The organism is Micromonospora sp. DT228 (genome assembly GCF_049841595.1).
In the GTDB taxonomy this organism is placed as follows: domain Bacteria; phylum Actinomycetota; class Actinomycetes; order Mycobacteriales; family Micromonosporaceae; genus Micromonospora.
The window spans coordinates 54,914-167,062 of the sequence record NZ_JBNCKO010000003.1 but is presented as its reverse complement, the minus strand read 5'-3'; the positions used below and the strand labels follow the sequence as shown (position 1 = coordinate 167,062).

General features: G+C 71.3%; 111 protein-coding genes, 2 tRNA genes, 2 pseudogenes and 1 riboswitch (2 of these 116 only partly in view). Of the genes and pseudogenes, 50 read left to right on the top strand and 65 right to left on the bottom strand.

From position 1 onward, the window contains the following. The 5 genes from ACLQ29_RS07470 to ACLQ29_RS07450 form a co-directional block, all read left to right on the top strand. Positions 1–26, top strand: partial view of an NUDIX hydrolase gene (locus ACLQ29_RS07470; protein WP_425770914.1) — the end only. 727 nt of this gene lie to the left of the window's left edge; only the last 26 of its 753 coding nucleotides appear in the window; its start codon lies off the left edge, out of view; it ends in the stop codon at positions 24–26. Next, on the top strand, positions 23–991 hold the full coding sequence (locus tag ACLQ29_RS07465; RefSeq protein ID WP_425770913.1) for a serine/threonine protein kinase: 969 nt from the start codon (positions 23–25) through the stop codon (positions 989–991). The genes ACLQ29_RS07470 and ACLQ29_RS07465 overlap by 4 nt, the downstream gene beginning before the upstream one ends. A 9-nt stretch (positions 992–1,000) precedes the next feature. Continuing rightward, complete coding sequence (locus ACLQ29_RS07460) at positions 1,001–1,960, top strand: hypothetical protein (RefSeq protein ID WP_425770912.1); 960 nt, start codon at positions 1,001–1,003, stop codon at positions 1,958–1,960. After that, positions 1,957–3,219, top strand: coding sequence for an adenylosuccinate synthetase (locus ACLQ29_RS07455; protein ID WP_425770911.1), 1,263 nt, complete (start codon positions 1,957–1,959; stop codon positions 3,217–3,219). The genes ACLQ29_RS07460 and ACLQ29_RS07455 overlap by 4 nt, the downstream gene beginning before the upstream one ends. 63 nt (positions 3,220–3,282) lie before the next feature. Then, positions 3,283–3,900 carry a DedA family protein gene (locus ACLQ29_RS07450; RefSeq protein ID WP_425770910.1) on the top strand — a complete coding sequence of 206 codons (618 nt, stop codon included), beginning with the start codon at positions 3,283–3,285 and terminating at the stop codon, positions 3,898–3,900. Positions 3,901–3,916: 16 nt separating this feature from the next. Here the strand turns inward: ACLQ29_RS07450 and ACLQ29_RS07445 are convergent, their stop codons facing one another. Both ACLQ29_RS07445 and ACLQ29_RS07440 read right to left on the bottom strand, forming a co-directional pair. Continuing rightward, on the bottom strand, positions 3,917–4,558 hold the full coding sequence (locus tag ACLQ29_RS07445; protein WP_425770909.1) for a response regulator: 642 nt from the start codon (positions 4,556–4,558) through the stop codon (positions 3,917–3,919). Then, positions 4,555–5,694, bottom strand: a complete 1,140-nt coding sequence (locus tag ACLQ29_RS07440; RefSeq protein WP_425770908.1) for a sensor histidine kinase — start codon at positions 5,692–5,694, stop codon at positions 4,555–4,557. The genes ACLQ29_RS07445 and ACLQ29_RS07440 overlap by 4 nt, the downstream gene beginning before the upstream one ends. A gap of 170 nt (positions 5,695–5,864) precedes the next feature. On the opposite strand from ACLQ29_RS07440, the gene ACLQ29_RS07435 reads away from it, so the two are divergent. Beyond that, on the top strand, positions 5,865–6,509 hold the full coding sequence (locus tag ACLQ29_RS07435; RefSeq protein WP_425770907.1) for a DedA family protein: 645 nt from the start codon (positions 5,865–5,867) through the stop codon (positions 6,507–6,509). Between the two features lie 64 nt (positions 6,510–6,573). Here the strand turns inward: ACLQ29_RS07435 and ACLQ29_RS07430 are convergent, their stop codons facing one another. Next, positions 6,574–7,212, bottom strand: a complete 639-nt coding sequence (locus ACLQ29_RS07430; RefSeq protein ID WP_393365341.1) for a TetR/AcrR family transcriptional regulator — start codon at positions 7,210–7,212, stop codon at positions 6,574–6,576. Positions 7,213–7,280: 68 nt separating this feature from the next. On the opposite strand from ACLQ29_RS07430, the gene ACLQ29_RS07425 reads away from it, so the two are divergent. Beyond that, on the top strand, positions 7,281–7,733 hold the full coding sequence (locus ACLQ29_RS07425) for an SCP2 sterol-binding domain-containing protein (RefSeq protein ID WP_393365339.1): 453 nt from the start codon (positions 7,281–7,283) through the stop codon (positions 7,731–7,733). Position 7,734: 1 nt separating this feature from the next. Then, the gene (locus ACLQ29_RS07420; RefSeq protein ID WP_425770906.1) at positions 7,735–8,949 is read left to right on the top strand and encodes an acyl-CoA dehydrogenase family protein; all 1,215 of its coding nucleotides are present in this window, start codon (positions 7,735–7,737) and stop codon (positions 8,947–8,949) included. A gap of 158 nt (positions 8,950–9,107) precedes the next feature. Here the strand turns inward: ACLQ29_RS07420 and ACLQ29_RS07415 are convergent, their stop codons facing one another. After that, positions 9,108–9,545: a peptidase inhibitor family I36 protein gene (locus ACLQ29_RS07415; protein WP_425770905.1), complete on the bottom strand. Its 438-nt coding sequence runs from the start codon at positions 9,543–9,545 to the stop codon at positions 9,108–9,110. Positions 9,546–9,975: 430 nt separating this feature from the next. Between ACLQ29_RS07415 and ACLQ29_RS07410 the strand changes: the two genes are divergently transcribed. Beyond that, the gene (locus ACLQ29_RS07410) at positions 9,976–11,538 is read left to right on the top strand and encodes an AMP-binding protein (protein WP_425770904.1); all 1,563 of its coding nucleotides are present in this window, start codon (positions 9,976–9,978) and stop codon (positions 11,536–11,538) included. Positions 11,539–11,593: 55 nt separating this feature from the next. On the opposite strand, the gene ACLQ29_RS07405 is transcribed toward ACLQ29_RS07410, so the two are convergent. The 5 genes from ACLQ29_RS07405 to ACLQ29_RS07385 form a co-directional block, all read right to left on the bottom strand. After that, positions 11,594–12,784, bottom strand: a complete 1,191-nt coding sequence (locus ACLQ29_RS07405) for a hypothetical protein (protein ID WP_425770903.1) — start codon at positions 12,782–12,784, stop codon at positions 11,594–11,596. Continuing rightward, positions 12,781–13,371: a SigE family RNA polymerase sigma factor gene (locus ACLQ29_RS07400; protein ID WP_425770902.1), complete on the bottom strand. Its 591-nt coding sequence runs from the start codon at positions 13,369–13,371 to the stop codon at positions 12,781–12,783. The genes ACLQ29_RS07405 and ACLQ29_RS07400 overlap by 4 nt, the downstream gene beginning before the upstream one ends. A 444-nt stretch (positions 13,372–13,815) precedes the next feature. After that, positions 13,816–15,066, bottom strand: coding sequence for a phosphoribosylamine--glycine ligase (gene purD, locus ACLQ29_RS07395; RefSeq protein ID WP_425770901.1), 1,251 nt, complete (start codon positions 15,064–15,066; stop codon positions 13,816–13,818). A gap of 84 nt (positions 15,067–15,150) precedes the next feature. Beyond that, positions 15,151–16,086 carry a hypothetical protein gene (locus ACLQ29_RS07390; RefSeq protein ID WP_425770900.1) on the bottom strand — a complete coding sequence of 312 codons (936 nt, stop codon included), beginning with the start codon at positions 16,084–16,086 and terminating at the stop codon, positions 15,151–15,153. 148 nt (positions 16,087–16,234) lie between these two features. After that, positions 16,235–17,521 (bottom strand): adenylosuccinate synthase, encoded by a 1,287-nt coding sequence (locus tag ACLQ29_RS07385; RefSeq protein WP_393365326.1) that lies wholly within the window; start codon positions 17,519–17,521, stop codon positions 16,235–16,237. A 124-nt stretch (positions 17,522–17,645) separates the two neighbouring features. Between ACLQ29_RS07385 and ACLQ29_RS07380 the strand changes: the two genes are divergently transcribed. After that, complete coding sequence (locus ACLQ29_RS07380) at positions 17,646–18,749, top strand: hypothetical protein (protein WP_425770899.1); 1,104 nt, start codon at positions 17,646–17,648, stop codon at positions 18,747–18,749. A 520-nt stretch (positions 18,750–19,269) separates the two neighbouring features. On the opposite strand, the gene ACLQ29_RS07375 is transcribed toward ACLQ29_RS07380, so the two are convergent. Then, positions 19,270–19,779: a hypothetical protein gene (locus tag ACLQ29_RS07375; protein ID WP_425770898.1), complete on the bottom strand. Its 510-nt coding sequence runs from the start codon at positions 19,777–19,779 to the stop codon at positions 19,270–19,272. Between the two features lie 520 nt (positions 19,780–20,299). Between ACLQ29_RS07375 and ACLQ29_RS07370 the strand changes: the two are divergent. After that, positions 20,300–21,388 (top strand): annotated as a pseudogene (locus ACLQ29_RS07370) (MinD/ParA family ATP-binding protein); the annotation flags it as partial. Between the two features lie 45 nt (positions 21,389–21,433). Here ACLQ29_RS07370 and ACLQ29_RS07365 read toward each other — a convergent pair. Next, positions 21,434–21,862: a DUF3151 domain-containing protein gene (locus ACLQ29_RS07365; RefSeq protein ID WP_425770897.1), complete on the bottom strand. Its 429-nt coding sequence runs from the start codon at positions 21,860–21,862 to the stop codon at positions 21,434–21,436. Positions 21,863–22,111: 249 nt separating this feature from the next. Between ACLQ29_RS07365 and ACLQ29_RS07360 the strand changes: the two genes are divergently transcribed. Beyond that, positions 22,112–23,305 carry an LOG family protein gene (locus ACLQ29_RS07360; RefSeq protein WP_425770896.1) on the top strand — a complete coding sequence of 398 codons (1,194 nt, stop codon included), beginning with the start codon at positions 22,112–22,114 and terminating at the stop codon, positions 23,303–23,305. A 49-nt stretch (positions 23,306–23,354) separates the two neighbouring features. Here the strand turns inward: ACLQ29_RS07360 and fbaA are convergent, their stop codons facing one another. From fbaA to ACLQ29_RS07340, 4 genes are all read right to left on the bottom strand, one after another. Then, a complete protein-coding gene (gene fbaA / locus ACLQ29_RS07355; RefSeq protein WP_357555146.1) occupies positions 23,355–24,380 on the bottom strand; it encodes a class II fructose-bisphosphate aldolase in 1,026 nt (341 codons plus the stop codon). 136 nt (positions 24,381–24,516) lie between these two features. After that, positions 24,517–24,900, bottom strand: coding sequence for a phage holin family protein (locus ACLQ29_RS07350; RefSeq protein WP_425770895.1), 384 nt, complete (start codon positions 24,898–24,900; stop codon positions 24,517–24,519). 161 nt (positions 24,901–25,061) lie between these two features. After that, complete coding sequence (locus ACLQ29_RS07345) at positions 25,062–26,126, bottom strand: LCP family protein (protein WP_425770894.1); 1,065 nt, start codon at positions 26,124–26,126, stop codon at positions 25,062–25,064. Between the two features lie 2 nt (positions 26,127–26,128). Continuing rightward, on the bottom strand, positions 26,129–26,608 hold the full coding sequence (locus tag ACLQ29_RS07340; RefSeq protein WP_425770893.1) for a SigE family RNA polymerase sigma factor: 480 nt from the start codon (positions 26,606–26,608) through the stop codon (positions 26,129–26,131). Positions 26,609–26,784: 176 nt separating this feature from the next. On the opposite strand from ACLQ29_RS07340, the gene ACLQ29_RS07335 reads away from it, so the two are divergent. After that, positions 26,785–27,570, top strand: a complete 786-nt coding sequence (locus ACLQ29_RS07335) for a DedA family protein (RefSeq protein WP_425771237.1) — start codon at positions 26,785–26,787, stop codon at positions 27,568–27,570. 171 nt (positions 27,571–27,741) lie between these two features. On the opposite strand, the gene ACLQ29_RS07330 is transcribed toward ACLQ29_RS07335, so the two are convergent. The 9 genes from ACLQ29_RS07330 to ACLQ29_RS07290 form a co-directional block, all read right to left on the bottom strand. After that, positions 27,742–28,119 (bottom strand): ArsR/SmtB family transcription factor, encoded by a 378-nt coding sequence (locus ACLQ29_RS07330; protein ID WP_030332125.1) that lies wholly within the window; start codon positions 28,117–28,119, stop codon positions 27,742–27,744. Positions 28,120–28,176: 57 nt separating this feature from the next. Next, on the bottom strand, positions 28,177–28,716 hold the full coding sequence (gene pyrE, locus ACLQ29_RS07325) for an orotate phosphoribosyltransferase (protein WP_357373246.1): 540 nt from the start codon (positions 28,714–28,716) through the stop codon (positions 28,177–28,179). A 169-nt stretch (positions 28,717–28,885) separates the two neighbouring features. Continuing rightward, positions 28,886–29,695, bottom strand: a complete 810-nt coding sequence (locus tag ACLQ29_RS07320) for an SDR family NAD(P)-dependent oxidoreductase (RefSeq protein WP_425770892.1) — start codon at positions 29,693–29,695, stop codon at positions 28,886–28,888. Positions 29,696–29,705: 10 nt separating this feature from the next. Then, positions 29,706–30,353 carry a hypothetical protein gene (locus tag ACLQ29_RS07315; protein ID WP_425770891.1) on the bottom strand — a complete coding sequence of 216 codons (648 nt, stop codon included), beginning with the start codon at positions 30,351–30,353 and terminating at the stop codon, positions 29,706–29,708. Positions 30,354–30,425: 72 nt separating this feature from the next. Further along, entirely contained in the window at positions 30,426–31,169 is a 744-nt protein-coding gene (locus ACLQ29_RS07310; protein ID WP_425770890.1) for a hypothetical protein, read from the bottom strand. Between the two features lie 90 nt (positions 31,170–31,259). Next, positions 31,260–31,862, bottom strand: a complete 603-nt coding sequence (locus tag ACLQ29_RS07305) for a DUF4178 domain-containing protein (protein WP_425770889.1) — start codon at positions 31,860–31,862, stop codon at positions 31,260–31,262. 172 nt (positions 31,863–32,034) lie between these two features. Beyond that, positions 32,035–32,415, bottom strand: a complete 381-nt coding sequence (locus tag ACLQ29_RS07300; RefSeq protein ID WP_425770888.1) for a hypothetical protein — start codon at positions 32,413–32,415, stop codon at positions 32,035–32,037. Between the two features lie 125 nt (positions 32,416–32,540). After that, entirely contained in the window at positions 32,541–35,132 is a 2,592-nt protein-coding gene (clpB, locus tag ACLQ29_RS07295) for an ATP-dependent chaperone ClpB (protein WP_425770887.1), read from the bottom strand. Positions 35,133–35,217: 85 nt separating this feature from the next. Then, positions 35,218–35,862 carry a TetR/AcrR family transcriptional regulator gene (locus tag ACLQ29_RS07290; protein WP_425770886.1) on the bottom strand — a complete coding sequence of 215 codons (645 nt, stop codon included), beginning with the start codon at positions 35,860–35,862 and terminating at the stop codon, positions 35,218–35,220. An 85-nt stretch (positions 35,863–35,947) separates the two neighbouring features. Here ACLQ29_RS07290 and ACLQ29_RS07285 point away from each other — a divergent pair, with 85 nt between their 5' ends. After that, positions 35,948–37,084 carry an epoxide hydrolase family protein gene (locus tag ACLQ29_RS07285; RefSeq protein WP_425770885.1) on the top strand — a complete coding sequence of 379 codons (1,137 nt, stop codon included), beginning with the start codon at positions 35,948–35,950 and terminating at the stop codon, positions 37,082–37,084. A 172-nt stretch (positions 37,085–37,256) separates the two neighbouring features. Here ACLQ29_RS07285 and ACLQ29_RS07280 read toward each other — a convergent pair whose 3' ends face one another. Together ACLQ29_RS07280 and ACLQ29_RS07275 are read right to left on the bottom strand one after the other, a co-directional pair. Next, positions 37,257–37,403 carry a hypothetical protein gene (locus ACLQ29_RS07280; protein WP_425771260.1) on the bottom strand — a complete coding sequence of 49 codons (147 nt, stop codon included), beginning with the start codon at positions 37,401–37,403 and terminating at the stop codon, positions 37,257–37,259. A gap of 108 nt (positions 37,404–37,511) precedes the next feature. Next, a complete protein-coding gene (locus ACLQ29_RS07275; protein WP_425770884.1) occupies positions 37,512–38,603 on the bottom strand; it encodes a hypothetical protein in 1,092 nt (363 codons plus the stop codon). Between the two features lie 30 nt (positions 38,604–38,633). Between ACLQ29_RS07275 and ACLQ29_RS07270 the strand changes: the two genes are divergently transcribed. Beyond that, positions 38,634–39,134, top strand: coding sequence for a cation:proton antiporter regulatory subunit (locus tag ACLQ29_RS07270; RefSeq protein ID WP_425770883.1), 501 nt, complete (start codon positions 38,634–38,636; stop codon positions 39,132–39,134). A 5-nt stretch (positions 39,135–39,139) separates the two neighbouring features. Continuing rightward, positions 39,140–40,354 carry a cation:proton antiporter gene (locus ACLQ29_RS07265; protein ID WP_425770882.1) on the top strand — a complete coding sequence of 405 codons (1,215 nt, stop codon included), beginning with the start codon at positions 39,140–39,142 and terminating at the stop codon, positions 40,352–40,354. Here ACLQ29_RS07265 and ACLQ29_RS07260 read toward each other — a convergent pair. Continuing rightward, positions 40,343–40,801 carry a GNAT family N-acetyltransferase gene (locus ACLQ29_RS07260; RefSeq protein WP_425770881.1) on the bottom strand — a complete coding sequence of 153 codons (459 nt, stop codon included), beginning with the start codon at positions 40,799–40,801 and terminating at the stop codon, positions 40,343–40,345. The genes ACLQ29_RS07265 and ACLQ29_RS07260 overlap by 12 nt on opposite strands. Before the next feature lie 172 nt (positions 40,802–40,973). On the opposite strand from ACLQ29_RS07260, the gene ACLQ29_RS07255 reads away from it, so the two are divergent. After that, a complete protein-coding gene (locus ACLQ29_RS07255; RefSeq protein ID WP_357809076.1) occupies positions 40,974–41,405 on the top strand; it encodes a hypothetical protein in 432 nt (143 codons plus the stop codon). Between the two features lie 169 nt (positions 41,406–41,574). On the opposite strand, the gene ACLQ29_RS07250 is transcribed toward ACLQ29_RS07255, so the two are convergent. The 5 genes from ACLQ29_RS07250 to dnaK form a co-directional block, all read right to left on the bottom strand. Beyond that, the gene (locus tag ACLQ29_RS07250; RefSeq protein WP_425757128.1) at positions 41,575–41,769 is read right to left on the bottom strand and encodes a hypothetical protein; all 195 of its coding nucleotides are present in this window, start codon (positions 41,767–41,769) and stop codon (positions 41,575–41,577) included. Positions 41,770–41,905: 136 nt separating this feature from the next. Continuing rightward, positions 41,906–42,346 (bottom strand): heat shock protein transcriptional repressor HspR, encoded by a 441-nt coding sequence (locus ACLQ29_RS07245; RefSeq protein ID WP_425770880.1) that lies wholly within the window; start codon positions 42,344–42,346, stop codon positions 41,906–41,908. Between the two features lie 30 nt (positions 42,347–42,376). Beyond that, on the bottom strand, positions 42,377–43,561 hold the full coding sequence (dnaJ, locus tag ACLQ29_RS07240) for a molecular chaperone DnaJ (RefSeq protein ID WP_425770879.1): 1,185 nt from the start codon (positions 43,559–43,561) through the stop codon (positions 42,377–42,379). An 85-nt stretch (positions 43,562–43,646) separates the two neighbouring features. Beyond that, complete coding sequence (gene grpE / locus ACLQ29_RS07235) at positions 43,647–44,399, bottom strand: nucleotide exchange factor GrpE (RefSeq protein ID WP_425770878.1); 753 nt, start codon at positions 44,397–44,399, stop codon at positions 43,647–43,649. Between the two features lie 48 nt (positions 44,400–44,447). After that, complete coding sequence (dnaK, locus tag ACLQ29_RS07230) at positions 44,448–46,310, bottom strand: molecular chaperone DnaK (protein ID WP_425770877.1); 1,863 nt, start codon at positions 46,308–46,310, stop codon at positions 44,448–44,450. A 219-nt stretch (positions 46,311–46,529) separates the two neighbouring features. Here dnaK and ACLQ29_RS07225 point away from each other — a divergent pair, with 219 nt between their 5' ends. The 3 genes from ACLQ29_RS07225 to ACLQ29_RS07215 are packed head-to-tail and all read left to right on the top strand — an operon-like array spanning position 46,530 to position 51,334. Then, the gene (locus ACLQ29_RS07225; protein ID WP_425770876.1) at positions 46,530–48,371 is read left to right on the top strand and encodes an ABC transporter; all 1,842 of its coding nucleotides are present in this window, start codon (positions 46,530–46,532) and stop codon (positions 48,369–48,371) included. Next, a complete protein-coding gene (locus ACLQ29_RS07220; protein ID WP_425770875.1) occupies positions 48,368–50,053 on the top strand; it encodes a GTPase in 1,686 nt (561 codons plus the stop codon). Before ACLQ29_RS07225 ends, ACLQ29_RS07220 begins: the two co-directional genes overlap by 4 nt. Positions 50,054–50,110: 57 nt before the next feature. Beyond that, positions 50,111–51,334, top strand: a complete 1,224-nt coding sequence (locus ACLQ29_RS07215) for a hypothetical protein (protein WP_425770874.1) — start codon at positions 50,111–50,113, stop codon at positions 51,332–51,334. A 108-nt stretch (positions 51,335–51,442) separates the two neighbouring features. Here ACLQ29_RS07215 and ACLQ29_RS07210 read toward each other — a convergent pair whose 3' ends face one another. Then, positions 51,443–52,066, bottom strand: a complete 624-nt coding sequence (locus tag ACLQ29_RS07210) for a phosphatase PAP2 family protein (protein WP_425770873.1) — start codon at positions 52,064–52,066, stop codon at positions 51,443–51,445. 105 nt (positions 52,067–52,171) lie between these two features. After that, positions 52,172–53,128, bottom strand: coding sequence for a hypothetical protein (locus ACLQ29_RS07205; protein ID WP_425770872.1), 957 nt, complete (start codon positions 53,126–53,128; stop codon positions 52,172–52,174). Between the two features lie 562 nt (positions 53,129–53,690). On the opposite strand from ACLQ29_RS07205, the gene pdhA reads away from it, so the two are divergent. The 5 genes from pdhA (at position 53,691) to ACLQ29_RS07180 (ending at position 60,852) form a co-directional block, all read left to right on the top strand. Next, the gene (gene pdhA / locus ACLQ29_RS07200; RefSeq protein WP_425770871.1) at positions 53,691–54,866 is read left to right on the top strand and encodes a pyruvate dehydrogenase (acetyl-transferring) E1 component subunit alpha; all 1,176 of its coding nucleotides are present in this window, start codon (positions 53,691–53,693) and stop codon (positions 54,864–54,866) included. Next, positions 54,866–55,855: an alpha-ketoacid dehydrogenase subunit beta gene (locus ACLQ29_RS07195; RefSeq protein ID WP_393365262.1), complete on the top strand. Its 990-nt coding sequence runs from the start codon at positions 54,866–54,868 to the stop codon at positions 55,853–55,855. The genes pdhA and ACLQ29_RS07195 overlap by 1 nt, the downstream gene beginning before the upstream one ends. Next, positions 55,852–57,375, top strand: a complete 1,524-nt coding sequence (locus ACLQ29_RS07190; RefSeq protein WP_425770870.1) for a dihydrolipoamide acetyltransferase family protein — start codon at positions 55,852–55,854, stop codon at positions 57,373–57,375. The genes ACLQ29_RS07195 and ACLQ29_RS07190 overlap by 4 nt, the downstream gene beginning before the upstream one ends. 218 nt (positions 57,376–57,593) lie before the next feature. Then, a complete protein-coding gene (locus ACLQ29_RS07185; protein ID WP_167454674.1) occupies positions 57,594–57,731 on the top strand; it encodes a hypothetical protein in 138 nt (45 codons plus the stop codon). A 343-nt stretch (positions 57,732–58,074) separates the two neighbouring features. Further along, entirely contained in the window at positions 58,075–60,852 is a 2,778-nt protein-coding gene (locus tag ACLQ29_RS07180; RefSeq protein ID WP_425770869.1) for an LppU/SCO3897 family protein, read from the top strand. 213 nt (positions 60,853–61,065) lie between these two features. Here the strand turns inward: ACLQ29_RS07180 and ACLQ29_RS07175 are convergent, their stop codons facing one another. Beyond that, positions 61,066–61,731: a TetR/AcrR family transcriptional regulator C-terminal domain-containing protein gene (locus ACLQ29_RS07175; protein ID WP_425770868.1), complete on the bottom strand. Its 666-nt coding sequence runs from the start codon at positions 61,729–61,731 to the stop codon at positions 61,066–61,068. Positions 61,732–61,796: 65 nt separating this feature from the next. On the opposite strand from ACLQ29_RS07175, the gene ACLQ29_RS07170 reads away from it, so the two are divergent. Next, positions 61,797–63,272 carry an FAD-dependent monooxygenase gene (locus tag ACLQ29_RS07170; RefSeq protein WP_425770867.1) on the top strand — a complete coding sequence of 492 codons (1,476 nt, stop codon included), beginning with the start codon at positions 61,797–61,799 and terminating at the stop codon, positions 63,270–63,272. Between the two features lie 233 nt (positions 63,273–63,505). Further along, on the top strand, positions 63,506–65,344 hold the full coding sequence (locus ACLQ29_RS07165; RefSeq protein ID WP_425770866.1) for an NHL domain-containing thioredoxin family protein: 1,839 nt from the start codon (positions 63,506–63,508) through the stop codon (positions 65,342–65,344). 35 nt (positions 65,345–65,379) lie between these two features. Here ACLQ29_RS07165 and ACLQ29_RS07160 read toward each other — a convergent pair whose 3' ends face one another. The 3 genes from ACLQ29_RS07160 to ACLQ29_RS07150 are packed head-to-tail and all read right to left on the bottom strand — an operon-like array spanning position 65,380 to position 67,710. After that, on the bottom strand, positions 65,380–66,129 hold the full coding sequence (locus tag ACLQ29_RS07160) for a LamB/YcsF family protein (protein WP_425770865.1): 750 nt from the start codon (positions 66,127–66,129) through the stop codon (positions 65,380–65,382). After that, entirely contained in the window at positions 66,113–66,976 is an 864-nt protein-coding gene (locus ACLQ29_RS07155) for a biotin-dependent carboxyltransferase family protein (RefSeq protein ID WP_425770864.1), read from the bottom strand. The genes ACLQ29_RS07160 and ACLQ29_RS07155 overlap by 17 nt, the downstream gene beginning before the upstream one ends. Further along, positions 66,973–67,710, bottom strand: a complete 738-nt coding sequence (locus tag ACLQ29_RS07150; RefSeq protein ID WP_425770863.1) for a 5-oxoprolinase subunit B family protein — start codon at positions 67,708–67,710, stop codon at positions 66,973–66,975. Before ACLQ29_RS07150 ends, ACLQ29_RS07155 begins: the two co-directional genes overlap by 4 nt. A gap of 107 nt (positions 67,711–67,817) precedes the next feature. Between ACLQ29_RS07150 and trhA the strand changes: the two genes are divergently transcribed. Continuing rightward, entirely contained in the window at positions 67,818–68,495 is a 678-nt protein-coding gene (gene trhA, locus ACLQ29_RS07145) for a PAQR family membrane homeostasis protein TrhA (RefSeq protein WP_425770862.1), read from the top strand. A gap of 105 nt (positions 68,496–68,600) precedes the next feature. Here the strand turns inward: trhA and ACLQ29_RS07140 are convergent, their stop codons facing one another. Then, a complete protein-coding gene (locus ACLQ29_RS07140; RefSeq protein WP_425770861.1) occupies positions 68,601–68,888 on the bottom strand; it encodes a DUF6458 family protein in 288 nt (95 codons plus the stop codon). Between the two features lie 113 nt (positions 68,889–69,001). Between ACLQ29_RS07140 and ACLQ29_RS07135 the strand changes: the two genes are divergently transcribed. Then, entirely contained in the window at positions 69,002–69,541 is a 540-nt protein-coding gene (locus tag ACLQ29_RS07135) for a SixA phosphatase family protein (protein ID WP_425770860.1), read from the top strand. Between the two features lie 46 nt (positions 69,542–69,587). On the opposite strand, the gene ACLQ29_RS07130 is transcribed toward ACLQ29_RS07135, so the two are convergent. The 4 genes from ACLQ29_RS07130 to ACLQ29_RS07115 all read right to left on the bottom strand — a co-directional run bounded on the left by ACLQ29_RS07130 (position 69,588) and on the right by ACLQ29_RS07115 (position 74,148). Further along, a complete protein-coding gene (locus ACLQ29_RS07130; protein WP_030487564.1) occupies positions 69,588–69,857 on the bottom strand; it encodes a DUF6458 family protein in 270 nt (89 codons plus the stop codon). A gap of 453 nt (positions 69,858–70,310) precedes the next feature. Further along, a complete protein-coding gene (locus tag ACLQ29_RS07125; RefSeq protein WP_425771236.1) occupies positions 70,311–72,167 on the bottom strand; it encodes an acyl-CoA dehydrogenase in 1,857 nt (618 codons plus the stop codon). Positions 72,168–72,286: 119 nt separating this feature from the next. After that, entirely contained in the window at positions 72,287–73,411 is a 1,125-nt protein-coding gene (locus tag ACLQ29_RS07120; protein ID WP_425771235.1) for a PP2C family protein-serine/threonine phosphatase, read from the bottom strand. 104 nt (positions 73,412–73,515) lie between these two features. Beyond that, positions 73,516–74,148: a septal ring lytic transglycosylase RlpA family protein gene (locus ACLQ29_RS07115; RefSeq protein ID WP_425770859.1), complete on the bottom strand. Its 633-nt coding sequence runs from the start codon at positions 74,146–74,148 to the stop codon at positions 73,516–73,518. Between the two features lie 187 nt (positions 74,149–74,335). On the opposite strand from ACLQ29_RS07115, the gene ACLQ29_RS07110 reads away from it, so the two are divergent. The 3 genes from ACLQ29_RS07110 to ACLQ29_RS07100 are packed head-to-tail and all read left to right on the top strand — an operon-like array spanning position 74,336 to position 76,451. Then, positions 74,336–74,887, top strand: a complete 552-nt coding sequence (locus ACLQ29_RS07110) for a phosphoribosyltransferase family protein (protein ID WP_425770858.1) — start codon at positions 74,336–74,338, stop codon at positions 74,885–74,887. Positions 74,888–74,920: 33 nt separating this feature from the next. After that, complete coding sequence (locus ACLQ29_RS07105; protein WP_425770857.1) at positions 74,921–75,961, top strand: questin oxidase family protein; 1,041 nt, start codon at positions 74,921–74,923, stop codon at positions 75,959–75,961. Between the two features lie 58 nt (positions 75,962–76,019). Beyond that, complete coding sequence (locus ACLQ29_RS07100; RefSeq protein WP_425770856.1) at positions 76,020–76,451, top strand: ASCH domain-containing protein; 432 nt, start codon at positions 76,020–76,022, stop codon at positions 76,449–76,451. 10 nt (positions 76,452–76,461) lie between these two features. Here the strand turns inward: ACLQ29_RS07100 and ACLQ29_RS07095 are convergent, their stop codons facing one another. Further along, complete coding sequence (locus ACLQ29_RS07095; protein ID WP_425770855.1) at positions 76,462–77,343, bottom strand: LLM class flavin-dependent oxidoreductase; 882 nt, start codon at positions 77,341–77,343, stop codon at positions 76,462–76,464. Between the two features lie 86 nt (positions 77,344–77,429). Here ACLQ29_RS07095 and ACLQ29_RS07090 point away from each other — a divergent pair, with 86 nt between their 5' ends. The 3 genes from ACLQ29_RS07090 to ACLQ29_RS07080 all read left to right on the top strand — a co-directional run bounded on the left by ACLQ29_RS07090 (position 77,430) and on the right by ACLQ29_RS07080 (position 79,131). Further along, entirely contained in the window at positions 77,430–77,624 is a 195-nt protein-coding gene (locus ACLQ29_RS07090; protein WP_393365233.1) for a hypothetical protein, read from the top strand. 126 nt (positions 77,625–77,750) lie between these two features. Continuing rightward, positions 77,751–78,455 carry a dihydrofolate reductase family protein gene (locus tag ACLQ29_RS07085; protein WP_425770854.1) on the top strand — a complete coding sequence of 235 codons (705 nt, stop codon included), beginning with the start codon at positions 77,751–77,753 and terminating at the stop codon, positions 78,453–78,455. Between the two features lie 31 nt (positions 78,456–78,486). Beyond that, positions 78,487–79,131, top strand: coding sequence for a dihydrofolate reductase family protein (locus ACLQ29_RS07080; protein WP_425770853.1), 645 nt, complete (start codon positions 78,487–78,489; stop codon positions 79,129–79,131). Positions 79,132–79,162: 31 nt separating this feature from the next. Here the strand turns inward: ACLQ29_RS07080 and ACLQ29_RS07075 are convergent, their stop codons facing one another. Further along, entirely contained in the window at positions 79,163–79,531 is a 369-nt protein-coding gene (locus tag ACLQ29_RS07075) for a VOC family protein (RefSeq protein ID WP_425770852.1), read from the bottom strand. 156 nt (positions 79,532–79,687) lie between these two features. Between ACLQ29_RS07075 and ACLQ29_RS07070 the strand changes: the two genes are divergently transcribed. After that, entirely contained in the window at positions 79,688–80,443 is a 756-nt protein-coding gene (locus ACLQ29_RS07070) for a hypothetical protein (protein WP_425770851.1), read from the top strand. After that, positions 80,440–80,790: a transcriptional regulator gene (locus ACLQ29_RS07065; RefSeq protein ID WP_425770850.1), complete on the top strand. Its 351-nt coding sequence runs from the start codon at positions 80,440–80,442 to the stop codon at positions 80,788–80,790. The genes ACLQ29_RS07070 and ACLQ29_RS07065 overlap by 4 nt, the downstream gene beginning before the upstream one ends. A 45-nt stretch (positions 80,791–80,835) precedes the next feature. Here the strand turns inward: ACLQ29_RS07065 and ACLQ29_RS07060 are convergent, their stop codons facing one another. Together ACLQ29_RS07060 and ACLQ29_RS07055 are read right to left on the bottom strand one after the other, a co-directional pair. Beyond that, positions 80,836–81,639: a hypothetical protein gene (locus ACLQ29_RS07060; RefSeq protein ID WP_425770849.1), complete on the bottom strand. Its 804-nt coding sequence runs from the start codon at positions 81,637–81,639 to the stop codon at positions 80,836–80,838. Then, a complete protein-coding gene (locus ACLQ29_RS07055; protein WP_425770848.1) occupies positions 81,636–82,223 on the bottom strand; it encodes an RNA polymerase sigma factor in 588 nt (195 codons plus the stop codon). Before ACLQ29_RS07055 ends, ACLQ29_RS07060 begins: the two co-directional genes overlap by 4 nt. Positions 82,224–82,359: 136 nt before the next feature. Here ACLQ29_RS07055 and ACLQ29_RS07050 point away from each other — a divergent pair. Next, positions 82,360–82,519: pseudogene (locus ACLQ29_RS07050) on the top strand (ABC transporter); the annotation flags it as partial. On the opposite strand, the gene ACLQ29_RS07045 reads toward ACLQ29_RS07050, so the two are convergent. Beyond that, positions 82,486–82,779 (bottom strand): winged helix-turn-helix transcriptional regulator, encoded by a 294-nt coding sequence (locus ACLQ29_RS07045; protein WP_425770847.1) that lies wholly within the window; start codon positions 82,777–82,779, stop codon positions 82,486–82,488. The pseudogene ACLQ29_RS07050 and the gene ACLQ29_RS07045 sit on opposite strands and share 34 nt — an antisense overlap. Before the next feature lie 102 nt (positions 82,780–82,881). On the opposite strand from ACLQ29_RS07045, the gene ACLQ29_RS07040 reads away from it, so the two are divergent. Together ACLQ29_RS07040 and ACLQ29_RS07035 are read left to right on the top strand one after the other, a co-directional pair. Further along, positions 82,882–83,109, top strand: a complete 228-nt coding sequence (locus ACLQ29_RS07040; RefSeq protein WP_425770846.1) for an NAD(P)H-binding protein — start codon at positions 82,882–82,884, stop codon at positions 83,107–83,109. Between the two features lie 142 nt (positions 83,110–83,251). Beyond that, on the top strand, positions 83,252–83,737 hold the full coding sequence (locus tag ACLQ29_RS07035; RefSeq protein ID WP_425770845.1) for an NUDIX hydrolase: 486 nt from the start codon (positions 83,252–83,254) through the stop codon (positions 83,735–83,737). Between the two features lie 48 nt (positions 83,738–83,785). Here ACLQ29_RS07035 and ACLQ29_RS07030 read toward each other — a convergent pair whose 3' ends face one another. Then, positions 83,786–84,205, bottom strand: a complete 420-nt coding sequence (locus tag ACLQ29_RS07030; protein ID WP_425770844.1) for a hypothetical protein — start codon at positions 84,203–84,205, stop codon at positions 83,786–83,788. A gap of 278 nt (positions 84,206–84,483) precedes the next feature. Here ACLQ29_RS07030 and ACLQ29_RS07025 point away from each other — a divergent pair, with 278 nt between their 5' ends. Next, on the top strand, positions 84,484–85,035 hold the full coding sequence (locus tag ACLQ29_RS07025; protein WP_425770843.1) for a hypothetical protein: 552 nt from the start codon (positions 84,484–84,486) through the stop codon (positions 85,033–85,035). Between the two features lie 210 nt (positions 85,036–85,245). Here ACLQ29_RS07025 and ACLQ29_RS07020 read toward each other — a convergent pair. Continuing rightward, a tRNA-Gly gene (locus ACLQ29_RS07020) sits at positions 85,246–85,319 on the bottom strand. A 316-nt stretch (positions 85,320–85,635) separates the two neighbouring features. Further along, the gene (locus ACLQ29_RS07015; RefSeq protein WP_425770842.1) at positions 85,636–86,196 is read right to left on the bottom strand and encodes a pyridoxamine 5'-phosphate oxidase family protein; all 561 of its coding nucleotides are present in this window, start codon (positions 86,194–86,196) and stop codon (positions 85,636–85,638) included. 99 nt (positions 86,197–86,295) lie between these two features. On the opposite strand from ACLQ29_RS07015, the gene dcd reads away from it, so the two are divergent. Then, positions 86,296–86,874 (top strand): dCTP deaminase, encoded by a 579-nt coding sequence (gene dcd, locus ACLQ29_RS07010; RefSeq protein WP_285792496.1) that lies wholly within the window; start codon positions 86,296–86,298, stop codon positions 86,872–86,874. A 61-nt stretch (positions 86,875–86,935) separates the two neighbouring features. On the opposite strand, the gene ACLQ29_RS07005 is transcribed toward dcd, so the two are convergent. Next, complete coding sequence (locus tag ACLQ29_RS07005) at positions 86,936–87,922, bottom strand: NlpC/P60 family protein (protein ID WP_425770841.1); 987 nt, start codon at positions 87,920–87,922, stop codon at positions 86,936–86,938. Positions 87,923–87,989: 67 nt separating this feature from the next. Next, positions 87,990–88,125, bottom strand: a riboswitch (cyclic di-AMP (ydaO/yuaA leader). Positions 88,126–88,360: 235 nt separating this feature from the next. Between ACLQ29_RS07005 and ACLQ29_RS07000 the strand changes: the two genes are divergently transcribed. After that, positions 88,361–90,337 carry an N-acetylmuramoyl-L-alanine amidase gene (locus tag ACLQ29_RS07000; RefSeq protein WP_425770840.1) on the top strand — a complete coding sequence of 659 codons (1,977 nt, stop codon included), beginning with the start codon at positions 88,361–88,363 and terminating at the stop codon, positions 90,335–90,337. Between the two features lie 55 nt (positions 90,338–90,392). Here the strand turns inward: ACLQ29_RS07000 and ACLQ29_RS06995 are convergent, their stop codons facing one another. From ACLQ29_RS06995 to ACLQ29_RS06985, 3 genes are all read right to left on the bottom strand, one after another. Continuing rightward, positions 90,393–91,403 carry an NlpC/P60 family protein gene (locus tag ACLQ29_RS06995; protein ID WP_425770839.1) on the bottom strand — a complete coding sequence of 337 codons (1,011 nt, stop codon included), beginning with the start codon at positions 91,401–91,403 and terminating at the stop codon, positions 90,393–90,395. Positions 91,404–91,570: 167 nt separating this feature from the next. Further along, positions 91,571–92,572, bottom strand: coding sequence for a hemolysin family protein (locus ACLQ29_RS06990; RefSeq protein ID WP_393323968.1), 1,002 nt, complete (start codon positions 92,570–92,572; stop codon positions 91,571–91,573). Then, the gene (locus ACLQ29_RS06985; RefSeq protein ID WP_425770838.1) at positions 92,565–93,887 is read right to left on the bottom strand and encodes a hemolysin family protein; all 1,323 of its coding nucleotides are present in this window, start codon (positions 93,885–93,887) and stop codon (positions 92,565–92,567) included. The genes ACLQ29_RS06990 and ACLQ29_RS06985 overlap by 8 nt, the downstream gene beginning before the upstream one ends. A 112-nt stretch (positions 93,888–93,999) precedes the next feature. Between ACLQ29_RS06985 and ACLQ29_RS06980 the strand changes: the two genes are divergently transcribed. Continuing rightward, complete coding sequence (locus ACLQ29_RS06980; protein WP_425770837.1) at positions 94,000–94,686, top strand: GOLPH3/VPS74 family protein; 687 nt, start codon at positions 94,000–94,002, stop codon at positions 94,684–94,686. A 68-nt stretch (positions 94,687–94,754) separates the two neighbouring features. On the opposite strand, the gene ACLQ29_RS06975 is transcribed toward ACLQ29_RS06980, so the two are convergent. Beyond that, positions 94,755–96,953, bottom strand: coding sequence for a (Fe-S)-binding protein (locus ACLQ29_RS06975; protein ID WP_425771234.1), 2,199 nt, complete (start codon positions 96,951–96,953; stop codon positions 94,755–94,757). Positions 96,954–97,162: 209 nt separating this feature from the next. Beyond that, the gene (locus ACLQ29_RS06970) at positions 97,163–97,426 is read right to left on the bottom strand and encodes a cell division protein CrgA (protein ID WP_357243225.1); all 264 of its coding nucleotides are present in this window, start codon (positions 97,424–97,426) and stop codon (positions 97,163–97,165) included. A gap of 221 nt (positions 97,427–97,647) precedes the next feature. On the opposite strand from ACLQ29_RS06970, the gene ACLQ29_RS06965 reads away from it, so the two are divergent. From ACLQ29_RS06965 to ACLQ29_RS06950, 4 genes are read left to right on the top strand one after another with little or no spacing between them, the layout of a single operon-like run. After that, positions 97,648–98,448, top strand: a complete 801-nt coding sequence (locus tag ACLQ29_RS06965) for a DUF881 domain-containing protein (RefSeq protein ID WP_425770836.1) — start codon at positions 97,648–97,650, stop codon at positions 98,446–98,448. Further along, positions 98,445–100,013, top strand: a complete 1,569-nt coding sequence (locus ACLQ29_RS06960; RefSeq protein ID WP_425770835.1) for a class E sortase — start codon at positions 98,445–98,447, stop codon at positions 100,011–100,013. The genes ACLQ29_RS06965 and ACLQ29_RS06960 overlap by 4 nt, the downstream gene beginning before the upstream one ends. Before the next feature lie 4 nt (positions 100,014–100,017). Continuing rightward, positions 100,018–100,290 carry a hypothetical protein gene (locus tag ACLQ29_RS06955; RefSeq protein WP_393365186.1) on the top strand — a complete coding sequence of 91 codons (273 nt, stop codon included), beginning with the start codon at positions 100,018–100,020 and terminating at the stop codon, positions 100,288–100,290. Between the two features lie 2 nt (positions 100,291–100,292). Beyond that, entirely contained in the window at positions 100,293–100,943 is a 651-nt protein-coding gene (locus ACLQ29_RS06950; protein ID WP_425770834.1) for an aminodeoxychorismate/anthranilate synthase component II, read from the top strand. A 43-nt stretch (positions 100,944–100,986) separates the two neighbouring features. On the opposite strand, the gene ACLQ29_RS06945 is transcribed toward ACLQ29_RS06950, so the two are convergent. From ACLQ29_RS06945 to ACLQ29_RS06910, 8 genes are all read right to left on the bottom strand, one after another. Further along, entirely contained in the window at positions 100,987–101,718 is a 732-nt protein-coding gene (locus ACLQ29_RS06945) for a SanA/YdcF family protein (RefSeq protein WP_425770833.1), read from the bottom strand. Between the two features lie 67 nt (positions 101,719–101,785). Beyond that, on the bottom strand, positions 101,786–103,603 hold the full coding sequence (pknB, locus tag ACLQ29_RS06940; RefSeq protein WP_425770832.1) for a Stk1 family PASTA domain-containing Ser/Thr kinase: 1,818 nt from the start codon (positions 103,601–103,603) through the stop codon (positions 101,786–101,788). Then, positions 103,600–105,021, bottom strand: coding sequence for a serine/threonine-protein kinase (locus tag ACLQ29_RS06935; RefSeq protein WP_393365181.1), 1,422 nt, complete (start codon positions 105,019–105,021; stop codon positions 103,600–103,602). The genes pknB and ACLQ29_RS06935 overlap by 4 nt, the downstream gene beginning before the upstream one ends. A 1-nt stretch (position 105,022) precedes the next feature. Continuing rightward, complete coding sequence (locus ACLQ29_RS06930) at positions 105,023–106,528, bottom strand: peptidoglycan D,D-transpeptidase FtsI family protein (protein ID WP_425770831.1); 1,506 nt, start codon at positions 106,526–106,528, stop codon at positions 105,023–105,025. Beyond that, positions 106,525–108,015 carry an FtsW/RodA/SpoVE family cell cycle protein gene (locus ACLQ29_RS06925; protein WP_425770830.1) on the bottom strand — a complete coding sequence of 497 codons (1,491 nt, stop codon included), beginning with the start codon at positions 108,013–108,015 and terminating at the stop codon, positions 106,525–106,527. Before ACLQ29_RS06925 ends, ACLQ29_RS06930 begins: the two co-directional genes overlap by 4 nt. 30 nt (positions 108,016–108,045) lie before the next feature. Then, entirely contained in the window at positions 108,046–109,509 is a 1,464-nt protein-coding gene (locus ACLQ29_RS06920) for a protein phosphatase 2C domain-containing protein (protein WP_425770829.1), read from the bottom strand. Then, the gene (locus tag ACLQ29_RS06915) at positions 109,506–109,991 is read right to left on the bottom strand and encodes an FHA domain-containing protein FhaB/FipA (RefSeq protein WP_425770828.1); all 486 of its coding nucleotides are present in this window, start codon (positions 109,989–109,991) and stop codon (positions 109,506–109,508) included. The genes ACLQ29_RS06920 and ACLQ29_RS06915 overlap by 4 nt, the downstream gene beginning before the upstream one ends. Before the next feature lie 6 nt (positions 109,992–109,997). Next, on the bottom strand, positions 109,998–110,786 hold the full coding sequence (locus tag ACLQ29_RS06910) for an FhaA domain-containing protein (RefSeq protein ID WP_007454122.1): 789 nt from the start codon (positions 110,784–110,786) through the stop codon (positions 109,998–110,000). Positions 110,787–110,992: 206 nt separating this feature from the next. Between ACLQ29_RS06910 and ACLQ29_RS06905 the strand changes: the two genes are divergently transcribed. Together ACLQ29_RS06905 and ACLQ29_RS06900 are read left to right on the top strand one after the other, a co-directional pair. Continuing rightward, positions 110,993–111,078 (top strand) — tRNA-Leu (locus tag ACLQ29_RS06905). Between the two features lie 64 nt (positions 111,079–111,142). Then, positions 111,143–112,149: the 5' portion of an NAD-dependent epimerase/dehydratase family protein gene (locus ACLQ29_RS06900; protein WP_425770827.1), read on the top strand. The gene runs 109 nt beyond the window's last position; 1,007 of the gene's 1,116 nt are visible here — the first part of the coding sequence; its start codon is at positions 111,143–111,145; its stop codon lies off the right edge, out of view.

The following is a 112,149-nucleotide window of genomic DNA, read 5'->3' as shown; positions in this document are numbered from 1 at the left end:
CCGCCCGCGAGGAGACGGTGCGATGAAAACCGCGGCGGCCATCCACCTGGTCACGGTGGCCCACAGCGACGCCGACCTGTTCGGCACGGACCAGCCGGCCCGGCGATACCGCGAGCTGGTCGCGGCCCTGCACCCCGACCGCCTGCCGGCCGACCCGGCGGTACGCGCCGAAGCACTCGACGCGTACATCCACGTCACCACCAGGTGGCGGGCCCGGCAGGTCACCGTCCTCGGTGACTACCGACTCGGCACCCCGGCCCACTCGGGTGACCTCGCCGACCTCTACGACGTCGGCGACGATCGACTGCTCAAGCTCCCCCGGCGGCCCGCCGACAACGACCTGATGGCCCGCGAGGCACACGCGCTGCGCACCATCGCCGAGCGTGGCGACCCCCGCTACCTGCCGTACGTGCCCCGGCTCGTCGACGAATTCCCGCACCGGGACGCGGCGACAGGCGCCGAGCGGCGGATCAACGTGCTCGCCACCGCACCCGGGCTGCACGACCTCGACGAGGTGCGGCACGCGTACCCCGACGGGCTGGACGCCCGGGACGTGGCCTGGATCTGGCGGCGGCTGCTCGTGGTGCTCGGCCTGGCCCACCGGGCCGGCGTGGTGCACGGCGCGGTCCTGCCCCGACACGTGCTGATCGAGCCGAACGCCCACGGCGTGGTGCTGATCGACTGGTGCTTCTCCGCACCCGTCGGGGGCACGATCCCGGCGCTCGTGCCCGGCCACGGCTGGGACCCGGAGGAGGTCCTCAACAAGCGGCCCTGCGGTCCGGGCACCGACATCGCGATGGCCAGCCACTGCATGAGCTGGCTGATGGGGCCGCGCGCGCCCCGCGAGCTGCACACCTTCGCGCAGGGCTGCCGGCAACGATCCCTGGACGCCCGGCCCGCCGATGCCTGGCTCCTGCTCCGCGAACTCGACCAGGTGCTGGACCGGCTCTACGGGCCACGCACCTTCCGACCCTTCACCCTCACCCCCTAAGGAGCTGTCATGGGCAGTGGAATCTGGTCCACCGACGTGTACGACGCCGCCGACCGCTACCGGCGCTCCACCGGCCGCAGCGCGTTCTCCTACAGCGACAGCGGGGCGCGCACCGTGCACGCCGCGCTCGACCCCCGCGACGCGATGCGCGAGAGCCGCGACTCCGACGAGCACCCGCGCTCGACCCCCGTCGCGGTGCTCTTCGACGTGACCGGCTCGATGCGCAACGTGCCGCGCGTCCTGCAGACCAAACTGCCGCAACTGCTCGGCCTGCTGCAACGACAGGGGTACGCCAGCGACCCGCAGATCATGTTCGGCGCGATCGGCGACGCCACCTGCGATCGGGTGCCGCTGCAGGTCGGCCAGTTCGAGTCGGACAACCGGATGGACGACGACCTCGGCCGGATCGTCCTGGAGGGCGGTGGCGGCGGGCAGATGAGCGAGTCGTACGAGCTGGCCATGTACTTCATGGCCCGGCACACCGCCACCGACAACTGGGAGAAGCGCGGCCGGCGCGGCTACCTGTTCATCATCGGCGACGAGCTGGCGTACCAGCAGGTGAAGGCTCGTGAGGTGGCCCGCCTGATCGGCGACGACCTGGCCGAGGACGTGCCGCTGCGGCAGGTCGTCGACGAGGTGACCCGCCGCTGGGACACCTACTACCTGCTCCCCGCCGGCAGCCACTACGCCGGCAACGCCAAGGTGCTCGACTTCTGGCGGGACCTGCTCGGGCAGAACGCCGTCGTGCTCGACGACCTCGACGCGGTCTGCGAGACCATCGCGCTCACCATCGGCCTCGGCGAGCAGGCGATCGACCTGGACGAGGGCCTGCGCCACCTGGACCACGCCGGTTCCAGCGCCACCGGCACCGTCTCGAAGGCCCTGGCCCGCCTCGGCCGGGGACGGCGGGCCGAGGTGTCCACGCTGCCCACCTTCACCGACACCACCGGCGGGGTGACCCGGCTGTGAGGCACGTGGCGGTGGTCGACCTCGGCTACGGCGACGCCGGCAAGGGCACGGTGGTGGACTGGCTCTGCGCCACCCGAGACGTGCACACGGTGGTCCGCTTCAACGGGGGCGCGCAGGCGGCGCACAACGTCGTGCTGCGCGACGGGCGGCACCACACGTTCGCGCAGTTCGGGGCCGGCACGTTCCGCCCCGGGGTTCGTACGCACCTGTCGCGGCACGTGGTGGTGGACCCGCTGGCGCTGGCCGCCGAGGCCGACCATCTCGCCACTGTCGGGGTGACCGACGCGCTCGACCGGCTGACCGTCGACTCCGACGCGCTGCTCGCCACCCCGTACCACCGGGCCGCCAACCGGGCCCGGGAGATCGCCCGGGGAGCCGACCGGCACGGCTCCTGCGGGCTCGGGGTGGGCGAGGCCGTCGCGTACGGTCTCGCCCACCCGGACGACGCGCCCCGGGTCGGCGACTGCCACCGTCCGGCGTTGCTGCGCCGCCGGCTGACCGCCCTGCGGGACCGGCTGACCGCCGAACTGGGCCCACTGGAGGCGCCACCTGTCGAGGACTGCCTGCCCGCGTTCACCGGGTTCGCCGGGCGGGTCGCGATCGTCGACGAGAGCTGGCTGGCCGGGGCGCTGCGCGCCGGGACCTGCGTCTTCGAGGGCGCGCAGGGCGTGCTGCTCGACGAGTGGCACGGCTTCCACCCGTACACCACGTGGAGCACCACCACCTTCGCCAACGTGGACGGCCTGCTCGCCGAGGCGGGGCAGTCCGGCGACGCGACCCGGATCGGGGTGCTCCGGATCGTCACCACCCGGCACGGAGCTGGTCCGCTGGTGACCGAGGACCTGAGCCTGCCGTTCACCGACGCGCACAACGCCACGAACCCGTGGCAGGGCCGGTTCCGGTTCGGCCACTTCGACGCGGTCGCCCACCGGTACGCCCTCGCGGCGGCCGGCGGGGTCGACGGCCTGGCGCTGACCCACCTCGACCTGGCCGGCCCCGACCTGCGGATCTGCCGCCGCTACGACACCACCGACCGGCTCACCCCCGGCCCACCCGGTGACCTGGACCGGCAGGCCGCGCTCACCGCCAGCCTGTTGCGCTCCCGCCCGCACTACGACGACCCACCGGGCAACTGGGCCGAGGCGATAAGCACGGAGCTGGCCACCCCCGTGGTCCTGACCTCGCACGGCCCCACCGCCGACGACAAAACCCCCCACGGCTCCCTGCTAACCCCACCAGCCCTGGTCCACTCGGCCTAACCCGACCCTCCCTATACCGCCGCTTCGGCACCGGGACCGGTCGTGCCCGGCGAGCATGGGGGCATGGACTCCGCGCTCGACCTGCTCCGACAGCTCGTCACCTCACCATGGGTGTACCTGCTGATCTTCGGGCTGACCGCGGTCGACGCGTTCTTTCCCGCCGTACCCGGCGAGGCGGCCGTCATCACCGCCGCCGTGCTCTCCACCGGCGGAAATCCCAACCTGGCGGGGGTGATCGCCGCCGCCGCGGTGGGCGCCTGCGCCGGCGACCACATCTCCTACGCCATCGGGCGCGGCGGCGGCGCGAACCGGCTCGCCGGGTTTCCCGACGGCAGCCGACGGCGGGCCAGCTCCGAATGGGCCCGACGCGCGCTGGACCGGCGCGGCGGGCTGATCCTGACCACCTCCCGCTACCTGCCGGGGGGCCGGACGGCGGTCACCCTCACCATGGGCGCGGTCCGGTATCCCCGCCGGTCGTTCCTGCTCTACGACGCGATCGCGACGGTCACCTGGGCCCTGTACTGCGGGCTGCTCGGCTACTTCGGTGGGCTGGCCTTCGAGCGCCACCCCATCAAGGGCGTCCTCGCCGGGCTCGGCCTCTCGGTGCTCGTCACGCTGGGCATCGAGGGCATCCGCTGGACACGCCAACGGACGCGCCGCCGCGCCGGCACCCGCGACTGACCCGCCGCGGGCCAGCTCACAGCAGGTCCGCGTCGTACACCAGGATCGCGAGCTGCACCCGGTTGCCGGCCTGCAGCTTCGCCAGCGCGCGGCTGACGTGTGCCTTCACGGTGGCCTCGCTCATCGTCAACCGCCTGGCGATCTCCGCGTTGCCGTGCCCGCGGGCCACCTCCCGGACGACCGCCAACTCCCGCGTGGTCAGCGGTGCCAGCCGCTGTCGAGCCGCCTCCCGGCGGGCCGGGCCACGCTCGGCGAACGAGCTGATCAGGCGCCGGGTGACAGTCGGGGCGAGCATCGCGTTCCCGGCGGCCACCGTGCGGACGGCGGCTGCCAGGTCCCGGGGCGGGGTGTCCTTGAGCAGGAAGCCGACCGCCCCGGCCCGCAGCGCCCGGTGCACGTACTCGTCGAGGTCGAAGGTGGTCAACATGATCACCTTGGATCCGGCGGCGACCACGTCGGGCGCTACGGTCAGCCCGTCGACTCCCGGCATCCGCACGTCGAGCAGCACCACGTCGGGACGCAACCGCTGGGCCTGCTCCAACGCTCCAACGCCGTCCGCCGCCTCACCCACCACCGTGATGTCCTCGGCCGCCTCCAGGATCAGCCGGAGGCCAGCGCGGAGCAGGTGCTCGTCGTCGACAACCACCACCCGGATCACGGTGCACCCGCCAGCGGAATCAGGGCGCGAACCAGGAAGCCGCCGTCCACGGGCGTCGCCTCCAGCCGCCCGCCAAGCAACTCCACCCGCTCGCACAACCCGAGCAACCCCTGTCCGGCACCGGGCAGGGACCGGCCGCCCCCGGACGGACCGTTACGGACCCGCACCTCCAGCCCGTCGGGCAGGTAACGCAGGCACACGGTCGTCTCCGCGTCGGCGGCGTGCTTACGCACGTTCGTCAGCGACTCCCGGACCACCCGGTACGCGGTGCGCCCCACCGTCGCCGGTAGCGCCGTCGGAACTCCCTCGTCCCGCCGGTGCACCCGCAGCCCGGCGACCCGGGACTCCTCGATCAGTTCGTCCAACGCGTCGAGCCCTCGCTCCGGCAGCACTGTCGGACCGGCCTGCCGCAGCACGCCCAGCACCTCGCGCAGGTCGGTGAGGGCCTCCCGCCCGGTTGTCCGGATCAACGCGGCGGCCTCGACTGTCGCCGGGTCGGCCGCGGTCACCTCCAGCGCCCCGGCGTGCACCACCATCAGCGAGACCCGGTGGGCGACCACGTCGTGCATCTCGCGGGCGATCCGGGTCCGCTCCTCGGCGCGGACCCGGTCGGCGCGGGCCTCCTGTTCACGTTCCAACCGCTCGGCCCGGTCCCGCAGGGCGGCGAGCGTGTCCCGGCGTGCCCGCACCCAGAGACCGAACACCAACGGAAGCCCGACCAGGCCGGCGGCAAGCAGCACGACGTTGCCGGTGGTGGCGGTGGTGATCCGGCGTACACCGCCCACCGCCAACCCGACGAGCACCCCGCCGGCCAGCACCACCGCCGCACCGGCGAGATAGCCGGCGAGCCGGCGGCCCCGCAACCGCAACCCCGCCTGGTACGAGGCGACCACTCCGGCGGCCGCGGCGGCGAGCACCAACCAGCCGACCGCCGCGGCCAGGAACAACGGCCAGCGACGGGTCCGGACCGTGCTGGCGGCCCAACCCGAGCCCACGGCGAGCGTCAGCACGGCCGCGCCCGGCAGCGGCGAGCGGACTCCCAGGTCACCTGTCGCGCTGGCCAAGACGGCCGTGGCGACCAGGACGGCGAGCAGCAGCGGGGCGTACCGCTGGACGGCGACTGTGCGGGGGCCCACGCTGGGAGCGTAGGGCGTCGTCGGCAGCTCTGGCCGCCCCCGCGCGTCGGATGCGGGTGCGGTGGGGGACAACCCCTACCCGTCGTACGGGACGATCCAGACCTAAGTAGTGGCGTCCGGCTGACCACTGGCCGATGGCGGGAGCCGCCACCCGCACCAGCATCGGGGGCATGGATCTGCTCGACCTGCTGCACGAGACGATGTCCTCGCCCTGGGTGTACCTGGCGATCTTCGCGATCGCGGTGCTCGACGGCTTCTTTCCGGTGGTGCCGAGCGAGACGGCGGTGATCACCGCCGGGGTGTTCGCGGCCTCCGGTGCGCCGTACCTCCCCGCGGTGATCCTGATGGCCGCGGCCGGGGCCCTGATCGGCGACCACATCTCGTACGCCATCGGGCGGGGTGGTGGCACGCGACTGCTCGACCGGCTTCCGCCCGAGGGTCGGCGCAGGCGCGCCATCGAGTGGGCGCGTCGGGGGATCGCCACCCGGGGAGGTCTCATCCTCACGGTCGCCCGCTACGTGCCGGGCGGCCGGACGGCGGTCACCCTCACCATGGGCGCGGTGCGCTACCCCCGGCGACGCTTCCTGGCCTTCGACGCGCTCGCCGCCGGCTCGTGGGGGCTCTACTCCGGGCTGGTGGGATACCTCGGCGGGATGGCCTTCGAGCAGGACCCGCTGCGTGGGCTCCTGCTCGGTCTGGGCCTCGCCCTGGGGGTGACGACGATCGTCGAGGTGGTCCGCTGGCTCGGCCGGCGTCGGCGACCCGCGCGGTCGGCGTCGGCGACCGCGCCGGCGAGCCGGGTGCCGGTGCCGTGACCCTGGACGGCCGGGTTGGTGCGCCGACCTCGATTGGCCGGGCGGTGCGCTGACCTCGGGGCGGTCAGTCGGCGGCCGGACGCCAGACGGCGCCGTGCAGGAGTTGGCCGGCGCCCAGCCAGGCCACGTTCATCATCCGGGTGGCGGTCTTCTCCGGATCGGCCTCCGGGTGGTCCGCGAGCCAGTCGGCAAGCGACTCGGTCGCGCCGACCAGGGCGTACGCGACGACCTCCAGGTCGACGGCGGTGATCTCGCGGCCCTCGGCGCGCAGGGCGTGGTCGAGCATCCCGGCGACGACCTCGACCAACCGGGCCCGCATGGTGGCCAGTTCGCCGGCGAACGGCTGCTCACCTCGCGCCTGCCGGTAGAGCACGGCCCAGCCGTCGCGGTACGCGCCCACGAAGCCGAAGAACGCCTTCAACCCTCGCCAGAGTCGAACGTCTGCCGGCAGGTCGGGGGCGGCGGCACCGGCGATGGCCTGCATCATCCGGGTGCCCTCCCGGTGCAGGCAGGCCACGAAGAGTTCCTCCTTGGTGCCGAGGTACGCGTACACCATGGGCTTGGAGATGCCGGCATCCTCGGCGATCTCGTCCATGCTGGCGGCGTGGTAGCCGCGCCGGGAGAAGACCTTGACGGCCGCGTCAAGCATCTGCTGCTCACGAACGGCACGTGGCAGGCGCTTGAAGGCGGGCGGCGTGGACACCTTGCGAGCATACCTACTCGTGCGTAGGGTTACGCACGAGTAGACATATCTTCCGGAAGGCGCACCTGATGACTGACTTCGACCCGGCCAACTTCGCCAACGTCGGCCCCAAGGAGTTCGCCCAGCTGGTCAAGTCCACCCCGGACGACAAGATCGCCCAGGTGATGTCCGGTGACCTGCGTGGCAAGGTCCTGGGCGAGGTGTTCGGCCGGATGCCGTCGCTGTTCCGCGCGGACCGGGCCGGCTCCACGAACGCGGTCATCCACTGGATCATCACCGGTCGGTCGGATGGCGGCAGCGACACCTACGAGGTGGCCATCGCCGACGGCAAGTGCGTGGTGAACGAGACCCCGCAGCACGACCCGAAGCTGAGCCTGACCATGGGCCCGGTCGAGTTCCTGAAGATCGTCTCCGGTGGCGCCAACCCGGTGATGATGTTCATGACCGGCAAGCTGAAGGCGAAGGGCGACCTCGGCCTCGCCGCCAACATCGCCAACCTGTTCGACATCCCCAAGGCCTGACATGGCCGATTTCTCGCTCGACCTGAACGAGGAACAGCGGGATCTCCGCGACTGGGTGCACGGCTTCGCGGCCGAGGTCGTGCGCCCGGCCGCCGCCGAGTGGGACGAGCGCGAGGAAACCCCGTGGCCGGTGATCCAGGAAGCCGCAAAGGTCGGCCTCTACGGCTTCGAGTTCCTCGCCACCTGCTGGGCCGACCCGACCGGGCTCTCGCTGCCGATCGCCAGCGAGGAACTCTTCTGGGGTGACGCCGGCATCGGCCTCTCCATCTTCGGCACCTCGCTCGCCGTCGCCGCCATCTACGGCGCGGGCACCCCGGACCAGCTGGTCGAGTGGGTGCCGCAGTGCTTCGGCGACGTCGACTCGCCCGCCGTCGCCGCGTTCTGCTCAAGCGAGCCGGAGGCCGGCTCCGACGTCGGCGCCATGCGCACCCGGGCCGTCTACGACGAGGCCACCGACGAGTGGGTGCTCAACGGGCAGAAGGCGTACGCCACGAACGGCGGGATCGCCGGAGTGCACGTGGTCACCGCCTCGGTCGACCCCTCGCTCGGCTCCCGGGGGCAGGCGGCGTTCGTCGTACCCCCCGGCACCCCCGGCCTGGCCGCGACCCGCAAGCTGCGCAAACTCGGCCTCCGCGCGTCCCACACCGCCGACGTCTTCCTCGACGGGGTACGCGTGCCCGGCCGCTGCCTGCTCGGCGGACGGGACGCCCTGCTGGCACGCCTCGACCGGGCCCGCGCCGGCCAGCGGGCCACCGGGCAGGCCGCGATGCGCACCTTCGAGCTGACCCGACCCACTGTCGGCGCGCAGGCGCTCGGCGTGGCGCGGGCCGCCTACGAGTACGCCCTGGACTACGCGAAGGACCGGGTCCAGTTCGGACGGCCGATCATCGAGAACCAGGCGGTGGCGTTCGCGCTCGCCGACATGCGGATGGAGATCGACGCGGCGCGGCTGCTGGTCTGGCGCGCGTCGTGGATGGGCCGCAACAACCGCCCGTTCACCGCGGGCGAGGGATCGATGTCCAAGCTCAAGGCCGGCGAGGTGGCGGTGTCGGTCACCGAGAAGGCGGTGCAACTGCTCGGCGGTGCGGGGTTCCTGCGGGACCACCCGGTCGAGCGCTGGTACCGCGACGCCAAGATCTACACCATCTTCGAGGGCACCTCCGAGATCCAGCGACTCGTCATCTCCCGCGCGATCTCCGGGATGCAGATCCGCTGACCGGCCCGCCCCTGGTCCGACCGTCGGTCGGGCGGCTCGCTGGGAAGCATCGCTGTTCCATAGGGGCCGCAGAGCGAGGGCCGCGTATTCCGGCCCTCGCTCTGCCACTTGGCCGCGACGATTAGGCGCGCCCGACATCCAGGCCCGACGCCGTGGGCCTAGAGGCACCACTCCGGCCCTGGCGTGCACCCCTCGTCGACGAACCGGGCGGACGAGGCGCTGTCATTCTTGACATCACCCCCGAAATTGGCCCACCCGTACGGCTTGACCCGTTGCCACCGCCCACCGTAGTTGTTGTGTTCGAAGACCCCGAGGTACTGGTTGGTGTTGTTGAATACGGAGGACGCCTGGTCATTGAGGTCCACACCGTTGTGGAACTTGTGATCAGAGAAGTTCGCGACACCGCCGCCACCCTGGACCAGACCCGCCAGCGTGGCCGGGCTCCCATGGCCGTTCTTATCCTGGAAGAAGCACACCTGCCTCGCCGGGCACGCGTAGTCCGCAGAGGCAGGCGAAGAAATCGCGAAGAGAGAGCCAGTCACGGCTACGACGATTCCTGCCCCGGCGGCAAGAGTACGATTTTTCAACAGGCTCACCGAACCTCCAAATTTTGGGAAGCGCCACCTGGGCGATGGAAACGAATACGACAGCGCTCAGCGTCGAACATTTCGCCTTTCCACCGCATGTCTTCGTTCACGAACATACGCGGCGGGTCTGTAGGAACAGTTTATTCTCACTGAATCGCCCCGGCTCGGCGCGACCGAGGCGATTACAGATTCGCCTATTTCCACCAGTTCTTGCATTGTTTGGTTAACGGCCAGGTAGGACCCGACTCGTGGCTACGCCGACCAGGGCGGCTTCGCAGGGCCGCAGGGCAGCGGATTCCACCTTCTGTGCCGTCTTCGTCACCCCGCGCGGACGTGAACTGGGCCTTCCGTCGCACCCAGTGCATGATCAAGGAAGACGCCCTGCTGGACGGGGAGAACCGCTGCCCCGTCCGCGCACCACCCCGAGGAGGTCTGCGGCATGGACCTGCCGTTCATCATTGCCACGCTGACCCGTCGTGGACTGCTCACCCCCGGCAGCCCTGTCCGGGTCGCCGCGCAGCTCAACGCGTTGCGGACGTGGGGATGGAGCCTGGGCGGCGAGTTGCGCCAGGCAGCCGCCCGGGACCCCGGCCGGCCGGCGGTCATCGACGAGAACGGCGTCGAGCTGACGTACCACGAGCTGCTCGACCGGGCCGAACGGATGGCCCGCTCGATGCGGGCGGGGCTCGGCATCCAGGCCGGCGACCGGATCGGTGTGCTCTGCCGCAACCACCACGGGCTGATCGAGACGATCGTCGCGGCCACCCTGCTCGGCGTCGACGCCGTGCTCGTCAACACCGGGCTCTCCGCCGCCCAGTTGGGCACCGTCGCCGAGGAGCAGCGGCTGCGGCTGCTGGTGCACGACGACGAGTTCGCCGACCGGGTCCTCGGCCTCCCGGCCGAGCTGCCACGCCTCGACGAACGGGCCCGCGAGGAGTTGGTCGCCGGGGCGCTGCCGGGTGACCTGCACCCGCCGGAACGGGACGGCCGGATCATCGTGCTCACCTCCGGCACCACAGGTGCGCCCAAGGGTGCCCGCCGACCCACGCCGAGCGGCTTCGGCCCGCTGGTGTCCATCATCGACCGCATCCCACTGCACGCCCGGGACCGGGTGATGATCGCGGCGCCGATCTTCCACACCTGGGGGTTCGCCGCCCTCCAGGTGTGTTTCGCGCTACGGGCCACCATCGTGCTGCACCGGCGCTTCGACCCGGTCGCCACACTCACCGCCCTGACCGAGCACCGGTGTGACGCGCTGTTCGCCGTGCCGGTGATGGTGCAGCGGCTCCTGGAGACCCCCGCGCCGGACCCCCGCCCCTCGCTCAAGGTCGTCGCGGTCAGCGGTTCCGCCCTGCCCGGCGGGCTCGCCCCCAGGTTCATGGACGTCTACGGCGACGTCCTGTACAACCTCTACGGCTCCACCGAGGTCTCCTGGGCCTCCCTCGCGGCTCCCCAGGATCTGCGTCAGGCACCCACCACGGCCGGCCGGCCACCCCACGGCACCCGGCTGGAACTGCTCGACGACAACGGGCAGCCGGTGCCGCCCGGCCAGGTCGGGCGGATCTTCGTCGGCAACGAGATGCTCTTCGAGGGCTACACCTCCGGTGCCAGCCGGGAGACCCACGACGGTCTGCTCGACACCGGTGACCTCGGCCGGCTCAACCCCGACGGGCTGCTCTTCGTCGACGGCCGGGCCGACGACATGATCGTCTCCGGTGGCGAGAACGTCTTCCCGTCCGAGGTGGAGGACCTGCTCGCCCAACTGCCCCAGGTGCGCGAGGCGGCCGTGATCGGCGTACCCGACGCCGAGTACGGCCAGCGACTGTCCGCGTTCCTCGCCCTGCACCCGGGCGAGACGCTCGACCCCGAGGCGGTACGCGAGTACGTCCGGCACTACCTGGCCCGATTCTCCGTCCCCCGGGACGTGATCCTCGTGAAATACCTGCCCCGAAACGCCACCGGCAAGGTGCTCAGCCGAGAGCTACGCCGCTACTACGGCTGACCGCCCCGGAACCGTCGGCGAAAACCGGCGAGTTCCGGGGCGGTGACCACGCCCGTCAGTCGACCATCAGCGAGGGCCGCCAGTCGGGCTTGGCCCCGGCGAGGTCGAGGTGCGAGAACAGGCCCTTCGTGCCCTGCTCGTCGAGCGCGCCGCGGCGTGCGTCCATCCGGACCACCATCCCCCGCACGTCGAGCACCTCCAGCCGCTCCGACCAGTCCGGATCACCGGCAGCGTAGAAGGACGCCTGACGACCATGGATTGTGGTGTTCGGCGGCTCGTACAACACCTTCCCGTCCAACTCGGCGCGAATCTTGTCGGTCATCTTCAGGTACGGGGAGAAGCTGACGTCCAGCGTCCTCGCCCCCGCCTTACTGTGAGCCGCGGTGGAGGTTTCGGCGCTGTACGTGACGCCGGCGTACCACCGCCAGCCGTCCGGGGTCAGTGGCCCGTCCACGCTGGCATAGATCGGCCGAAGGCGCTGCGGCAACCCCGTGACCTGGGCCGGCATCCGCAGCCGCTCGGTCGTACTGAACCTGAGCGTCTGGGCCACGTGCAGAGCGGTCTCGCGGAGATCCTGCCCCGCCGCCCAGGGTGTGACATCGACAGTGGCCCAGCCGTCCGGGGCGTACTGCCAGCGGAGGGAGAGCCGGTCAGTGTCGCCGTCGACGTCGTAGACGGTGAAGGTCGCCGCCTCGCCCCGCACATCGGGTGCGGGCGCCGTGCTCACCACTGGCGCCCGTTGGTCGATGCCCATGACCTGCGGCGCCTTCGGCGTCACCCCCTTCGGGTAGAGGTGGACCGAAACCCCCGCCGAGCTCTGCTTGTCGCCGTCATCTCCGCTCAGAATGACACGCGTGTCACCCTGCGACAGACCCGCCGAGTAACTCAGCCCGGCCAGGCCCGACGGCAACCAACCGAACCGAACGTACTGAATGGTCGGATCGATCGTCTCCAACGCGGCCGGGATCCGGGACGTGTCGAGCGGCTCGGCGGACGGCTCCAGCGGGGCCGGGGTGTCGAGCGGGCCCAGTGACGGTGACCCGTCCGTCGGCGCGACCAGGCCCGGCACCGTGACAGCGCCGACAACCACCGCGACCACCGCCAGTGCGGCGCCCGCACTGCGTGCGTACCAGCGCTGCCGCCGCCCGGCGGTCATCGCCCGCTCGACGTCCACCACGGCGGACGGCGGCTCGGCCGCCTCGAACTCGGCGCGCATCAACCGCGCCAGATCCATCTCATCGATCATTGCCAACTCCCGTGGGCCAACACGTTGGACGGCATGCCACTCGCCGGGCCGGTCCGCATGGCGGTCGGCACGTCACTTCGGGCGGGGCCGAGCAGTCCTCGCAGCGTCGCCAGCCCCTTGGCGGTCTGGCTCTTGACGGTGCCCGGCGCGCAGCCCAGCGCCTGAGCCGTCTCCTCCACCGTCAGGTCCTGAAAGAACCGCAGCACCAGGACCGCCCGCTGCCGCGGCGCGACCTGGCGCAACGCCGCCACCAGATCGAGCCGCTCGGTGGCATCCGGGGCGGTCGGTGCGGGCCGCTCCGGCAGCAGGTCGGTGAGCAACACCCGAGCCCAGCCACGTCGCCGCTCGTCGATCAACCGCCGCATCAACATCGTCCGGACCAGCGCATTCAGGTTGTCGGCGCGCCGCGCCCGGGGCCAGTTGCGGTACAGCTCGGTGAGCACCCGCTGCACGATGTCGTCGCCCTGATGCCAGTCACCGCACATCAGGTACGCGGTCCGGCGCCACTGCGGCAGACCGACCCGAACACACTCGGTGTAGTCGGCGTCGGCCGAAGACCGCTCGACCGGTATCCGGCTCAGTGGCATCCTCGGACCTGTCCTCCCACCGGCAACCGACAGCACGGTGATCGTTCGCAAACCCGCATCTCCACTCCTCCCGTCGCTGTGCCTCCGACACCGCTAAGTCGTGGCCGGAGCAACGCCGGGTTGCCCCTCGCGGGCGACAACCTCACCAGACTGGCTCATCTACCCCTTCGGTCGACACGCTCGACCAGGTCGATGATCGATCAATACGGCACGTGGATTGTCGGCGGGCCGTGGTGGTGGCAGATCGTGCACGGGACGCCCAGCTTCAGGGTGTCGTTCAACGGCACCGGAGCATGGCGGACACGATGGCCGCGCGGCACGCCGATCCGCTCCGCCGGCGCGGAGGCATCGAGCTACGGCCCGGAACCGGGGTAGAACTCTCGATCAGCCCGACCCGCACCGCGGGCGTTCGCGGTCGAGGCACCCACCCACCGACGCGGGGAGTCAGCTCGGGATCGTGATCCGGCCGTCGATCGCGGCGGCGGCGATGTCGGTGCGGTGTTGCGAGCCGGCCAACTCCACCCCGTCCACAAGCGCGTACGCGGCGTCCCGCGCGGCGGCCAGATCGGACCCGGTGGCCGTACCGCAGAGGACCCGACCCCCGGCGGAGAGCAACGCGCCGTCGCTGGCCCGGCGGGCGGTGCCCGCGTGGATGATGCCCGGTCGGTCCGCGCCGGTGATCACGTCGCCGGTGCGCGGCGCGGCCGGGTAGCCCGGCGCGGCCAGCACCACGGTGACCGCGCTGCCGTCCCGCCACCGCAGCGGCGGATGCTCGGCCAGCGTCCCGGTGGCCGCCGCGTGCAGCAGCCCGCCCAGCGGGGTCTCCAGGAGCGCGAGCACCGCCTGCGTCTCCGGGTCACCGAAGCGCGCGTTGAACTCGATCACCCGAGGGCCGGCGGCGGTGATCGCGAGCCCGACGTAGAGCAGGCCGGCGAACGGGGTGCCCCGGCGGCGCATCTCCGCGAGCGTCGGGTGGACCACGTCGCGCATGACGTCGTCGACCAGGCCGGCGGGAGTCCAGGCCAGCGGCGCGTACGCGCCCATGCCACCGGTGTTCGGCCCGGTGTCGCCGTCGCCGAGCCGCTTGAAGTCCTGTGCCGGCAGCAGCGGCAGGGCCGCCTCGCCGTCGGTGACCACGAAGAGGCTGACCTCCGGGCCGTCGAGGAACTCCTCGATGACGACCCGTCCACACTCGGCGGCGTGCGCGAGGGCGGCCGACCTGTCGTCGGTCACCACCACACCCTTGCCGGCGGCGAGACCGTCGTCCTTCACCACGTACGGGGCACCGAACTCGTCGAGCGCCCGAGCGGTGCTCTCCTCGTCCGTGCAGACGTACGCCCGGGCGGTCGGCACGCCGGCGGCGGTCATCACGTCCTTGGCGAACGCCTTGGAACCCTCCAACTGAGCGGCCGCACCGGAGGGGCCGAACACGGCGATCCCCTTGGCACGTAGCGCGTCGGCGACCCCGGCGACCAAGGGCGCCTCCGGGCCGATCACCACCAGGTCGGCGGAGGTCTCCACGGCCAGCGCCGTGACCGCGGCCGGATCTGTCGGAGTCACGGTCCGCAGCTCAGCCACCGAACCGATCCCCGGGTTGCCCGGCGCGGCAGTCAGCGCCGAAACAGCCGGATCACGCACCAGCCCGAGCGCGAGCGCATGCTCCCGCCCGCCACCACCCACCAAAAGAACCCGCACGATCCCGCATCCTACTGCCCACCGCTCCAGCCCAGTTGATCATGAGGTTGGCGGGCGTTCTAGTGATCCACTAGCCCGTCAACCTCATGATCGACGGGAATGAGCGACTGCGATCGCCTGGCGGACCGTGTGTGGGATGTAGTCGGGGTGGAGGGTGTCCTGCCAGGTGAAGCGGAGGATGGTCCAGCCGGCATTGACCAGGCGGTTCTGGCGGCGGCGGTCGGCGAAGACGGCCTCGGGTGAGCCGTGTGCGTCCCGGCCGTCCGCTTCGGCGATCACCCTTGGAACGTTCCAGCCCAGGTCGCCGATGCCGAGCAGATACCCGTCGTCGTCGCGCACTTCCAGTTGGAGGGTGTCCGGGGGGACCCGCCCGTCGACACATCGCAGCCGAGAGCGGGTTTCCAATGGAGACTGTGCCCGACCATCAGCCTCGGCAAGGTAGCCACGTGCTGCGACCGCGCCTCGCCGACCTCGGATCAACGCTGGGATAGTTGCCAGGCATTCGGTTGTGAGTAGCCCCCGATTGAGCGCGGAGTCGAGCACCGAGACCGCCGCGTAGCGACGTTCCCGCAAGATGATCTCGGCAACGGTCAGCCGTGGCTCCGTAGCCGCGACCCCGTTCACCTGCGTCACCGCACGTGGAGCGCGTTCGAGCTGATGCAGCACGATCGCGGGATCCGACACCCGCGCCAGCTTGGCCACCCGACCCGGCAACCCCACGTGAATCTCGTCCCGACGCGGCAGGCCGGCGATGCCGTGCAACTCAGCCGCGGTGCCGAACACGGCGTGAGCGTGCGGGCCCAGCGAGAGCAATGCGGCACGAATACGACACCGGCGAGCAGGTGGTGCACCGGACCGACGACGCGTCAGATAGACCGCTCGAGCGAGCGGCCACCACCGACCCACGGCCACCAGATGATCTATGTCGTGTCGACTGAATCCGGCTTTCTGTGCCTGCGCTCGAGTGATCAAGCCATCCTGAGCGGCCGCCTTCGAGCGAACAAGGTCTGCGCGATCCACAGGAACCACGCTGGCCGCCCATCCGACCAGCCACCACCCCTGTGGACAACCCTGTGGAAAACAGCACCCACCCGCTGCGCGTGATCATGAGGTTGACGGGATCTTTGTAGATCGAACAACCCGTCAACCTCATGATCAACGGGGCCGACTAGAGGAGGGGGTGGAGGACTACGTTTTCTTCTCGGCCTGGGCCTACGCCTACGACGCTCACCTTGGTGTTGCAGAGTTCTTCTACCCGGGCGATGTAGCGGCGGGCGTTCTCCGGCAGGTCTTCGGCGGTCCTCGCCTTGGTGATGTCCTCCCACCACCCGTCGAGTTCCTCGTAGACGGGCGTGGCGTGGTGGAAGTCGGTCTGGCTCATCGGCATGTCGTCGACCCGGACGCCGTTGATCTCGTAGCCGACGCAGAGCGGCACCTTGGGCAGGCCGGTGAGCACGTCCAGCTTGGTGATGACCAGGTCGGTGACGCCGTTGAGGCGGCAGGCGTACCGGGCGACGACCGCGTCGAACCACCCGCACCGACGCTCCCGACCGGTGGTCGTGCCGTACTCCGCGCCGATCTTGCGCAGGTGATCGCCGTTGGCGTCGAACAGCTCGGTCGGGAACGGCCCCGCGCCGACCCGGGTGGTGTACGCCTTGCTCACCGCGATCACCTTGTTGATCGCGGTCGGCGGGATGCCGGCGCCGACGCAGGCACCACCGGCGGTCGGGTTGGACGAGGTCACGAAGGGGTACGTGCCGTGGTCCATGTCGAGCATGGTGGCCTGCGCGCCCTCCAGCAGCACCGTGTCGCCCCGGTCCAGGGCGTCCCAGAGCATCGCCCGGGTCTCCGCGATGTACGGCTTGAGCCGCTCGGCGTACGCCAGGTACTCCTCGACTGTCGCCTCGAGATCGATCGCCTTGCGGTTGTAGACCTTGAACAGGATCTGGTTCTTCTCGCGCAGCGCGAGTTCCAGCTTCTTGCGCAGGATGCCGGGGTCGAGCAGGTCCTGTAGCCGGATGCCGATCCGGGCGACCTTGTCGCCGTACGCCGGGCCGATGCCCCGGCCGGTCGTGCCGATCCGCGACGAGCCGAGATAACGCTCGATCACCCGGTCCAGTGCCCGGTGGTGCGGCATGATCAGGTGCGCGTCACCGGAGATCCGAAGCCGGGACACGTCGACGCCGCGCTCGGCCAGGCCGTCGATCTCGGCGAGCAGCACCTTCGGATCGACCACCACACCGTTGCCGATGACGATCATCGCGTTCGGCGAGAGCGCGCCGGACGGCATCAGGTGCAGCGCGTACTTCTGGCCGTCAGGGGTGATCACCGTGTGGCCGGCGTTGTTGCCACCGGAGTAGCGCACGACGTAGTCGACCCGCTCACCCAGCAGGTCGGTAACCTTGCCCTTGCCCTCGTCGCCCCACTGAGCGCCGATGAGCACGATCGCTGGCATCTTTTCCGCCTCCAGAAGGCTCGGGTGCCAGGTGGCGACCGGTTGGCGAGCCCGGGGTGTCAGGTTAACAAGTAATGACGGCGTGGCCGGCAGGGGTCGCGTCGAGAGGCAGGAGGCTCCTTCCGTGTACGACGTGGTGCTGCTCACCCTCGGTTCGGAGCGGGACGCTCCCGGGGGCTGTGGCAGCGGCGGGGCCTGCTGCGGCGGCGCGACCGAGTCCGCAACCGACCCGACGAAGCAGACCGACAGTGGCCCGGCTTCCCCGGCCCAGACCGGCGGCGACACCCGGGCCGGCGGCGACACCCGGGCCGGCGGCGACACCCGGGCCGGCGGCGACACCGAGCGGTGCGCCACCGAGCGGCCCCGGGTGCCGGTGCTGGCCTGCTCGGACGCGCTGATCGCCAGGGGCGCCCGGGTGGAGATGGTCACCGCCCGTTCCGACGCGGAGATCGACGCGGTGTTGGCCCGGCTCGACGGTCCGGCCCGCCCGGACGGCCTCACCTGGCCCGACCTGGACGGCAAGACCCGGCTGGTCGTCGCCACGGCGAGCGACGGGCAGTTGCGCGCCGTGCTGCGCCGGCTGGTCCGGCGGTACGCTCCCGCGCCGAGCAAGCGACCGGCGGATCTGCCCGGCAACCGGACCCTGCCCGACCTGCCGCCGGTGGCCGTACTCCCGCTCGATCCGGCCCGTGGCGGCGCCCACCGGGACCTGGCCGCGCAGCTCGGGCTGCCGCGTGACCCGGCGGCGGTGGCCGCCGCGGTGGTGGACGGCACGGCACGGCGACTCGACCTGCTGCGCAACGACGGTGGCTCGGTGACCCTGGACGGCGCGCTGCTCGGCGCCGCCGACGACGCCGGCCGGCCGCTGCACTGGCGGGCCCGGGTGGAGGTGGACGACACCGTCCTCAGCAACGGTGACGAACCGCTGCTGGCCTGCGTGGTCGGCAACGCCGGCGGGTATGCGACGCTCGACGACGTGCTCCTGCTGGCCGCGCCGGACCCGGCCGACGGCCGGATCGAGGTCGCGGTGGCCGTGCCAGTGGTCGTCCGTACGGCGCTGGGCCGCAAGCGCGTCCGTCTCGAGGTGCGGCGTGCCCGCGGGCGGGCCGTTTCGGTGCTACCCCGGGAGGGGAAGGTCCCCTACCTCGACGATGGTGTCGAGGCTGAACTGACCCGAAAGCGTTCCTGGTGGATCGAGCCGGGCGCCTGGGCGGTCTGGTCGATCTGATCCTGAACCGTGCCGGTCGATCTGATCCTGGACCGTGCCGGTCGATCTGATCCTGGACCGTGCCGGTCGATCTGATCCTGAACCGTGCCGAGCGGCAGCCCGACTGCGGCGACGGCCCCGTCCGGGTGGATGGGCCTATCCTCGCAGGAGGACTGGGAGGGGCCGTAATGGACGAGAACGCCGACCGAGCGCAGGTGCACGGCCAGCAGCCGGTGCCAGAGCGGGACATCGAACCACTCTGGCCACCCGATCCGGCCGACCACGGCACGGGTGACCCGGTGCCGCCGTGGGCGGCGGTCGCCCAACAGCGGGGTGCTCCGTCGTCGGTCGCGCCGGGGCCGGTGACGCCGCCGGTGGCCGCGCCGCCGATCGGCCGGTCACCGGTTCCCGGGCAACCCGGGGCCCCAGCCCAGTCGCCGCCCTCGCCGTCCGACTACCCGTCACTCTCCGGTGCCGTCCCGGCGCCCGGCGGCTGGGGCGTCGGCGGCTCGTCCGCCGCCGGGTCCGGCTGGGCACCAGCTCAGCCCAGTTGGCCGCCGACCGACCCGGCAGTACCGGCCACCGCGTCGACACCGCCGACCCCGAGCATGCCGCTGCCCCCCGGCACGCCGCTCACTCCCGGCACGCCGCTCACTCCCGGGGCACCCGGCACTACGGCCATGCCAGCAGCACCCGGCCCTACGGCCACGTCCGGGGCGCCCGGCACTACTGGCACACCTGGGGCGCCCGGCCCTACGGGCACACCGGGGGCGCCCGGCGCCTCCGCGACCAGCACCGGTGGCCCGGCCGGCAGTGGCACCGCCCAGGCGCGTGCTGTGACATCACACACCGGCACCGCGTCGCCGGTGCGCCAGCCGGAGACGACGAGCCCCGCCGCCGGGACGACGAGCGGCGCCGCCGGAGCGACCAGCAGCGCCGGAGCGGCCAGCAGCGCGGCCGGGGCGGCGCAGGCACCGGCTGGCGACTGGGGTCCGACCGCCGCCGCCTCGCCGATCCCTCCGGGGAGCGTGGACCTGGACCTGCCGTTCACCCTGGATCACCCCACCGCAGCCTCGACGCCCGCCGACCGCCCCACGGGGGCGGGCACGCCCACCGACCACCCCACAGGGGCGGGCACGCCCACCGACCACCCCACGGGCGCGAAGAACACGCCTTCCGACCGCCCGAACGGCGCAACCCCGACCTCCACAGACCCAGCAGCGGCAGTGCCCGTGCCCCAGGTCGACGGGACCGGACTGGACGGATCTGCCGGCGGGGTGGGACGGCCCACCGAGTCGCCCTGGGCCTACCCGCCGCAGCGTCCCGCGGCAGCGTCCGCGCCGGCCCACGACGAGGCCGCCGCGATGCCACCGCCTCCCGTGCCGCCCGGACCGCAGCCGCCGCACTCCGGCCCCGATCCGGCGTACCCGGGCCCGTCGGTCGCCCCGGCGATCCCCGGCCAGGCCGGCCCCGTGGAGATTCCACCGCCGCCGGACCTGACGTACTTCAGCAACCTGGCGCAGCAGGCTCCCCAGCAGGCCGGGCCGGTGACTCCACCGCCCGGGCCGTTTCCGCCGTCTCCGGGTTGGTACCCACCGCCGTGGCAGCAGGGCGCGCCAGGCGTCCAGGCTGGGCAGCCCTATCCGGAGGCCGATGGAGTGACCCGGGTGTCCGCCTCCGGGTACCCGGAGGCGACCGCGTACCCGGAGGCGAGTTGGACGCCGGAGGAGACAGCGGTACCGACCGCCGAGGACTTCACCCGGCGGCGGCAGGTCCGGCCCGCCGACCCGGTGGCGACGATGGGCGTCCGCGCGGTGGTCAACAAGATGGGGTTGCTCCGGCTGTCTCCCGGTCGGCACGAGCAGGAGCTCAGGCGCGACATCGAGATGGTGCGCCGCAACTTCGGCGGGCTGCGGCAGGTGACTGTGGTCAACCCGAAGGGCGGCGCCGGTAAGACGGTGGCCATCCTGCTGCTCGCCATGACGTTCGGTCAGAAGCGCGGCGGCTACGTGCTGGCGTGGGACAACAACGAGACCCAGGGCACCCTGGGGATGCGCGCCCAGCAGGACTTCCACTCCCGCACCGTGCGGGACATGCTGCGGGATCTCGGGCAGTTCCAGGGCGCCCACGGGCGCGTCGGTGACCTGTCGCAGTATGTCCGCTCGCAGGGCGAGGGAATGTTCGACGTGCTGGCCTCGGACGAGTCGGCCACCGGTGGTGAGATGCTTACCGCTGCCGCGTTCGCCGAGATCCGCGAGGTGGTCAGCCGGTTCTATAAGTTGATCTTCGTGGACACCGGCAACAACGTACGGGCGCAGAACTGGCAGGCCTCGATGGACGCCACCGACCAGTTGGTGGTCACCATGTCGGCCCGTAACGACTCCGCGGAGACGGCCGCTCGGATGCTCGACCACCTGGAGCAGAGCGGCCGGCAGCGGCTGGTCCGCCAGGCCGTGACCGTGGTGTCGATGCCGCCGTCGCGCAAGGAGATCGACCTGCCGGCCATCCAGGAGCACTTCGCGGCCCGTACCCGGGCGGTGCTGCTGGCCCCGTACGAGCGGCTCATCGACACCGGCGAGCCGATCCGGTACGGCGGGCTCTCCTCGGCCACCCGCGACGCCTGGCTGAAGATCGCCGCCGCGGTCGCCGAAGGGTTGTGAATGGCCGACGGCCGGCCCGATGTCGGGCCGGCCGTCGGATCGGGGTCAGTTGCTCGCGAGCGCGTCCGCCGCTTCGGGGTCGCAGTCACGCAGGAACTGGGCGCAGCGGGCCGCCTCGTCGGCCTCGCCGATCTCGCCCGCTGCCCGGGACAGCACGTAGAGGCAGCGGAGGAAGCCCCGGTTGGGCTCGTGTGACCACGGCACCGGGCCGTGCCCCTTCCACCCGCTGCGGCGCAGCTGGTCGAGGCCCCGGTGGTAGCCGGTGCGCGCGTAGGCGTACGCCGTCACCACCTGGTCCTGGGCGAACGACCGGGCCGCGAGCTCCGCCCAGGCCGCACTGTAGGTGGGGAAGCCGGCCGCGACGCTTGCGTACGCCTCCTCGGTGCCGGCCTCCTCGGCGGCAGCCAGGGCGGCGTCGGCCTCGTCGTTCGCGGGCAGGCGGGTGGCCGGTGGCTCTGGCAAAAGGTTCTGCATCGCCCCATTCAACCCGCTGGACAGGGCGACACGCGAGCGGGTCGGCCGACGCGTTCCGCTGAACGGCTGAGGAGTTCATCACGCCTGCGGCCTATGCCGCCGCCGAGTGTTTTCCACTACAACTAATGGTCCGGAGCCTCCCCAGGAACCGGTTACGCAGGAGCCCGGTGGCCACGGTCGCCGGGCTCCTGTCGGTTTCACCCCAGGCCCGAGGTTTGGCGGCCCACGGCGGACGGGCAGGATGGCCGGGTGCCGACCCCACCTCCCGCGGACGTCATCGAGCCGCACCTGCACGCCGACGAGATCCAGACCCGCGACGAGTTCGATCGGCAGTTGGCCACCGGCCGACTGACCGGGCTGACCGTGCAGGGCCTGCGCCTCGACCTGGCGCCGGTGCCCGACCTGGGGGGCATCGAGGTCGCCGGCACGCTCTTCGTGGGATGCCGGTTCGCCTCCCGGGACGTCGGGGCCGACCTGGTCCGGCGCGGCGCGAACGTGGTACCGCCGTTCTCGGGGCTGCCGTACCCGACCCAGCCGTCGCACCTCTACACCCCGGAGGAGCTGGCCGCCGGGTTCGCCGAGGGCGGGTTCGCCGGGATGTACGACACCCGGGTGTACGACCACTACCGGGTGCACGGCGGCGCGCTGCCGGACGTCAAGGAGGCGCTGGGTCAGCGACTGCACGACCACGGCGTGGACAACGCGCTGACCGACGCCACCCGGACCTGGCTGGCCCGACACGGGCCGCAGTCGGTGGTGGGCATCATGGGCGGGCACGCGGTGCGGCGGGGCAGCCCGCCGTACCGGATGGCTGCCGTGCTGGGTTGGGAGCTGGCGCGGGCCGACCGGCTGGTGGTGACCGGCGGCGGTCCGGGAGTGATGGAGGCGGCGAATCTCGGCGCCTACCTGGCGGACCGGCCGGCGGCCGAGTTGACCGAGGCGATCGACAGGTTGTCCGGGGCGCCCGACTTCACCGACCACCACCGGTACACGGCCACGGCGTTGGCGGTGCGGCAGCGCTACGCGGGCGTGCCCCGGCAACGTGGTGACGACCTCGGCTGGGCGCGGGCCGGTGGGCTGGCCATCCCGACCTGGCTGTACGGACACGAGCCGGCGAACCTGTTCGCCGGGCGGATCGCCAAGTACTTCTCGAACGCGATCCGGGAGGACACCATCCTGCGGCTCGCCCGGGGTGGCATCGTCTTCGCGCCGGGGCGGGCGGGCACGGTGCAGGAGGTGTTCCAGGCGGCCACCAAGACCTACTACGGCACCGACGGCGCCAGCGGCGCGTACATCTTCCTGGACCGCGGCTACTGGACCTCCGAGCTGCCGGTGGAGGCGTTGTTGCGCCCGCTGCTGGCCGCGTCGCCGTTCGGTGACCTGTCCTCGACGATCCACCTCACCGACGACGTACACGAGGCCGTCCGCCTGCTCACCGCCTGAACGACGACGGCCGGCTCCCCCGCGGGAAGCCGGCCGTTGTGGTGCGTCGTTACTTGGTCATCGTGGTGCCGGTGGAGCGCAGGTGCTCGCACGCCTCGACGACCCGGGCGGCCAGGCCGGCCTCGGCGGCCTTGCCCCAGGCGCGGGGGTCGTACTGCTTCTTGTTGCCGACCTCGCCGTCGATCTTCAGCACGCCGTCGTAGTTGCGGAGCATGTGGTCCGCGACGGGCCGGGTGAAGGCGTACTGGGTGTCGGTGTCGATGTTCATCTTCACCACGCCGTAGTCGAGAGCCTCCCGGATCTCGCTCAGCAGGGAGCCCGAGCCGCCGTGGAAGACCAGGCTGAGCGGCTTGTCCTTGCCGTACTTGGCGCCGACAGCCTCCTGGATCTGGTTGAGGATCTCCGGACGGAGCTTGACGTTGCCCGGCTTGTAGACGCCGTGCACGTTGCCGAAGGTCAGCGCCGCCATGTAGCGGCCCTTCTCGCCGAGGCCGAGCGCCTCGACCATGGCCAGGCCGTCATCGGTGGTGGTGTAGAGCTTGTCGTTGATGGCGTTCTCGACGCCGTCCTCCTCGCCACCGACGACGCCGACCTCGATCTCGAGGACGATCTTGGCCTTGGCGGCCTCGTCGAGCAGCTGGGCGGCGATCTGGAGGTTCTCCGCGACCGGCACGGCCGAACCGTCCCACATGTGCGACTGGTACAGCGGCTCGTCGCCGCGCTGCACCCGCTCCTGCGAGATGGCCATCAGCGGACGGACGAACTTGTCCAGCTTGTCCTTCGGGCAGTGGTCGGTGTGCAGGGCGATGTTCACCGAGTACTTCTTGGCGACCTCGTGCGCGTACGCGGCGAACGCCACGGCACCGGTGACCATGTCCTTGATCGAGGGGCCGGAAAGGTATTCGGCACCACCGGTGGAGACCTGGATGATGCCGTCGCTCTCCGCGTCGGCGAAGCCCTTGAGCGCCGCGTTCAGCGTCTGCGAGGAGGTCACGTTGATCGCGGGGTACGCGTACCGGCCAGCCTTGGCGCGGTCCAGCATCTCCGCGTAGGCCTCGGGGGAAGCGATGGGCATGTGATGCGCTCCTTACTTACCACTCTCGGCCGTGCTGGCCGCTGTTGTTCATTTGTGCGCCGGACCGCGCTGTCCTCCGCCCGGAAGTATCCCGTAGGTGAGGTGTGCCGGAACAACCGACCCGGGTGCTAGCCGTTCACCGACGGTCCAGGTTGTCCGGCACGATGACGCTGATCAGCCAGGTGGCCACTGTCATCACGATGGCGCCCCAGAACGCCGGCCAGAATCCGTCCACCTGGAACGGCAGGTCGAGCCCGCGGGCGATCCGGTCGGTGAGCAGGAACAGCAACGCGTTGACCACGAGCGCGAACAGGCCCAGGGTCAGCAGGTAGAACACGCAGCCGACCACCCGGATGATCGGTTTGAGCACCGCGTTGATCACGCCGAAGATCAGCGCCACCACGATCAGGGTGAGCACGGTGTTGCCACCCGAGCGGCCGTGCACGTCGACCCCGGGCACGATCAGCGTGGTTATCCACAGAGCGACCGCGGTGATCGCGAGTCGGATGAGAAAGCCCACCGCACCATCCTGGCACCGGGCCGCGGCGTCGAGGGCTGATTCCGCCTACTCCGCTTCCGGGCGCGGTGCCGGCCCAGCCCGTACGGTGGGTGGGAACCGTGCCCCGAGACCCCCGGGAGGGACGATGGGTCAGCCCGACGAGGACGACTACCGCTGAGCGTTCAGCGAGCGCCGTCCACGAGCTTCGGGTGGCGGGTCACCCAGTCGCCGAGCCGATCCTCGCGCAGTGCGGTCAGGAACTCCGGGGCGAGCGTCGGGTCCGCCTCCAGATAGTGGCTGGGCCCTTCCGCCTCGTGCACCGGCAGGCTGAGCCCCACCGGCTCCACCGAGCGCAGCGTCGGGACGAGCCGCAACAGGTCCAGCATGGTGGCCTCACCCGGTGACACGGCGAGACCCGGTCCGACGGCGCTCAGCAGCGTGGCGAGTCGTACCGGATTCGTGAGCACGCCCTGTTCGGAGGCCGACCGGATCAGCCCGGTCGCGAAGAGTCGGGCGTTGCGGTCGCGGTCCTGGCTGCCCTCGGGCAGCCCGTAGCGCTGGCGGAGCAGGTCGACAGCCCCGGCGCCGTCGAGACGCTGGCACGCGGCCGGGAAGACCCGTCGGGTGTGGGCCGAGCGCACCTGCTCGGGCAGGCAGACCGACACCCCGCCCACCTCGTTCGTCAGTGTGCGCAGACCTGGATACGTCACCACCAGGCCGGTCTCGATCCGGGCCCCGGTCAGCTGCGTGATCGTCGAGCGGGCCAACTCGTACCCCTTGGCCGTCTCCCGGCCGGTAGGGCCGGCGCCCAGCGCGAACGCGGTGTTCAACTTGTCGGTGCCGTGGCCGGGAACGGGCACCCTCAGGTCGCGGGGTAGGGAGACCAGGTACGGGCGGCTGCGGTCGGCCGGGATGTGCACCAGCAGGATCGAGTCGGCCAACTGCTGCCGTGGCGCGGTGCTGTCGATGCCGAGCAGCAGGACTGTCACAGCTCCCGTCGTCAGCGGCCGACCCGACGCTTCGGCCACCCCGGCGACCTGCGGCGACCCGGCTCGCTCCGGAGTGAACAGCGGCACCCCGACGCCCAGTACGCCGAGCACGGCCAGGGCCGTGCCCCCGGCCTGCCAGCGACGCCGACGCTGCCGGCGACGTGCCGCCAGCCGGTCGATCGCGGCACGCAACGGGCCGGTCGACGGGGTGAGCGTCTCGTGTCGGGTGAAGGCGGCGCGCAGGTCGTCCTCGATCATTGTCATACCTCCACGTACTCGGCCCGGAGCGTGGCCAGGGCTCGGGAGATGGACGAACGGACGGTCCCGACGGCACAGCCGAGGATGTCGGCGATCTCCGCGTCGGGCAGGTCCTCGTAGTAGCGCAGCACCAGGGTGGCGCGCTGCCGGCGCGGCAGCCGGGACAGCCAGGACCAGATCTGGTCGCGGTCCACGGCGGTCTCGGTGTGATCGGTGGGCACCGGCACCGTCGTGTCGGCCTCCCCACGCAGCAGCACCCGGCGGACCCAGGAGCCGCGCCGCCAGTCGACGTACTGGTTGGTGAGCATCCGGCGCACGTAGTGCTCGGGGGAATCCGCGCGGGCGACCCGACGCCAGTTCAGTTGGACCCGGACCATCGTCTCCTGGACCAGATCCTGGGCCTGGTGCGGATCACCGGTGAGCATCACCGCGTACCGCAGTAGCGGGGCCAGCCGCGTGTCCGCGAACTCCTCGTACGTCACTGCACCTCCCGGGGCTCCTACCCCAGATGACGGAAGCGGGCGTACGGAACATTGCAGTAAGGCCTACCGAACTCCACTACGCGGGCGGGTGGCGCGGTGCCGGTCCGGCGCGGCCCGGACCTTGGGCTTCGGTACCCTTTGTGGCCGTGGACACAGCTGAGAAGACCCGCGCTCTCATGGAGAGCGTCGCCCTGAACCCGCTCGATCCCAAGGATCTGTTGCAGACCTTCGGGCTGATCGGCGTGTGGGTGATCCTCTTCGCCGAAACTGGCCTGCTGGTCGGCTTCTTCTTCCCGGGCGACTCACTGCTGTTCCTCGCCGGGGTGGCCTCGTCGCCGGTGGCGGACGCGATCTTCGGTGACGGCACGCGACTGTCCCTGGTCGGCCTGCTGATCGGCGGCCCGATCTGCGCGATCGTCGGCGCGCAGCTGGGGCACTGGCTCGGTGCCCGGTATGGCCGGCCGATGTTCGAGCGGCCGAACTCCCGGCTCTTCAAGAAGGAGTACGTGGAGAAGGCCGAGTACTACTTCCAGAAGTTCGGCCCGGCGAAGGCCGTGGTGCTGGCGCGCTTCATCCCGATCGTCCGGACGTTCCTCAACCCGGTCGCGGGCGCGCTCGGCATGCCGGCCCGCAAGTTCCTGCTCTGGAACATCGTCGGCGCGGTGCTCTGGGTGGACGGCATCCTGCTGATCGGCTACCTGCTCGCCGAGCAGATCTACGAAGCCATCGGCGACAAGATCGACCGTTACATCCTGCCGGTGGTGGCCCTGATCATCCTGATCTCGGTGTTGCCGATCTTCTTCGAGTTCCTCCGCGACAGGCGCGCGCGTAAGCGCGGCGAGGCGGTCGCGGTGGTCGCGGCGGCCAGCGCCGCCGGCGCGGTGGAGGCGGCCCGCGAGGCGTTCGACCACGACCGGCACCAGCACGGCCGGCACCGCCCGGAGCACGGCCAGGATCACTGAGCCCACGTACGACGACGACGGCCGGCCCCTGGTGCGGGGGTCGGCCGTCGGCATGTCGGACCCGGCCTCCGGCGGTGCGGCCGGGGACGAGCAGGTGTTACCCACCGATGGCGCCACCCCTGGCTCGCCACCGGACGCCGCCCCGGAGCGGGACGGCGTGCAGTGCCTACGTCAGCGGGCCTTCTTGGTGGCCCGCTTACGCGGCGGGGTCAGCAGGTCGGCGATCGTCGCGATCGCACTCGGGACCAGGCTGTAGTACGCCCAGACACCGCGCTTCTCCCGCTGCAGCAAACCCGCCTCGGTGAGGATACGCAGGTGATGACTGACCGTCGGCTGAGAGAGGCCGAGCGGCGCCGTCAGGTCACAGACGCACGCCTCGCCCTCGGGGGCCGACTGGATCAGGCTGAGCAGCCGCAGCCGAGCAGGATCCGCAAGGGCCTTGAGGACCCCGGCGAGACGCTCGGCATCGGCACGTTCGATCGGCTCGCCGTTAAGCGGCGAGATCTGAGGCATAGTCATTTCGGCCAACGCAGTTCCCACGTATTCCATCCTTCCACCAGCAGCATCGATCCGCCTGCATATCAGCAGATCCGAATCGGCAAACTTTTACGCCACAAGGCCGAGGTCAGCCAACGTATAGGCCGCCCGGTAAGGCAATCCGGCGGCTCGCACCGCGTCGCCGGCGCCTCGATCAACAATAACCGCCACGCCCACGACTTCCGCCCCGGCCTCGCGAAGCGCCTCGACAGCGGTCAACACACTTCCGCCCGTCGTGGATGTATCTTCCACCGCCAACACTCGGCGGCCGGCCACCTCCGGTCCCTCGATCCGCCGTTGCAGACCGTGCGCCTTGCCCGCCTTGCGCACCACGAAGGCGTCCAGGGCGCGGCCGGTCGGAGCGGCGGCGTGCAGCATCGAGACCGCGACGGGATCCGCGCCAAGGGTGAGGCCACCGACCGCGGCGTAATCCCAGTCGGCGGTGAGGTCGAGCAACACCCGGCCGACCAGAGGAGCGGCCTGGTGATGGAGCGTGACGCGCCGCAGATCCACGTACCAGTCTGCCTCACGCCCCGAGGAGAGCACGACCCGTCCGTGGACCACGGCCAGGTCGGTAATGAATTTACGCAGGTCGTCGTGGTCCCCCATGGCGATAGAGGTTACTGCGCAAGTCTGAGCGGCGTGTGCGGGGTCCACCCTGACCAGCCCGGCGAGGCACCGATGGTTGGCGATGTACCACTACGCTCAGCGACTGTCCTGACAGCGGCGCGCCAACGTCTGGGCACCGACCACCGGGGGCCGACAGGCCCGTCGGGGCTCAGTGCTCGTCGCGGCCGATCCGGCCGCGAGTGTCCCGGGCGACCGCCTGGAGCAGCCGACGCGGCGCGTGCCGCATGCCGGCGACGACCACCTTGTACTTCCATGCCGGGACACTGACCATCTTGCCTTTGCCCAGGTCACGCAGGGCTTCGTCGACCACATCCGCGGCCCGCAGCCACAGCCACTCGGGCGTCTTGGACATGTTGATGCCGGCCCGCTCGTGGAACTCCGTGCGGGTGTAGCCGGGGCAGAGGGCCATCACGCGGACCCCGAACGGCCGGGCCGACAGACCAACCGACTCGCTGAAGTTGGTGACCCACGCCTTGCTGGCCGAGTACGTCGATCCGGGCATGGCCGTACCGAACCCGGCGACCGAAGAGACATTTATCACTGCCCCATTCCGGCGGTCGGTCATCGGTCGCAACGCCGCCAGGGTCAGCCGCATGACGGCGTGCACGTTGAGCCGCAACAGCCGCGCCTCGTCCTCCGCGGTGGACCGCAGGAACGGTTTGTTCAGACTGATCCCGGCATTGTTGACGAGCAGGTGCACGGGACCGCCGTCGGCGAGCCGCTGCTCCACGATGGCGCACCCGTCGTCGGTGGACAGATCCGCCGGGATGGTCTCCATCTCGCGGCCGTGGGCGGAACCCAACTCGCCGGCCAACTCTGCCAACCGGGCCGCGTCGCGGGCGACGAGCACCAGATGCCAACCGTCGGCGGCCAGCCGCCTGGCGAACGCCGCGCCGATGCCTGCGGTCGCCCCGGTGATCAGGGCCCGACGCTCGGCAGTGGTGGGGTCGAGCGGCACGGGGCGGTCCTCACCTGGGCGGGTACGGGGGCGCGGGCGGCGCCGACTGCGGATAGTGCGGGACGGACGTGAACGCGGGCGGCGCGGTCGAGCGGCGGTGACCGAACCAGGCGTTCGCCGCCGGCAGGGCCAGCAGCACGGCTACTACAAGGTAACCGAGCACCTGCCCGACGGAAAGGCCGGCGTTGAGCGGGATCCACCAGGACGGGTAGGCGTCACCGATCAGGCCCAGCAACTCGGCGAGAGCCTGGTCGTCGGCACCCAGTTGCAGCGGCGCGGCCCGTTCACCGATGAGCACCGCCACGCTGCAACAGCCGCCGAGCACACCGAGCCCGCTGACCACCCAGGTAGCCACCCGGACGCCGTTGCGGGCCGCCAGCAGCCCGAGGGCCAGGCCGGCGAGCACCGGCGCGGAGAGCGCGGCCAGCACCGCCGACAGCACGGCGGACGCGCGCAGCAGGGTCACCACGTCGTCGATCTGCTCCGGACTGGCCGAGGTGTCCCGGGCGGCGGAGCGGAACGCGTCGACGGTCCCGCCCAACACCACCAGGTCGACAACTGTGTACGCGAGCGAGGCCACCGCCATCACCCACAGCACGGTTGCGGCCGACAGGACGACGGCAGGCCGGCGAGCCGATGCCGATTCGGGGTACGACACGACGAATCCCTCCGGTAGGCGTCGGGTTGCAACCTACTCGGAGGGATCGTCGGCGTCGTGCTTACCGGGCCGTCAACTCGTCGACGGTGGGGTTGACCCGGGCGGCGTGTCGTCCGGCCGGTTCGCCGGCGGCGGGTAGCTCGGCTCCCCACTCGACGGGTAACCCGGCTCACCTGACGACTGCGGGTAACCGGGCTGACCCGGGGTCTGCGGGGCACCCGGGTAGCTGGCGCCCGGGGCCGGCGGCTCCCAGGCCGCGGTGGCCTTGCGGAAGAACGGGTGGGCCTTCGGAAGCGCCAGCAGGATCAGCGCGGTGAGCAGCGCGATCAGGCTGAGCGCACCGAGCACCAGGTTGGCCGGGACGACCCAGGAGGGCAGGGCGTCCTCCAGGCGGCGCTGGATCTCCTCGGCGCTCGGCGCATCGCCGGTGCCGCCGCCGGTGTTGAACCGGCCGCCCGCGTTGCCGAGCAGGCCACTGCCCAGACAGCAGACCATGATGCCGCCGACGACCCAGGTGGTGATCCGGGCGCCGTTGCGGCCCCGGTTGTTGAACAGGGCCAGGACGACAAGCGTGACCGCGAGCAGCAGCAGCACGATGCCGCTGACGAGGCCGATGGCGGCGAAGACATCGGCCGTCTGGTCCGCGTCGGCGGTGCCCGCGTACGCGTCGCGGACGGCGTCCCGCGTCTTGCTGAAGGTGCTGAGCGAGATGATCAGCGTGATCACCTGAAGCGCCGCGAACAGGAAGAGCAGGTAACTCGAAATCGACACGATGGATGGCCGCTGACGGGCCGGCGTGCTCTGGGAATCGACCATGATTCTCCTTCCCTCAGATCGATCACACCGTATCGGGAACCGGCCGTTTCGGCATGCCGTGACGAGCCGGCACGCCCACCCGGCCCGGGCTCAGCGCTCTCCGGATCCGGGAAGGATCGTCAGGTCAGCGGGGTGGAGCAGGTGACCGCGGGCCACTCGCCAACCCTCTTCGCCGTACGCCTCGAAGGAGAGCCGTGCCCCGCCACCGGACTGGTAGTCGTGATAGCGCATCGTCCCTTCCGACGGCAGCCCGACCTGCTCGGTGGCGGTGTAGCGGGCCTGCCCCGTCTCGGCCCAGGTGTAGCGCCGCCGACCGAGGTCGATGGTCGGGGCACCCGGGGTCACGCTCGCGCCCGGCTCGGCCGTCCAGAGCACCAGCTCCAGTGCGGGGCCGTCCTCCACGGAGAGCCGGTAGCGGGTGCCGGTGTCGTCGTCGAGCAGGTGCTGCACCCAGCTCCAGTCTCCCTCGACCAGGCGGATGGTGCCGCTCACCGCGTACTCCCGATTGCGGATCCGCACGCGGTCGCCCAGGCCCAGGCGAAGCGGGTCGCCGCGCAGCGACTGCGCCGTGGCGTCCGACGACCGCCCGCCGGGCCGGGTCGCCGCCGACCGCCGGACCCGCACGGCGACGACGATGACGACCGCCGCGAGTACGGCAAGCGCCACCACCAGGTACGTCACTGACCTGCCCACCCGACCATCTCCCCAGGTACCTCGGCGCAGACGGTAACAATCCTCGGCTCCGGTGCGACCCGTACCGTGACCGACAGCTCAACTACCGACGGCAGTCGCGGCATCGCCTGTTGTGCACGATCGCACTGTGGACGGCCGGGTGGGCGGTGGTTCGTCCGTGTCCGCAGATGGATCAAGATGTGGCGAGCCGTTGGCTGGCGTAGTTGCCAAGGGTCTCGCGGTCCATGACACAGCCGACGAATGTGGTGAACTCGCTCGGGTCGTCCCGCAACGAGGTCCAGGCCGCTCGTGCCGCCGCCGGGTCGAGTCGTTCCAGCAGCGTGGCCGCGTACGCCCGGCCGGCGGGTGTGCCGTCGGCCAGCACGCGGTCGAGCTGCCGGCGGACCTCGTCGGGATGGTCGTCGACGGCTGCGGAAACCCGCTCGTACGCCTCCGTCACCGGAAGCAGGGCCCCGGCGATGCCAACCCCACCGAAGGCGAGCGTGTCAGCCGCGACCAACGTGTCGACGGCCGCACCGAGTTCCCGCTCCCATTTCTTCCCAATCCCAAACATGCCCCAACTCTTTCCCCACCCACCCCACTTCGACCCCGGTGATCATGAAGTTATTGTCCCGACACGCCGCGCGGTCGGGCAATAACTCCATGATCAACGCAGGGAAGCATCCGGGGTGGGGGTGGTTAGGCGGGGGTTACCGTGAGGGTGTTGGGTTCTGCGGACTGGTCGACCTTCACCGTTTGGCCGTCGCGGATCTGGCCGGACAGCAGGGCCTTCGCCAACTGGTCGCCGATCGCCGTCTGGACCAGCCTGCGCAGTGGGCGGGCTCCGTAGATCGGGTCGTAGCCGTGCTCGGCCAACCAGGCCCGAGCGGCATCGGTGATCTCCAGGCCGAGCCTGCGGTCGGCCAACCGCCGCCGCATCCGGTCCAGCTGGATGTCGACGATGGTCCGCAGGTCGTCCCCGCGCAGCGAGGCGAAGACCACGATGTCGTCCAGCCGGTTGAGGAACTCCGGCTTGAAGTGCGACCGGACCACCGCCAGGACACCCTCCCGGCGCTGCTCCTCGGCCAGCGTCAGGTCGCCGATCACCGACGACCCGAGGTTGGACGTGAGGATCAGGATCGCGTTGCGGAAGTCCACCGTGCGGCCCTGGCCATCGGTGAGCCGGCCGTCGTCGAGCACCTGGAGCAGCACGTCGAAGACGTCCGGGTGGGCCTTCTCCACCTCGTCGAGCAGGATCACCGAGTACGGCCGGCGGCGCACCGCCTCGGTGAGCTGGCCGCCCTCGGTGTAGCCGACGTAACCGGGCGGGGCGCCCACCAGTCGGGCGACCGAGTGCTTCTCGCCGTACTCGCTCATGTCGATGCGGACCATCGCCCGCTCGTCGTCGAAGAGGAACTCGGCGAGGGCCTTGGCCAGTTCGGTCTTGCCGACGCCGGTGGGGCCGAGGAAGAGGAAGCTGCCGGTCGGGCGGTCCGGGTCGGCGATGCCGGCCCGGGCCCGGCGGACCGCGTCGGAGACCGCGCCGACCGCCTCGGCCTGGCCGACCACCCGACCGCCCAGCGACTCCTCCATCCGCAGCAGCTTGGCCGTCTCGCCTTCGAGCAGGCGGCCGGCGGGGATGCCGGTCCAGGAGGCAACCACCGCGGCGATGTCGTCCGCGCCGACCTCCTCCTTGAGCATCGCGCCGTCGGCCTGGAGCTGGGCCAACTCCTCCTCGGCCTGCGTCAGTTCGACCTTGAGGGCGGGGATCCGGCCGTAGCGCAGCTCGGCGGCGCGCTCCAACTCCCCGTCGCGCTCGGCCCGCTCGGCCTCGCCGCCGAGACGTTCCAGCTCCTCCTTGGCGGTGGAGAGCTTGGTGATGTGGCTCTTCTCCGTCTGCCAGCGCTCGGAGAGCACGGTGAGCTGCTCGCGCTTGTCGGCCAACTCCTTACGCAGCCGCTCCAACCGCTCGGCGGAGGCCGCGTCCGGCTCCTTCGCCAGCGCCATCTCCTCGATCTCCAGCCGGCGGACCGCCCGCTCGATCTCGTCCACCTCGACGGGCCGGGAGTCGATCTCCATCCGGAGTCGGGACGCGGACTCGTCGACCAGGTCGATCGCCTTGTCCGGCAGGAACCGGTCGGTGATGTAGCGGTCCGACAGGGTGGCGGCGGCGACAAGCGCGGCGTCGGTGATCCGTACGCCGTGGTGCACCTCGTAGCGCTCCTTGAGCCCACGCAGGATGCCGATGGTGTCCTCGATCGTCGGCTCGCCGACAAGCACCGGCTGGAAACGACGCTCCAGCGCCGGGTCCTTCTCGATGTGCTCGCGGTACTCGTCGAGCGTGGTGGCGCCCACCATCCGCAGCTCGCCACGGGCCAGCATCGGCTTGAGCATGTTGCCGGCGTCCATCGAGCCCTCGCCCTTGCCGGCGCCGACGACCGTGTGCAGCTCGTCGAGGAAGGTGATGACCTGCCCGTTGGAGTTCTTGATCTCCTCCAGGACGGACTTCAGCCGCTCCTCGAACTGGCCCCGGTACTGCGCGCCGGCGACCATCGCCCCGAGGTCCAGCGAGATCAGCTTCTTGTCGCGCAGCGACTCGGGCACGTCACCGGTGACGATCCGCTGGGCGAGGCCCTCGACGATCGCGGTCTTGCCGACGCCGGGCTCGCCGATCAGCACCGGGTTGTTCTTCGTACGCCGGGAGAGCACCTGGATGACCCGGCGGATCTCGGCGTCCCGGCCGATGACCGGGTCGATCTTGCCGTCCCGGGCGCTTGCGGTGAGGTCGACGCCGTACTTGGTCAGTGCCTGATAGGTCTGCTCCGGGTCGGCGGTGGTGACCCGGCGGTCGCCACCGCGCACGGTCGGGAAGGCAGCGACCAGGGCCTCCTCGGTGGCGCCTGCCGTCTGCAGCGCACCGGACACCGCCCCACCCACCCGGGCCAGGCCGGCGAGCAGGTGCTCGGTGGAGGTGTATTCGTCGCCCAACGGCCGGGCGATCTGCTCGGCGGCGCCGATGGCGTTGACGAACTCCCGAGCCAACGTCGGCTCGGCGATGCTCGAACCACGGGCGGCCGGCAGGGCGTCGACCGCGCGCTGGGCGGCCCGGCGCAGCTCGGCGGGGTCGGCCCCGACGGCGCGCAACAGACCGGTGGCGGTCGAGCCATCGGTGTCCAGGAGTGACAGCAGCAGGTGCCAGGGCTCCACTGTGGCGTGGCCACGCTGGTTGGCCAGCGCGACAGCGCCCGTGATGGTCTCGCGGCTCTTGGTGGTGAGTCTTTCGGTGTTCATGGGCTCCCCCGGATCGGCGTTGTCCACTGAGAAGGACACAACCAGAGTTGAGCGTATTCCACTCAACCTTAGCGCGTGACGCCCATCACTCCCGAGGGCGCCACCGCCAGTCGAACTCCCCGGCCGCCGGAGCCGGGCCGGGCAGCGGTTCCGCGTCCGGCGCCGTCGAGAGACCGGCCAGCAGCACCGCGAGCTGGCGGCGGCGCAACTGCCCGGTCCGCTCCGGATCGGGTACGCGCACCGCCGCGCACGATTCCAGCAACAACCCCAGATCCGGTACGACCACGTCGGGGCGCAGCCGCCCGCTGGCGCGGGCCCGTTCGAACAGGGCGGTGGCCAGCTCGCTGGCGCGCACCGCGTCCCGGCCCATCTCCTCGGTCGGGGTGAAGGTGCCGGCCAGGTGGACGGTGAGCGAGTGCACGTCGGCGTCGACCACCCGAGCCAGAAACCCGGCGAACGCGGTCCAGTCGTCCGGCTCGGCGAGGGCCGACTCGGCCTCGGCAACGTACCGGCGCAGCCCGTCGTGGCAGAGCTGACGCAACAGGTCCTCCTTGCCCGCGTACCGCCGGTAGAGCGCGCTGATGCCGACGCCCGCGCGTTCGGCGACGGCGGCGATCGGCGCCTTCGGATCGTCGAGGAAGACCGCGCGCGCGGCTTCGAGGATGACCTCGTCGTTGCGGGCGGCCTGGGCGCGGCGACCGCCAAGCGTCTTGCCGGGAGTCGTTGACATGCACTCAGCCTAGCAGTGGAACGGATCGTTCCGCTCTGCTACTATGATTGCAGAACGAAACATTCCGTTCCGAAGGAGTTCCGAGATGACCGGCACCGCGATCCGCCCGTTCCGCGTCGAGATCCCGCAGACCGACCTCGACGACCTGGCCGCCCGGCTCGGCCGCACGAGCTGGCCCGCCGAGCTGCCCGGCGCGGGCGACGCCTACGGGATGAGCACCGATCGGGTGCGCGCCCTCGTCGACAGGTGGCGCGACGGGTTCGACTGGCGTGCCGTCGAGGTCCGGCTGAACGCCCACCCCCAGTTCGTCACCGAGATCGACGGCGAGCAGATCCACTTCCTGCACGTCCGGTCGTCCCGGCCGGACGCCACCGCGCTGGTGCTCACCCACGGCTGGCCCGGCTCGGTGCTGGAATACCTCGACGTGATCGCCCCGCTCACCGAGCCGACCGACCCGGACGCGCCGGCCTTCCACGTGGTCGTCCCGTCGCTGCCCGGCTTCGGCTTCTCCGGCCCGACCCGCAGCGCCGGCTGGAACCGGTTCCGCATCGCCCGCGCCTGGGCCGAGCTGATGAACCGCCTGGGGTACGACAGCTACGGCGCGGTCGGCAACGACGCCGGCTCGATGGTCGCGCCGGAGGTGGGCCGGATCGACGCCGAACACGTCCTCGGCGTCCACGTCACCCAACTCTTCTCGTTCCCCTCCGGCGACCCGGCCGAGTTCGCCGGGCTCTCGGAGGCGGACCAGGCCGCGCTCGGGCACCTCCAGTGGTTCTACGAGAACAAGTTCTCCTTCAACCAGGTGCACAGTCAGCAGCCGCAGACCCTGGCGTTCGGGCTGGCCGACTCGCCGGTCGGGCTGCTCGCCTGGAACGCCCAACTGTTCGACGAGAGCCTGGACGCCGACTTCGTCCTGGCCAACGTGGCGCTCTACTGGTTCACCGGCACGGCCGCCTCGGCGATCCGGCTCTACTGGGAGGACGCGCACGCCGGCGAGCCGCCGACCGAGCCGACCACCGCACCGACCGCGCTCGCCATGTTCCCCGGCGACTTTCAGTCCATCCGCCGCTTCGCCGAGCGGGACCACGCGAACATCGTCAGGTGGACGGCGTACGAGACGGACGTCGAGGGCCGCGGTGACGTCGGCGGTCACTACGCCGCCCACCAGGCCACCGACGTCCTGGTCGCCGACATCCGCGAGTTCTTCGCCAGCCTCCGCTGACCACGGCGCGCCCAGGTGCCCGCACCCGCTCGGCCGGGGCGGGCACCGGCGCGTCCGGCCCCGACGCGCGGCGCACGGTTGATCCACTCGCCTTTCAGGAAGTCGGGGCATCCGGACCGCCCGGACGCCGCGACATCCTGAAAACCGAGTCGATCACGGTCTTGCGCGGCCCCTACGGGCCGATTCGCCGGGGCAACCGCGCGGTGCACGGGGTTTCGTGGTCGCCGCGGAGCACGTAGCGACGGCCACCGTCCAGCCACCGGTCGCAGAACACCCAGTGCCGTACCCCCTGGTCGTCCTCGGCTTGATCGAAGGCCACCAAGGCAAGGGCACGTACGTGGCCGAGAAGTAGATCTTGGCAAGAAAGTGCCCCTGGAGGGGCCGGATTCATCCAAGATCTCTGACGGTGATCACGTAGCCGGGGTCGTCAGGACTTGTCGAGGATGATCACCGTCCAGCGGCGCTCGGCCACCTGGCCGACGCCGAGCAGGATGTCACCGTCCCCGCCGGCAGCCACGATCGTGCCGTCGGTGAGCACCGACAGGTTTCGGTCGGGGCCGATCGGCCAGGGCAGCTCGGTGTAGCGACCGTCCCCGACCGTGGCCGTGCCCGTTCCCGCCGAGCTGGTCACCGCGAGCAGCCCGCCGCCGATCGGCGCGACGGATGAAATGTGCGCTGGATGCCCCTCGGCGCGGATGAGATCCCACCCTCGGCGCAGTCGCCAGAGCGCCGGAAAGGACCTGCGGTCCGGCCGCTCCCCGACCAGCCATCCCGTCCCGTCCCGATCGACCACGGCCCGCAGGACGGCGACGGGCCCGTCGGGTGCCGGCACCGGGGTCTGCTGCCAGCTCCGCCCCCGGTCGAACGAGACCGCCGCGTACGGCTTCCCGTCCTTCTCCCCGACCGCGACCACCAGCGGGCCGTCGCCCGCGTCGACCGTGTGCATTGCGGGTAGACGCGGCTGTGTGGCGAGCGGGCGCAGCCGCTGACCGTCCCACTCGCCGACCTGACCACTGCCCTCGATCAACTGGAATCGACTCTGCGCGCCTACCCACTGCGGCGGCGGCCCGTCCAGGCTGTGCGTGAACGAGGTGCCACCGTCGGTCGAGGTCCACCAACCGTACGGCTCACTCCACAACGTCAGGACCTCCGGCGCGGCGTAGAGCTGGTGGTTCTTCGACGTCGGGTGGGGATGTCGCAACTCCGGCCAGGACCGTCCGCCGTCATCGGTGGCGAACAGTCGCGCCGGACAGTCGTCGCCCGGCGGTGGCTCGCCGCAGTTGGCGAAGAGGGCGTAGCCGTGCTCGGCGTCGACGAACTCGACGTACGGAGGGTCGTACCGCTGCGGAACGGCGACCCGGACGCGGCGGACCTCTGCGACGGCGGCCGATGGAGACGACGCGGTGACGGCCGCCCGGGGCGAAGGGGTCGGCGGCGTCCGGCGGACGTCGCCGATCGAACACCCAGCCAACAGGGGTACGAGCAGCAGCACCGCCCGACCTGATGTCCGACCGATCATCGGCGTCTCCGAAGCAGTAGTCTTGCCCGGGTGCGAGTACGTGTCGAGCAGACCGCCTTACCCGGGATCGGGGTACGTCACGATCTGGTGACGGAGTCCGGACGCCGCCTGGGCGTCGTCTCCCACCGCAACGGCCGCCGAGATCTCGTTCTCTACGATCCCGACGATCCCGACGCCTGCCAGGCGGACATTCCGCTGACCGACGACGAGGCCGAGGCTCTGGCCGACATCCTCGGCGCGTCGCTGATGCTCGGTCAACTCTCCGGGCTGCGTGAGCAGGCCGCCGGTCTGCTCACCGAGCAGATCGCCATCTCGGCCGGCTCCCCGTACGTCAACCGCAAGCTCGGCGACACCAAGGCGCGTACCCGCACCAGCGCCTCCATCGTGGCGGTCCTGCGCGAAGGCGAAGTGATCGTCTCGCCACTCCCCTCCTTCCGCTTCGCGGCCGGCGACGTGGTGGTCGTCGTCGGGACCCGTAGAGGTCTCGACGGCGTGTCCGCCATCCTCGCCGACAGTGACCCGGACGGCTGAGGCGGATGCACGATTTCACCACGCTGCTCATCGAAGTCGGTGCGCTGCTGCTGCTGCTTGGCCTCCTCAGCCGGCTCAGCCGGCGCTTCGGCCTCTCTCCCATTCCCCTCTACCTGCTCGCCGGGCTCGCGTTCGGGCACGGCGGGCTGCTGCCGCTGGACGCCAGCGAGGAGTTCTTCGCAGTAGGCGCCGAGATCGGCGTGATCCTTCTGCTGGTGATGCTCGGCCTGGAGTACTCGGCAAACGAACTTGTCGGCAACCTGCGCTCGGCGGCACCGGCGGGGCTGATCGACGGCGTCCTCAACGCGCTACCCGGCGCGGGATTCGCCCTGTTGCTCGGCTGGGACTGGGTCGCCGCCCTGGTGCTCGGCGGCATCACCTGGGTCTCCTCCTCCGGGGTGATCGCCAAGGTCCTCGCCGACCTGGGCCGGCTCGGTAACCGGGAAACCCCGGTGATCCTCTCGGTCCTGGTCATCGAGGACCTGGCGATGGCGCTCTACCTGCCGCTGGTCACCGCCGTACTGGCCGGCACCGGCCTGCTGGGCGGCGGCATCGCACTCGCTGTCGCGGTGGGCACCGTGCTGCTCGTGCTTGTGGTCGCCATCAGGTACGGCCACCTGATCTCGTCCGCCCTGTCGGCGAAGGACCCGGAGGCACTGCTTCTCGGCGTACTCGGTCTGACGTTGCTGATCGCGGGCCTCGCCGCGTCACTCCAGGTGTCGGCGGCGGTCGGCGCGTTCCTGGTCGGCATCGCCCTCTCCGGCCCGGTGGCGCACCACGCCACCGAACTGCTCTCGCCCCTTCGGGACCTGTTCGCCGCGGTGTTCTTCGTCTTCTTCGGCCTGACCACCGACCCGCAGGACATTCCGCCCGTGTTGCTGCCGGCACTCGCCCTGGCCGTGGTCACCATGGCGACGAAGACGCTCACCGGCTACCTCGCGGCCCGCCGGGTCGGCATCGCGGAACCCGGTCGATGGCGGGCCGGCCTGGCACTCGTACCTCGCGGTGAGTTCTCCATCGTCATCGCCGGGCTCGCGGTGGCTGCCGGGAGCGTCGAGCCGCGGTTGGCGGCGCTGGCGGCGACGTACGTCCTGATCACCGTGGTGACCGGGCCGATCCTCGCCCGGCTGCCGGACTTCCCGTGGTTCAAGCGGTGGCTGCGTAACCGCGCGGCGGCCCAGCGGCGGGAGTCGACCCCGGTCGTCGACTCAGTGCACTGAGCTCCACCTGAACGCCGCGGCCGCGTGGGTCGCACCCTCGCGGAGGTAGAAGCGATGCGCCTCGGTCCGGGCGAGGCCGGACTCCAGGAAGACGTAGTCGGCTCCCTGGTCGTGCGCCCACGCCCTGGCCGCCGCCAGGAGGCTGGAACCGACACCCCGGGAACGCCACTCGGGGTGCACGGCGAGATCCTCGATCGAAGCCCGACGGCCGAAGCGCACCGAGAGGATGTCCAGGTAGACGCTGGCCACGCCGACCACCTGATCCTCCTGCGATCGCGCGGCGAAGAGCGCGGCGTCCTCGTGGTCGAGTACCCGCGCGGTGCGCTCGACGGCGCGGTCGCGGTCCCAGTCGGCGGGACGGCGGCCGGGAGGGGCGAAGAGCCACTCCAACCCCGAGACGAACTCGGCCTCGGCGCCGCGCCGCAACCGTCGTACGTGGATTGTCATAGGAGCATCATCGGCAGCGCGGTCGATGCCGTGAAGCCGGCCATGCCAACGGTTGCGGAATTGCTCCTCGCGGGTACTACCGCAGCACCCGACGGCGGGTTACCGTTTCGCCCCAGCAGCCAGGGTCCGTAGGCAGCGTTGCCACACGCGGGCGAGAGCGGAAGGTTGGCCGGTGAGCGTGCAGGAGTCGACGTTCCACGGCTTCGCCAACCCCGTCGATCCGAGTCCGGCGGAGTTGCGAGCTTGGGCGTACAAGCCCGATTCGGTGCCGTTGGCTTCGATGCCACCCGACTGGGACCTGTTGGTCTCCGGCGACCGGCTGGTGCTGACCCTCTTCGAGCTGGCGATGGATCCGACCTGCCCGGCCCGGCGTTTCGCCCTGCACTGCCTCTACATCTACGCGGCCGACGGCATCCGGACGAACTTCCGCGCCCATCCCAAGCGCCGCTTCCGCAAGCTCGTCGAGCAGGCCGAGCGGGACGGCGACGAGCTGATGAAGATCTGGGCGCACAACGGACGGGTGCTGCTGGCCCGTCCGGACCTCTTCGTCTACCGGGACTGGTGCGAGGGCGGCCTGGTCCGCGAGAACCGCCGCCTCGGCTGAGCTGGACTTCTCCGCAAGCGATCGCGGGGATGGTGTTCGCGTCCCGGCCCGCGCTCTGACGGCGGACGGGCCGGGACCCCCGCCACGGTGACACCGCGTCCCGGCCCGCGCTCTGACGGCGAACGGGCCGGGACCCCCCGTGGGTCCCGGCCCGCACGTCGGTCACCGGTCAGTCCTGCTTGCGTTCAGTTTCGGCTCGGCTCTTGTCGCCGCCGTGGTCGCCCTGTTCGGCGAACCGGCCCTCGACGACCCGGTCTCGGTAGGTCCCCTCGGTCACCTTGTCGAACTTCTTGCGGACGGTCTCGGCCAGGTCTTCCAACCGTTCTTCCGTCTGCTGGGCGACCTTTTTCGCCGGTTCCGCCATCGCTCCCCCTCGCCATGCCGGTAGGTCCGTATTAAGCCGATTGGACCTGTATCGACAGGCTAACCGAAGCGGCCCGGACCGCGCCGGGGAATCCGGTGCGGCCCGGGCCGAGGAACAGCTCCGGGTGCGTGGCAGGTCAACGATCGGGATTACGACGGGGTCGCCAGACCACAAGCGCGGTGGACGTGCGATTTGTCGGCACCAGATCCCGTCCCGGAAAGCGGGCGAGAGATTCCAGCTCGGCGACCCGTCGGTACGCGGCGTCCAGCTCCGCCTCCAGCCGAGCCACCCGCTGCTGCGCCTGCTCCAACAGCCGCTCCAGCCCGATGATCCGCTTGACGCCGGCCAGGTTGATCCCGTCGTCCTGGCTGAGCCGCTGCACCTCGCGCAGCAGCACCACGTCACGGACGCTGTACCGACGCCCGCCTCCGGCGGCCCGGCCGGGCTGCACCAGCCCCAGCCGGTCGTACTGGCGCAGGGTCTGCGGGTGCATCCCCGCCATCCGCGCCGCAACCGAGATCATCAGCACCTTGGCCTCGTAGGCAGGGTCACCCGAACCGAGGAACTCGCCCGACATCCCGCTCACCTCCGCGTCCCTTCCACCGGACTAACTGATCCGACGCACCCGCGCCTCGAGATGTTCCCGGGCGGCTGGCGGGCTCTGCTCGGCGAACGCCTCCAGCGCGGTGCGCGCTTCGTCGGACAACCGGGCCGGCACCACCACGTCCAACGTGACAAGCAGGTCGCCGGCCTGCCCGTCGCGGCGCACCACACCCTTGCCCCGGGCGCGCAACACCCGCCCGCTGGGCGTCCCCGGCGGGACCCGCAGGGTCACCGCGCCGTCGAGCGTGGGCACCCGCAGGTCCGTGCCGAGCACGGCCTCCGCGAAGGTGATCGGCACGCTCAACGTCAGGTCGTCGCCGGTACGCCCGAACAGCTCGTCCGGCCGAACCTTGACGTGCACGAACAGGTCACCGGCCGGGCCGCCGCGCTCGCCCGGCTCACCGCGCCCGGCCAGCCGGATGCGCTGACCGTCGGACACGCCGGCCGGGAAGCGCACGTTCATGGTGCGTGTCTTCGTGACACCGCCGCTGCCGTGGCACTCGGGGCACTTCTCCTCGACCACCGTGCCGACGCCCTGGCAGTTGCGGCACGGCTCGGAGAAGCTGAACGACCCCTGGTTGCGGTTGGTCACGCCGGCACCGTGGCAGACCGGGCAGGTCCGCGGCTGGGTGCCGGGCTTGGCCCCGTTGCCGTGGCAGGTCTCGCAGACGCCCGGCGCGCGCAGCGTCAGGGGCAGCGTCACCCCGCGCACCGCGTCGCCGAAGTCAAGTGCCACCTCGGTCTCCACGTCCCGGCCACGGCCCGGGCCGCGTGGCGCCGCCTGCCCACCACCCTGACCACCCGTGAAGATCGAGCTGAACAGGTCCTGGAAGCCGGCGCCTCCGAAGCGGCGGTCGCCGCCCCCGCCGCCGCCGCCGAACATGTCGGAGACGTCGAAGGGCATGCCGCCCGGTTGACCCGCGCCGCGGGCGCCGCGCCGGAACGCGCCCGAGCCGAACAGCGAGCGCATCTCGTCGTACTCGCGACGGCGGCCGGAGTCCGACAGCACGTTGTACGCCTCGGACGCGGCCTTGAACCGCTCCTCCGCCTTGGCGTCGCCCGGGTTGTGGTCCGGGTGCGACTCCCTGGCCACCTTGCGGTACGCCTTCTTGATGTCATCCGCCGAGGCGGCCTTGTCCACGCCGAGCACGGCGTAGAAGTCCTTCTCGATCCAGTCCTTGGAACTCACCGGTCCACCCCCTCTCGACCGTCGCGGCCCGGCCGTCTCGCCCACCGACGCGCGGTGGGCGAGACGGCCCGGTCACTGCTTCGCACTATTCCGGGTCCGCGACCGCGACGAGCGCGGGGCGCAGCAGCCGCTCACCGAGCTGGTAGCCGCGCCGCATGACCTGTACGCAGGTCGGCTCGGTGACCTCGGCCGAGGTCTGGTGCGCGACCGCCTCGTGGCGGGTCGGGTCGAACGGGTCGCCCTGTTCGCCGAAGGCGTTCAGGCCGAACTTGCCGAGCGCGGTGGTGAGCTGTTCCGCCACCGTCCCGAACGGCCCGACCAGGTCGCCGTGTTCCCGAGCCCGGTCCAGGTCGTCGAGGATCGGCAGCAGTGCGGCCAGCACCGAACCGGTCGCCTGCTCCTGCACCAGGTTGCGGTCGCGGTCGACCCGCTTGCGGTAGTTGGCGTACTCCGCCGACACCCGCTGCACGTCCCGGGTCCGCTCGTCCAACTCGGCCCGGAGCGCCTCCAGCTCGGCGCCGAGCGACGTGCCGGGGCCGTCCACCGGCTGCGCCGGCGCGTCCACCACCGGCGGACCGGACGGCTCCGGACCGTCGGTGGAGTTGACCTCGACCTCGATCTCGTCGACGACTACCTCGGCGTCCTCGACCAGGCCCTCGGCCGGCACACCGGTCTCCGCGTCAGCGGCGGTGCCCTCCGGCTCCGCCGTGTCGACGAGCTTGCGCTTGTTGCGGATGACGACCCGCTCCCCGTCGCCGGTGGTCGGCTCCGTGGGCGCGGAGCCACCCGGCGTCGACCCGGTGTCGCCCGGGTCGGCGGCTCGTGGCTTCTGCGTCATGCGGCTACCCCATCCCCTTCGCCGTGGACACGTGTTGGAGGCCGACGGTCACTTCTTGCCGTCCTCGTCCACGATTTCCGCGTCGACCACGTCGTCGGCGCCGCCGGACTGCGGGCCGGGCTGGGCTCCGGTCGCACCCGGGCCGGCCTCGCCACCCGGCTGCTGACCCTGCTCGGCCTGCTGTGAGTAGAGCAGCGAACCGGCCTCCTGGGAGACCTTCGCCAGCTTCTCGTGCGCGGACTTGATCTTCTCGATGTCCTGACCGCCGAGGGCGCCGCGCAGCTCGCCGAGCGCCTCGTTGAGCTGCTCCCGGTTTTCACCGGGCAGCTTGTCGCCGCTCTCGGCGAGGAACTTCTCGGTCTGCCACTGGAGCGCCTCGGCCACGTTGCGAGCCTCGGCGTCGTCGCGGCGACGCTTGTCCTCCTCCGCGTGCTCCTCGGCGTCCCGGCGCATCCGCTCGATGTCGTCCTTCGGCAGCGAGGAGCCGCCGGTGATCGTCATCTTCTGTTCCTTGCCGGTGCCCAGGTCCTTGGCGTGCACGTTGACGATGCCGTTGGCGTCGATGTCGAAGGCGACCTCGATCTGCGGCACGCCGCGCGGCGCCGGCGGGAGGCCGGTCAGCTCGAAGGTGCCGAGCTTCTTGTTGTAGGCCGCGATCTCCCGCTCGCCCTGGAACACCTGGATCAGCACCGACGGCTGGTTGTCGTCCGCCGTGGTGAAGACCTCGGAGCGCTTGGTCGGGATCGTGGTGTTGCGCTCGATCAGCTTGGTGAAGATGCCGCCCTTGGTCTCGATGCCCAGGCTCAGCGGGGTCACGTCGAGCAGCAGGACGTCCTTGACCTCACCCTTGAGCACACCGGCCTGGAGGGCGGCGCCGACGGCGACGACCTCGTCCGGGTTGACGCCCTTGTTGGGGTCGCGGCCGGTGAGCTGCTTGACCAGGTCGGTCACGGCCGGCATCCGGGTCGAACCGCCGACCAGGATGACGTGCTCGACGTCGGAGATCTTGATCCCGGCGTCCTTGACGGCCTGCTCGAACGGGCCCTTGCAGCGGTCCAGCAGGTCCTGCGTCATCCGCTGGAACTCGGCGCGGCTGAGCGTCACGTCGAGGTGCAGCGGGCCGGCCGCGCCGGCGGTGATGTACGGCAGGTTGATGTTTGTGGTGGTGGCGGCGGACAGCTCGATCTTGGCCTTCTCGGCGGCCTCACGGAGGCGCTGGAGGGCCATCTTGTCCTGACCGAGGTCGATGCCGTGCTCACCACGGAACGTCTTGACCAGGTGGTCGATGATCCGCTGGTCCCAGTCGTCGCCGCCGAGGTGGTTGTCACCGCTCGTCGACTTGACCTCGATGACGCCCTCGGCCAACTCCAGCAGCGAGACGTCGAAGGTGCCGCCGCCGAGGTCGAAGACCAGGACGGTCTGCTCCTTGGAGCCCTTGTCCAGCCCGTACGCCAGGGCGGCCGCGGTCGGCTCGTTGACGATCCGCAGCACGTTGAAGCCGGCGATCTCACCGGCCTCCTTGGTGGCCTGGCGCTGGCTGTCGTTGAAGTAGGCCGGAACGGTGATCACCGCGTCGGTGATCTGCTCGCCCAGGTACGCCTCCGCGTCCCGCTTGAGCTTCATCAGCGTCCGGGCCGAGATCTCCTGCGGGGTGTATTTCTTGCCGTCGATGTCGACGGACCAGTTCGTGCCGACCTCGCGCTTGACCGAGCGGATCGTCCGGTCCGGATTGGTCACCGCCTGGCGCTTGGCGACCTCACCGACGAGCACCTCCCCGTTGCGGGCGAACGCGACGATCGACGGGGTCGTCCGCGAACCCTCAGCGTTGGCGATGACGGCGGGCTCACCGCCCTCGAGAACGCTGACGCAGGAGTTCGTCGTGCCGAGGTCGATACCGACCGCACGTGCCATCTTCGCTTCCTCGCTTCGTAAGGTTGTGCAGGTGACGGGCGCTGCCCGTGGCTGCTTGGCGGACACCGCCCGCAGCGGGCCCACCACAAGTTGAGTGAACTGGACTCAATAGTGCCACGCGTTGGCGAATCGTCAAGTCGAGTTGAGTCACCCCGACGCAACCCGGCCTTTCTTACCGTCCGGTTGTCTTCCCTTGCATCGGTCGGGCACGCTTTAGCGGTGACGACGCCCGGCGATTCCGCCACCCGTTCCGGCGCGCCCGCCGTCGCAGCCCGCACCGGTCCGCCGGACGCCGCGGAGGAGCCGCCCGCCACCACCGGGGACGACGGCCTCCCCGGCGCCCTGTCGGGCCTCCGGGAGGCGATCGGTGCGACCCGGTACCCTCTCGCGCTGCCCTCCGCCGGCCCCGCCCGGCACACCGCCACGGCCCTCAACGATCAGCTCGACGACTATCTGCTGCCCCGGCTCGCCCGGCTGGACGCCCCGCTTCTCGTGGTGGTCGGCGGCTCCACCGGCGCGGGCAAGTCGACCCTGGTCAACAGCCTGGTCAAGGCCCGGGTCAGCGCCGCCGGCGTGCTCCGGCCGACCACCCGCTCCCCGGTGCTGGTCTGCAACCCGTCCGACGCGGCGTGGTTCCGGCAGGGTGACCTGCTGCCCGGCCTGACCCGCACCACCGAGCCGAGCGACGACCCGCGCGCCCTGCACCTCGTCACCGCCCCCGCCCTCCCCGCCGGGCTGGCCTTCCTCGACGCGCCCGACATCGACTCGGTCGTCGACGCCAACCGGGCGCTCGCCACCCAACTGCTGGCCGCCGCCGATCTCTGGCTCTTCGTCACCACCGCCGCCCGGTACGCCGACGCGGTCCCCTGGGAGCTGCTGCGCAGCGCCCGGGCGCGCGGCGCGGTGATCGCCATGGTGCTGGACCGGGTGCCCGCCGAGGCCACCGACGAGATCGCCGCCCACCTGGCCGAGATGCTCGCCGAACAGGACCTCGGCCGGGCGCCGCTGTTCGTGTTGCCGGAAACCTGGGTCGACGGGCAGGGGCTGCTGCCCGAGGGCGCGACCGCGACGCTTGCCGACTGGTTCGCCCGGCTGGCCGGCGACGCGGACGCACGGTCGGCGGTGGTCCGCCAGACGCTGGACGGGGCGCTGGCCGCGCTCCACCCCGCCGTCGAGGAGCTTGCCGACGCCGCCGACGAGCAGGTCACCGCCGCCGCCGAGCTGGACGACCGGGTCCGGGCCGCGTACCGGGGTGCCGAGCGCACCGTCGAGCAGGGGCTTCAGGACGGCCGACTGCTCCGGGGCGAGGTGCTCGCCCGCTGGCAGGAGTTCGTCGGCACCGGGGAGTTCTTCCGCACGCTGGAAGCACGGATCGGCCGCCTGCGGGACCGGGTCGTCGCCGCTGTCACCGGCCGGCCGGCACCCGCCGTCGAGCTGCGCAACGCCATCGAGTCGCAACTGGTCACGCTGCTGCGCGGGGTGTCCTCGGAGGCCGCCGAATCGGCGTACACGGGTTGGAAGGCTCATCCGGCGGGCAGCGGGTTGCTCGATCCGGCGCTCGCCCACCCGAGCGACGACCTGCCCGAGCGCGCCGAACGGATGGTCCGGGACTGGCAGCGCGGGGTGTTGGAGCTGGTCCGGGTCGAGGGCGGCGACAAGCGTTTCGTGGCCCGCACGGCCGCGTACGCGGTGAACGCCACCGGCCTGGCCGTGATGATCGCCGTCTTCGCCTCGACCGCGTTCATCCCGACCGGGTTGGAGCTGGCCACCGGGGCCGGCACCACAGTCGCCGCGCAGGCCGTGCTCCAGGCGATCTTCGGCGACCAGGCGGTGCGTACCCTGGCCGCCAAGGCCCGCACCGACCTGCTGGCCCGGGTGCGGACGCTGCTCGACGCGGAGGCCGACCGGTTCCTCAGCCGCACCGTCGACGCCCGCCCCGCCGCGGACTCCGGCGACGGACTGCGCCGCGCCGCCGGCCGGGTCGAGCTGGCGCGGCACCGCAGTGGTCTGTCCGCTGGCGGCGACACCCGACCGGCCCATGACGAGGAGGGCTCCCGGTGACCAACCTCACCGGCCGGGTACGCGAGGCGTTCCGCGGCGACAAGCGGGTGGACGCCGACGCGCTTGTCGCCCGGCTGGACGCGGTCCGGCGCTTCCTGACCGCGGTGGACGGCCTGCTGCCCGACGCCGAGCTGGTGCCCGCGCACACCCTTGTCGAGCGGGCCGGCACCCGACTGGCGCTGTCCCGGGACCACACGGTGGTCGCGCTGGCAGGTGCCACCGGCAGCGGCAAGTCGAGCCTCTTCAACGCGTTGGCCCAACTGGAACTGTCGCCGGTGGGGGTCCGCCGGCCGACCACAGGCGTCACCCACGCCTGCGTGTGGGGGCCGTTGGCGGGCGCCAACCAGCTGCTCGACTGGATCGGCGTGCTGCCCCGACACCGTTTCGTCCGGGAGAGCGCCCTGGACGCGGACGACGAGACGGCGCTGCACGGGCTGGTCCTGCTCGACCTGCCCGACTTCGACTCGGTGCAGCGCTCCCACCGCCTGGAGGTGGACCGGCTCCTCGGCCTCGTCGACCAGGTGGTCTGGGTGGTCGACCCGCAGAAGTACGCCGACCGGGTCATCCACGACAGCTACCTGCGCGAGTTCCACAGGCACCGCGACGTCACGGTGGTCGTGCTCAACCAGGCCGACCGGCTGTCCCCGGCCGAGGTGCCCCGGGTCCTGGACGACCTGCGTCGGCTGCTCGATTCGGACGGGCTGACCGGTGTGCCGCTGCTGTCCACCACCGCCATCGACCCGGCCGGCATGGTGGGGCTGCGCGGCGCGCTGGAACGGACGGTCGCCGAGCGGCAGGCCGCGCTGCGCCGACTCGCGGGTGACGTCGACACGGTTGTCGCCGGCCTGGACGAGCTGGTCGGCTCGGCCCGCCCCCCGGCTGGACCGGACAACCCGACGGTCGACGGGCTGAACCGGGCGCTGGCCGGCGCGGCCGGCGTGCCCGCGGTCACCAACGCGGTGGAGCAGGCGTACCGGCATCGGGCCGGCGCGGCCACCGGTTGGCCCGTGGTCCGGGGTTGGCGGCGTCTGCGACCCGACCCGCTGCGTCGGCTGCACCTGCCCGGCCCGACCGGTGGCCGGGACGACCCGGCGGAGAGCCTGGTCGCGGCGACCTCGGTCCCGGAGCCGTCGGCCGCGCAGCGCTCGGCGCTGGGCCTCGCGATCCGCGCCGTGGCCGACCGGTCCGCCGCCGACCTGCCCGCCGCCTGGCCCGGCGCGGTGACCTCGGCCGCCCGGTCCCGCCTCGGTGACCTGCCGGACGCGCTGGACCGCACGATCGCCGGCACCGACCTCGGCCTGGATCGTCGACCGCTGTGGTGGCGTGTCGTCGGCGGTGTGCAGTGGCTTGTCACCCTCGCCGCCGTGGTCGGGCTCGGCTGGCTGGTGCTCGGGTACGCGCTGCGGGCACTGGGCCTACCGGCGCTGGACAACCCGATGGTCGGTCAGGTGCCGCTGCCCACCCTGCTGTTGCTCGGTGGCCTGCTGGCCGGGCTGCTGGTGGCAGCGCTGACCCGGCCGGTGGTGCGCTGGGCCGCCCGGCGCGCCCGAGCCCGTGCCGAGCAGCGGCTGACGGCGAAGGTCGCCCTGGTCGGCGATGAATACGTGCTGACACCGGTACGGACCGTGCTCGACTCGTACGCGCAGGCACGCGACGCGCTGCGGGACGCCGCCGGCCGCTGACGCCCTGCCCGGTCCGCTACCGCTCTCCATCGGCGCTGGGCGGCGTAGGGTCGGAGCATGGCCACGCCTGAGACCCCCTACGACGCGGTGCTGCACGCCGCACGCGACGTGACCAAGCTGGAGTCCGCCCTCGACGCCGAGATGCTCGGCAGCGCGCTGCTGGGCAGTGTCTACGCCATCGCGGAGACCGACCGCGACACCGCCGTACGGGAGTTCGTCACCGGGTTCCTCGCCGCCACCGCCCGCCGCCGGATCGCGGCGGCGACCACCATCCGGCAGGTCTTCGCCGCGCTCGTCCCGAACGCCGAGGGCACCGAGCGGGTCCGTCCGGGCAGCCAGGCGCCCGCCTGGTCCGGGCAGCTCGGCCGGGTGCACCTCACCGGCACCTGGGCGTACGGCGACGTGTACGGCGACCAGACCTCCTACCTCGCCACCTTCGCCTACGACGACGCGTCGGGTGGCGCCGAGCACGCGTTGGTGGCCCTGGTGGACCACAACATCGGGATCACCAAGGACATCTTCGTCGGCGGGCCGGCGGAACGGATCCTGGACCAGGTCCGGCAGATGTGTGCCGACGACGAGTTGACCTGGTTCCGGACCGAGAACCCGGCCCGGCTCCGCGGTGAGGTGGCCCGCCACCTCGCGGTGACCGACGACCTGAGTGAGCTGCCCGGCGAGGGTTCTCTCGCGACCGACCGGGCGCTTGTCGGTGCCCGGCTGGCGCTCCTGCCCACCGCGGCCGAGCCGACCGGCCCGGCGGCGGTCGAGCCGCTCTCCGCGGCCGAGCGCACCGACCTGGTCCGGCAGTTCCTCGCCGCGCCGGAGGCCGCCCGCTTCGGGCTGGACGCCGTCGACGGCGCGGAGTTGGCCTCCCTGCACTTCTGCCTGAGCCTGGTGCTGGACCACTCGGCGAGCTTCCCGGACGGCGACCCGATGCGCTGGAGCCCGGCGGTGTCCGGGCTGTTCCTGCTCGACTGGGTGCACCGCCGCGCGGTGCTGGACATGGACGACGCGGCGATGCTGCCCCGGGTGCTGCGCGCCTGGGCGCGGTACGCGTCCCGCCAGCGCGGGCTGCCGGAGGCGGCGGCGACGCGCACCGACGAGGCGATCGAGGAGATGGTGCCGGAGTTCGCCCGCCTCTACTCGACTGGTGAACGGCGCAGCCCGGCCACCGCCGCGGTGGCGCAGCTCATGGCCGACGGGGTGGACCCGGACGACCCGGCCGCTCTGGACGCCTGGATCGAGGCCAACCGGCACCGCCTCGCCGACGACGGCGCCTGACGGCATCCGGGGCGGGTGGCACACCGCCCGCCCCGGGCCTGACCGCCACCGCGCGCCCGCGTCACCGCCACCGCGGCCAGCGGCGGCTTGGTCGGCAGCGGAGGCCGGTCAGCGCAGCGCGCCGAAGACCACCGCGGCGATCAGCGCGCCGAGCACGCCACCGGCGAGCACCTGCGCCACCGTGTGGTCCCTGAGCCGCACCCTGGACCAGCCGACAAGCACCAGCAGCGGCGCGGCGACGACCAGCCGCGTCCCGAAGGTCAGCATCAGGATGACGAGTGTGCCGGCGGCCACCGCCGAGTGGATCGACATCTTCCACCAGTGGCTCACCGACACGGCGACCACGAGACCGACGAGCCCGGCCACGGCAAGCGCCAGCACCGGGCGGGGCGCGCCGAGCACGACGAGCAGGGCGAGCCCCGCCGTCACCGAGGCGAGGCCGACCAGCAGCGGCGCCCGGCGCTGCTCCCGGCGGCCGACGTGGTGGTCGGTGAGGCGGCCACGGCGTACCCCGCCGACGACGTAGGCGAACGGAATGCCGATGACGAAGAGCGTGGCGAGCAGACCCCAGATCAGGCCCTGACCCGGACGGCGTGCGCTGTGCCAGCTCACGGTGACGATCAGCAGCGACACGAGTACGGCCGGCGCGCTCACCTCGGTGACCAGCCGGGCGATTCGCAGCCCCGGGCCGGGCCGGGTGATGACCGGGCGGAGTCTCGCACCGCCGCCCACGCCACCCCCTCCGGTATGTGCCTGACGCCGGCACACCGCCGGCACCGGATGGGTCACGCCTGAGGGTCACCGTACCGTCGCGACGTCAACGGTGGGATGCGTTGGTCAGGCCACCGGGGCACGACCGCCCGGTGGCATCGACGAGACGCCGGTGGGCGCCGGGACCGCTGGGCCGGGCCGGCTGGTCGGTGTGGCCGGGGCGGCGGGTGGCCCCGGGGTGGTGACCGGCGCCGACGGCGCCCTGGTCGGCACGGCGGTCGCGGTGGGGGCGTCCGTCGGCGTCGGGCGCGAGCTTGGGGGCGGGTCCATCGTCGGGGTCGGGTCCATGGTCGGCGTCGGGTCCGACGGGTCTGGGGTCGGGGTCGGGTCCGACGGGTCCGTGGTCGGCGTCGGGTCCGTCGTCGGTGAGGGGTCCGACGTGGGTGACGGGTCCATCGTGGGTGACGGGTCCGTCGTCGGGGTCGGGTCGGGATCCGTCGGATCGGGTTCGGTGGGGTCGGTCGGCTCGGAGTCCGGGGGGTCGGTCGGCTCGGAGTCCGGGGGGTCGGTCGGCTCGGAGTCCGGGGGGTCGGTCGGCGGACCGGGTGGGGGGACGGCGGGCCAGGTGCCGCGGGTGGGCTTCGGCGCCAGCGGCGGGTAGGTCGCGGGCCGGCCGGGCCCGGGGCCGGTCACGGTCTCCGAGGCGGGCCGGTCCGAGGGACGCCGGGGAGCGGCGGGCAGCCAGCCACTTGTCGGGCCGACGCTGGGGGTGCCGGGTGGCGGAAGTGCCGGCTGGCTGGTCATCGGCATCGGGATCACCACCGGCCCAATCGACGGGGTCGGGATGAACGGGGTGCTGCTGTCGGGCAGCGCGGTGCTGCCGGGGGTGGCCGAGCCCGCGCTGATCGCGGCGAGGATGGGCATCGACGCGGTGCCGGCCAGCAGCGCGACGGTGAGCAGGTAACCACGGGTGGGGCCGCCCGCGCCGGGGGCGCGGTGGACGCCGACCACGCGGCGGTAGCCACCGGCGGACCGATGCCGGCCGAGTGCTGGTGTGCCGGGACCGTCACCTGGCTCGTGCACCGCACACCCCTTGTCGTCGGCCGTCGGAGGACACGTGTGGACGCCGCGCGAACGCCTGGCCGCCACCGCCGCGGGCTTGGCCGCCGTCAGCCACAAAGCCGGCATATAACCCGATAAACCTGATCCTGCGGGAATCAGCCTGGCCCAGTCACCCTCCGTCAGCCAACCTCCACGGCGTGTCGACACGCCGGGCTGACCGAACCGTGACGAATCATCGCCGGAACGCCTCGGAACGGCAGGCCGGTAGGAGGGCGACAAACAGCGGCAAAGGGTGGGCGGTCGGAATCCGGGGCGGGCGTACTGTGGGCGCGCTCACCTGCTCTGCGAATATGGAGCACGACGGCAACGCAGCCGTGACCTCCGCGCACCCACGCGGCAGGCGCGGCCCGGCGCCGGCGCTCCCGATCCGGGTTCGGCCAGAACCCGGCTCATGCCGTGCGGCAACCCCCACCGGGGCTAGGCGCGGCCGCCAGGAACCGGTCCGGCAAGAGCCGGGCAGGCGCACGAGTTGCGTGGCCGGGTGACCCCCCGGTGCCGACGCAGACACGACAGGGAGAGACCGATGGCAAAGGGCGACCCCGGGGGCACCACCCGCGGCAGGCGGGCGGCACCCCGCTCCAAGAAGGGCACGGCCGGCGACCCCGAGCTGGTGCAGCTGCTCACCCCCGACGGCGAGCGGATCGACAGCGTCACCGGGCCGGACGGCACCGAATACCGCGTCGACTTCACCGACGAGGAATACCGCGGGCTCTACCGCGATCTGGTGCTGGTCCGCAAGCTGGACGCCGAGGCGACCGCTCTCCAGCGTCAGGGTGAGCTGGGCCTCTGGGCCAGCCTGCTCGGCCAGGAGGCGGCGCAGGTCGGATCGGGGCGGGCGCTGCGGACGCAGGACATGGCCTTCCCGACCTACCGGGAGCACGGCGTCCTCTACTGCCGGGGCATCGACCCGATCATGCCGCTCGGTCTGTTCCGCGGTGTCGACCAGGGCGGTTGGGACCCGAACGAGTTCAAGTTCAACATGTACACGATCGTCATCGGCGCGCAGACCCTGCACGCGACCGGCTACGCCATGGGCATCACCATGGACGGCAAGACCGGCACCGACGACGGCGAGGCGGCCATCGCCTACTTCGGCGACGGGGCCACCAGCCAGGGCGACGTGAACGAGGCGTTCGTCTGGGCGAGCGTGTTCAACGCCCCGCTCGTGTTCTTCTGCCAGAACAACCAGTACGCGATCTCCGAGCCGCTCGAGCGGCAGACCCGCGTCCCGCTCTACCAGCGGGCCGCCGGCTTCGGCTTCCCCGGCGTACGGGTGGACGGCAACGACGTGCTGGCCTCGTACGCGGTCACCCGCACGGCATTGGACAACGCCCGCCACGGGCAGGGCCCGAGCCTGATCGAGGCGTACACCTACCGGATGGGTGCGCACACCACCTCCGACGACCCGACCCGCTACCGCATCGCCAGCGAGGTCGAGGCCTGGCAGGCCAAGGACCCGATCACCCGGGTCAAGGCCTTCCTGGAGAAGCAGCAGATCGCCGACGCGACCTTCTTCGCCGAGGTCGACGAGCAGGCCCGCCGCGAGTCGGTGCACCTGCGCGAGCGGGTGCTCGAGATGCCGGACCCGGAGCCGGTGACGATGTTCGACCACGTCTACCCGAACGGCTCTCCGCTGCTCGACGAGCAGCGCGCGACGTTCAGCCGCTACATGGAGTCGTTCGAGGGGAGCGCCCACTGATGGCCACGGAGACGCTCACCATCGGCAAGGCCCTCAACACCGGCCTGCGCCGCGCCCTGGAGAACGACCCCAAGGTCATCATCATGGGCGAGGACGTCGGCAAGCTCGGCGGCGTCTTCCGGATCACCGACGGGCTCCAGAAGGACTTCGGCGACCAGCGGGTGATCGACACCCCGCTGGCCGAGTCCGGCATCATCGGCACCGCTGTCGGCCTCGCCATCCGTGGCTACCGGCCGATCTGCGAGATCCAGTTCGACGGCTTCGTCTACCCCGCGTACGACCAGATCGTGTCGCAGGTGGCGAAGATGCACTACCGCTCCGGCGGCCGGCTCAGCATCCCGATGGTGATCCGAATTCCGTACGGCGGTGGCATCGGCGCGGTCGAGCACCACTCCGAGTCGCCCGAGGCGTACTTCGCGCACACGGCCGGCCTGAAGGTGGTGACCTGCGCAAACCCGCAGGACGCGTACGTGATGATCCAGCAGGCCGTCGCCTCGGACGACCCGATCGTCTTCCTGGAGCCCAAGCGGCGCTACTGGGAGAAGGGTCAGGTCGACCTGGACGCGCCGTTGTCCGAGGCGTACCCGCTGCACTCGGCCCGCGTGGTGCGGCCCGGCACGGACGTGACGGTGCTGGCCTACGGGCCGATGGTGCGGACGTGCCTGGAGGCGGCGACCGCCGCCGCCGAGGACGGCCGTGAGCTGGAGGTCATCGACCTGCGTTCGCTGTCCCCGCTGGACCTGGCGGCGGCGTACGAGTCGGTGAAGCGCACCGGCCGCGCGATCGTGGTGCACGAGGCGCCGTCGAACATCGGCCTGGGCGCCGAGTTGGCCGCCCGGATCACCGAGGAGTGCTTCTACTCGCTGGAGTCGCCCGTGCTGCGGGTGACCGGCTTCGACACCCCCTACCCGGCCGCCCGGGTGGAGGAGGAGTACCTGCCCGACCTCGACCGGGTGCTCGACGCTGTCGACCGCACCTTCGGCTGGTGAGCGACATGTCCCGGATCAAGACGTTCAACCTGCCCGACCTGGGCGAGGGGCTGACCGAGGGCGAGATCCTGGCCTGGCTGGTCAAGGTCGGCGACACGATCGAGCTGAACCAGCCGATCGTCGAGGTCGAGACGGCCAAGGCGGCGGTGGAGATCCCGGCGAAGTGGGCCGGGCAGGTGCAGGCGATCCACCACCCGGAGGGCACCACTGTCGAGGTCGGTACGCCGATCATCGCGATCGACACCGACCCGGGCGCCGGCCCGCTGGAGTCGCCGTCGACAACCGCCACGCCGAGCGCCGACCTGCCCACCCCGTCGGCGGCGTCGCTGGCGGCGGTGGAGGTGGCCCCGGCCGAGGGCATGGTCGAGCCAGGCCTGATCGGCGGCGCCGCTCCCGGTGGCCGAACGGCGGTGCTTGTCGGCTACGGCCCGCGTACGACAGCCGCGAAGCGCCGCCCCCGCAAGGGCGCCGTCCCGACGCAGGCCGAGCCGCCCGTGGTGGCCGACGAACCGGCTGCTACCCCCGCACATCCGGCACCCGAGGTCCAGGATCGACGCAATGGAGCGAGCGGCGGGGCGAGCGGCGGGGCGAGCAGCGGGGCGAGCGGCGGGGCGAGCAGCGGGGCGAGCAGCGGGTTGGTGTTGGCGAAGCCGCCGGTGCGCAAGCTTGCCAAGGATCTCGGGGTCGATCTCGGCACGGTGACCGGGTCGGGGCCGCTCGGCTCGATCACCCGGGAGGACGTGCAGCGCGCGGTGAGCGCTGCCGTCGTGGTGGCGGAGCCGATCGCGGCGACGTCGACGACTGCCCCCAGCTTCGGCGCGGACCGGGAGCAGCGCATCCCGGTCAAGGGGGTCCGCAAGCTGACCGCCGAGAACATGTCCCGCTCGGCGTTCACCGCCCCGCACGTGACGGAGTTCCTGACCGTCGACGTGACCCGGGCGATGAAGGCGCTGGACCGGCTCCGGGGTCGGCGGGAGTGGCGCGACGTGCGCGTCTCTCCGCTGCTGCTGGTGGCGAAGGCGGTGCTGCTGGCGGTGCGGCGGCACCCGATGGTCAACTCGACGTGGGCCGGCGACGAGATCGTGGTGAAGGAGTACGTCAACCTCGGCATCGCGGCGGCCACCGAGCGCGGTCTGATCGTGCCGAACGTCAAGGACGCCGGCCGACTCTCGTTGCGGGAGTTGGCGGACGCGCTGACCGACCTGGTGCAGACGGCGAAGTCCGGGCGTACCTCGCCCGCGGCCATGTCCGGCGGCACCCTGACCATCACGAACGTCGGGGTGTTCGGCGTGGACACCGGCACGCCGATCCTGCCGCCGGGTGAGTCCGCGATCCTGGCCTTCGGCGCGGTGCGGGAGATGCCCTGGGTGCACAAGGGCAAGGTCAAGGTGCGTCAGGTCACCACGCTGGGGCTGAGCTTCGACCACCGGATCATCGACGGTGAGCTGGGTTCGAAGTTCCTGCGCGACATCGGCGACTTCCTCGCGGATCCGGAGGCGGCGCTGCTCGCCTGGACCTGATCGTTGGAGACGCCAGCCACGGCCGGTGTGCCACGGGTTAACGCCCGGCACACCGGCCGTGTCGTTTAGACGACGGAAGCGTCGGCCAGACGGCCTGTTGACCTTTGATTGTTAGGCAGGTGTCCCAGCTCACCTAATAATCGATGGAAGTTGGCGGGGTTCTGCTGTTGAATAGAGGCATCAGGGGCTGACAACCGAATAGCTAGGGGGACCCACCAATGAGCATGATCGAGCGAATCCGCAACCACCGCGACGCCACCCGCCGCGCCCGTGCCATCGAGCACGCGCTGCGCTCGGCGAACTCGCCGGCAGTTCGCGAGGAACTCCTCGTCATCGCCCAGCGTCACATGAGCTGACGCTCCACAACTTTCCTCACCTCCTCCAGATCGATGGCCCACCCGGCTCACCGGGTGGGCCATCGGCGTTCCCGGCCACCCGCCACCGGGATTCCGCCCTGCCGCAACGCCCGGTACGGTGGGCTTCGGTCGCCGCCCGCCGACCCGGCAGAGGCCGAGCAAACCGAAGCTGCTCGACACCGACCGGCCACGGGGAGTGACGACCGGTGCTCCTTGGACGTGCCGTGCCACCACCCGATACCGTGCGGGGAGCCGGCACAGCGGTACGCCGGTGACGCCGGCAGCCATGCCGAGGAGACCGATCGGCACCGGCGAGCCGACATGTGATGGAGGAGGCGCACCCATGACGTCCGAGGGCCCGCACCGCACCGGCCATGAGCCGGACGAGGTGTCACCGGGTGCCGGCGGACCGGCGCCGTACGGCGACCGCCCGGCGCAGCCGGACAACGGCAACAACGCTGCCGGCCCCGACCTGGGCTGGGCACCCCCGCCACCGGCGCGGCCCGACGCGTCGACGCCGGCATGGGCGACCCAGTCCGAGCAACCACCGGCCCCCGCCTGGGGTGCCGCCCCCGCCGCGCAGCCCAACGACCCGCCGCAGCCCGCCTGGGGTGCCGCCCCCGCCGCGCAGCCCAACGACCCGCCGCAGCCCGCCTGGGCGGCCGGCGGTGGCACGAGTGAGCCGCCGCAGCAGCAGCCCGGCACCTGGCCCGGCAGTGAGGGCGCACCGGCCCCGGCGCAGCCGGCCTGGGCCACACCGCAACAGCAGGGCTGGACGCCGGCTGAGCAGAGCACTCCCGCGCCCACCTGGACCCCGAACGCCGCCGAGCAGCCCGACTGGGCGCAGGCCCAGCCGCCCGCGCGGGGCGCCGCGCAGGTGCCTCCGGCCACCACCGCCTGGCCCGCCCAGGAAGATCCGGCGAATGCCGGTGGCTGGGGTGGCCCGGCACAGACCAACCCGCCCACCGCCGAGTGGCGCGGAGCCGAGGCCCAGCAGGCCGAGCCGCAGCAGGCCGCCAACTGGTCCGGCGGCGCCCAGCAGAACGAGACGCCCGGCAACGGCGGCTGGCCCGCGACCGCGGCCGGACGCGACGACCAGCCCGTGTGGACGCCGGCGGAGCAGTCGCCGCCGACCTGGGGTCAGCCCGCCGAACCGGCCGAGCAGCCCGCCCCCGGGTGGGGTCAGGCCGCAGCGCCCAGCGCGGCCCGTGGCGCGGCCCAGGTGCCGGCACCGCCGACGAACTGGCCCGGCCCGGACGACCCGGCCCGCTCCGGTGGATGGGCCGCGCAGCAGCAGCAGGCGCAGCCCGCCGGGTGGGGTGACGGCGACGCCCGGCAGGAGCAGCCCGCTCAGCCGGCCGCCTGGGGCGATGCCGAGAGCCGTCCGCAGCAGCCCGATTGGGTGCTCTCCCCGCAGGACCAGCCCGCCGAGCGACCGGAGCCGGTCGGGTGGACGCCCGCCGAGCAGAGCGGCCTGCCCTCCCGTGCCAGCGTCGGCGTGCCCGGCAAGGATGGGCCGCCCGAGGTCGAGCCCTGGGCGCCCGGCGAGGTGTGGGGTCGCGCCGAGGCGGAAGCCGCGCAGGCCCGCGGCGGCTGGGAGGCGGACCGGGGCGACGAGGCGCCGGCCTACCAACCCGGACCCGCGCCGGGCATCTCACCGGCGAACGCGGTGCCGCTGCCTCCCCAGGAGCAGCGCGTGCCGGGCGCCAGCCTGGCGGCTGCCCCGCCCAGCGACTACGCACCCCAGGCCCAGTTCGCACCGATCCCCGAGCAGCCCGCGTACGCCGAGCGGGAGACCCCGGACGCCCCCGCGCAGTACGAGGCGGACCCGGCCGGTTGGGGCCGCGCCGAGGACGCCCCCGCGAGTGGCGCCGTGGTGCCCGCACCGCGTACCTCTCCGGAGTCCGGAGCGGGCCGCGCGGTGGTGCCGGTGTCGGACGCCGAGTCGGCGGCCGGCGCGGCGGCGGCCCGGGCAAGCGCCTCGGTGCCGCTGGCCAGCCGGGTGATGCCCCCGACCGACCAGGCCATCCGTCCGACCGGCACGGCTACCCCACAACCCCGGGTGTACGGCCGGCCAGCTCGACCCGAGCCGGAGAACGAGCCGGAGCCGGAGCCGTTCCAGGTCGACGCGGGTGCCGACCGCCAGCCTGTGCCGGAGTGGCAGGGCGACTCCCAGCGGCAGGCCGCACCGGACTGGCAGGGCGACTCCCAGCGGCAGGCCGCACCGGACTGGCAGAACGACCCGCCCCGCCAGGCCGCACCGGACTGGCAGGGCGACTCCCAGCGGCAGGCCGCACCGGACTGGCAGAACGACCCGCAGCGTCAGGTTGGCCCCGGCTGGGGCGGCGAACCTGCCGCCGAGCCGCGCTTCGACGACCGGCAGCCCGCCCCGAACGCGTTCGGTGAGGCCCCGCCACCGCCGCCCGCGTTCCCGCCCGGCGTGCCGTCCTTCGTCGATGCGCCCGGCAACAACCGGCCGGTGAACGGCACGCGACCGCACGGCGGTGCCGAGCGGCCGGCCGACCAGTTCGGCGGCCCCGGGTCACCGGCCGCCGGCACCGCCGCGGTCGGGAGCGCGTCGAGTTTCGGCGCGCCGAACTTCGGCGGACCGGGCTCCGGCGGGCCAGGCTTCGGCGGGCCCGCGATCGAGTCGGGACCGGGCGGCGGATTCCCGCCGGCCTTCCCGCCACCGCCGCAGCCCGCGCCGTCCTGGGGCCAGGAGCCCGGCCAGTCGGATCAGGGTCGATTCGACGCGTTCAAGCCGGACGCCGCCGAGAGCCCCAAGGCGGAGCTACCGACACCGAAGGTACGCAACGGTCGCGTGCTGGCCGCGGTACTGATCGCCGCGGTGCTCATCCTGGCGGTGCCGCTCGGCCTGCTGCTGCTCCTCGGGAAGGTCGACCAGAAGGAGACCCCGGCCTTCGACCCGGCCGTCGGCACCTGCGTGAAGCAGGCCGGCGAGGGTGGTGCCTCGGCCGCCAACTGCGGCGAGGCAGGCTCCTTCACCATCGTCTCCAAGGTGGACGCGAAGGAAAAGTGCACCGACACGACGCAGCCGCACGTGGTGCTGCCGGGTAGCGGCGCCAACCGGGTGCTCTGCCTCAAGCCGGCAGCCAAGTAACTCCACCGACGGCGGGGCCACGGGCAACCGTGACCCCGCCGTCGTCGTACCCGGCGCCACGGCGACTGCCGAACGCGCGGTTCCGCGCGTCGCCCACACACTCTTTCGAGGTCGGTGCGTTCGGCCGTACCAACCAGAGGCACATGCAGGTCTCGACCTTTGCGAACGTGTATTCGTCACCTCGGCTGGCACGCCCAGGCCGGAGCTCCCGCCCTATTTTCGGAGCCCGACACGTAGGCCGCCAATCAGGGCCGTGAGCCCGAAGGCGAAGTGGGTGTCGAAGCCGGGATCGGTAAGTGCCGCGCCGGCGGCCGTCAACGCGGGATAGGTCCCGGGATCCAGGGCCCTGCGCAGTTGGGCGAAGTCGGCCAGGTCGCCGGCGGCCGCTTGCTCCTCAAGTGTGTGCCCGACGGTGAAGTGCACGATCGAGAACATGGCACGTGCGGCGTCGTCGGGCGCGAAACCCGCCTTGATGAGCGCCGCGACGGCGGTCTCAGCGAACCCCAGGGTGTTCGGCCCGATCGAGCGGGTGCCGGCGTAGACGCGGGCGCCGTCGCGGTGGGCCAGCAGGGAGGCGCGCAGCCGGTGGGCGAGAGCCGCGACGGTCTGTGCCCAGTCCGGGCTGTCGGCGACGTCTCCGCATCCGGTGAGCATCCGATCGGCCATCGCGGTGAGCAGATCCTGTTTGGTGGCGAAGTACCGGTAGAGGGCCCCGGCCTGCGCGTTCAGCGCATCGGCGAGACGGCGCATGGTCAGTGCGTCCAGTCCGCCCTCGTTCAGCAGGCGCAGCGCCTCGTCGATGGTGCGATCGCGGTCGAGCCTGGGCGGCCGGCCGCGGGTCGGACCTGATTTCGGTTCGGGGGTTGCCTCGGAGCCCATAGTCAGCACTATAGTGAACGGCGTTCACGTGAACGACGTTCACTAATTTTAGGGTGGGTTGTTGGATGGATGCCGATGTGATCGTGGTGGGAGCGGGCCCGACCGGGCTGCTGCTCGCCGGGGAACTAGCGCTGGCCGGGGTCCGCGTGCGGGTCGTGGAACGGCGCGATTCCCCACAGCGCCAGTCCCGGGCGCTCACCCTGCACCCGCGTAGCGTCGAGGTGCTGGACCAGCGCGGGCTGGCCGCCACATTCCTGTCCCAAGGTAGGCCCGTGCCCGGATGGCACTTCGCGGGACTACCGACACGGCTGAACTTCGCCGCGTTGGACAGCCGGCACGGGTACACGCTGTTCCTCGCCCAGGCGCAGACCGAGCGGCTGCTGACCGACTGGGTGCTCAGCCTGGGCGTACCGATCTCGCGTGGTTCAGCGGTAACCGGGGTTTCCCAGGACACCGGCGGTGTCGCCGTCACGGTCGGCGACACCGTACTGCGGGCCAAGTACGCCGTCGGCTGCGACGGCAGCCGCAGCGTGGTCCGGGAAGCAGCCGGGATCGAGTTTCCCGGAACCGATGAAACCCTCACCGGCATGCTCGGCGACTTCGCCGTCGTCGACGCCTCCACCCTGGGCCGGGCCGAATCCGGTGGGGTGCTGGCCGTCCCACTCGGCGACGGGACGACCCGCTTCGTGGCCGTCGACCCACAACGGATGCGGGAGCCGTCGTCAACGCCGGTGACGCTCGACGAGTTCCGGGCCTCGCTGCTGCGGTCCTGCGGAACGGATTTCGGGATCGCCGAGCCCTGCTGGCTGTCCCGGTTCGGCAACGCCACCCGACTCGCCGCGCGATACCGAGCCGGCCGGATCCTGGTGGCCGGCGACGCTGCGCACATCCACTTCCCGGCGGCCGGGCAGGGTCTCAACACCGGGCTGCAGGACGCGGCGAACCTCGGCTGGAAGCTGGCCGCGGCAGTGCACGGGTGGGCGCCGGACGGACTGCTCGACACGTACCACGATGAGCGGCATCCGGTCGGTGCCGCCGTCACCGCCAACACCGAGGTGCAGACGTTGCTGCTCGAGCTGACGCTCGTCGGACAGTACAAGTCGCCAGCGACAGCCCTGCGAGCGTTGATCGACGATCTGCTCGGCATCGACGTCGTCAACCGGCGGATCGCCGGCGCGGTGTCGGCACTCGACACCCGGTACGGCACGTCCGCGGAACCACTAGTCGGCGCTCGCATGCCGGACATCGCGCTGACCTCGCACGCCAGCGTCTACGAGCTGCTGCGCGGAGGCTCGTTCGTGCTGCTCACGTTTAGCGGCGCCGGCCCGGCGACGGGTGAGGCGGTCAGGTGGGCCGACCGGGTTGTCCTCGGGGCAGCCTCGGCCGGAGCGCACCCGGCCCTGGCCGGTGTCACCGAGATCCTCGTCCGCCCGGACGGTCACGTTGCCTGGCTCAGCCGCGACGACCAGCCGGCAAGCGAACGCACCAACGCACTGACCGCCTGGGCGGGCCAGCCCGCGCCCAGTTCTTCTGCGAGCTGATCATGGCTGTTCCGCTTTAGGAGGAGGCGGCTGCCGACCTGGCCAAACTCAACCCGGGCACCGTGCTTCCCGACCTGACACCCCGCTTTGTCGGGTGGGCCGAGGCCCGTTAGCCCCGCCGACCGCCTGAGGTTCGCACCCGCCCGCTCGCCGCAACTCGTCCGGAAAGCGCTCGGCGGCCTGTCGTCCGGGTCACGGCGGCGGGGGGCGGGACGCGTGGCAGGCTGACAGGCATGGGAACGACAGCGCGTGTACGTGCGCCCGAACTGCGGGGCCGCCAGTGGCTCAACACGGGCGGACGGAACCTGACCTTGCAGGACCTTCGGGGCAAGATCACGATTGCGGACTTTTGGACTTTTTGTTGCATAAATTGCCTCCACGTGCTGGATGAGCTGCGTCCGCTGGAGGAGAAGTACGGCGACGTGCTCGTCGTGATCGGTGTGCACTCGCCGAAGTTCGAGCACGAGAAGGACGCCGACGCGCTCGTCGCGGCCGTCGAACGGTACGGGGTGCACCACCCCGTACTCGATGACCCGGATATGGACATGTGGCAGCAGTACGCGGCCCGGGCCTGGCCGACCCTCTCGGTGATCGACCCCGAGGGTTACGTGGTGGCCACCATGGCCGGCGAGGGTCATGCCGAGGGGCTGGCCCGGCTGATCGACGAGTTGATCGCCACTCACGAGGCCAAGGGCACCCTGCATCGGGGTGACGGCCCGTACGTTCCGCCGCCGGCCCCGGAGACGGCGCTGCGCTTCCCGGGTAAGGCGGCGCTGCTGCCGAACGGCAACCTGCTGGTCTCGGACTCGGCCCGGCACTCCCTGGTCGAGGTGGCCTCGGACGGCGAGACGCCGGTACGCCGGATCGGCTCGGGCGAGCGGGGCCGGGCCGACGGGCCGGGTGCCGCGGCGACGTTCTCCGAGCCGCAGGGGGTGTGCCTGCTGCCCACCCATGTCGCCGAGGTCGCCGGCTACGACCTGGTGGTGGCCGACACGGTCAACCACCTGCTGCGTGGCGTACGGCTGGAGTCCGGCGAGGTGGTCACCGTGGCCGGCAGCGGCCGGCAGTGGCGCGCCGAGGTCGACGACCACGCCCACGACGCGCTCGCGGTGGACCTCTCCTCCCCGTGGGATCTGGCCTGGTACGACGACAAGCTGATCATCGCGATGGCCGGCATCCACCAGCTCTGGTGGTTCGACCCGATCAAGCGGACCGCCGGCATGTACGCCGGCACCACAGTCGAGGCGCTGCGGGACGGCCCGTTGGCCGAGGCGTGGATGGCGCAGCCGTCGGGCCTGTCCGTCTCCACCGACGGCGCCCGGCTCTGGATCGCCGACAGCGAGACCAGCTCCCTCCGGTACGTCGAGAACGGTGTGTTGGGCACCGCCGTCGGGCAGGGCCTGTTCGACTTCGGGCACGTGGACGGTCCGGCGGAGTCGGCGCTCCTGCAACACCCGCTGGGTGTGTGCGCGCTGCCGGACGGCTCGGTGCTGATCGCGGACACGTACAACGGCGCTGTTCGTCGCTTCGACCCCGCGACCAACCAGGTCTCCACCGTCGCGGACGGGTTGGCGGAGCCGAGCGACCTGGTGCTCAGCCCGGCCGGCGAGGTGCTGGTGGTGGAGTCCGCCGCGCACCGGCTGACCCGACTCGCCCCGGGTGCCCTGTCGGCGGCGGGCGCCAGCACTGTCGACGGTCCCCGGCACCGTACCGAGCGCAAGCCGACCGACGTCGCGGCCGGTGAGGTCACCCTCGACATCGTCTTCACCCCGGCGCCGGGGCAGAAGCTGGACGAGACGTTCGGGCCGTCGACCCGGTTGGTCGTCTCCGCGTCGCCGCCGGAGCTGCTTGTCGATGGTGCCGGCACGGGCACCGAGCTGACCCGTCGGCTGGTGCTCAACGCCGAGGTCACCGCGGGGGTGCTTCAGGTGACCGCCCAGGCGGCGACCTGCGACGCGGACGTCGAACACGCGGCGTGCCACCTGACCCGGCAGGACTGGGGCGTACCGGTCCGGGTTGTCGACGGCGCCGTGACCCGCCTGCCGCTGGTGCTACGCGGCCTGGACGCCTGAGGTTTCCGGAGGGGCCCACCCGGGCCCCTCCGGCCTCACGCGAACGGGGCCAGGGTGACGTCGGCGTCGATCAGGCTGGCGCGGACCAGTTCGGCGGCGGAGACCGCCCCCGGTGTGTCGCCGTGCACGCAGATCGAGTCGACCGAGCAGGGAATGGCAGTGCCGTCGACCGCCACCACGATCCGTTCGGTGGCCATCCGCGCCGCCCGTTCGGCCACCTGCTCCGGGTCGGTGATCACCGCGCCGGGTGTGCCGCGCGGCACCAACGCCCCGTTCGGCAGGTAGGCACGGTCGGCGAAGGCCTCCGCGACGACCGGCAGGCCAGCGCCGACGGCGAGTTGGGCGAGCGTCGAGCCGGGTAGGCAGAGCACCGGCAGCTCAGGGTCGTAACCGGTGACCGCCGCGACCACCGCCGCCGCCTGGGACTCGTTGGTGCTGGCCGCGTGGTAGAGCGCGCCGTGCGGTTTGAGGTAGCGGACCCGGGTGCCGAACAGCCGGCAGAACGCGTCAAGCGCCCCCAACTGGTATGTCACCTCGTCGCGTAGCTCGGCGAAGTCGTACGCGATGTGCCGCCGGCCGAAGCCGGCCAGGTCCCGGTAGCCGACCTGCGCGCCCACCGCGACCCCGCGTCGCGCGGCGCCCTCGCAGACCCGCCGCATGGTGGACGGGTCGCCACCGTGGAAACCGCAGGCGACGTTTGCGGAGGTGACGAGGCTCAACAGCGCCTCGTCGTCGCCGAGCCGCCAGATGCCGAATCCCTCGCCGAGGTCAGCGTTGAGGTCCATGGAATCTGACGGTAGTACCTGGGCGGGCCTGCGCGAGCGCGGTCACGTCGGTGACCACTCCGATGACCGGGTATCCACCTGTGGTCGGATGGTCGGCGAGGAAGATCAGGGGCTGTCCGTTCGCCGGCACCTGCACCGCGCCGAGCACGATGCCCTCGCTGGGCAGTTCGCCGGCCACCGCGCGGGGCAGCGCCGCGCCGGCGAGCCGCGCGCCGACCCGGTTGCTCACCGGGCTGACGGTGTACGCGGTGCCGAACAGCCGGTCGAACGCGGTCGGCGTGAACCAGTCGTCCCGAGGGCCGGGATCGAGCTTCAGGTGCAACTCCGACGCCGGCGCGGAGCAGACGGTCAGGTCCACCGGCGCGGGCGGACCGTGTGGCTCGCCGAGCGGCAGCCGGTCGCCGTCACGAAGCGGAGCCGGGCCGAGCCCGGAGAGGGTGTCGGTGGCCCGACTGCCGAGCACCGGCCGCACGTCGATGCCACCCGCCACCGCCAACCAACTCCGTACGCCCCGACGGGCCGGGCCGATCCGCAGCACCGTCCCGGCCGGCACGGTGAGCGGTCGCCCGGTGTCACCGGGCCGATCGCCCGCCCGGACCGTCACCTCGGCTCCGGTGACCGCCACCGTGGTGGCCCGGGTCAGCCGCAGTGTGCAACCGGACAGGGTGGCCTCCAGGCCGGCGGCGTGCTCCGGGTTGCCGACCAGTCGGTTGGCCAGCCGCAGCGCCGCCGGGTCGAGGGCGCCGGAGCGCGGTACGCCCAGGTGCGCCCAACCGGGCCGGCCCAGATCCTGCACTGTGGTGAGCGCCCCGGCGCGGAGCACCTCGACGGCGGCCGCACGGGTCATGCCGCCACCATCCGCACCCGGGTGCCCGGTCCGAGTCGGGCCGGCGGGTCGGCGTACACGTCGAAGAGGACCAACTCGGTCCGGCCGACCAGCAGCCAACCGCCGGGCGAGGCGCTCGGGTAGATCCCGGCGTACGGGCCGGCCAGCGCTACCGACCCGGCCGGCACCCGGGGGCGAGGCGTCGCCAGCCGGGGCAACGCCAGCTCGTCGGGCAGCCCGGTCAGGTAGGGAAACCCGGGGGCGAACCCGCAGAACGCGACCCGGAACCGGGTGCCGGTCAGCCGGCGCAGCACGGCGGGCACGTCCACACCCCAGTGCTCGGCCACCACCGGCAGGTCCGGCCCGTCAAAACAGACCGGTACGACCACCTCCGCCGCACCGCCGTCGCCGCCTTTGGCTGCGGCGTCGCCTGCGGCTGGGGCTTTGGCTGCGGCTGGGGCTTTGGCGCTGCCGTTGGTGTTGGCGTCGGCTGTGCCCGCGGTGGCGGCGGGACGGGTGGCGGCGACGCCGGACGCCCATCGGGTCAACTGTTCGGCAGTGGTGGTCGGGTCGGGCAGGCCGTCGAGCAGGACGGTGCTCGCCGCCGGCACGATCTCGACGGCGATCAGGTCACCCTGCGCCCGACGCCGCCACAACTCGGCTCGCCACGCTTCCACGAGCGCGGCGTCGGGAACGCCGGCGGAGGCGGTGCAGTCGAGGAGCAGGGCGTGCGCCCCGACGGGTCGGATCCGCATCCGCTCATCCTCGCCGATGTCGCGCCGATACGGAGTTCACGATGACGGTGCCGGGTGTCACCAACGCCACTACTTCCAAGTAACCTACGGTGCCGTAACCTGATCACGTGAGTACCTCCGCCCCGCTTCGCCTGAAGCCGGTCGACATCGGTAAGCCCCGGATGCGCGGCTGGCTGCACACGTACGCCTTCTTTGTGGCCCTGGTCTGCGGCGTCGTGCTCTGCTCGATCGCCGCCACCCGGCCGGGGTGGGCGCCCCTGGTCAGTTGCCTGATCTACAGCGTCACGGTGTGCGGGCTCTTCGGCACCAGCGCGCTCTACCACCGTCGAGTGTGGTCGGAGCGCGGCTACCAGGTGATGCGCCGGATGGACCACTCGATGATCTTCGTGTTCATCGCCGGCACGTACACACCGCTCTGCACGATGCTGCTCGCGCCCCGGCCGGCCACCGTGATGCTGGCCCTGGTCTGGGGTGGCGCGCTGGCCGGAGTGGCAGTCAAGGTGATCTGGCCGCACGCGCCGCGCTGGGTGTCCGCGCCGCTCTATCTGGCGCTGGGCTGGGTGGCGGTGGCCATGCTGCCGGAAATCCTGCACGGCGGCGGCGTCGCGGCACTGGCGCTGCTGATCGCCGGTGGCCTGATCTACAGCGTCGGCGCGGTCTTCTACGCGTTACGCCGGCCCAACCCGTGGCCGACCGTCTTCGGTCACCACGAGTTCTTCCACGCCTGCACCCTGCTGGCGGCGCTCTGCCACCACATCGCGATCTACTTCGCGCTGTTCGCCTGAGCCAACGAACCCAACCGCGAGCAGAGTTCCAACTCCGCGACGCGGGGCCTGAACGCGAGCCAGGGCCCCGCGACGCTGCGGGACCCCGGAGTTCGCGGGCGAGGATCAGACCGGCCGGCCCGGCCGACGCACCTCGCGGTACTCCTGCACGACCTGGTTGTCCTGGACCGGCACGACCCGGTCAGCCACCAGGCGCTCCTCGCGGACCGGCGCGGCGACCACCGTGCGGCGGCGGCTGCTCCAGAAGTAGAGGGTGGTGATCAGGCCAGCTACACCGGCCAACATCAGCACCCAGCCGACCACGGAAAGGTCCAGCCAGCCCAGATCGGCCTCTACGGCGAATGCGAGGATCGCGCCAAGCGCGATCAGGAAGATGCTGCCACCAATGCCCATGTCTCGCTCCTCGGCTCTCACCTGGCGTAAGGACGCGCCGCGGCCGTCGGTAGGGGTGCGGCATCCATCGACTTACCCAGGCACGGAGATCGCCAATCGGGCAAGCTGGGGTCATGACGGACGCCGACCCCGAGACGCGGACACTCGTGTTGCTGCGGCACGCGAAGGCCGAGCAGGGCAGTGACGCGGCAGATGACGCCCAGCGCCCGCTCAGTGCTCGCGGGGATGCGGACGCGGCAGCGGCGGGCGCCTGGCTGGCGCACCACGGGTTGCTGCCCGACGTGGTGATCTGCTCGACTGCGCGACGTACCCGGCAGACCTGGCACGGGGTGGCGATGGGGATGACGGGCACACCACCGGAGGGCGGCCCGGCCGGTGCCCGGCCGACGGTTCGTTACGAGCCTGGCGCGTACGACGCCCACCCGGAGGAGTTGTTGGCGCTGGTCCGTACGGTCGACGCGGCGGCCCGGACGGCACTACTGATTGCCCACAATCCAGGCATCTCGCTACTCTCGGCCCTTCTCGACCCGGAGGGTGCGCCCGATGAGGGATTGCGGACCGCCGAGTTGGCGGTGCACCGTGGCCTGTTCGCCTGGGCGGAGTTGAGTCGGGCGGGAGCGCCGGTCACGGCACGGCACATCGCACGCGGCTGAGCCGCCCGTCGATGATCGACGGGCGGCTCAGGGGTACGTGCCGGCTTCAGGACGGCGGCGCGGTCGGTGGTGGTGGGTCTGGCGGTGGCGGCATCATCGCCGTCGGATGGGAGAGCCTGTTCTCCTCCACGATGAGGGTCCGGGCCCGCTTGCGTCGGTCCTGCCAGAACCAGACAGTGGTCAGTAGTACGGCCAGCCCGGCCAGGATGAACACCCAGCCGACCGCCCGTACGTCGATCCACCAGACGTTGGCCCTCAGTGCGAAGGTCAGGATCGCGCCGATCGCGATGAGAAAAATGCCGCTTCCTACACCCATGTGCGCTGCACTCCCCCGTGCGGTGGCTCTGGGCGTTCCCTTTCGAGGTCACGCGACGGTTACCCGCCACGCCACCGGCATACCCGAGCAGCCTTGCCGAATACCTGCCCGCCCTCGCCGCGCCGGGGCTGACCCATCTCTCCACCATCCTTTGCTCTGCACCCGCGGAGGCGACGCTCACGGTCCGTAGCTGGCGCCTCCGCGGGTGCAGAGCAAAGGAGCCGCAAGGGGGTCTGGACGGGAACCGGCGGCCCGCGGAGGGGAAGCGTGGCCGGCGTGGCCGGCGTGGCCAGCACCACCTGCGGGTGGTGTGGTGGGTCGGGGCCGGCGGCCCGGGGAAGGGCCACCCACCCAGTCACGGACGCGGCGACGGCCGGCGGGGCAGATGCCCCACCGGCCGTCGATGTCGGTGCCGCGTGCTGCGACGCAACCCGGGATCGTCAGGCGTGCCGGTTAGAAGGCCTCCTCCGGGAGGTCCATGATGTCGAGGTCGGTGCTCTCGATGATCCGCCGGTCGGCGCCGATGCGGGGCAGCACCTCGCGGGCGAAGAAACGGGCGGCAGCCACCTTGCCGGTGTAGAACGCCTTGTCGCTTGCGGTGACCTCGCCGGCCAGCGCCTTCAGCGCCACGTCGGCCTGCCGCTGGAGCAGCCAGCCGACCACCAGGTCGCCGAGCGCCAGCAGGAACCGCCGGCTGCTCAGCCCGACCCTGTAGAGCGCGCGGGTGTCGCCACCCTGCGCCTCACCCAGCCAGCCGGTCAGCACACCGAGGATGGTCTGCACCTCGGCGAGCGCCTTGCCGAGCGCCTGCCGCTCCTCCTTGAGCTGGCCGTTGCCCGCCTCGGAGGAGATGAACTCCTGGATCTCGCCGGCGACCGCCAGCAGCGCCTTGCCGTTGTCCCGGACGATCTTGCGGAAGATCAGGTCCAGGCTCTGGATGGCGGTGGTGCCCTCGTACAGGGTGTCGATCTTGGCGTCGCGGACGTACTGCTCCAGCGGGTAGTCCTGGAGGAACCCGGAGCCGCCGAAGGTCTGTAGGGCCTCGTGCCCGAGCATCTCGTACGCCCGCTCCGAACCGACGCCCTTGACCAGCGGCAACAGCAGGTCGTTGACGCGCTTGGCCAGCTTGGTGGCCGACTCGTCACCGGCGGCCTCGGCGATCGCGACCTTGTCCTGCCAGGTGGCGGTGTAGAGGACCAGGGCACGAAGACCCTCGGCGTACGACTTCTGCAGCAGCAGCGAGCGGCGGACGTCCGGGTGGTGGGTGATGGTGACCCGCGGGGCGGTCTTGTCCGCCTGCTGGATCAGGTCGGCGCCCTGCACCCGGCTCTTCGCGTACTCAAGGGCGTTGAGGTAGCCGGTGGAGAGGGTGGCGATGGCCTTGGTGCCGACGAGCATCCGGGCGTACTCAATGATCATGAACATCTGCCGGATGCCGTCGTGCTTGTCGCCGAGCAGCCAGCCCTTGGCCGGTACGCCGTGCTCGCCGAAGGTCAGCTCACAGGTGTTGGAGACCTTCAGGCCCATCTTGTGCTCGACGTTCGTGGTGTAGACGCCGTTGCGCTCACCCAGCTCGCCGGTGGTCTCGTCGAAGTGGAACTTCGGCACCACGAAGAGCGAGAGACCCTTGGTGCCGGGGCCGCCGACGCCCTCCACGCCAACCGGGCGGGCCAGCACGTAGTGCACGATGTTGTCGCTCAGGTCGTGCTCACCGGAGGTGATGAAGCGCTTCACGCCCTCGATGTGCCAGGAGCCGTCGGGCTGCTGGGTCGCGCGGGCACGGCCGGCACCCACGTCCGAGCCGGCGTCCGGCTCGGTGAGGACCATCGTCGAGCCCCACTGCCTGTCGATGAAGAGCTTGGCCCACTTCTTCTGCCGCTCGGTGCCCTCGACGTGCAGCACGTGCGCGAAGGACGGGCCGGAGGCGTACATCCAGATCGGGGCGTTCGAGCCGAGCACCAGCTCGGCGAGGGCCCACCAGAGGGCGCGCGGCGCGTTCGTGCCGCCCAGCGCCGGCGGAAGGTCGAGCCGCCAGAACTCGGAGTCCATGAATGCCTGGTAGGACTTCTTGAACGACGCCGGCAGCGGCGCGGTGTGCGTGGCCGGGTCGAACACCGGCGGGTTGCGGTCACTGTCGGTGTAGCTGGCGGCCAGGTCCTCGCGGGCGAGGCGGTCAAGCTCGGCGAGGAAGCTGCGGGCGGTGTCGGCATCGAGATCCGAGTACGGCTCCTGGCCGAACGACCGGTCGGCACCGAAGACCTCGAACAGGTTGAACTCAAGGTCCCGCAGGTTGCTCTTGTAGTGGGTCATGCTCACTGGCCCCGCTTCCGGACAGGTGTTACCGATCAGTAACCCCGACTGTATTACTCGCGGGTAGGCAGCGACAAGCGGATCACCCAAGTGACGGCGATTACACACCTGCGGGCCGGTCAGCTTTCGGCGGCACCGACCTCCCAACTCGGGACGGCCACCGCCGCGCCGGTACGGGCACCGACGTACTCCATCAGGACCAGGGCGATGTCGTCGTCGAGCCGGCCGTGCACCCACTCGATCAGGGCGGTCTCCAGCGAGGCCAGCCCGTCGGCGACCGTGCCGTGACCGAGCAGCCGCCAGGCGCGGTCGGCGGTGGGAAAGAACTCGCCGTCGCGTCGCGCCTCGCCGAGGCCGTCGGTGAACAGCAGTAGCCGGTCTCCCGGCTCCAGGCGCTCGACCCGAGGGCGGACCACGGGCATGAACCCGAGCGGGGGTGCCGGCGCCGGCGGTTCCAGCGAGATCACCGCGCCCCGGCGCAGCAGCAGCGGCGCCGGATGCCCGCAGTTGACGATGGTGAGCGTGCCGCCGCGCTCCTCGACAAGTGCCGCGGTCACGAAGTCCTCGTCGCCGACGTTACGGGCCACCGCGCGGTCCAGGTCGGTGACGACGGCGCGCAGGTCGGCCCGCTCGTACGCCACGTGCCGGTAGGAGCCCAGAACGATGCTCGCCAGCCGAACCGCGTCCAGACCCTTGCCGCGCACGTCACCGATGATCATGCGGACGCCGTAGGGCGTGTCGATCGCCTCGTACAGGTCACCGCCGATCTCGGCCGTCGCGGTGGAGGAGATGTAGCGTCCCGCGACCGACAGCGTCCCGACCTGCGGCCCGAGCGGACGCAGCACCGCCTGCTGTGCCACCGACGCGAGCTTGGTCAGCTCGACGATCTGCTCCGCCTGCCGCTGCCGGACCGACGCCACCGCCACCGCCAGTCCGGTGCAGACCGCGACCGCCACCACGCTGACCGAGGTGATCATTGACATCCTCGGCTCGATCAGGGCGAAGCCGGCCCCGGTCAGCGTCGCCACGACGCCCACCCCCAGCACCACCGGCCAGGACGCCACGGCGGCGGCAAGCAACGGTACGGCCGACAAGAGCGCGACGTAGTGCACGTCACGGCCGTCCGCCGCCTCCACTGCCGACACGATCGCGAGCAGGACAAGGGCCGCGCCGAGGCCGGCGCGGGATCCGGGGCTCAGCGGGCGACGGCCCGACTGGAGGAGTCGCGTGGGTACGCCTGACAGTTTGCCTGATCCAGGTGAACCGGTGAATGAATCTGACCCGTCGTCCAAGAATGTTCTGTCCGGCCGGCCCGGTCGACCGGCCGAATCGGCGCGACCCGACCCGGTCAGCCGAGGACCTCGTAGCGGACGGTGAGCGCGCCCACGTCGACCGAGGCGATGGTGGCGAACGCGGCCCGGGAGAGATCCAGGCAGCGGCCGTCGATGAACGGGCCACGGTCGTTGATCCGCACGACGACCGACTTGCCGTTGGCCGGGTTGGTCACCCGGACCTTCGTGTTGAACGGCAGCGTCTTGTGGGCGGCGGTAAGCGCGCTCGGGTTGAACGACTCACCGTTGGCGGTCAGTTGCCCGTCGGAGTAGAACGACGCGCCACACGAACCGCTCTCCAGCACCTTCGGCGCCGGAGTGGTCTTCTTCGCGGTCGGCTTGGGCTTCGGCGGCGCGGTCCGGGTCTTGCCCCGGGAGGCGGCCTGCTGCGACCGGATGGCCGACGGGCTGGCGGACACGCTCGGCGAGGGGCTGGCGGTCGGGGAGACGGCCGGGGGGCTGGGGGTGAGGCTGCTGGCGGCGGTGGTCGGGGTGAGGTCGAGGGTCGCCTGACCCGACTGCGCGGAGCCGGAGGTGAGCTGCACGGCACCGAACGTGCCCCCGACCGCGAGGGCGACGCCGACCGCCGCGGTGGCCACGATGCCCGCCGGAGAGGAGAAGATGCGGGTACGGGAGTGCTTGGCTGCCACCGGCCCGGTCCTTTCGTCGTCTGAACAAACCGGGTCGGACCGTAACGAGAGAAGCACTTCCGACGTCAACGTGATCATTGTGGTATGCCCGCATTTGCACTGGTACGTGTAGCCGATCATCCGACCCGGGGTGGGCCGGCCGGCCCGGGTGCCGACACGCCTGCCACCGGTGCCGCAGGATGAGCGGATGCCCGCCGATCTGACCGCACGCCTGGCCGCCCTGTTCCACTGGATCGACCCCGGCCCGGACGCCAGTCACCTGGTCAGCGACATCTCCGGTTGGTGGCGGGACCCGGCGGTGCTGGCCGAGCTGGGACCGGCCCTGGTGGCGCCGTACCGCGCCGCTGGGCCGACGGTGGTGCTCGCCCCGGCGGTCACCGGGCTGCTGCTCGGGCCGTTGGCCGCCACCGCCCTCGGGGTCGGCTTCGTGGCCGCCCACAAGTCCGGCGACGGGCGGTTGCCGGCCGGGCCGCTCACCTGGGCGCAGAGTCCACCGGACTACCGGGGCCGGCGGGTCGACCTGGCCGTCCGGGACCGGCACCTCGGCCCCGGCGACCGGGTCCTGGTGGTAGACGACTGGGTGCGTACCGGCGCTCAACTCCACGCTCTCTACGACATCTGCTCCGCACGCGGCGCCCACGTGCTGGGCGCCGCCGTGGTGGCCGTCGACTGCCCGCCGGAGGTCGCGGCCGAGCTACGCGTCACCGGCCTGGTCGACGCCGCCGAGTTGCACGCTTGACCTGAACCTCGGTTCATGTTCGACGATCGATTGATGAGTGACGGCGTTCTTGACGAGGCGTACGAGCGGCTGCATCGCACCGGCCCCGAATACCAGGGCTGGCTCTCCAACCACGGGCCGATGGCCGTCGAGGCGCTGGCCCGGCACGGGCACCAGCGACAGGTGCACCGTTGGCTCGACGACTACCTTGGCCGACTCGACGACCTGCCCCGGGGGCTGCGCCCGATCGACGACTGGCGAGCGGCGTTGGGCGATCCGAAGCGGGCCGGTGACTGGCTGGCGTACTTTGACAGGCAACTGCGCGAACACCCGTGGCGCGACGTGCTCGGCACCTGGTGGCCCCGCCTGCTGCCGGGCATCGCCGCCGGCGCCACCCACGGGGTGATCCGGGTCGGGCACGCCGTACGTGCGCTCGAACCCGACGACACGAACCCCCATCGGCTCACCGAACTGGCCCAGGCCCTCGGCTACTGGGCGGCCCGCTGGCAGCCGATCCCCGGCGCCGACCGTGCTCTCGACGGCCCTCCGGCCGGCCGGGAGCAGACGGACGTGGACGCCGCGCTGCCCGGGCTGCCCCGGATCGACGACCAGACCGGCGGCGTCCGGGATCGGCTCGGCCAACTGCCGGGCGTACCCCGGTGGGAGCCGGCGCTCGCGGCGCTACGCCCCGCGCGGAGCCCGGAGGAGGCGAAGCGCGTGCTCACCACGCTGGTGCACCGCGCCGGCCTGGACTACCTGCGCTTCGGGCACGCCGAGCCGGTCATGCTGGTGCACGCGGTCACCGCGCCGACCGCGGTGCTGCGTACCCTGCCGGCCCTGGACCGGGCGCTGTGGGCGCCGAGCCTCGCCGCGGCCTGGGCCGCGACGGCGGCCATGACCTCGGTGTACGCCCCCGCCGACGGCATCGCGCCACCGACCGTGACCGCACTGACCCCGGCGGAGGTGTTCGCCCGAGCGGCTCGGCACGGCGACGCGCACGTGGTGAAGCTGGCCGACGCGCTGCTCGACGCGCACGCGGCCAGTGGCGACGAACTGCTCCTCACCGCCGCCGGCTACGCCGGTCAACTGATCTGAGCAGGAGCCCGGAGCAATGCGGAGGCGGTATGGGTCAAGCTGGCCTAGCCTCGGCAGGATGTGGCCTCGGATCGGTGAACTGCGCACCCTCGCCCTCGGCACCCCGGGCGAGCTACGGGCAACCCTCAACACCCTCGTGCTGGCGGGCGTGAAGACCGCGACGGCCGGGCGGCTCGCCTACTACGCCGAAGAGGGCGAGGAGTTGGAGCACGTCGGCGAACGACTGGCGCTTGTCGACGACGACGACGCGCTGGTCGGCATGGTGGAGATCACCGAGATCGAGGTGGTCCGCTTCGCGGACGTGTCCTGGGACTTCGCCCACGCCGAGGGCGAGGGTGACCGCTCGATCGAGGAGTGGCGGGCGGGGCACTCGGCCTACTGGGCGCGGCTCGGCACCCCGGTCGACGGCGACACCCCGATCGTCTGCCTCCGCCTACGGCTGGTCTCCGGCGGCGAGGGCGGCGTGGCCAGCGGCGACCTCGGCACCTGACCCAACCACCTCAGCCGCGCAGCTCCGGGAGCAGTCGGGTCGCCACGTCCACCAGGACGGCCTCGTCGCCCGCGTACCAACTGCTGGCACGCGGCCAGTGCGTCACCACGTCGGTGAAGCCGAGGTCGGCGGCCCGGCCGACCTGATCGGCGAAGAACTGCGCGCTGCTGAGCGAGAAGACGGGTGCGGCGTCCAGCGAGAGATAACGGTCCAGGGTGGCCGGGTCACGGTCGGCCTCGTCCAACGTCCGGTCCATCCGCGCGGACAGTGCCGCCACGCTGTCCCACCAGCCGGCCAGGTCGTTGTCGTCACCGGTGCCGGTGGTCACCCAACCCTGACCGAAGCGGGCCACCAGCCGCATCGACCGGGGCCCGTTGGCGGCCATCACGAACGGCACCCGGGGCTGCTGCACGCAGCCGGGGTTGTTGCGGGCGTCCACGGCGGCGAACCAGTCACCACGCCAGGTGGTGCCGTCCTCGCGGAGGATCAGATCCAGCAACTCGGCGAACTCGGCGAACCGTTCGACCCGCTGGCGCGGCGGCAGCGTCTCGCCGCCCAGCACCGCCGAGTCGAAACCGATGCCGCCCGCGCCGAGGCCGAGCAGCAGCCGACCGGCGGAGACGTCATCCACAGTGGTGATCTGGCGGGCGAACGCGGCGGGGTGCCGAAAGTTCGGCGACGCGACGAGGGTGCCCAACCGGATGCGGGAGGTCACCGAGGCAGCGGCGGTCAGCGTGGCCATCGAGTCGAACCACGGGCCGTCGACGAGGTCCCGCCAGCCCAGGTGGTCGTACGTCCAGGCGTGGTCGAAGCCCCACTCGTCGACCTGCCGCCACCGACGCTGTGCCTCCGCCCACCGCTGGTCCGGCAGGATCACGATGCCAATCCGCATGATCGCCAGCCTAGTCCTGCCCGACGGAGGTGCCTTGGCATCGCGGTGATGCGGCGCTCGGCCGCGGCTCCCGCTACCGTTCCGCTGTGGACCTACAGGCGCAGCGGGTAGACACCGTACGAGCTTTCGGCACGGTGTCGCTGGTGGCCGGCTTCATGACCTCGCTGATCACGATGGCGTCCGACTACAGCGGGCTTGAGCCGCACATCTTCGCCACCTTTCTCATCCTGACCGGCCTCGGCCTGCGGATCGAGGCGGCGATTCTCAACCGGAGGGCGTAGCCTCCCCTCCGGAAAGACAGGTGACGCGCGTCACACTCCGGCCCGGTAGGGGGCTGCCGTTCGGCTCCGACCTCTTGGGGAGCGACACCCGTGGTGAGGTGTCGGCCGAGGAGAGGACCAGACGCGATGACGAAGGTGACCGCACAGCTGTCGGTGTCGATGGACGGCTTCTACGCCGGGCCACAGTTCGACGGGAACGGCAACTGGATGGACTCGGCGGAGAGCGCCGGGTTCTTCCGGGTGACCCGCTGGGCGACCGAGGTGGCGGCGTGGCGGGAACGGCAGGGTTTCGCCGGCGGGGAGCAGGACGCCAATTCCGACGTCGTCGCCGAGTCGTTCGGGGCCGCCGGCGCGTACGTGATGGGGCGCCGCATGGCCGACGGCGGTGAGGTGCCCTGGGGTGAGGAGCCACCGTTTCGCGCGCCGGTCTTCGTCGTCACGCACCGCCCCCGTCCGACTCTCCTGCGCGGCGGAGGCACCAGCTTCACCTACGTCACCGACGGCGTGGCCAGCGCCGTCGAGCAGGCGCGCGCCGCGGCCGGCGGAAAGAACGTGGCCGTGGCCGGAGGCGGCGGCCTGGTGCGGCAGGTACTCGGGGCCGGCCTGCTCGACGAGTTGGAGTTGCACGTCGTACCCGTCGTGCTCGGCACCGGTCTCCGGCTGTTCGACGCGGACCTCGACCTCGGCGAGAAGGAGGCGATCGAGCTGACGCCGATCCGGGTCATCCACACTCCACAGGTCACCCACATCCGGTACGAGGTGAATGGTCGGGCGCCGCTCGTGCTCGACGATCGGGGCCGCGGTGGTGGCCCGACGGCCACCACCAACTGAATCCGACAGGTCGATCCGAAAGGAGATCCCCATGCCGCAACTGTTGCGGGTGCAGTGCTTCAACGTGTCGCGCGACGGGTTCGGCACCGGAGAGGGGCAGAGCCTGGAACGGCCCTTCGGCCACGCGGACCCCACCCCGCTGTTCTCCTGGCGGGCCGCCACCGCCAGCTTCGTGTACCGCACCGAGCCGGGCGGCAGTCGCGGCCTGGACGACTACCTGACCCGCGACGCCGAGTGCAACATCGGCGCCGAGATCATGGGTCGCAACAAGTTCGGCCCCCAGCGTGGCCCCTGGGAGAACCACGACTGGCAGGGCTGGTGGGGGGAGAACCCGCCGTTCCACACGCCGGTCTTCGTGCTCACCCACCACGTGCGCCCGTCGTTCAGCCTGTCCGACACGACGTTCCACTTCCGCGACGTCAGCCCGGCCGAGGCACTGGCCGAGGCGAAGCAGGCAGCCGACGGTCGGGACGTACGCCTCGGTGGTGGGGTCGACACCATCCGCCAGTTCATCGAGGCCGACCTGGTCGACACGATGCACATCGCCGTCGCGCCCGTTGACCTCGAGCGGGGCGAGCGGTTGTGGGACAGCCCCGACGAACTGCTCGACCGCTTCCACCTCGAGTCGGTGCCCAGCCCCAGCGGAGTCACCCACCTGCTGTTCTGGCGACGTTGACGGCTGGCCTGCTCCGCTGGACAGAAAACGTCTAGGACAGGCGGGACAGCACGAGCATGCGGTTGCCGTCGGGGTCGGTGACCCGGGCGGAGCGCTCACCCCACGGTTGGTCGACCGGCTCCTCGGTGACCGATGCGCCCGCCGAGCGCAGAGCGGTCACGGCGGCGTCGCAGTCGTCGGCGTAGACGCACAACTCCCAGCGGTGCGCATCGGCCGGCCCGCCAGCCTCCGGGTTGGCGGCCAGGCCGAGCTCACTGTTGCCCAGCCGGAGTGCGACGAACTCGGGCTCACCCTCTTGCGGGAACCGGTAGGTCAGCTCGAAGCCGACCACGTCCCGGTAGAACCCGATCAGTCGCGGCAGGTCAGGTGTCGTCACGATCGGAAAGGCTTCGGTGAACACGGACCACCTCCATGCCGGACCCTAGCCGTGCCACGGCCGCGGTGGAACCACAACCGTCGATACGGTTACGTCGTTTCGCCCGCAACCCCTTGCGCAGAATGGTTTGCGATGCAAACCTATTGGTAGCGCAGCAGCGGCAACGACCTGGAGGTCACCGTGACGGAGCAATCGAACACCGCGCCGTACAGCAGAGACGACCCCGGGGAGCTCCTCGCGTCGGTGGCCGCGCTCCGCCGGCGCACCCGGGTCACCCGGCACGCCTACTGGTTGCCGCTTCTGCTGTTCGGTCTCCTGATCGCGGCGGCGGCACCCCTGTACGTGGAGTCCGTCGACCCACCCGCCCTGCGCCCCAGGCCGAACAATCCCGCGCTGACCGGCCTCGGTGGGGACTTCCTCGACCGCTCGGCGGGCCTCGGGTGGTACTGGTTGGTGGCGCTCGTCGGCGGCTACCTGCTCAGCCTCGGGTGGTATCGGTGGCACGGCGCACGGGTGGGCGTGCGGACGCCGACCCGGACGTACGTCGTCGCCGGCATCGTCGGCACGCTGGTCGGGCTCGTGCTGCCGTTCGTGCTGCGGTTCCTGCTCCTCAACTCGGCGACGTCGGTGTCGAGTGCGACAAGTTGGCTGACCACACCGCTGTTGGGCGTCTCCAACCGCGGCATGTTTCCGCATCTGGTCATCGCGGTGGGGCTGCTGGTGCTGGCCCGACTGGAACGCAGTCGCGGCCTGACGGCCGTGACCGGGTGCTACGTCGTCACCGTCGTCCTCGTGAACGTCTACTTCCAGACCGCGGACTTCCAGCCCGGTGACCTGAACCGTCACAGCTTCCTGCTGGCAGCCCTGCTGCCGGCGCCGATCCTGCTCGTCGGTGGCATCATCGCTCTTTTCACCACGGGTAAGAGGTCGACATGAGCAGCGGCACCGGCCCCGGCGGGCACCCGACGAACGGGCTCAGCGACACCGTTCACCAGCGCAACCGGCTCGGCATCCTCACCATCGCCGCCGAGGCCGAGCAGGTGGAGGTCGCCTACCTGCGCGACGCGCTCGAACTCACCGCCGGCAACCTCTCCCGACACCTCGCGGTGCTGGAGGAGGCGGAGCTGATCCGGATCGACCGGGGCTATCACGGCCGCAGACCCAAGACCTGGATCAGGATCACCGAGCAGGGGCAGGCCGCACTGGCTGCCGAGATCAACGCGCTACAGGAGCTACTCCGCCGCCACCGGGAGTTGGGCAGTCCCTCCCGGCCAACCGGGTAGGAGCCTGAGCCGCCCGATGGCGACGCGGGCGTTCACCGGGCTTGCCTATCGTCCCCAGGGCTCGGCGGGTCGGCAGTCGGCTCCCGGCTCGCCGTAGACGACGGTGCCGGAGGAGTCCACGTAGCAGTTGTCGAACTCGTCGGACGGACGAAACAGCAGGCGGCGGTCGATCTCGGCGCCGGTGGTGTCATAGCTGACCAACTCGGCGTCCTTGGTGACGCTGGCACCCTCGGAGAGCAGGCCGAACACCCCGTTGACCATCCGCGCCGTGGTCGTGTGCCCGTCTCCGTGTTCGAGTACCAGCCGGTGCACGCGAGCGCTGACCCGGCCGGTCACGGCAACGTCACCGCCGTCGAAATCGGTCGACGTAAGAAGGAGCCGCTGGATCGGGCCCGGCAACCACTTGCGTTGCGGCCAGACACGTTCACCGCTGGTACCCCCACTGGCCTCCTCATGTGGTGGTCTCGAGACATCACAGGTGAAGTACCCGGTTTCCGTCATGAACAGCGCCAGGACACGGTGGCCCTGCTCGGCGGCCACCGACAAATCGTCCATCGACACCGGAAGCCGTTCGTGCTGGGCGTTCCACCTCAGGCACTGCTTCAGCGCTTGGTGCAGCGTCGGTGACAGTTCACCTGAGCCCATCGCCAGGTGCCCTGCCTCCCCGTCGTTCGGCACCATCGCCACGCCGGCCACCACCGCCGCGGCCGTCGCCACGGTGGCGATGCCGAGTCGTACGGCCCTGCGGCGCCGAGGCCGGCGGATCGACGTCATCAGGTCCGCTCGCATTCGCGCCGCCGTTGCGGGCGGCAGTTCACGCTCGGCAGGCGTGTCGAGAATGTCCTTCATCGTTCTTCCTCCTGCTTGTTGCCATCGGTAACCATTCGTGCCAGCCGAGCCCGTGCGCGGCTCACGCGCGAACGGAGCGCGCCTTCGCTGATGCCGAGGACCGTGGCCGCCTCGCCGTACGGCACCCCGGACCACAGACACAGGGCCACCGCCTCCCGCTCCGCGCGAGGTAATCCGCGGACCACCGCCAAGATCTTCGTCATCTTCCGTTCGTCATCGAGCCGCGCGACGATGTCGCCGGCCGGGTCCGTGTCCGCCTCCCGCTCCGGTGGCAACCTCCGCAGGGCTGCCCACCACCGCCGGGCCGAGCGCCACTCGGTGCGGGTCGTATTTGTGGCGACCACCAGCAGCCACGGCAACACCAACCCGTCCACCAGGACCGCCGCTTCGCCGCGCCTACGCCACGCGACCAGGAAGGTCGACTGCGTCACGTCCTCGGCGAGCGTCCAGGAGCCGGTAAGCCGGAACACGTGGTTGTAGACCGCACCGGCATACCTGTCGAAGAGCCGGGCGAAGGCGACCTCGTCACCGGCCGCGATTGCCGACCACAGGTCTTGGTCAGACGGTTGTATCTGGCTCGTCACACCTGACTATTGCCGGCCGGGACGAGTCTGTTGCAGTCCCGCGCGAAGTCGACGCGGAACGAGGTGGGACACCGTGTCAGCGGCCGTGGCACCGTCGCGTCAGAGCGGTGACAGACCGGCCGCCGATGGTAGGCGCATGACGAGTTCAGCGATTGCGGTCTCCGGGCTGCGAAAGGCGTACAAGGACCGGGACCGTGCGGATCGCCGGACACGATGCCGCCACCGAGGCCAGGGCCGTACGCGCGGCGATCGGGGTCACCGGTCAGTTCGCGGCCGTGGACGAGCTGCTCACCGGCGTCAGCTCGCACTCCACGTGCGGGGTGACCTCGGCGAAGACGGTGCGCTTGATCAGCCCGTCCCGTTCGAGGGAGCGCAGCGACTGGGTGAGCACCTTTGGGGTGACGCGGCGAAGCGGCACGCGCAGCTCCGAGAACCGGCGAGGCCCCTGCTCAAGACAGCGGATGATGAGCGCCGCCCACTTGTCGCCGAATCGGATCGGATTGAGCGAGGACGGGCACAGCTCGTCGAACATGTCGGCGGGCAGAGGTTGCCTCATCGCCAAAGAATGACCGGTATCCCGGTGGTAACCACGACCCTCGATAGCGTCGGCGAACCGGCCGGGCGCACGGGCTCCGGCCTCTAATGAGAGGCGTAACTCATGAGGATCGTGGTCTTCGGCGCGGGCGGCCGGGCCGGACGGCGGACCGTCGCCGAGGCGCGTCGGCGCGGCCACCAGATCACCGCCGTGGTGCGCGACCCCGCAGGCCACGGTGACCTGACCGATGTGCAGCTGGTGGCCGGCGACGTCACCGACGCCGTGAGCATCGCGCAGGCGGCGGCCGGGCACGACGCCGCCATCAGCGATCCTGCCATCGTCGGGGAATGAGACACATCGAGGACGAGCGATCGGCCGGCTGTCATCGTGAAACTCGGGTTGAGTCACGGCGGCGGTGTCGCCCGCTGGCTCAGATGCCAGGATCGGGCACGTGCCGGGCGCGCACCGCGCGGCTCATCGATTGGATGGCCAGATGAGGATTCCACCGATCGCGTTCAGGCTTCTCTATCGCCTGCGTGGGCTGTACTGGCGGATCGCCAAGCCGACCACCCACGGCGTGCAAGCGCTGATCATTCACCCGGTCGACGCTCACCGAGTCCTCCTCGTCCAACACAGCTACGGCGACCAATCCCTGTGGAGCCTGCCCGGAGGCGGATACAGGCCAGCCCGAGAAACCCCGGAACAGGCGGCCAGGCGTGAGTGCGTCGAGGAGCTGGGCATCACGTTGGACTCGTCAGCCCTTGTGCTCGAGGAACACGCGACCAGCAGCGGGGGCAAACAGGGCTACCTGAAGGTCGTCCGCCTGCACGCGCTCTCCGAGGAGATCAACCCCAACGGGGAGATCTCCCAGGCCCGGTGGGTAGCCGCCGACCTTACGGACCTACCCACCGATTCGGCGGTCTCCAAGCGGGTCTACTCGGCCCTGAAAACGCATGCGGTCCGACCCCTGGCAACCTGAAACCAGCCGCCCTGGCCTGGCTGCGCAGCCGTTCGCCTTCCAGCCCCGCTATCGCTGTGCGCCGAGTCGAGGCACGGGGTGGCGGCTGCGCCACGCCTCCGCCCCGCTTCGCAGCCGACTCCAGTGCCGCCGCAGCCACCATGCGTAGACCAGCGCCAGCACGACACCGCCGCCGAGGATAAGGATTCCGGGGAGCGGGCCCGGTTCGTCGCCCGACAGATAGGCGCTGCCGATCGGGTCGGCCCGGTCGTAGATCACGTCGACCTCTTCGCCGACGCTCGGCTCGTTCCAGGGAGGACGGCTGATCCAGGCGGTGACCGCCTCCCCGCTTCGGGTGGTGAAGCTGACCGACACCCACCACTTTCGGCCGTGCAGCTCGCGCACTGTCCCGACCGTCCGCTCGCCCCGTTCCACCATGTCGTTCCGGTGGTGCAGGTCGCCGAGGCCGCAGAACAGGAGGGCCATCACCAGCAGTCCGCCGAAGAGAACGCCAAGGGTCGGGTGCCGGAGCCAGTAGCCGGGACGCCATCGGCCGCGGGGTTCCTGCTGGATCGGGCCAACCGACTGTTCGGGTGTCCATGGTCGCGTCTGTCGTACGCGTCGGCGGTACCGCTTGACCACGCCGCCTCCCGGTGGACGTCGCCCTGGTTCGGTTGTTCCCGCCCACGGTAGGCGGCGGCGCAAAGCCTTCGCCTGGTCTACGGGCTGGTTGCTCCCGATGACCGAGGCTGAGGGCAGGCGGCCTGGTGCGGATCGGATTGTTCGGCACCGGTCACTGGGCGATCGAGACGCACGGGAAGGCTTCGGCCACGCGCCGCGAGATCTTGGACAGTTTCCGTTGCACCCTTGCCCGGTTCAACCACGACCTGACCGTCGACTGGCTCTACCCGCACGATGCCGGGCTCCCGTACATCTCCGACTGCTACCCGCTCAACCTGCACGGCGAAACTGCCCACTTCTGCCCCTACACGGATTTCCACGTCCAGTCGGCGTCAGGTGAAAAGGTTACGGATTGGGGGCCGTCTCCCTATCCGTCCGCACACAGCATGCTGGTCAGCGGCGCAGACCGCGCGCTTCTGGCGGGCTGGGGCTCCGAGTACGACGTCGTGACGCTGCTGCGCATCGGCCGAGACGGCGTGCGCCGCATCGGCGGGCAGTGCCGCATCGCGCTGCCCGATGGCATCGAAGCACAACGCCTCCGCTACACCTGCCGGGGCGGCGACCTGCACGCCTTCAGCCGAGGCACCTGGTACCGCACCAACATCGACGAGCTACAGGCTGTTGCGCTGAATTCATAGCGGGCGCAGAGCGCTCCCAAGGACTGCAGCGTCGAGAACCGCGCGCAAGCTCGATCACCCTGATCGATTAGGGATCTTGCCGAGTGGCAGTTAACGGAGAGGGACAGGAGAAGGGACTAATGGCACACCACTTGGCACGCCGCGCGATCCCTGACCGTGGAACATCGAAGGCCCTGACCGGGACTCACGTCCTGGCCAGGGCCTTCGCGTTGGAGCGGGTGACGGGAATCGAACCCGCACTGTCAGCTTGGGAAGCTGATGTTCTGCCATTGAACTACACCCGCAAGCGGCACCACTGTACCCGAGTCGTCGAACCTGTGCACCCAGGCACCCCCGGCCGCCGCTCGGCTCGGGTTGAGCCACTCGGGGTCCTGGAAGTCGGGGCGTCGGAGCGGCCGGAACACCGCGTTGTCACTGAAACGGAGTCGATCATGCCGGGCCACCGGGCCACCGGGCCACCGGGCCACCGGGCCACCGGGCCACCGGGCCACCGGGCCACCGGGCCACCGGGCCGCCGGGCCACCGGGCCACCGGCGGGGCGTACGTGCGGTGCCGGCTCCGTCAGCGCGGGAGCCGGCACCGGGTGTCTCTGGGCCGTGGTCAGGCGGCTGTGCACTGGACGTCACGGCTGCGGCGGCTCGGACGGGCCTGCGGCACGGTGAGCGGCGCGGCAGCCACCGCCGAGGGGGCCCGCGGGTCGAGCCAGACCCGAACGGCCGGCCGGGCCGGGGCGAGGCCCGGGATGCCCGCGATGTGCTGCTCGCGGCGCGTCAGCATCGCCACGTCGACGGTGAACTCGAACAGTTGCCAGTCGGCCTGTGGCTCCGCGCGGGCGCCCTGCGCCAACCGGGCGACTCGCGCCGGATCGGTCACCGGGCGGGCACGCCCCGCCACGTACGCCTCGTCGTCGCTCTCCTCCGGGGGGAACGAGTGCAGCGCGTAGCGGCCGTCGCGTTCGAGGTCACGGCGCTTCGGGGAGTCGATGATGAAGCAGAACAGACCCTCGTCGGTGATGACCGGGGAGACCGGATGGACCCGGGGCCCGCCGTCGGCACGGACCGTGGCCAGGTAGCCGAAGCCCGGACCGTACTGCTGGAGGAGAACGCGGATCCCGTCGGCGAGTCGGGGCTCGTCGGCGGCGAATTCGGACCAGGAAGCCATGCGAGCATTCTATCGAACAAATGTACGAGTAGCGACCTCGACGCGCTGGTCACCGGCACCGAATCCGGTGGGTTTTCGGGCCGCCGCTATGGTGGTCCGATGCTGCTCTCCGACCGCGACCTGGTCTCCGAGATCAAGGCCGGCACGCTGGGCCTGGAGCCGTTCGAGCCCACCCTGGTCCAACCCTCAAGCATCGACGTACGGCTGGACCGGCTGTTCCGGGTCTTCAACAACCACCTTTACACACACATCGACCCAGCGATGCAGCAGGACGACCTGACGTCGGCGGTCGAGGTGCCCGACGGGGAGCCGTTCGTGCTGCACCCCGGGGAGTTCGTGCTCGCCTCGACGCTTGAGGTCATCTCGCTCGGTGACCAGCTCGCCGGCCGGCTGGAGGGCAAGAGTTCACTGGGGCGGCTCGGGCTGCTCACGCACTCCACCGCCGGCTTCATCGACCCCGGTTTCTCCGGGCACGTCACGCTCGAACTCTCGAACGTGGCGAACCTGCCCATCACTCTCTGGCCGGGCATGAAGATCGGGCAGCTCTGCATCTTCCGGCTCTCCTCGCCGGCCGAGCACCCGTACGGCTCGGCGGTCTACGGCTCGCGCTACCAGGGGCAGCGGGGGCCGACGCCGAGCCGCGCCTGGCAGCACTGGCGCACCTGGCCCACCCGCTGACCCGATGACGACGAGGGCCCGCCGCGACGAATCGCGACGGGCCCCTCGGTCAGCACCTCGATCAGCCTGGACGGCCGTAGCTGTGGACCTGACCGTCGTCGGCCCTCTTCATCTTGACCGGTTCGCCGGCCTGCGAGGCGTGCACCACCCAGCCGCCACCGACGTACATGCCGACGTGGTGGATGTCGCTGTAGTAGAAGACCAGGTCGCCGGGGCGCAGGTCGGCCTTGCTGACGTTCTTGGTGACGCGGCTCTGGGCGGCGGCGTTGTGCGGCAGTGACACCCCGGCCTTCGCCCAGGCGGCGAGCATGAGCCCGGAGCAGTCGTACGAGTTCGGACCCTCGGCACCCCAGACGTAGGGCTTGCCGATCTGCGCGCAGGCGAACTTGACCGCGGTGCCGGCGGCGCCACCGGGGTAGCTGCCGGGGCAGGGCGCGGGGCGCAACGGACCGCCGCCACCGCTGCCGTACACCTTGAGGCGCAGCTTCTGCAGTTTGTCGATCTCCTCGTTGATCTGCCTCTTCTTCGCCGCCAGCTGGGCCTCGGTACGGGTCAGCTGGGCCACCATCTCGTCGAGCGGCGCCTTCTGCCCGGCCAACTCGTCGCGCAGGTCGGCCACCTCGCGGACGTCCTCCTGCTGGTTGTGCGCGAAGCGGTCGAGCAGTTCGAGCTGACCGACCACCTCACTGGGTGACCGGCTGCCCAGCACCGCGTTGACGGTCAGCACGTTCTCACCCTTGTACGCGCGCACGGCCAGGGCGCTGACCTTGTCCATCGCGGCGTCGACCTGGCGCTCCAGCGGGGCGATCCGGGCGGCCAGCGCCTGGGCCTGCCTGCGCTTGGCGGCTAGGTCGATCCGGGTGGCGTTGTGCTGTTCGATGATCGGTTCGAGTTTGTTCCAGTCGGCGTCGATCTGGCGCTCGATCTCGGCGACGGACGGGTCGGCGTGGGCCGCCGTGGCGCTGCCGGTCAGAACGACGGCGACGCCGGCCAGGGCGGCGAGCGCGGTGGTGAAGCGGGACCAGCGTGGGCGCGGCGCGATCGACATCGGGCCGGCTGTTGCCGACCGCTCGGACGACGGCCGCGGGGCATGGAGTGCCACCGGGGTTCCGTACTCCTTCTTCCTGACCGCCTACCGGGTTAGCTGACGGGTTCGGGCGGGAAGTGGGCGCCCTACCGCAGTGGCTGCGGATTCACCCCGGGGGACATGGGTCCCCGGTTCGTTCGGAAACGACTCGGCGGTGCCGGTCCGTTACCGCCCGGGCTGGACGGAGCTGCTATCGGGCCGACGAATGACCAGAGTAGAGACGCTTGTTACCGTTCCGCAACCCGTGCGGCCGTGACACTCCGTACCGATCCGAGAGGATGACCGATCCGTACGTGAAGATTTATTTCCTGGCAGGTCGACACATGGAAAGGTATTGACGCGGACTCCCGGCCGGCGCGAGGGTGGCGTCATCCACACCCGCGAAATCTAGGGGGTTCGATGCACCATCCAACCCTGCTGCCCGGCCGGCGTGCACTGCTCGCCGCCGCCGTGCTCGCCGCCGCGACCGCGGTCGGAGCACCCGCCCACGCCGCCGCGCCCACTGTCGACCGCCAGCAGCGGTACGCCGCCGCTGCCGCCGAGTACGGCGTACCGACCGACGTGCTGCTCGGCGTCTCCTACCTGGAGTCCCGCTGGGACAGCAACGCCGGCACACCCAGCACCAGCGGCGGTTACGGCCCCATGCACCTGACCGACGCCCGACACGTGACCGCTCTGCCCGTGCGCGGCCACCACGGCACCGGCACCGAGGACCCGCGCGGCGACGACTCCCGTACCGCGCTGGCACCCGTGCCCCGGACGGCCGAGGACCCGGCGCCACCCGCCACCGCGTCGCAGACCGTGGATGCCGCCGCCGCGCTGACCGGCGCGACCCCCGACGCGCTGCGCACCGACGCCGACGTCAACATCCGGGGCGGGGCCGCGCTCCTGGCCTCGTACCAGCGGGAGTTGGGCGCCCCGGTCGGTGCCGGCACCGACCCGGCCACCTGGTACGGCGCGGTGGCCCGCTACGCCGGCGCGGACAGCGCGGACGCCGCGGCGGCCTTCGCCGACGAGGTCTTCACCACCATCGGCGCCGGCGCGTCGCGGGTGGCCGACGACGGCCAGCGGATCACGCTGCCGGCCCGCGCGCTCCGCCCGCAGCGCTCCGGGCCGGACCGGCTGGGTCTGCGCCGGCTCGACCGCCCGGACGGTCTGGAATGCCCCCGCACCATCTCCTGCGAGTGGATCCCGGCGCCCTACGCGGCGTTCGGCGACGGTGACTACGGCAACCACGACCTGTCCGACCGCCCCGCCCGGCAGAAGATCGAGTACATCGTCATCCACGACACCGAAGGGAGCTGGGCGACCACCCTGCGACTCGTCCAGGATCCGACGTACGTGAGCTGGCACTACACGCTGCGCTCGGTGGACGGGCACGTCGCCCAGCACGTCCGGACCAAGGATGTCGCCTGGCACGCCGGCAACTGGTACGTCAACGCCAAGGCGGTCGGGCTGGAGCACGAGGGCTTCGCGGCGCAGGGCACCTGGTACACCGAGGCGATGTACCGGACCTCGGCGAAGCTGGTCCGGCACCTCGCGCTGCGGCTGGGCGTCCCGCTGGACCGCCAGCACATCATCGGCCACGACAACGTGCCCGGCACCGTCGCCGCGAACGTCCGTGGAATGCACTGGGACACCGGCCCGTACTGGGACTGGACCCACTACTTCGAGCTGCTGCGCGCTCCTCGCCTGGACACCGGCACCCCGGCCACCGGCCTGGTCCGGATCGACCCGGACTTCGCCACCAACCAGCCGGCGTTCGTCGGCTGCGTCACCGTCGGCGTGCCGTGCGCGCCACGCGGCTCCTCGTCGGTGGTGCTGCGCTCCGCGCCGGCCGCGGACGCGCCGCTTGTGAACGACATCGCGCTCCGCCCCGACGGCACCCCGAACACCATGGAGGTGTCGGATCACGGCGCCCGCGCCTCCACCGGTCAGACGTACGCGCTGGCCGGCCGGCAGGGCGACTGGACGGCGATCTGGTATCTCGGGCAACGGGCCTGGTTCCACAACCCGGCGTCCAGGCCCACCGCCAGTTGGACCGCCGGTGTGGTGGCCACCCCGAAGCCCGGCCGGGCCACCATTCCGGTGTACGGGCGGGCCTACCCGGAACAGGCGGCCTATCCGGCCGGCGTGCCCTACCAGACGATCTCGCCACTGCAGTACACCCTGGCCGCCGGGCAGCGGTACGCCGTCGGCGCGGTGCTGCCGGGCGAGTACTACCGGGCCAGCACCGTCGACGGCTCCTCGCCCGGCGACTGGACGGTGATCCGCGGCAAGAACCGGTACGCGCAGATCCAGTTCGGCCACCGCATCATGTACGTCGACCTGGCCGACGTGCAGCTCCTGCCGTCCCCGGTGGGCGCACCCCGCTGACAACGACGACGGCCCCCGGTCGGTGACCGGGGGCCGTCGTGTCGAACGGTGTGGATCAGGGTCTGCGGAACCCGGCCACGGGCATGGTGTTGATGCTGGACACCTGCACCGGTTTACCGGCACGTGGTGCGTGCACCATCTGGTTGTTACCCAGATACAGCCCGACATGACTCAGGCCCGAATAGAAGAAGACCAGGTCACCGGCACGGGCCTCGGATCGCGCGACGGCCTTGCCCTCGTTCCACTGGTCTCCGGTGTGGTGGGTGAGGGAGATCCCGGCCGACTTGTAGGCGTACTGGGTCAGCCCCGAGCAGTCGAACGAGTTCGGGCCGACGGCGCCCCAGACGTACGGATCGCCGACCTGCTGGCAGGCGGTCTTGATCGCCTTCTGGGCGGCCACGGAAACCACACCGTTGATGGTCGGGCAGCCGGCGGTCTTGACCGTGGTCTTCGGCATCGATGCCTCGAGCTGCTTGATCTCGGCGTCGATCTGCTTCTTCTTGGCCGCCAGCTCGTTCTGCTGCTTGGTCTGGGTGACGATGAGGGCGTCCAGCTTCTGCTTCTCGCCGTCGTACTTGTCCCGCACGGCGATGACGCCCTCGACCTCCTTGCGCTCCTGCGCGGCCAGGCGGTCGAGAATGGTGAGCTGCTCGGTGAGCGTGTCCGGCTTGGCGCTGACCAACAGCGCGCCAATGTCGTGCGACGGGCCCGAGATGTAGTAGCGGGAGGCGAGATCGCCGACCCGGTTGAGCGCCAACTCGCTCTGCAACGCCAGCGGCTCGATCTTCTTCTGCAGGTTCACCGACTTCTGCCGGTTGACCTTCAGCTGCGCCCTGACCTTGTTGTACTGCTCGATAGTGGGCTCCAACTGCTCCCACTTCTTGTCGATCTGCGCCTCGATCTCGTCGACCGTCGGCGCGGCGTGCGCCGGGGCGGTAAGCAGGCCCGCGCCGACCACCGCGGCGGCGACCAGGACGAGCAGACGGTGACCAGCCCGGCGTAGACCACCCGGCCGAGCAGACGCAGACAGGTCGTGACGATGAGGGGGCATGGTTGCCACCGGCACCGACTCCTTTGCAACCGACCGCCGGGCGCCTCGCGTGAGGGAAGGGCCGAGGCAGACGACCCACAGCGGTCGGTGCCCCACATTAGGGAAGCGCGGGGCGGTAATCAAGGCGAGTGGAGTAACCGTCACTGTCGTGCAACCGCTTGCACACCAAGGGTATTGGCGGATCAACCAACGATTGCCGTCAATACATCATCAAGAGTGACCACACCGAGCGGGCGCCGGCCGTCGCTCACCAGCACCATGTGCCGCCGTTCGCGGCGCATGGCCAGCAGCAGGTCCGCCAGCGTACGCTCCGGCGGCACCACCGCCAGCGGCCGGTAGACCTGGGCCGGCACCGGCGACCGGCGACCCTGCCCGGCGTACCCCAGCACGTCCTTGACGTGCACGAAGCCGAGCACCCGACGGGTCGACCGCTGCACCACCGGGAACCGGGACCGTCCGGTCCGGGTCGCCAACACCTCCAGCGACGCCGGTGAGACGTCCTCGGCCACCGTCACCACCGTCGACCACGGCTGCAGGGCGTCCGCCGCCGTGCGGCTGTGCAGGGCCAGGGCGCCGGTGATCCGGACATGCTGCTCCTCGTCGAGCAACCCCTCGGTGCGCGCCTGCGAGACGAGCCCGGCCAACTCCTCGGCGGTGAACACCGTCTTGACCGCCTCGGACGCCTCGATCCGCCAGATCGCGAGCACCCGGCGCGCCGCCCACTTCATGGCCAGCAGCAGCGGCTTGGTGGCCACACAGAACGCCAGCATCGCCGGGCCGAGCCAGAGTGCGGAGACCTCCGGACCGGCGAGCGTGATGTTCTTCGGCACCATCTCACCGACGACCGTGTGCAGGAAGACCACCACGCCCAGGGCCAACACGAAGGCCACCGGGTGCACCGCGCGCTCGGGCAGGCCGGCCGCGTGGAACGGCGGCTCCAGCAGGTGCGCCAACGCCGGCTCGGCGATCGCGCCCAGGCCCAGCGAGCAGACCGTGATGCCGAGCTGCGCGCCAGCGATCATCAGCGGGATCTGGTTCATCGCCGACAACGCCCACCGGGCACGCTTCGACCCGGCGGCCAGCGGCTCGATCACCGTCCGGCGGGACGCGATGAGCGCGAACTCACTGCCCACGAAGAACCCGTTGCCGAGCAGCAGCAGGACGGTCACCAGCAGCTCAGTCATCGTCGTCCGGTTCCGCCGGGCGCAACACCCGGACCTGCTCGATCCGGTGCCGCTCCACCTCGACCACCGTGAACTCCCAGCCGTCCGCCTCGACCGTCTCGCCGGCCAGCGGGATGTGCCCGAGCTGGGCCATCAGGAAGCCGGCCAACGTCTCGTAGGGCCCCTCGGGCAGCCGGAAGCCGGTCTGCTCGGCCACCTCGTCGGAGCGGAGCACCCCGTCGACGAGCACGGTGCGCTCACCGCCCGGCACGGTCAACTCGACCGGGTCGGCGTCGTCCACACTCGCCGGGTCGAACTCGTCGGCGATCTCCCCGACCAGCTCCTCGACGAGGTCCTCGATCGTCACCACGCCGTCCGTGCCGCCGTACTCGTCGACCACGATGGCCAGGTCGGCACCGGCCGCCTTCAACGCGGCCAGCACGCCGTCCAGGTTGAGGCTCTCCGGCACGTACACCGGCTCCCGGGCCACCGAGCCGACAATCGTCGACGCCCGGTCGGCGAGCGGCACGCCCAGCGCGTCGGGCACCCCGGCCACACCGGTCACCAGGTCCAGGGTCTCCTCGTACACCGGGAACCGGGTCCGCCCGGTCTGCCGGGACTGTTCGAGCAGTTCGGCAACGGTGGCCGTGGCGCGCAGCGCGACCACGTCCACCCGGGGGGTCATCGCCTCGGCGGCCCGCTTGTCGCCGAAGCGGATGGTCCGGCGCAGCAGCATCGCGGTGTCGGTCGGCAGCGCGCCGGCCCTAGCCGAGATGGCCGCCAGCAGACCCAGCTCCTCCGGCGAGCGCGCACTGGCCAGCTCCTCCTGCGGCTCGACACCGAGCGCCCGGACCAGCCGGTTCGCGGAGCCGTTCAACCCCCGGATCAGCCAGCCGAACGTGCGGGAGAAGGTGTGCATCGGACCGGCCGTGGCCAGCGCCGCCGGCATGGGCCGGGCCAGCGCCGCGTTCTTCGGCACCAACTCACCGAAGAGCATGGAGAGCAGCGTGGCCAGGGCCAATGCCAGGAACGGGGTGAACCGCTCGGTGCTCTCCCCGGCCACCGGCCGCAGCAGCGGGGTGAAGAGCCGCGCCAGGGCCGGCTCGGCCAGGTAGCCGGTGAGCAGAGCGGTGATGGTGATGCCGAGCTGCGCTCCGGAGAGCTGGAAGGAGAGGTCGCGCAGCGCCGCGCGTACCGTCAGGGCGGCCTGGTCGCCGGCGGCGGCCCGCCTGTCGATCTCCGCACGGTCGACCGTGACCAGGGCGAACTCGGCCGCCACGAAGAACGCGTTGCCCGCGGTCAGCGCAGCGAAACCGACCAGGGGCAACAGCGTCATCAAGAGCAGGCCGTCGATGTCGCCTCACCTCGGCGAGATTCTTGCACGGGCTGCCCCGCGGCCACGGGCACGCCCCCGGGCGGGGTGGTGGAACGGAGTTAGCGTGGAAGGCGTGGATGCACTGACGCTTGCCGATGAACTGGCCCTGCTGGCCCACGACGACGCGGGCACCGACCGGCTCGGCTGGCCCGGCCTGGACCACGGTCTGGCCGGCGCCCTGCTCCTCGACCTGGCCGTCGCCGGCCGGGTCGAGCTGGTCGACGACCGGCTGGTGGTCACCGACCCGGCCCCGGTGGGCCGGCCGCTGCTGGACGACGCCCTGGCGCGGATCGCCGGAGAGCGCAAGCTTCGCAAACCCCAGGACTGGGTGACCCGGCTCGCGAAGGACCTGCCGAGGCGAGTGCTGGACGGGCTGGTCGCCGCCGGTGTGCTGCGCCGCGAGTCCGACCGGGTGTTCTGGGTGGTCCCGCGTACCCGCTATCCCTCGCCGACCGGCACGGAGCCGGCGGTGGAGACCGAGGCCCGGCAGCGGATGTGGGCCGCGATCGTCGGCGACGGCCCGGTGCCGCCGCGGACCGCCGCGCTGCTCGGTCTCACCCGCGCCGTCCGGCTGCACCGCACGCTCTTCGGCGACCTGCCCCGGCAGCGAGTGGAGCGCCGGCTCGACGAGATCGGCGCGGGCGACTGGGGGTCGGCCGCCACCCGCCGGGCGATCGAGCAGACCCAGGCCGCCCTCCTGACAGCCACCACGGCCGCCACCGCCGCCGCGATCGCGGGAGCCACCGCCGCCGGGGCCTGACCACGTGACGACGGCGGTGGCACCCAGGAGGTGCCACCGCCGTCAGGATCCTTCGGGGTACGCGCGCCTCAGCCGCCGACCGGCGCCGTCTCCTTGCCGCCCTGTGGCTGCTCCGGCTTGACCGAACGGAGCAGCACGCTCGCCACGTCGATGACCTCGACCTGCTCGCCGGCGCCCTTGCCGTTGACCCCGTCGTTGAGCATCGTCGAGCAGAACGGGCAGCCGACCGCGACGGTCTTCGCCCCGGTGGCCATGGCCTCTTCGACCCGGTCCACGTTGATCCGCTTGCCGATCTTCTCTTCCATCCACATCCGGGCGCCGCCCGCGCCGCAGCAGAAGGAACGCTCGCTGTTGCGCGGCATCTCGGTCAGCTCGCCGGCGATGGCGTCACCGAGAACCTCCCGGGGGGCCGCGAAGATCCGGTTATGCCGGCCGAGGTAGCAGGGGTCGTGGTAGGTGACGCCGCCGTCGACCGGCTGCACCGGCGTGAGCTTGCCGGTGGCGACGAGGTGCGCGAGCAGTTGGGTGTGGTGGACCACCTCGAACTCGCCGCCGAGCTGGCCGTACTCGTTACCCAGGGTGTTGAAGCAGTGCGGGCAGGTCGCCACGATCTTGCGCTTGGCCTTCTCGCGGCCCTCGAACGCCTCGTTCAGCGTCTCCACGTTCTGCTGGGCGAGCATCTGGAAGACGAACTCGTTGCCGATCCGCCGCGCCGGGTCGCCCGAGCAGGTTTCGCCCTCGCCCAGGATCGCGAACGACACGCCCGCCTCGTTGAGCAGCGTGGCCACCGCGCGGGTGGTCTTCTTGGCCCGGTCCTCGAACGCACCGGCACAGCCGACCCAGAACAGGTACTCGAAGTCGTCCACCTCGCCGACCCGGGGCACCTCGAAGTCGAGGCCCTTCGTCCAGTCCTCGCGGGTGTTCTGCGGCGCGCCCCACGGGTTGCCCTTGTTCTCCAGGTTGCGCAGCATGACGCCGGCCTCGGAGGGGAAGCTCGACTCGATGAGCACCTGGTAGCGGCGCATGTCGACGATGTGGTCCACGTGCTCGATGTCCACCGGGCACTGCTCGACGCAGGCGCCGCAGGTGGTGCAGGACCAGAGCACGTCCGGGTCGATGACCCCGCCCTCCTCGGCGGTGCCGATCAACGGCTTGTCGGCCTCGGCGAGGGCCAGCACGTCCAGGTGCGCGAGCTGCGCCTGGGTGGCCTTCTCCTCGCCGGTCAGGTCCTTGCCGCCGCCGGCCAGCAGGTAGGGCGCCTTGGCGTACGCGTGGTCGCGCAGGCTCAGGATGAGCAGCTTGGGCGACAGCGGCTTGCCGGTGTTCCAGGCCGGGCACTGCGACTGGCAGCGACCGCACTCGGTGCAGGTGCTGAAGTCCAGTAGGCCCTTCCAGCTGAACTGCTCGACCTGGGCGACGCCGAACTGGTCCTTCTCCGGGTCTGCCTCCTCGAAGTCGAGCGGCTTGCCCTGGCTCGTCATGGGGCGCAGCGCGCCGAGGCCGGAGCCGGCCGGCTTGGCCGGCTCGCGCTTGAAGAAGATGTTGGGGAACGCCAGGAAGCGGTGCCAGGCGACACCCATCGTGACGTTCAGGGAGATGACGATCAGCCAGGTCATCGAAATGATGATCTTGATGGCTGCGGCGACGCTGACCCCGTCCGCCCAGTCGGGCAGCACCGCACCGACCGCGTGACTGACCGGGGTGGCCCAGAACGGGAACTCGAAGTGGTCCGTGGCGACCTTGAATCCCCGGATCACGAACCCGAAGATCAGGACCAGCAGCACGATCCACTCGACGAAGTAGCCCTGCCACATGGTCGAGCCGGTGAACCGGGACCGCCCGCCCGGCCGGGTCGGCCGGTTGCGCAGCCGGATCGCCATCAGCACCACGATGCCGACCAGGCCCAGCACCCCGATGATCTCGGTGACCAGGCCGAAGATCGTCCAGTGCCCGATGACCGGCAGGCCACCGTCCGTGGTGACCACCTCGAAGTACGCCTCGAGCACCAGCAGCGACAGCACGACGAAGCCGACCATCACGAACCAGTGCGCGGCGCCCACCACGCCCCACTTGAGCATCCGGGTGTGGCCGGCGGTCTCCACGAGCATGGTCCTGGCGCGAGCGACCTTGTCGGTGAACCGTTCCGGTGCGGGCTGCCCGAGCCGGATGACTGCCACCATCTTCAGGACCGCACGCACCGCAAGCCACACCGCCACGGCGGTGATGGCGGCCGCGAGGATCGTGGTGACGATCTGGACGCTGCCCATCGAGTTGGCCTCCCCGGTCTGCTGCCTGATGACCTCGCTTTGCTCGGTCATGCAGTGCAGCCTACGCGAAGGTTACCCAGCGGTAACGTGAGTCATCTCGCAGTAGGCCGCGCTGCCTGCGGACACCATAGGGGGCCCCATCCGATCCTGCCGGGCAGGGGCACGGTGGGGTGACGCGGAACCGCCGACGCGACGGCCCCGAAGCCGGCTCAGCGCCAGCGGGAGAGCAGCCCCAGCGATGCGACCATCGCGCCGAAGCCGACCGCGAGGTTCCAGTAACCCCACGCCGCGACCGGGTACTCCTGCTCCGACAGGTAATAGAGCACCAGCCAGCCGATTCCGACGACGATCAAGGCGACCGCGGTGGCCGGCAACCACACCGGGCTAGGCTTGCGCGTCGACGCCGCCGTCGTCGGACGGACGTCCGTCGGCGGGGTGTACACCTTCTTCTTGCGGACCTGAGACTTGGGCACGACGCTCTCCAGAGGGGTGACGACCTCGTCCGGCCTGACAACCGGGCGCGGGGGCGACGGTCCATGGCCAATAATGTTCGACAGCTAGCGTAGTCCCGATTGCCCGTCCGGACCATGAATGGGGTCAGGCCGGTGCACGGAGTGACCGAAAAAGGCGGGACTGTTCGCATCACCGGCCCAGCCGGCGCGGACCGATCCCCGACACGCGGAAGGAACGCTCGGTGGAGTACACATCCGGCGCAACCTCCTGGCAGAAGGTCCTCCGACGGGCCGCCGCCGGGCTGCTGCCCCGGCGACCGCGTCAACGCCGACCGGGCTGGTCGATCGGGGTGCCCCTGATCGCCGCCGCGGCGGGGCTGCTCTTCACCACCACCGCGACCACCGCTGGCGGCACCGCGCTGCGTGAGGACCGACGGCCGCAGCTCAACCAGCTCATCGAGGACCGGCGCGAGCAGGTGGCGGCGAGCGAACGCCGGGCCGCCACCCTGCGCGACGAGGTCCAACAACGGACCAACACGCTGGCCGGCTCGGACGCCCCGATCAAGGATCAGCAGGATCGCGCCCAGGGCAGCCTCCAGGCCGCCGGGTTCACTGCCCTCGGCGGGACCGGGGTCACGGTCGAGCTGAACGACGCGCCGCAGCTCGACCAGACCCAGTCGGACGCCGACAACGACGACCTGGTGGTGCACCAGGCGGATGTGCAGGCAGTGGTCAACGCGCTCTGGGCCGGCGGAGCGGAGGCCGTATCAATCATGAACGTCCGCGTGCTCGCAACCAGCGCGGTACGCTGCGTCGGTAACACCCTGCTGCTCCACGGCCGGGTGTACTCCCCACCGTTCAAGATCGTAGCGATCGGCGACCCCGCTGCCCTTCAGCAGGCACTCGCCAGCTCCCAGGGAGTCCAGTGGTTCAAGGACGCGGTCGACGACTACCAGCTCGGCTACAAGGAGACGGCAGGCACGGTGCGAGTCCCCGCATTCGAGGACTCGACAGCCCTCCGCTCGGCCACGGTGCCTAAATGAGCGCGCCGGACGAGCGTCGCGACGGGCGGCACCGGAACCAGACCGACGATCCGACCGCGTTCCTGCCCAAGGTCGACCGGCCCGAGCCGGCCCCGGACCGGCCGACCACGTCCGGCAACTGGCCCGAGCCGACGCTGCCCGCCCGGCCCGGTGCCCCGCGCCCGCCGACCACGCCTGAGCCTTCCCGCCCGACCGATCCGACCCCCGGCCCGCGAGGTGTCGACGCACCCCCGCCGTGGCCAGGCAGCGCCGCGCCCCGACCGAGCCCGCACGCGGGGTCCGACGGTCCACCGGCGGCCGGCCGGCCGGCCGCGACCAACCCGGGCCCGGTACGACCCGCTGCCCCGGTCGACGCCCCGACCCCACCTGTTGCCGACGCACCGACCGCGCTCATCCCCCAGATCGCCGCCCGGCCCCCGCGCCCGACCGGCTCCCCGGCCGCTCCGTCCGCGCCCGGCCCGGATGCCCCCTCCTCCGCCGGGCCGACCGGTGTCCCGCCGACCGGGCCGACCGGTGTCCCGCCGACGGGGCCAACCGGTGTCCCGCCGACCGGGCCGACCGGTCTTCCGCCCACCGCGCCGGGCCGTGTCCCGCCCACCGCGCCGGGCCGTGCTCCCGCCGCCGGGCCGGAGCGTGGCGCCGACCCGGCCGCCACCGCGTTGATTCCCGTCGTGCCCGGCACCCCCGCCACCCGCCCACCGACAATGGACTCGACAGCGCTGATGGGTGCCGTCCCCCGCACCGGAGGCCCCCAGGAGCCGACCGGCGGCGGCGACAACCCCGGCGAGCCGCCCCGGCCCCGGCGCGGCGAGCGGGTGGTCCAACTCCGGCCGCACCAGACCGGCGAGGGCTACAAGAGCGTCTACTCCGAACTCACCCGCCCGTCGCTCGGCTCCCGAATCCGCACCGGCGTCCGTGTCACAGGCGAAATCCTGATCACCTTCGGTCTGGTGGTGCTGCTCTTCGCCGGCTACGAGGTGTGGGGCAAGTCGGCCATCGTCGACGCCCACCAGAACGACCTCACCAATGAGCTGGAGCAGCAGTGGGGCCCGGCCGACGACCCGACGGTCGCTCCGTCGGCCGGCCCGAGCGTCAAACCGTCGCCCCCGGTACGCGGCAAGCCGCTCGCCGGCCTCTACATCCCGAAGATCGACAAGAACCTGGTGGTGGTCGAGGGCGTCACCCAGGAGGACATCCGCTACGCCCCGGGCCACTACCCGACAAGCGCGATGCCCGGCCAGGTGGGCAACTTCTCCGTCGCCGGGCACCGTAACCGGGCCACCTTCTGGCGGTTGGACGAGTTGAGCGAGGGCGACGCCATCGTGGTCGAGAGCAAGACCGACTGGTACGTCTACCTGGTGTCGCAGTCGCGGATCGTCCGACCCACCCAGGTCGAGGTGGTGGCGCCGGTGCCCGGCGAGCCGGACAAGAAACCGACCAAGCGGATGCTCACCCTGACCACCTGCAACCCCAAGTGGGACAACTACCAGCGGCTGATCATCCACGCCGAGCTGGACCGCACCCAACCCAAGTCGGCGGGCCGCCCGGCGGAGCTGGGGGGCTGACCCGATGTACGCGTTCATCTGGCGCAAACTGCCCTTCGGCGTGGCCGGAAAGCTGATCGGCTCGGTACTGCTGGTGGCCGCCACGGTGGCCCTGCTCTGGTATGTCGCCTTCCCCTGGGCCGAGCCCCTGCTGCCCTTCGACGACGTACAGGTCGAGTCCCCCGCGGACTCGGGCGACGTCGGCCCGGCGACCGGCGACGCCCCGGCCGGCGACGAACACGACCTGCCGTACGACACCGACCAGAACAACCCCGCGCCGCCCTCCCCGAGCAGGTGACCATGCGCATCCTGGTGATCGACAACTACGACTCGTTCGTCTTCAACCTCGTGCAATACCTGGGCCAGCTCGGCGTGACCTGCGAGGTCCGCCGCAACGACGAGATCGACGTCGCCGAGGTGGGCAGGGTGGGCGCGGCCGGCATCCTGCTCTCCCCGGGGCCGGGCAGCCCCGACCGGGCCGGCATCTGCCTGGACGTCATCCGGCAGTACGCGGGCGAGCTGCCGATCTTCGGCGTCTGCCTCGGTCACCAGGCGATCGGCGAGGCGTTCGGGGCGACCGTGACGCGCGCACCCGAGCTGCTGCACGGCAAGACCTCCGAGGTACGGCACCAGTCGGTGGGCGTACTCGCCGGCCTGCCCGACCCGTTCACCGCCACCCGGTACCACTCCCTCGCCGTGCTGCCCGACACGCTCCCGGACGAGCTGGAGGTCACCGGCTGGACCGGCTCCGGCGTGGTGATGGCGATGCGGCACCGGACCCTTCCCATCGAGGGCGTCCAGTTCCACCCGGAGTCGGTGCTCACCGAGGGCGGCCACCTGATGCTCGCCAACTGGCTGGCCGGCTGCGGTCACCGGGAGGCGTTGGAGCGCGCGCCAGCACTGGCCGCCGAGGTCGACGCCCGCCGCCGGTCGGCCTTCGCCACCACCTGAGGCCCCGCTCGATCAGCGGGCCCACGACGGCACGCTGGTCGGATCAGCCGTTCAGCGCGTTCCGCACCGCCGGATCCGCAGGCGAGCGGACCGCTGGCGGGCGACCAAGGACCGCGTCCCACGCCGCCTTGCCGCTGGCGAAGTAGTCCCGGACCGACTTCTCGGCGAGCAGCAACGGGCCGCACTCGTCGCACCGTGCGGTGACCCCGTCGACGTCGAGGCCGAGATGCCGGCACAGCGTCACCGCCCGGGACAGGTGGAAGGACTGGGTCACGATCAGGGCCCGCTCGACGCCGTACACCTCACGCGCCCGGGCGCAACTGTCGTACGTGTCCAGGCCGAACGGGTCGGCCACCACGCGACGCGCGTCGACACCGAGTTCGGTGAGATACGCCGTCATCACCGCGGGCTCGTCTCCCGACGTGCCACCCCCGTCGCCCGACACGAGCACGACCCTGGCCCGCCCGCTGGTCACCAACTCGGCGGCGGTCTCCAGGCGGCCGGCGAGCCGTTCACCGGGCCGTCGCCGATCGGGCGCCACGGCGGTACCGAGGACGATCACCACGTCGGCGGCTGGCGCGTCGGCCTCGGCGTACACGTGGTCGCGGGCGGCGAGCGTCGTCCACAGCCACGGGAGACTGGCGAGCAGCAGCGCGGCGACCCCCAGGAGGGCCACGCGTCTGCGGCGTCGAGGACGTCGACTCACCACCGAAGCGACGCCGGACACGTCGGCGTCACCCGGGCCGGCCACCGGCCGGCCCGGGACTTCGGACACGCCTAGGGCCTGTGTCAAAGCCCCCGGTCGAGCCGAGGTGGAGTCCAGGCGGCGGCCCGGCAAGGCCCTAGTCCTCGGGGAGGCGGCTCGGCGGGGGCGGGAACGGCAGGCCGACGCCGCCGCCGCCGCCGGGCGTGGTCGGCGTGACCGACGGCGTGCTGGTCGGCGTGCCGGACGGCGGCGGGGTGACGACCTTCTCCGGGACACCGATCTCGAGGGTCACGGTCTTGTCCTTGGCCAGTGAGGTGCCCGCGTTCGGACTCTGCTTCTGGACCCGACCGACCTGGTCCGCCGACACCTCGTCACCATCGCGGAACTCGACGTTGTAACCCGCCTCGCGAAGCTCCTGGGCGGCCTCGTCCTTCGTGGAATTGATGACATTCGGCACCTTGCCGACGTTGCCCTTGGAGACGTCGACGATCACCGTGCTGTCCTGCGGGACGGTGGTCCCCGACGGGGGGTTCAACTTGAGCACGGTGCCCTTCGTCGCCGGGTTGTCCACCTGCTTGTCCTGGACTTTCAGCCCCTGGCCCTCGAGCTGGGACTTGACGAGCTCGTACTGGGAGTTGACCAGATTCGGGGGGATCTTCACGTCGGGCTTGCCGTCGCAGAGCTGGATGGTCACCGTCGCGGACTGCTTCAGCTTGGTGTTCGGCGGCGGATTCTGCTTGGCGACCGTGTTCTTCGTGCAGTTGTTGTCCAGGACCGGTTCACCCAGCTTCGGCTGAAGGTTGACGGCCTGGATCTCGGTGAACGCGACCGCCTGGCTCTTGCCGACGAGGTTCGGCACCGCCTTGTTGGCCTTCTCCTGCTGCTGGTTCCAGAGCAGGGCAGCGACGAGGGCGACAACCGCCAGCACGCCGACCGCGCTGAACGTCGCGATCAGCCAGGAGGACGCCTTGCGTTGGCGCGGATCGCCCACCCGGGCCATCTGCCCGGTCTGCGACCCAGCGGCGGGAGCCGGGTAACCGCCCCGGCCGCCGGCCGGGGCCATCGCCACCGTCTCCGCCTCGCGCAGCACCGGGGTGGCCAACACGGGCCGGCCGGCGGCGGCGCGGAGCAGGTCGGCACGCATCTCGCCGGCGCTCTGGTAGCGGTTGAGCGGGTTCTTCGACAGCGCCTTCAACACGATCGCGTCGACCGCCGGGGTGACGTCCGGGTTGATGTCGCTCGGCGTCGGCGGCGTCTCCCGTACGTGCTGGTAGGCGACGCTCACCGGGCTGTCGCCGACGAACGGCGGGTGCCCGCAGACCAGCTCGAAGAGCACGCAGCCGGCGGCGTACACATCGGAGCGGGCGTCGACGGCCTCGCCGCGCGCCTGCTCCGGGGACAGGTACTGCGCCGTGCCGATCACCGCGCTGGTCTGCGTCATGGTGGTCGCGCCGCTGGCCAACGCGCGGGCGATACCGAAGTCCATCACCTTGACCTGGCCGGTCTGGGTGAGCATCACGTTGCCGGGCTTGATGTCCCGGTGGATGATGCCGTGCCGGTGGCTGAACTCCAGCGCGGCGCACATGTCGGCGCAGATCTCCAACGCCCGGCGCGGCTGCAGCCGACCCTCGGCGCCGAGGACCTCCTTCAACGTCCGACCGTTGACGAACTCCATCACGATGAACGGCAGTGTCTCGCCGGTCGGCGCGGTCTCCTCGCCGGTGTCGTAGACCGCCACGATGGCCGGGTGGTTGAGCGAGGCGGCGTTCTGTGCCTCCCGGCGGAACCGCATCTGGAACGTCGCGTCCCGGGCCAGGTCGGTCCGAAGCATCTTGATCGCGACATCCCGACCGAGCCGGAGATCGCGACCGCGGTGCACCTCGGCCATGCCGCCGTAGCCGAGCAGCTCGCCGACCTGGTACCTGCCACCGAGCAGGCGGGCCTGCGCTGTCATCGCGTCTGTCGTCCTTCGCTCGTCGTCGTCCCGCCGTCGCCCGGCTGGAGTCGTATCTCCCGACGGTACGACGTCTGGGTCGGATCGTCGCGTCCGTCGAGTCGCAGCGCGCCGGCCGGCGTGGTGCCCGCACTCGTCCCGACGGGTTCACCGGCCTGCGACTGCTTCAGGTTGTAGGAAATCACGCCGGAACAGAGCAGGACCAGCACGGCCAGCAAGATGGCGAGGAGCACCAGGCCAGGCCGGGACCGCCGGGGCTCGGGGGACGGCGCCGACGGAACGGCCTGCCGGGCGTACGCCGCCGGTTGCTGCTGTCGGGGCGGTGCCGACGGCACCGCCGCGGCACCGCGCGGGTACCCGTTCGGTGCGGCCGGCGGCCGGGCGGACGGGACGGACGGCGCGACGGCGGTGGGGCGCGGCTGCTGCGCCGGCGCGACGGTTGTCGGCCGCGGCCCGGCGGCCGGGGGACGGGCCGCCGGCGGACGGGCAGCCGGCGGGCGCATCTGATGCGCCTGCGGCACCTGGGCCCGACCGGGCGCGGCCGGTGAGGCCGGCGCCGCGGAGACCGGCCCGGGGTTACCACCGGCCCTGGCCTGCTGGGAGAGCGCGGCCTTGAGTTGGCGGGCGACCCCGGCGAGAGCGGCGGCGCTCGGCCAGCGGGCGGCCGGGTCCTTGGCCAACGCCCGTTCCACCACCGAGCGGACCTGCGGGGGGATGTCGGCGGGCAGCGGCCGGGGCGTCTCCCGCACGTGCCGCATCGCGATGTCGAGCGGGTTGTCGCCCTCGAACGGACGCCGCCCGGCAAGACACTGGTAGGCGACCACGCCGAGCGCGTACACATCCGACGCAGGGGTGGCCACGCCGCCGGTGGCCTGCTCGGGTGAGATGTACGAGGCGGTGCCGAGCACCGAACCAGCGGCGGTGAGCTGGCCGACCAGGTCGGAGCGGGCGATGCCGAAGTCGGTGAGCACGAGCGTGCCATTGGGCCGGACCAGCAGGTTGCCCGGCTTCACGTCGCGGTGCACGATGCCCTTCTCGTGCGCCGCGTGCAACGCGTCCGCGGCCTGCGCGACGAGGGCCATCGTCCGGGCCGGGGTGAGTCGGCCGACCCGGCTCAGCGTGGACGACAGAGCGTCGCCCTCGATGTATTCCATGACCAGGAACGCGATCTGCTGATCGTTGCCGAAGTCGTAGACGTCCACCACGCCCGGGTGGTTGATCGTGGCCATGGTGCGGGCCTCGCCACGGAACCGCTCGCCGAAGTCCGGGTCGTCGAGCAGGGCGGGGAGCAGGCTCTTGACCGCGACCGTCCGACCGAGCACCTGGTCGGTGCCGCGCCAGACGTCGCCCATGCCGCCGCTGGCGATCCGCTCGTCGAGACGGTAGCGGTTGCCGAGCTGGACGCCGGGGCTGAGCATGTCAGCGCCCCCCGGGTTCGGCGATCGCGGCCCGCATGATCTGGCCGGCGATCCGGGCCGCCTCGCCGCTGCCGCCGGGACCGGCCTGTTCGAGCATCACGCAGACCGCGGAGATCGGGGTGCCGTTCTTGTCCATGACGAAGCCGATGAACCAGCCGTGGTCGGGCCGGTCCGGCGCGGACTGCGCGGTGCCGGTCTTGCCGCCGACCGTGTAACCGCTGATCGCGGCCTTCCGGCCGGTGCCGTTCTGGACGACGCTGACCATCATCTCGCGCAGGTCGGCGGCGACCTGCGGCTCGACGGGCTGACGCAGCTCCCGCGGCTTCGCGGTGTCGTAGCTGGTGGTCCGGTCCGGGGCGAGCAGCTGCTGCACCAGGTAGGGACGCATCTGGCTGCCGTTGTTGGCGATCGCGCTGGCGATCATGGCGCCTTCGAGCGGGGTCATCCGGACGTTGTTCTGACCGATCGAGGACTGGGCCAGTGCGGCCTGGTCGGTGCTGCCGTCCGGGTTCTGGATGTCCCCGGTCCGGCTTGCCGCCGTGGGCAGACCGTCCTCGCCAAGGTGACCGACGGTGAGGTCCTCCTGCTCGAAACCGAACTGCCGGGCCTTCTCCTTGAGAGTGTCGGCGCCGAGCCGCACGCCGAGCTGCGCGAAGCCGGTGTTGCACGACTCGGTGACCGCGTCCAGCAGGGTGACCTTCGCCTGCGGGCAGATCGACGGATCGGCGTTGCGGATCGGGGTGCCGGAGGTGGGCGGCGTGTAGCTGGGGCTGGCCGGGATCTGGGTGCTCTTGCTGACGCCGTTCTCCAGCGCCGCCGCGGCGACCACGATCTTGAACGTGGAGCCCGGCGGCAGCGTCTCGGCCAGCGCCCGGTTCTTCAGAGGGCCCGCCGGGTCCTGATCCAGCTTCTTGAACCCCGCGACCGCCACCTTGTCGTCATGGCTGGCCAGCGGGTTCGGGTCGAAGCTGGGCATGGAGACAAGCGCCTGCACCGCCCCGGTACGCGGGTCGATCGCGATGGCCGCGCCCCGCTTCGCCCCCACCTGGTTGTTGCGTAGCTGGTTGTACGCCGTGTCCTGGGCCTTCTTCGAGAGGCTGAGCAGCACGTTGCCGCCACCGCTCTCGTCGCCGGTGAACATGTCCTTGATCCGGTCGCCGATCAGCTGGTCGCTGGTGCCGGCCAGGAAGTCGTTCTCCACCTGCTCGATGCCCTTGTCGGCCAGGCTGACCGGCTTGTAGCCGAGCACGTGGGCGTACTCCGCGCCGCCCGGGTAGGTGCGCTGGAACTTGAGCTTGCCGGTGGTCTCCTTGCTGGTGGCCAGGGCCGTGCCGCCAGCCTCGATGTTGCCGCGCTTGCGCTTGTAGTCGGCCACCTGGACGCGGCCGTTGTAGTCGCTGGTGCGGTACTCGTCGGCCTTCTGGAACTGCACCCAGTTGAGGTTGGCGAAGAGCAGGCCGAACAGGACCATGACGACGACGCCGACGCGGCGCAGTGGTGCGTTCACGGCTTGATCACCTCCGTGGGAGCACCGTGCAGCTGCTCCGGGGCACCACCGGTGGGTCGGGCGGCCTTGCTGGCGCTCCCGCCGACCGGCCGGCGGGCGCCGTCGGAGACCCGCAACAGCACCGCGATGAGCAACCAGTTGGCCATCAACGACGAGCCACCGGCGGACAGGAACGGGGTGGTCTGACCGGTCAACGGAATGAGCTTGCTGATCCCGCCGACGATCACGAAGACCTGGAGGCCGAGAGTGAACGCCAGACCGCCGGCGAGGAGCTTGCCGAACGAGTCCCGGACCGCGAGCGCGGCCCGCAGCCCACGCTCCACGATCAACAGGTAGACGACAAGCAGGGCGGAGAGACCGAAGAGGCCGAGCTCCTCGCCCATGCCGGCGAAGATGAAGTCGTTCTGCACCTCGGGCAGGATGTCCGGCTGACCGCCACCCGGCCCGGCGCCGAAGAGCCCGCCCGTGCCCAGGGCGAGCAGGCCCTGGACGAGCTGGTAGCCCTTGTCGGTCGGGTCGGCGAACGGGTCGAGCCAGATCTCCGCCCGGACGTAGAAGTTGGCGAACGGGCCGCCGACCGTCGAGCCGAGGACGTAGGCGAGGTACGCCCCGCCGAAGAAGAGGACGAGACCGATCAGCAGCCAGCTGACCCGTTCGGTGGCGATGTAGAGCGTCACCACGAACATGCCGAAGTACAGCAGCGACGTGCCCAGGTCCTTCTCGAACACGAGCACCAGGAGGCTGACCAGCCAGACGCCGACCACCGGGCCGAGGTCGCGCCCGCGCGGGAAGTCGATGCCGAGGAAACGTCGGCTCGCCAGCGAGAGCACCTCGCGCTTACGGACCAGGTAGTAGGCGAAGAAGACCAGCAGCGCCAGCTTGGCGAACTCACCCGGCTGGATGGAGAAGCTGCCGAGATCGATCCACAGCTTCGCGCCGTTTCTCTCGGAGATGCTCGCCGGCAGCACCGCCGGGAGCATCACCAGCACGATGCCGGCCAACCCCAGGGTGTACGCGTATCGCGAGATCGACCGGTGGTCGCGCATGATGGCGAGCAGGCTGGCGGCGAGGATCACCGCACCGAGCGTCCAGGCCAACTGGCGCCCGCCCTGCCCGGCGAAGATGGCCAGGCTCTCCCGCTCGGCCACCGGGGCGTCGCCCAGGTCGATCCGGCGGAGGAAGCCCACCCCGAGCCCGTTGAGCAGGGCCACCGCCGGCAACAGCGCCGGATCGGCGAACGGGGCGAGGAATCGGATGATCAGGTGCAGACCGAGGAAGACCGCGCCGAGCGCGGCGGCGGGCATCCAGAAGTCCGGGGTGACGGTGTCGAGCAGGTTCGCCTCGACGGTCGCCCCGTACGCGGCCACCAACGCCATGGCGAGCAGCAGAAGGGACAGCTCGGCGTTGCGGCGCGACCGCGCCAGGCGTACGCCGGACTGCTCGCCCGCGGTGGCGGGCGAGGGTGCCGGTGTGGCCGCTACGGTCACAGGTGGAATCCTCGGGATCTCAGCCGACGCTCACTCAGGAGATCGGCAGGCGGCCGGGTCGAGCGCCGGCGTGGCCGAGTCGGAGGGCGTGTTGTCGGGCGTGGTGGACGAACCGGTCGCACCGACAGCGGCGGTGTTACCGACGGTCGGGCTCGCGCCGACAACCCCGTTGGAGGTCGGCGACGCGATGATGCTCGGGCTGCCGTTCGGGCTCGGCGAGGGATCGGCGGGTGTCGGCGTGCCGCTCGTCGGTGTGGTCGGATCGAGCGGGCAGAGCGGCTTCAGGTTGGGGTTGCTCGGGGTGTCGCTTGTCAGCTCGGCGAGCTGGCGTTCGGCGTCCGGCTCGCTCTTGGCCCGGATGCCGACCCGGACGGTGTCCTGCGCCGCGACCGTGAGGTCGTCGAGCCGGGTGCCGCTGCGGCGGTGCACGGTGGAGAGGTCCATCCCGGCGATCTCACCCTGGACGCCACGGAAGACGGCGACCTGGCCCTCCTCGGTGGCTCCCACGTAGTACTGCCGCTGCGTGTACGTCCAGCCCCCGAAGGCGCCGCCACCGACGATCACCAGTAGGGCCGCCGCCATGGCGACGGTCCGCACCGGGCGGCGCTTCGGCCGGTCCGGTTCGTCGTCCGAGGCCGCTGGCTCCTCGGGCACGGCCGGCCGCGGCGCGGCGAGCGCCGAGGCTCGGGCGGCCGGAGTCGAGTTGTCCGCGGAGGTCGCCATCCCCCGGTCGCGGGCGGCGGCACCGCCGACGATCGGGCTCGCCTCGACGATGTCCTGGTCCGTGGCATCGGCGATGATCACGGTGATGTTGTCCGGTCCGCCGCCGCGCAGCGCGAGCTGCACCAGCCGCTCGACGCACTGCTGCGGGTCGGTGTATTCCCGCAGGGTCTCACCGATGGTCTCGGCGCTGACCACACCCGACAGGCCGTCGCTGCAGATCAGGTACCGGTCGCCGGGCAGCACCTGGCGCACCGAGTATTCCGGGTCGATGTCCCGGCCGTCGAGGGCCCGGGTGAGCAGCGACCGCTGCGGGTGGCTGCTCGCCTCCTCGGCGCTGATCCGACCCTCGTCGACGAGCATCTGGACGTACGTGTCGTCCTTGGTGATCTGCGCGAAGTCGCCGTTGCGGAGCAGGTAGGCCCGCGAGTCGCCGATGTGGACCATCCCCAGCTTGCTGCCGGTGAAGAGGGTCGCCGTCAGCGTGGTGCCCATCCCCTCCAACTGCGGGTTGGCGTCCACCGTGTCGCGGAGTTGTTGGTTGGCGGTGCCCACGGCCGAACGCAACGCGTCGACGAGAGCGTCCCCTGGGACGTCCTCGTCGAGCGGCGCCATGGCACCGATGACGATGTTGCTGGCGACGTCACCGGCGGCCATGCCGCCCATGCCGTCGGCAACGGCGAGTAGCCGCGGCCCGGCGTAGACGGAGTCTTGATTACCGTCTCGGATCAGACCGCGGTCGCTGTGGGCCGCATAGCGCAGGGTCAGAGTCATGGCCGTAATTCGAGGGAAGTGCGGCCGATCCGGATCGGCACGCCGAGGGGGACGGGGGTTGGTCCGGTGACCTTAGCGCGATCAAGGTACGTGCCGTTAGTCGAGCCGAGGTCCTCGACGTACCACTGCCCGTCACGCGCCAAGAGCCGGGCGTGTCGCGCGGAGGCGTAGTCGTCGGTGATGACCAGGGTGGAGTCCTCGGCCCGACCAATGGTGATCTGCGCGTCACCCAGAGTGATTTTGGTGCCGGCCAGCTGACCGGCTGTCACTACCAGCTGGTGCGCCGCCCTGCCCCGCTTCACCTTCGCCGGCTTCGCCGCCTGCCCCGTCGAGGCGCCGACCGCGCGTGGCGCGGCCACCAGACGACCGGAGCGGGCGCCCGCGAAGAGATCCCGGCGAATCACGCCCACCACTGTGAACACGAAGATCCACAGCAGGATCAGGAATCCGAACCGGGCAACGGTGATGACCAGTTCCGGCAAGGCGGGTCAGCCGTCCACGCGGAAGGTCAGCGTCGTCGTCCCGAGCTGGACCATGTCACCAGGGTTGAGCGCGACAGCGGAGACCCGCTGCCCGTTGACCATGGTGCCGTTGGTCGACCCCAGATCGGTCAGCACGACCTGACCCCCGTCGAAATCCAACCGGGCGTGTCGCCGGGAGATGCCGACGTCGGGCAGACGCAGGTTGGCCTGATCGCCGCGACCGATCACCGTCGACCCCATCTGAAGGGGGTAGGTGCGACCGTCGCCGGAGACCAGCCGCACGTTGCGACCGCCACCGTGCCCGGGCGGAGGGCCGTAGCCACCACCCTGGTCGTACGCGGGGTAGGCGGGCGGGCCGGCGTCGTAGCCGGGTGCCGACACCGGGGCGACCTCGCCGCCGGTGTAGACCTCGGCCGTGACACGGAACATGCCCGTGTCCAGGCCCTCGCCTCGCTCGATCTCGACGATCACGTCGCCATAGACCGTCCAGGCCTGCTCGCCGATGAACTCCGCCTGCGACTGGGCCAACTCCTGGGCCAGCGCAGCGGCGTACGGCGCCAGCCGACTGTGGTCGAACGGCGAGAGATCGATCACGTAGCGGTTGGGCACCAACGTGCGCCCACCGGCCAGGATCGCCTTGTGCGCCTCGGCCTCCCGCTGCATGGCGTTGAGGATCTCCACGGGGTGGACCACCCCTTTGAAGACCTTGGCGAAGGCCCCTTCGACCAGGCCTTCCAGACGCTTCTCGAAGCGTTGCAGCACGCTCACCGGCTCCTCCTCGGGTCCCGAGGACATGATGGTATCCGGCCGGCGCGCGCGCAGCTCACACGCCGCTCGGCCACCTGCTCCCGACCCGTTCGGAAGGGCCGGGACTGCCGTGCTAATCTTTCGTCCGCCACGAACGGTAATCGTTCCTGGCGAGCGTCTGGGACAGCGTAGTATTCCCGAGGCCGCTGGAGACAGCGGGGCCGGGGCGGCTACAGTGTTCCGGGTCGTGCCACGGGGATGTGGCGGAATGGCAGACGCGCACGGTTCAGGTCCGTGTGCCCGAAAGGGCGTGGGGGTTCAACTCCCCCCATCCCCACCACCGACGAGGGCTCCGCTTACCGCGGGGCCCTTCCGTCATATCGGGGCGGGCCGGGCGCCAAGCTATGCTGCGATGGATTCTGTCTCCGATGGACCAGGAGTGGCGTGTGAGTGTCGCGTTGGTGACAGGGTCGGGTGGCCTGATCGGCTCCGAGGCGGTCCGGCACTTCGCCGGCCTCGGTCTGGACGTCGTCGGCATCGACAACGACATGCGCCGGTATTTCTTCGGCGAGGACGGCTCCACATCCTGGAGTCTGGAGCGGCTCGCTCGTGACCTGGGCAACTCGTACACCCATTTCGCGGTGGACATCCGGGACCGGGACGGCCTGGAGCAGGTTTTCAAGAAGTACGGCTCGGACATCGCCGTGGTGATCCACAGCGCCGCTCAGCCGAGCCACGACTGGGCGGCCAAGGAGCCGTACACGGACTTCGACGTCAACGCCGGCGGCACGCTCAACATCCTGGAGAACACCCGCCGCCACGCGATCGACGCGCCGTTCATCCACTGCTCGACGAACAAGGTCTACGGCGACCGGCCCAACAGCCTGCCCCTGATCGAGCTGGAGACGCGGTACGAGCTGCCCGAGGACCACCGCTGGTACCAGGGCATCACCGAAGAGATGTCGATCGACCACTCGCTGCACTCGGTCTTCGGCGCCTCGAAGGTCGCGGCGGACGTGATGGTCCAGGAGTACGGGCGCTACTTCGACATGAAGACCGCCTGCTTCCGGGGCGGCACGCTCACCGGTCCGGCGCACTCGGCCGCCGAGTTGCACGGGTTCCTGGCGTACCTGATGCGCTGCGTCATGGAGGGCCGGACATACAACCTGTTCGGCTACAAGGGCAAGATGGTCCGGGACGCGATCCACTCCCACGACGTGCTCACCGCGTTCGAGGCGTTCTTCCGGGCCCCGCGATCCGCCGAGGTCTACAACCTCGGTGGCGGCCGGCACTCCAACACCTCCCACATCGAGGCGTTCCGGATCGCGGAGGAGATCACCGGCCGCGAGGCGCGGATCAACTACGTCGAGCAGAACCGCACAGGCGACCACCAGTGGTATGTCAGCAGCAT

Coding starts and splice junctions, on each gene's coding strand:
- ACLQ29_RS07465 (WP_425770913.1), top strand. CDS start 23: ATGAAAACCGCGGCGGCCATCCACCTGGTCACGGTGGCCCACAGCGAC.
- ACLQ29_RS07460 (WP_425770912.1), top strand. CDS start 1,001: ATGGGCAGTGGAATCTGGTCCACCGACGTGTACGACGCCGCCGACCGC.
- ACLQ29_RS07450 (WP_425770910.1), top strand. CDS start 3,283: ATGGACTCCGCGCTCGACCTGCTCCGACAGCTCGTCACCTCACCATGG.
- ACLQ29_RS07435 (WP_425770907.1), top strand. CDS start 5,865: ATGGATCTGCTCGACCTGCTGCACGAGACGATGTCCTCGCCCTGGGTG.
- ACLQ29_RS07425 (WP_393365339.1), top strand. CDS start 7,281: ATGACTGACTTCGACCCGGCCAACTTCGCCAACGTCGGCCCCAAGGAG.
- ACLQ29_RS07420 (WP_425770906.1), top strand. CDS start 7,735: ATGGCCGATTTCTCGCTCGACCTGAACGAGGAACAGCGGGATCTCCGC.
- ACLQ29_RS07410 (WP_425770904.1), top strand. CDS start 9,976: ATGGACCTGCCGTTCATCATTGCCACGCTGACCCGTCGTGGACTGCTC.
- ACLQ29_RS07405 (WP_425770903.1), bottom strand. CDS start 12,784: ATGATCGATGAGATGGATCTGGCGCGGTTGATGCGCGCCGAGTTCGAG.
- ACLQ29_RS07400 (WP_425770902.1), bottom strand. CDS start 13,371: ATGCCACTGAGCCGGATACCGGTCGAGCGGTCTTCGGCCGACGCCGAC.
- ACLQ29_RS07385 (WP_393365326.1), bottom strand. CDS start 17,521: ATGCCAGCGATCGTGCTCATCGGCGCTCAGTGGGGCGACGAGGGCAAG.
- ACLQ29_RS07365 (WP_425770897.1), bottom strand. CDS start 21,862: ATGCAGAACCTTTTGCCAGAGCCACCGGCCACCCGCCTGCCCGCGAAC.
- fbaA (WP_357555146.1), bottom strand. CDS start 24,380: ATGCCCATCGCTTCCCCCGAGGCCTACGCGGAGATGCTGGACCGCGCC.
- ACLQ29_RS07345 (WP_425770894.1), bottom strand. CDS start 26,126: ATGATCGAGGACGACCTGCGCGCCGCCTTCACCCGACACGAGACGCTC.
- ACLQ29_RS07335 (WP_425771237.1), top strand. CDS start 26,785: ATGGAGAGCGTCGCCCTGAACCCGCTCGATCCCAAGGATCTGTTGCAG.
- ACLQ29_RS07330 (WP_030332125.1), bottom strand. CDS start 28,119: ATGGAATACGTGGGAACTGCGTTGGCCGAAATGACTATGCCTCAGATC.
- pyrE (WP_357373246.1), bottom strand. CDS start 28,716: ATGGGGGACCACGACGACCTGCGTAAATTCATTACCGACCTGGCCGTG.
- ACLQ29_RS07310 (WP_425770890.1), bottom strand. CDS start 31,169: ATGGTCGATTCCCAGAGCACGCCGGCCCGTCAGCGGCCATCCATCGTG.
- ACLQ29_RS07300 (WP_425770888.1), bottom strand. CDS start 32,415: ATGTTTGGGATTGGGAAGAAATGGGAGCGGGAACTCGGTGCGGCCGTC.
- clpB (WP_425770887.1), bottom strand. CDS start 35,132: ATGAACACCGAAAGACTCACCACCAAGAGCCGCGAGACCATCACGGGC.
- ACLQ29_RS07290 (WP_425770886.1), bottom strand. CDS start 35,862: ATGTCAACGACTCCCGGCAAGACGCTTGGCGGTCGCCGCGCCCAGGCC.
- ACLQ29_RS07285 (WP_425770885.1), top strand. CDS start 35,948: ATGACCGGCACCGCGATCCGCCCGTTCCGCGTCGAGATCCCGCAGACC.
- ACLQ29_RS07275 (WP_425770884.1), bottom strand. CDS start 38,603: ATGATCGGTCGGACATCAGGTCGGGCGGTGCTGCTGCTCGTACCCCTG.
- ACLQ29_RS07265 (WP_425770882.1), top strand. CDS start 39,140: ATGCACGATTTCACCACGCTGCTCATCGAAGTCGGTGCGCTGCTGCTG.
- ACLQ29_RS07260 (WP_425770881.1), bottom strand. CDS start 40,801: ATGACAATCCACGTACGACGGTTGCGGCGCGGCGCCGAGGCCGAGTTC.
- ACLQ29_RS07250 (WP_425757128.1), bottom strand. CDS start 41,769: ATGGCGGAACCGGCGAAAAAGGTCGCCCAGCAGACGGAAGAACGGTTG.
- ACLQ29_RS07245 (WP_425770880.1), bottom strand. CDS start 42,346: ATGTCGGGCGAGTTCCTCGGTTCGGGTGACCCTGCCTACGAGGCCAAG.
- grpE (WP_425770878.1), bottom strand. CDS start 44,399: ATGACGCAGAAGCCACGAGCCGCCGACCCGGGCGACACCGGGTCGACG.
- dnaK (WP_425770877.1), bottom strand. CDS start 46,310: ATGGCACGTGCGGTCGGTATCGACCTCGGCACGACGAACTCCTGCGTC.
- ACLQ29_RS07215 (WP_425770874.1), top strand. CDS start 50,111: ATGGCCACGCCTGAGACCCCCTACGACGCGGTGCTGCACGCCGCACGC.
- pdhA (WP_425770871.1), top strand. CDS start 53,691: ATGGCAAAGGGCGACCCCGGGGGCACCACCCGCGGCAGGCGGGCGGCA.
- ACLQ29_RS07195 (WP_393365262.1), top strand. CDS start 54,866: ATGGCCACGGAGACGCTCACCATCGGCAAGGCCCTCAACACCGGCCTG.
- ACLQ29_RS07185 (WP_167454674.1), top strand. CDS start 57,594: ATGAGCATGATCGAGCGAATCCGCAACCACCGCGACGCCACCCGCCGC.
- ACLQ29_RS07180 (WP_425770869.1), top strand. CDS start 58,075: ATGACGTCCGAGGGCCCGCACCGCACCGGCCATGAGCCGGACGAGGTG.
- ACLQ29_RS07175 (WP_425770868.1), bottom strand. CDS start 61,731: ATGGGCTCCGAGGCAACCCCCGAACCGAAATCAGGTCCGACCCGCGGC.
- ACLQ29_RS07170 (WP_425770867.1), top strand. CDS start 61,797: ATGGATGCCGATGTGATCGTGGTGGGAGCGGGCCCGACCGGGCTGCTG.
- ACLQ29_RS07165 (WP_425770866.1), top strand. CDS start 63,506: ATGGGAACGACAGCGCGTGTACGTGCGCCCGAACTGCGGGGCCGCCAG.
- ACLQ29_RS07160 (WP_425770865.1), bottom strand. CDS start 66,129: ATGGACCTCAACGCTGACCTCGGCGAGGGATTCGGCATCTGGCGGCTC.
- ACLQ29_RS07155 (WP_425770864.1), bottom strand. CDS start 66,976: ATGACCCGTGCGGCCGCCGTCGAGGTGCTCCGCGCCGGGGCGCTCACC.
- ACLQ29_RS07150 (WP_425770863.1), bottom strand. CDS start 67,710: ATGCGGATCCGACCCGTCGGGGCGCACGCCCTGCTCCTCGACTGCACC.
- ACLQ29_RS07140 (WP_425770861.1), bottom strand. CDS start 68,888: ATGGGCATTGGTGGCAGCATCTTCCTGATCGCGCTTGGCGCGATCCTC.
- ACLQ29_RS07135 (WP_425770860.1), top strand. CDS start 69,002: ATGACGGACGCCGACCCCGAGACGCGGACACTCGTGTTGCTGCGGCAC.
- ACLQ29_RS07130 (WP_030487564.1), bottom strand. CDS start 69,857: ATGGGTGTAGGAAGCGGCATTTTTCTCATCGCGATCGGCGCGATCCTG.
- ACLQ29_RS07125 (WP_425771236.1), bottom strand. CDS start 72,167: ATGACCCACTACAAGAGCAACCTGCGGGACCTTGAGTTCAACCTGTTC.
- ACLQ29_RS07110 (WP_425770858.1), top strand. CDS start 74,336: ATGCCCGCCGATCTGACCGCACGCCTGGCCGCCCTGTTCCACTGGATC.
- ACLQ29_RS07105 (WP_425770857.1), top strand. CDS start 74,921: ATGAGTGACGGCGTTCTTGACGAGGCGTACGAGCGGCTGCATCGCACC.
- ACLQ29_RS07100 (WP_425770856.1), top strand. CDS start 76,020: ATGTGGCCTCGGATCGGTGAACTGCGCACCCTCGCCCTCGGCACCCCG.
- ACLQ29_RS07095 (WP_425770855.1), bottom strand. CDS start 77,343: ATGCGGATTGGCATCGTGATCCTGCCGGACCAGCGGTGGGCGGAGGCA.
- ACLQ29_RS07085 (WP_425770854.1), top strand. CDS start 77,751: ATGACGAAGGTGACCGCACAGCTGTCGGTGTCGATGGACGGCTTCTAC.
- ACLQ29_RS07080 (WP_425770853.1), top strand. CDS start 78,487: ATGCCGCAACTGTTGCGGGTGCAGTGCTTCAACGTGTCGCGCGACGGG.
- ACLQ29_RS07065 (WP_425770850.1), top strand. CDS start 80,440: ATGAGCAGCGGCACCGGCCCCGGCGGGCACCCGACGAACGGGCTCAGC.
- ACLQ29_RS07060 (WP_425770849.1), bottom strand. CDS start 81,639: ATGAAGGACATTCTCGACACGCCTGCCGAGCGTGAACTGCCGCCCGCA.
- ACLQ29_RS07045 (WP_425770847.1), bottom strand. CDS start 82,779: ATGAGGCAACCTCTGCCCGCCGACATGTTCGACGAGCTGTGCCCGTCC.
- ACLQ29_RS07040 (WP_425770846.1), top strand. CDS start 82,882: ATGAGGATCGTGGTCTTCGGCGCGGGCGGCCGGGCCGGACGGCGGACC.
- ACLQ29_RS07035 (WP_425770845.1), top strand. CDS start 83,252: ATGAGGATTCCACCGATCGCGTTCAGGCTTCTCTATCGCCTGCGTGGG.
- ACLQ29_RS07015 (WP_425770842.1), bottom strand. CDS start 86,196: ATGGCTTCCTGGTCCGAATTCGCCGCCGACGAGCCCCGACTCGCCGAC.
- dcd (WP_285792496.1), top strand. CDS start 86,296: ATGCTGCTCTCCGACCGCGACCTGGTCTCCGAGATCAAGGCCGGCACG.
- ACLQ29_RS07005 (WP_425770841.1), bottom strand. CDS start 87,922: ATGTCGATCGCGCCGCGCCCACGCTGGTCCCGCTTCACCACCGCGCTC.
- ACLQ29_RS07000 (WP_425770840.1), top strand. CDS start 88,361: ATGCACCATCCAACCCTGCTGCCCGGCCGGCGTGCACTGCTCGCCGCC.
- ACLQ29_RS06990 (WP_393323968.1), bottom strand. CDS start 92,572: ATGACTGAGCTGCTGGTGACCGTCCTGCTGCTGCTCGGCAACGGGTTC.
- ACLQ29_RS06985 (WP_425770838.1), bottom strand. CDS start 93,887: ATGACGCTGTTGCCCCTGGTCGGTTTCGCTGCGCTGACCGCGGGCAAC.
- ACLQ29_RS06975 (WP_425771234.1), bottom strand. CDS start 96,953: ATGGGCAGCGTCCAGATCGTCACCACGATCCTCGCGGCCGCCATCACC.
- ACLQ29_RS06960 (WP_425770835.1), top strand. CDS start 98,445: ATGAGCGCGCCGGACGAGCGTCGCGACGGGCGGCACCGGAACCAGACC.
- ACLQ29_RS06955 (WP_393365186.1), top strand. CDS start 100,018: ATGTACGCGTTCATCTGGCGCAAACTGCCCTTCGGCGTGGCCGGAAAG.
- ACLQ29_RS06950 (WP_425770834.1), top strand. CDS start 100,293: ATGCGCATCCTGGTGATCGACAACTACGACTCGTTCGTCTTCAACCTC.
- pknB (WP_425770832.1), bottom strand. CDS start 103,603: ATGACAGCGCAGGCCCGCCTGCTCGGTGGCAGGTACCAGGTCGGCGAG.
- ACLQ29_RS06935 (WP_393365181.1), bottom strand. CDS start 105,021: ATGCTCAGCCCCGGCGTCCAGCTCGGCAACCGCTACCGTCTCGACGAG.
- ACLQ29_RS06920 (WP_425770829.1), bottom strand. CDS start 109,509: ATGACTCTGACCCTGCGCTATGCGGCCCACAGCGACCGCGGTCTGATC.
- ACLQ29_RS06910 (WP_007454122.1), bottom strand. CDS start 110,786: ATGTCCTCGGGACCCGAGGAGGAGCCGGTGAGCGTGCTGCAACGCTTC.